The following is a 115,343-nucleotide window of genomic DNA, read 5'->3' on the forward strand; positions in this document are numbered from 1 at the left end:
CATGTGTCCAGGGTCGGGCAGGTCGGCGCCGGTGGTAATGCCCTTCCGGGCAGTCATCGGTTCGGCCGTGCGGACACGCGTGGAGGTGTGGGTGTGGGGTGTCGGGTGTGGCTGGGCGGGTCCGGTGTGGCCGGGTGGGTCTGGTGTGGGGTGTCGGGTGTGGCTGGGCGGGTCCGGTGTGGCCGGGTGGGTCTGGTGTGGGGTGTCGGGTGTGGCTGGGCGGGTCCGGTGTGGCCGGGTGGGTCTGGTGTGGGGTGTCGGGTGTGGCTGGGCGGGTCCGGTGTGGCCGGGTGGGTCTGGTGTGGGGTGTCGGGTGTGGCTGGGCGGGTCCGGTGTGGCCGGGTGGGTCTGGTGTGGGGTGTCGGGTGTGGCTGGGCGGGTCCGGTGTGGCCGGGTGGGTCTGGTGTGGGGTGTCGGGTGTGGCTGGGCGGGTCCGGTGTGGCCGGGTGGGTCTGGTGTGGGGTGTCGGGTGTGGCTGGGCGGGTCCGGTGTGGCCGGGTGGGTCTGGTGTGGGGTGTCGGGTGTGGCTGGGCGGGTCCGGTGTGGCCGGGTGGGTCTGGTGTGGGGTGTCGGGTGTGGCTGGGCGGGTCCGGTGTGGCCGGGTGGGTCTGGTGTGGGGTGTCGGGTGTGGCTGGGCGGGTCCGGTGTGGCCGGGTGGGTCTGGTGTGGGGTGTCGGGTGTGGCTGGGCGGGTCCGGTGTGGCCGGGTGGGTCTGGTGTGGGGTGTCGGGTGTGGCTGGGCGGGTCCGGTGTGGCCGGGTGGGTCTGGCGTGGGGTGTCGGGTGTGGCTGGGCGGGTCCGGTGTGGCCGGGTGGGTCTGGCGTGGGGTGTCGGGTGTGGCCGGGCGGATCTGGCTGGCGGGTCCGGTGGCGGGCGTGGCCGTGGGCACCGCGTGGAGTCGCCCGGCGCGTGGCCGGTGGCACAGTCCGGCGCGGCGCTGACCGCGTAGGGTCGGGGCGTGCGTGAGCTGCCCAAGGAACTGGTGCTGCCGGAGGGGTTCGTCCCCGCCGAGCCGCCCGACCCGCCGGTCGTCCCGAAGGACGCCGCGACCGTGATCCTGGTCCGCGACGGCGAGCCCGGCCTGGAGGCCTTCCTGCTGCGTCGCGTGGTCGGGATGGCCTTCGCCGGCGGCATGACGGTGTTCCCCGGCGGCGGCGTCGACCCACGCGACGCGGACGCCTCCGTCGCCTGGCACGGGCCGGACCCGGCGTGGTGGGCCGAGCGATTCGGGTGCTCGCCGTCGATGGCGCGCGCCCTCGTCTGCGCCGCGGTGCGGGAGACGTTCGAGGAGTCCGGTGTCCTGCTGGCAGGCCCGGACGCGGGCAGCGTCGTCTCCGACGCGCGCCCCTTCCACGACGCCCGGCAGCACCTGGTCGACCGCAAGTACTCCTTCGCCCAGTTCCTCGCCGACAACAACCTCGTCCTGCGCGCCGACCTGCTGCGCCCCTGGGCGAACTGGGTCACCCCCGTCGAGGAGCCCCGCCGCTACGACACCCGCTTCTTCCTCGCCGCCATGCCGGTGGGCCAGCACGCCGACGGCGACACCACCGAGGCCGAGGACGTCGCCTGGCAGCTCCCGTCGGAGGCCCTGCGCGACTGGGCGGAAGGCCGCCGTGGCCTGCTCCCGCCCACCTGGGTGACCCTCGCCGACCTCGACGAACACGCGACGGTCGCCTCCGCGATGGCCGCCGAACGTGCCGTCGACAAGATCATCCCCAAGGTCGTCCGTGACGGCACCCAGGTCCGCGTGGTGCTACCAGGAGACCCGGCGTACGGGGTCGCCGAATGAGCCACCCCGCCTACGGCGTCGTTCGACAGGTCATGCCCTTCGCCTCGGTACTGCTGGAAGACAACCCCAGCGCGATGACCCTCGACGGGACGAACACCTGGCTACTCCGCGCCCCCGGCGCAGAGGGTTGCGTGGTGGTCGACCCGGGTTACGAGGACGAGCCACACCTGACCCGCGTGTTGGAGGCAGCGGGCAGGATCGAGGCCATCCTCATCACCCACCACCACGCCGACCACGTCCAGGGCGCCTCGTGGCTGGCCCGCCACGCGGACGCACCCGTGCGGGCGTTCGACCGTGAATTGTGTCTTGGCGAAGGTCCTCTCGTCGACGGCGAAGAACTGGCGTTGGCGGGACTGGGCCTGGAAGTCATCCACACCCCTGGCCACACGGCCGACTCGATCTGCCTCGCCATTGACCACAATGGACAGTCGGCGATGCTGACCGGCGACACCGTGCTGGGGCGCGGCACGACCGTCATCGCACCACCGGACGGCGACCTCGGCCAGTACCTGGACTCCTTGCGGCTCCTCAAGAACCGGCGGGGTGTGGTGCTACCAGGGCACGGACCGGACCTGCCCGACCTGGCGGCCATCGCGGGCGAGTACCTGGCACATCGGGAAGTGCGCCTGGACCAGATCCGGGCGGCCTTGCGAACTCTGGGACCAGCGGCAACTCCTCGACAGGTAGTGGAAATCGTTTACGCGGACGTCGATCAGTCCTTGTGGCCTGCGGCGGAGTGGTCTGTCCAGGCACAGTTGGAATACCTGCGCCGCACGGATTCAGCCTGATCGACGGGGATTCCCGTTGCTAGATAAGCGTTTTGGTGCCTGTTTGGGTGGTTCGCCTTGATTTGGGGCCCCTCCAAATGGGGCTGTGCGGGTCAAAAGGCGGGGCAAGTGAAACCCACCCGCACCGCGAGTTTAGCCCCATTTGCCCCAAATCAAGGCGAACCACCCAAACAGGCCGTCGGGTTCGGCTCCTTGCGGTTCGGGGTGGTCGCCCGAGTCGCGGAGACAGACCGATGGGTTCGGCCCGTTGCGATCCAGGGTGATCGGGATGGCGGTCACCACCCAGGTAGGCCGTTCGGCACTGCCCCTTGCGATCCGGCGTGGCTGGGGATGGCGGCTCCGACCAAACAGGCGCCAACCTGCTTATCCTGCAAGGAAATCGCCGACCTCCGGCTGCAGGTCGAGATTGCCTGGCGGGAAGAGCGGGAAGAGCGGGAAGAGCAGGGATCAGCCGGTCTTCGGCGGAAGCATCGGCATGATGATGTACCGCAGCTCCACCTCCCCACCCTCCACAGCCGTCACGACCGTCGCCCGCATCCCGGGCTGGATCGCCAACTGGATCCGCTTGCCTGCGAACGGGCGTAAGGCGTCGATCAGGTAGCGGGCCTGGTAGGACGGGCTGGTTCGGCCGCCGTCGACGGTGGCTTTGACGGATTCCTCCGCTTCGCCGGTTTGGCGGTCCGCGGTGCGCAAGCGCACCTCGCTGTCGCCGACTTCGAGGGAGATCACGCCGCGGGCGTCGGTGTAGAGGGCGACTCGGCGGGTGGCGCCGGCGAGTGCGTCGGCGTCGGCTTCGACGTTGGTGTCGAAGTCGGACAGGGCGAGCTTGGACTCCGACAGGTAGGTGCCGTCCAGCACCGCCGTGGTCACGACCATGTCTTCCCAGGCCAGCGACAGCCGGTTGGCGTCGAAGCCGATCGACACCTCGCCCACCACCTGCTTGCCGATCTCCGCCAGCAGGGTGGCCGGGATGAGGGCGTCGATCGTCGACGGGCCCGGGTTCCACGGGATCGTGGCGATGGCCATTCGGTATCGGTCCGTGGCCCTCAGCACCAGCTTGTCGCCCTCCGACCGCACCCGGACGCCGGTGAAGATCGGCAGCGCCTCGTCGCGGGCGGCTGTGGTGGCGACCGTGGACAGGGCCGAGGCGAACACCGCCGCCGACACCGAGCCGCTCGGGGCGGGCGGCTCGGCGACGCCGGGGTGCAGGTCCACGTCGAGCAGCGGCAGGGCGAAGCGGGCGCCCTCCGCGCGGATGGCGAGGCGGGCGCCCTCGACGACCAGCCGGACCTGCTGTTGGTCCAGCGCCCGCAGCGTCTCCGCCAGCGGTTTGGCCGGGACCAGCACCTGCCCCTCGGTGTGCACCAGCGCGTCGCAACTGATGCGGGCGGTTCGTTCGCGGTCGTTGGCGGCGAGCACCACACCCCGGGCGTCGGCGGTGAGCAGTAAGCCGCCGAGCACCGGGTCGATCAGCTTGCCCGGCACCAGCCGGACGACGTCGGCGGCGGCCGCGGCGAGCTTCGCTGTGGTGATCGTCAAGTCCATGAAGCGACCGTAGCTCGATCCACCGACAGGCGCGAAAAGTTGTCCACAGGTGGTCAGACGAGCGCGGGTTCCTTGGCCTTGACCTGCGCGTTCACGTCCACGACGGTGCCCCGTCGGGCGTAGACGACGGCGGCGAAAAGCAGGCCGACGACGCTGGCGCCCAAGTACGACGACGCCACGCTGACGTGTTCGACGAGGTACCCGCTCACCGACTGCCCGAGCGCCAGGCCGAGGGTCACCGCGGTGATCACCCAGCCGAACGCCTCCGTGACCGTGCCCTTCGGCGCGACCAGTTCGAGCGCCGCCGAGTGGGCGGTGGCCTGCGGCGTGACGAGCATGCCCGCCACCAGCAGCGCCGCGCCGAGCCACACCAGGGTTGTCGGTATCGCGAGGAAGGCCACGAGCACCGCGAACCCGCCGAGGAGCACCGGCAGCCGCAGCGACATCGCCCGCGGCCATGGGCGGATTCCGTAGAGCACGCCGAAGATGACCGAGCTGATCGACCACAGTCCGAGCAGGAACCCACCGGCCGGCGGGTTGCCCGCGGTCGTGGCGGCGGCCGGGACCGCGACCTCGATGAAGCCGATGGTCGCGCCGAAGCCCATCGCGGCCAGGGCCACGGTGCGCATGCCCGGGGAGGCCAGGGCGCCGAGCATGCCGTGGTCGCCGCGGTCGGCCCGGTTCGGCCGGAAGTGGCGCACGGTCGGCATCAGCGCGAACGACGTGCCGCCGACGATCATGCAGGCGGCACCCGCGACCACGCCGGTCCCCGCCCATGGAGCCGCGAGCAGCACGCCGGCCAGGGCCGGGCCGAGGATGAAGAAGACCTCCATGCTGATCGCCTCATAGGCGAACGCCGCGTTTCGGGCGGGGCCCGCGGGCAGCAGCCGGGTCCAGTTCGCCCGGGACGCCGAACCGATCATCGGCTCGGTGGCGCCGACGGCGAAACCGAGGATGACCAGCAGGAACGTGGGGGCGTGCGCCTCGACCGCCAGGATGGCCACGGTGGTGAACACCGCGAACACGGCCGCTGCGACCAGCAGCGGGCGCGAGGGGCCGACCCGGTCCATGATCCGGCCCTGGGTCACCGACCCGACGGCCACACCGATCAGCGAACCCGCCGAGACAAGGCCCGCGATGGCGAACGACCCGGTGGAGCGCTGGACATAGAGCAGCAGCGAAAGGCCCATCATCGCGATCGGCAACCTGCCGACCAGGGCCGACAGCACCGGACCGCGCGCTCCTGGGGTCGTCAGGGCCGTGCGGTAGTCGGCGAAACCGGCGGAGTGGGACATGCGTACCAGTATGCCCCACTCTGGTACGGCCGTACCAGTAAATATTGGGTGGTTTGAGACACCAGGTTTGGTGGTAGGTCTCGTTTGAATAACGGTAAAGGGTGTTCCGTGCGAACTCGCGCAACGAAACCCGGCGATCGGAGTCCTTGAGGGTGATACCCCTTGAGCTCAGCGCCAGAGATTTGCGATGGTTTGTGTGTAGGGCGTTACACCCAACTGGCGGAGCGCGATACGCCAACTGAATACCACGATTTCCCTCCGGCACACGGGTTCGGGGCCTAGCCCGGAGGGCGGGGAGCGTGGACCGTCGGGGGATGGTTCGCGCACTTGCGAGAGGTCGGTGCGCCGCGTCGGGGGCGGCGCCCGACCTCTCGCCTCTTTATTCGTCTGTCAGCGAGCCCGGCGGGCGAGCCGCTCGGGGTCGAGAATCAGCACGCTCTTGCCTTCGAGCCGCAGCCAGCCGCGGTGGGCGAAGTCGGCGAGCGCCTTGTTGACGGTTTCGCGGGAGGCGCCGACGTACTGGGCGATCTCCTCCTGCGTCAGGTCGTGCGTGACGCGCAGCAGCCCGGCTTCCTGGCTGCCGAAACGCTGTGCGAGCTGCAGCAACGCCTTGGCGACGCGGCCGGGCACATCCGTGAAGATGAGGTCGGCCAGCATGCCGTTGGTCCGCCGCAGCCGTCGGGCGATCACTCGGAGCAGCTGCTCGGCGATCTCCGGTCGGGTGCCGATCCACTGGCGAAGCGCCGGTCGGTCCATCGTCACCGCGCGTACTTCGGTGACTGTGGTCGCCGTCGACGTGCGCGGGCCCGGGTCGAAAATCGACAGCTCGCCGAACATGTCGGACGGTCCGAAGATCCCGAGCAGGTTCTCGCGGCCGTCCGGAGACTTCCGCCCGAGCTTCACCTTGCCGGACTGGATGATGTACAGCCGGTCGCCGGGCTCGCCTTCGGCGAAGATCACGTGTCCCCGGGGGAACTCCACGGCTTCGAGCGTCTGTGCGAGCGCTTCCGCCGCGGCCGGCTCGACCCCTTGGAAGATGCCCGCACGGGCCAGGGTCTCATCCACCTCGGTCCTCCTGTATCCACCTCGGCCGCCGCATCGATGCGACGCCGATCACGCTTACAGTGTAGGGCGTTCGCCAGGTTTGCCCTGACGGCTCGCCGACAGCGCGGGTCGCGCGTTCGGCGGGCAAATGATCGCCCAGTTGGATGACCCTAGCGCCTATGCCCCGCCCTTGCGACCGCGCAGCTTCGCGGCGCGCCCACCGACCCTACGCAGCCGGAACAGCTCCAGCGCGCGGCCGATGCCGTGGCCATAGAGCGCACGGACCTCGTCGGGCCGGGCGGACTCCAGGAACTCCTCGACATCGGTCTCTTGGACCGCGACATGGCGAAGACGGGTTTCCACGCGTTCCATGAACAGCGCGAAAAACATGATCACCAGGGGCACTACGAACACGAACCAGACTGCCATGGTGTCGTCGATCCTCGTCTGTCGTTGAAGATTCTCGATGGTCTGATGCGTAGACGTCTGGGGCACATTTCGGGTTGTCCGACGGCCCGTAGGCTAACGAGGTGCCTCCGACCACCCGACGCCCGCCCCGTGCTGCCGCCGCCGCGGAGGCGGAAACCAGTCTCTCGTTGACCCGCCGCGCCCGCCGGATGACCCGCGCCCTGGCCGAGGGCTACCCCGACGCGCACTGTGAGCTGGACTTCACCACCCCGCTGGAGCTGGCGGTGGCGACGATCCTGTCCGCCCAGTGCACCGACGTGCGGGTCAACCTGACCACCCCCGCCCTCTTCGCGAAGTACCGCACGGCCGCCGATTACGCCGGCGCCGACCGCGCTGAGCTGGAGGAGATGATCCGGCCGACCGGTTTCTACCGGAACAAGGCGAACTCGCTGATGGGTCTCGGCGCCGCCCTCGTCGAGGACTTCGGCGGCGAGGTGCCCGGCAGGCTCGACGACCTGGTGAAGCTGCCCGGCATCGGCCGCAAGACCGCCAACGTGATCCTCGGGAACGCCTTCGACGTGCCCGGCATCACGGTGGACACCCACTTCGGCAGGCTGGTGCGCCGCTGGAAGTGGACCGAGGAGGAAGACCCGGTCAAGGTCGAGCACGCGATCGGCGCGCTGGTCCCGCGCAAAGACTGGACCATGCTGTCGCACTGGGTGATCTTCCACGGCCGCCGGGTCTGCCACGCCCGCAAGCCCGCGTGCGGCGCCTGCCTGCTGTTCCGCGACTGTCCGTCCTACGGCGAGGGCCCGACGGAGCCGGAGCAGGCGGCGAAACTCGTGAAGGGCGTGGAGGCCGAGCACCTGATCGCCCTGGCCGAGCGCACCCGCGACGGCTACCGGCCCGGGAAGCCGAGCGAGTGAAGTCGCGCTGGGCGCTGGTCGCGGTGATCCTCCTGGTCGCGGGGGTCGTCGCCCTCTGGCCGCGCGGTGACGCCCCGAAGCCTCTCCCGCCGGGTCCGGATCTGACATCGGCGCGGGCCGAGGCCGCGCTCATGCCCTGCGCGACCGCCGTGGGCGGGCCGGAATCGGTGCGCGGGATCACAGCGGAATGCCTGGCCGACGGCTCCAGGGTCGAGGTCGCCGGGGTGCTCGCGGGCCGTCCGGTGCTGCTCAACGTCTGGGCGACGTGGTGTCAGCCGTGCCGGGAGGAACTTCCGGTCCTCGCCGAGTACGCGGCGGGCACGGACGCCATCGCCGTTGTCGGCCTCGCGATAAAGAGCCCTACCGGCGACGCTCTAGGTCTCCTGCGAGACCTCGACGTCACGTTCCCCAACCTGCTGGACACAGACGGCTCGGTCGAACGCGGCCTGAAAATCCCCGCCGCGCTGCCCGCGAGCTACCTGATCTCCGCGGACGGGACCGTGACGTTCATCTCCGACCCGCGGCTGCTGCGGTCGGTCGACGACGTGCGCGGCGCCGTCACCCGCTACCTCGGAGGCGCCCGATGACCCACGGACCGCTGGTCGACCCGGCCGAACTGCCGGACTGGCTCGCCCCGCTCGTCGCCGCCACCGCCGACCTCGACCCGGACATGTGGCGGCGGTTCTCGCCGCCGGACGCGACCGCCCGCGACGCCGCCGTGCTGATCCTGCTGGGCGAGGACCCCGAGCGGGGCCCTGACGTGCTCTTACAGCTGCGCGCGACCGGCGACGACAAGCACTCCGGCCAGGTCGCCTTCCCCGGCGGCAAGACCGAGCCCGAGGACGACGGCCCGGTGGCCACCGCGCTGCGCGAGGCCATCGAGGAGACCGGCGTGGACCCGTCCGGGGTGCGGCCGGTCGCGCTGCTGCCGTCGCTGCACATCCCGGTGTCGCGTTTCCATGTGACGCCGGTGATCGGGTACTGGGAGAAGCCGAGCCGGGTGTGGGCCGTCGACCCGGCGGAGACGCAGGCCGTGGCCAGGGTGCCGATCTCACACCTGGCCGATCCGGCCAACCGGTTCATGGTGAAGCACCCGTCGGGGTATGTCGGGCCGGGTTTCGCGGTGCCGGACATGCTGGTGTGGGGTTTCACCGCGGGCCTGCTCACGCTGCTGCTCGCGGTGGGCGGCTGGGAACAGCCATGGGATGCCGCGGACGTCCGTGACCTTGACGTAGCGTGGCGCTCCACCGGTAACCGAGGCGCGGAGGTCTGAGGCTTGAACTGGGTGGACGTGCTGGTCGTCGCACTCGCCGTGCTCGCGGCGATCTCGGGCGCCCGCCAAGGGGTGATCACCGCGTTGCCCGCGTTCATCGGGGTGCTCCTCGGCGCGATCGCGGGCATCAAGCTCGCGCCGCTCGTGGTCTCCCGGATCGATTCGACGCCGACCAGGGTCGCGTTCGCGGTGGCGATCTTCGTGCTGCTCGTCGCGCTCGGCGAGACCTTCGGCGTGTGGATCGGCCGCACCATCCGGCAGAAGTTCTCCTCACCCCGGCTCGCGGGTGTCGACAGCGCGCTCGGGGCGGTGGTCCAGGGGGCCGTCGTGTTCGTGGTGTCGTGGCTGATCGCACTGCCGCTGACGACCGTCGGAGGGCTTCCGGGGCTGTCCTCGGCGATCAAGGACTCGGCCGTGCTCGGCGGGGTCAACGAGGTCATGCCGCACGCCGCGCGCGGGCTGCCCAACGAGCTGCGGCTGCTGCTCGACGTGTCAGGGTTCCCGGCCGCGGTCGACCCGTTCAACCGGACGCCGAACAAGGAAGTCGAGCCGCCGGATCCCGCGTTGCAGGCCAGCGCCGTCGTCCAGCGGGTCCGACAGAGCGTTCTAAAGATCAACGCGAAGGCGCCGTCGTGCGAGCGGGCGCTGGAGGGCAGCGGGTTCGTCATCGCGCGCGAGCGGGTCATGACGAACGCGCACGTTGTCGCGGGCACCGACGAGGTCAGCGTGGAGTCGGGCGAGTCGCAGCTGCGGGCACGGGTCGTGCACTACGACCCGGCGACCGACGTGGCGATCCTCGCCGTGCCCGGGCTGACCGCGCCGCCGCTGCCGTTCGCCCCTGGTGACGCGAAGAGCGGGCAGGACGCGATCGTGCTCGGTTACCCGCTCGACGGTCCGTACACCGCTTCGCCCGCGCGCGTGCGTGACCGGATTCCGCTTCGCGGACCGGACATCTACGACTCGGCGACGGTCAACCGCGACGTGTTCACCCTGCGCGCGAAGGTGCTCAGCGGAAACTCCGGCGGCCCGCTCGTCGACACGAATGGCCAGGTCGTCGGCGTGATCTTCGGCGCGGCTGTGGACAACTCCGAGACCGGATTCGCGCTGACCGCCGCCGAGGTTCGCGAGGAGGTCGGCCGCGCCCCGGGGCTGACCGAGCGAGTGGGAACGAGCCGCTGCGCGTCCTAGCCGCGTAGGAACGTCGTCAGTAGGCGGTTGGTGGCGGCGGGGGCTTCCTCGTGCGGGAAGTGGCCGATGCCGGGCAGGACGTGCTTCTCGGCGCGCGCGCCCAGCCAGCGGGTGGAGGCGTCGCGGGTCCGGGACAGCACGCAGGGGTCTTCGGCGCCGTAGAGCTGCAGGACCGGGTGTTCGATCTTGCGCTGCATGGCCTCGGCGTAGCGCCTGCCCTCGCTGCGCAGCTGCGACCGCATCGCCCACCGGTAGTACTCCAGTGAGCAGTGCGCGGCGCCGGGGACGAGCATGGCCCGCTGGTACTGGTCGACAGCGGCGGAGAAGTCGCGGTGGCCGGTCCACATCGGACCCGACCAGGTCTTCATGAGCGTTTCCACGGTGGCCGCGTTGTCGCGGGTCAGCCAGCGTTCCGGCGCCATCGGGATCTGCGCGCGGAACACGTGTCCCACCGCGCGGGCCTGGTTGTGCCGCTGCCCACGCAGCGCGGTGCGGCGGATTTCGGTGCGCAGGGCCAGCGGATGCGGCGCCGACAGCGTGGCGACCGAGTGCACCACGCGGGGGTGCAGGGCGGCGACGGTCCAGCCGACCATGCCGCCCCAGCCGTGCCCGACCAGATGCGCGCGGCTTTCACCCAGGGATTTGACCAAGCCCGCGATGTCGCCCGCGAGCGTCCACGCGTCGTATCCGCGCGGGGGTTTATCGGAATCGCCATAGCCGCGCAGGTCGACCGCGACAGCCCGGTAGCCCGCGTCGCCGAGGGCGGTCAGCTGGTGGCGCCAGGTCCACCAGAACTGGGCGAACCCGTGCAGGAGCAGGACCAGCGGGCCTTCACCGGTCTCGGCGACGTGCAGCCGGATGCCGTTCGCGTGGATGTCGCGGTGCGACCACGGTCCGTCGACTCGGACTATCGAGGGGTCCGGCCGGGATCGCACGGCGCTGCTCAGCGGTCGGCCGTTCAGCGGCGAGCGGGCACGTGCCCGTTGCCGCTGTGCTCACCTCGGTGGGTGATCGCCGCGGCGGTGTCCTTCATCGAGCTGATCGTCCGCTGCGGAGCCCTGATCGCGCGAACCTTGCGCCAGCCGAGGAACCCGAACAGACCCGCGATCACCAGCATCAACCCGAACACGATGCCGAACGCGGCCGAGCGGACCAGCCCGAGGTCGGCCAGGAGTTCGGCGAGCGCGAAGAAGAGGAAGAACGAGCTGTAGAGCAGGACCGTGAGGGCGACGATGAAGAAGATGCTGCCCTTGAGACCCTTCTTGATCTCGCCGGTGACCTCGGACTTGGCCAGCTCGACCTCGGCGCGAACGAGCGTCGACAGGTGCGTCGTGGCGTCCTTGACCAGGGTGCCTATCGACTGGTCGCCCGCTTCGGCGTAGGCCCGGTCGTCGGCAAGGGGGATCGAGGGCACCTTGGGCAGCCCCGAACCATTGCGGTCTCCGTTTGCGTGCGCGCTGCTCACGAGCGTCATCGTGCCATGCTCGATGCGACCAGGCCGACCGGCCGGTAAATCCGGGCTTTATTCGGCTTGGTGGACGCGACTGCGCCGGGCCAATAGTGCCGCGGCGAACAAAGACGCCGCCGCCGAGGCGACCAGCACCGCGGCTTTGGCGAGTTCGGCGTCGGCCTTGCCCAAGGACAGCTCCGCTATCAGCAGACTGACCGTGAATCCGACACCGCCCAGCATCGCCACCGCGCAGAGATCACGCTTGCCGAGACCGGGCGGCAGCACGGCGACCTTCATCCACACCGCGAGCAGCGACGCGCCGACGATCCCGACGAACTTGCCGACGATGAGCCCGATGATCACGGCGAGTGCCATCCGGTCGCTGTAGAGCTTGCCCAGCGCCTCGCCGTTGACCGGCACGCCCGCGGCGAAGAGGGCGAAGACGGGGACCGCGAACCCCGCCGACCAAGGCTGCAGCCGGTGTTCGAGCCGCAGGGCGGGCGACTCCTTCTCGAATTTGTCGCGCCGGACCCGGGTCAGCAGGCCCATCGCGACGCCCGCGACCGTCGCGTGGACGCCGCTTGAGTGCACCGCGACCCAGATCGCGACCGCCAGCGGGACGTAGATCCAGTACGCGGTGACCCGCTTGTGCTGCAGGAACCAGTACAGCGCCAGCAGGGCCAGCGCGATGCCGAACGCGACGAGGTCGAAGGACGCGGTGAACAGCACGGCGATGATCAGGATGGCGCCGAGGTCGTCCACCACGGCCAGGCTGAGCAGGAAGATCCGGGCGCTGCTGGGCATTCCGGCCCCGGTCAGCGCCAGCACGCCCAGGGCGAAGGCGATGTCGGTGGCGACGGGAATGGGCCAGACGTCGCCCGCGCGCGGGTCTCCCCAAGCGACCGATAGCGCTATCAGCGCGGGAATGACCATTCCGCCGATAGCGGCTAGAGCGGGCAAGAGCGCTGCCTTGAAACGTGACAGTTCGCCGATCACCAACTCGCGCTTGAGCTCTAGACCGACGACGAAGAAGAAGAGAGCGAGCAGCCCGTCTTTCGCCCACGCCCCGACGGTGAGGTTCAGGTGGAACAGGTGCGGCCCGATCTCGGCGTCACGGATAGCCGTGTAGATGCCGGAGGCGGGAGTGTTCGCGAGGATCAAGGCGACCGCGGTGGCCGCGAGGAGCACCAGGCCACCGACGGTCTCGGTTCGAAGGAACCTGGCGAACTCGGCTACGGCCTTGGGCGCGGCGCTACTACGTCGCTGTGACACGGGTTACTCCTTGGTCGGCGGACACCTCCGGCTCACGCCGACCAGGCTTCCCGGCACACCGTGGACAACCTTATAGGACGATCATGACCAGCGAAAACGCCGACGCGGCCCCCTCCGTCGGGTGGTTAGGCGATGATGCGCGGGTGCGCACTGAATCGAACAGACACATCGGCGTGTTCCGGGCGATCAAGCTGATGTTCCTGCTGCCCCGCCGTGGTCGCGGCTTCTGGTACAGCCTGGCGATCGACCTGCTGTGGCCGCTGCTCGCGGTCAGCACCCGGCTTCGCTTCCGCGGCGACCTGCCCAAAGAGGGTGGACTCCTGCTCGCGTCCAACCACCTCTCCAACGCCGACCCGGTGACGGTGACCGCGTTCGCGCTCCACGCCGGGCGCATCCCGCGCTTCCTGGCCAAGTCGAGCCTGTGGAAGGTGCCGGTGATCGGGAGCGTGGCACGCGGCGGCGGTCATATACCGGTCGAGCGGGAGACCGCGCAGGCCCGCGGCGCCTATCACGGCGCGGTCGACGCGGTCCGCCGCGGCGAGTGCGTGCTGTTCTTCCCCGAGGCGGGGTTCTCCGACGACGTCGACCACTGGCCGTCCGCGCGCGTGAAGAACGGTGTCGCGCGGGTCGCGCTGGAGACCGGCGCGCCCGTGGTGCCGGTGGTCAACTGGGGCACCCACACACTGCTCCCCGCGAAGGCGAAGTTCCCCAAGCTGTTCCCGCGCAAGACCATCGACATCGTCACCGGTGATCCGGTCGACCTCTCGGACATCACGGGCACCGACCGTGAGGCGCTCAACGAGGCGACTCGGCGGATCATGGCCGCTATCACCGACCTGCTCTCCGAACTGCGCGGCGAGCGCCCACCGGTGCGCTAGAGGACCGTCACCCCGAACAGGACGCCGATCCAGTAGGTCACCACCATGGCCAGGCAGCCGACGCCGACGTTCCTGATCACCGCCGCCTTCACCTTCGCGCCGCCGAGTCGGGCGCTCACCGCTCCGGTGATCACCAGGCCGATGACGACGGCGGCGGCGCACGTCCACACCCGCAGGCTCACCGGCGGCAGCGCGATCGCCAGCAGTGGCAGCAGCGAGCCGAGCGCGAAGGACACCAGCGACGCCCAGGCCGCCTGCCACGGACTGGTCAGGTTGTCCGGGTCGATCTGCAATTCCGCCTCGGCGTGCGCGCGCAGGGCGTCTTTCTCGGTCAATTCCCGGGCGACTTCGGCGGCCAGTTCCGGCGAAAGTCCTTTTTCGACATAGATGCCCGCGAGTTCGCGTTCCTCGGCTTCGGGCATGTCGGCGAGTTCACGCTTTTCCTTGAGGAGCAAAGCGCGCTCGGTGTCACGCTGGGTGCTCACCGACACGTATTCGCCGCCCGCCATCGAAAGGGCGCCCGCGACCAGTCCGGCGACACCGGCGATGAGGATGGCGCGGTTGTCCGTGGTCGCGCCCGCGACACCTACGACCAGGCCCGCGGTGGAGATGATCCCGTCGTTGGCCCCGAGCACACCCGCCCGCAGCCAGTTGAGCCGTTCGCCGACGCCGCCGGAGTGCGGTTCGGCCGCATGCGGTCCCGGCCGCGCTTCCATTTGTGTCACACCACAATGAAAGCACGGCCGGGAATCGTTCGCGTAACGGAGGATGGCCTTGATATGAATAGGCAATCCTCATTTAAGTAAGGCTTGCCTCTCAGTCCTCCGACGGCTTGTTGCTCAGTCCCTCGGTGATCAGGTTCATTACCGCGCTGTCGGCGAGAGTGGTGGTGTCACCGATTTCCCGGTTCTCGGCGATGTCGCGCAGCAGCCGCCGCATGATCTTGCCGCTGCGGGTCTTGGGCAGCTCGGTGACGACGAGGATCTGCCGCGGCTTCGCGATCGGGCCGATCTCCTTCGCCACGTGGTCGCGCAGCTCGCTCACCGCCGCCTCGGGCGTGCCCTCGGGACGGTTGCGCAGGATGACGAACGCGACGATGCCCTGGCCCGTGGTGGCGTCGGTGGCGCCGACGACGGCGGCCTCCGCGACGCTCGGGTGCGACACCAGCGCGGACTCGACCTCGGTGGTCGAGATGCGGTGGCCGGACACGTTCATGACGTCGTCGATGCGGCCGAGCAGCCAGATGTCGCCGTCGGCGTCGTACTTGGCGCCGTCGCCTGCGAAGTAGAAGCCCTCATCGGCGAAGCGCGACCAGTAGGTCTCGCGGAAGCGCTCCTCGTCGCCCCAGATGCCGCGCAGCATCGACGGCCACGGCTGGGTCAGCACGAGATAGCCGCCGCCACCGGCGGGCACCTCCTTGCCCGCCTCGTCGACGATCGCCGCGCTGATCCCCGGCAGCGGGCGCTGCGCGCTGCCCGGCTTGGCCTCGGTGACCCCGGGCAGCGGGCTGATCATGATCGCGCCGGTCTCGGTCTGCCACCACGTGTCGACGATCGGGATGCGGTCGCCGCCGATGTGCTTGCGGTACCAGATCCACGCCTCGGGGTTGATCGGCTCGCCGACACTGCCCAGCAGGCGCAGCGACGACAGGTCGTAGCCCGCGGGGATCTGCTCGCCCCACTTCATGAACGTGCGGATCAGCGTGGGCGCGGTGTAGTAGATCGTCACGCCGTGCTGCTGGATGATCTCGAAGTGCCTGCCCTCGTGCGGGGTGTTGGGCGTTCCCTCGTAGACCACCTGCGTCGCGCCGTTGGCGAGCGGGCCGTAGACGATGTAGGTGTGCCCGGTGATCCAGCCGATGTCGGCGGTGCACCAGTAGACGTCGGTCTCGGGCTTGAGGTCGAAGACCGCGTTGTGGGTGTACGCGGCCTGGGTCAGGTAACCGCCGCTGGTGTGCAGGATGCCCTTGGGCTTCCCGGTGGTCCCAGAGGTGTAGAGGATGAACAGCGGGTGCTCGGCGTCGAAGGCCTCGGGCGTGTGCGTGTCCGGCTGCTTGTCGACGACGTCGTGCCACCACAGGTCGCGGCCCTCGGTCCACGGGATCTCGGCGCCGGTGCGCCGCACGACCAGGACGTGCTCGATGCTCGGCGTCTCCGCGGTGGCCTCGTCGGTCGACTCCTTCATCGGCGCGGGCTTGCCGCGGCGGTACTGCCCGTCGGAGGTGATCAGCAGCCGTGCCTGGGCGTCGTCGATGCGCGAGCGCAGCGCGGTGGGGGAGAACCCGCCGAAGACCACGCTGTGCACGAGGCCGAGTCGCGCGCACGCGAGCATCGAATAGATAGCCTCGGGCAGCATCGGCATCTGGATCGCCACGCGGTCACCGGCGTTGAGGCCCAGCTCGGCGAGCGCGTTGGCCGCCTTGCTCACGTTGCGCTGCAGATCGGCGTAGGTGATCGTGACCGAGTCGCCGGGCTCGCCGACCCAGTTGATCGCCACCCGGTCGCCCAGGCCCGCCTCGACGTGCCGGTCGACGCAGTTGTAGGCGACGTTGAGCTCTCCGCCGACGAACCACTTCGCGAACGGCGCGTCGTCCCAGTCGACGACCCGTGACCACTTGTTCGCCCAGGTCAGGCGCTCAGCCTGGGTGGCCCAGAACGCGTCGCGGTCGGCGTCGGCGTCGTCGTACCACTGCGCCGAGGCGTTCGCCTGCGCCGCGAACTCGGCGGACGGCGGGAAGACCCGGCTCTCCGTCGACAAGTTGTCCAACGCTGGACTTTGACCGGACTGCTCGGTCATGGGACCTGACCTCCTAGGTAGTTGCCTGACAAGGTCGAACCTATAGCGATCCGGGTCACCCCGACAGTCCTCCCGAATAAAGGTTCAGACCAATTTTCACCGTGTCGCGAGCCACTTCCGAGTGCCCAGTACTGTCCGGTAGGTGACCGATCCCCTGGCTCCACTGCTCGCCCTTCCCGGTGTCGAGGACGCCGTGCGCTCCGCGCGGGACTCGGTCGCCGAAGTCCACCGGCACCCGACGAACCGCCGAGGCTGGCCCGCGACGGCGGCCGAGGCGTCCGTGCGCGCCGCCCGCGCGTCGGCCGTCCTCGACGGCGGCGACCCGGCGATCCCCGAGCTGGGCGATGTCAGTGATCCGGTCCTCGCGGGCGCCCTGCGGGTCGCCGAGGCACTCGGGCCGCTGCTGCCGACGTGGGAACGCGCTCCGCTGCAAGCCCTGGCCAAGCTGCACCTGCTCGCCGCGGCCGACCTGACCGACGGCGACTCGCTCGGCAGGCCCAAGTCCGATGCCGCGCCCCGGCTCGACCTGCTCGGGGGGCTCGTCGCGGGCGGGACGAAGGTGCCGGGGCCGGTTCTCGCCGCCGTCGTGCACGGCGAACTGCTCACCCTCGCGCCCTTCGGCACCGCCGACGGCGTGATCGCCCGCGCCGCGGCCCGGCTGACGTCCATCGGCACCGGGCTGGACCCGAAGGGTCTCTCGGTCCCGGAGGTGTTCTTCATGCGCCGCGAGGACCGCTACCGCGCGGCCGCCGCGGGCTTCGCCACCGGTGAGCCGGAAGCGGTGGGCGCGTGGATCATCTTCTGCTGCGAAGCCGTCGAGGCGGGCGCCCGGGAAGCGACGAGCATCGCGGACGCATCACTCGCTGAGTAACGTCCCTATCACCATATTGCGCTAAGTCGCTGTGTTTAGACTCGCAATTTGGCCGTTTCGGTAACACGGAGCGCTTTTTTTGCGAGCTCTCAAGCATGGGGTTCACTCGTCTGGGGCTAATCGTCGCTGCTGGTGTGGTTGTCACGCCGTACGTCTTCTTTCCGGGAGTGGACGGCGGTGGCCACGGTGCCGACGGCGCCGACCACCACATCGTCCCGACCGCCGCGTCGATGGTTCCGGTCGCGCCCGCGCTCGCGCGCGACGGCTGGACCGTCAATGCCACGAGCGAGCGGTCGGACGCGCGCGCGTCCAACGTGCTCGACGGTGATCCGTCGACCATCTGGCACAGCGACGCGGCCGCGCAGCACTCGATCACCATCGACATGCGACGCACCCAGCGCGTGTCCGGCCTTGCCTACACGCCCCGGCCCGGTGGCGGGAACGGCACGATCGGCCGCTACGAGGTGCGGCTCAGCACCGATGGGGCCACGTGGTCGGACCCCGTGAGCTTGGGCGTCGCGCTTGACGATCCGACGGTCAAGACCATGAGCTTCGCGGTGGGTGGCGCCCGGTTCGTCCGGCTGACGTCGCTGGCCGAGGCGGGCGGACGCGGCCCGTGGGCCAGCGCCGCCGAGCTCACCTTGTTCGGCGACCCCGGTGGACCCGTGCCCACGACGCCGCTGGCTAGGGGCGACCGCACCACGACCGTCACCGACAAGGCGATCACCGTCGACCTGAAGGCGCCGATGGTGATCACCGGGCTGACCTACCGCCACCCGGGCGCGCGCGTCGGCGAATACCGGGTCGCGGTGTCCACCGACGGGAAGACCTTCAGCCCGGCCGTGGCCTCCGGCGTGTGGGAAGACGGCGACAAAGTCAAGGACGCGGCTTTCGCCGGCCAGGTCACCGGCCGTTTCGTGCGACTGACCTCGGTCACCGGATCTGTGTCGGAGAAGGCTGAGATCGACTTGGCCGGCCCGGTCCCGGGCGGCGCCGCGCCGCTGAGCCGATACGGCTGGAGCGCCACCGCGTCCGATGAGGACAGCGCGAACCCCGCGGCCAACATCGTCGACGGACGTCAGGACACGGTGTGGCGAGGACGGCGAGGTCAGCACAGTTCCCAGCTCTCGTCGTTCACCGTCGACCTCAAGCGCGAACAGCCGGTGTCCTCGATCGTGCTCGCTCCCCGCAACCCTGGTCGCGTCGCGAACTACTCGGTCGCGGTCAGCACCGATGGCACGACCTTCGGCACGCCCGTCGCGACAGGCACCTGGTCTGACGATGGGCTGGTGAAGACGGCGGTACTCAAGGGTGCGCCGAACACTCGCTTCGTCCGGGTGACCTCGACCGCGGAAGCCGTGGAGGGCGCGGAGTTCTACGCCTACGCGGCGATCGACCCGGCGAGCACCGCCGCGCTGGACCGCACCGGGTGGAGCGCCTCGGCCTCCGACGAGGAGACCGATCCGAGGTACGACGGCCGGGCCGCCCTCGCCATCGACGGCACGGACACCACGATGTGGCACTCGAAGTGGACGGGCGTGCCCGCGCCGCTGCCGCACTGGATCACCCTCGACATGAAGGCCGCCAAGACGGTCGCGGGCATCCGCGTGCAGCCGCGCGGAGACGGTATGTCCGGCTGGAACGGCCGAATCGGGCAGTACCAACTCCGGGTGAGCAACGACGGCGTCAACTTCGGCGACCCGGTCGCCGCGGGCACGTGGCCCGACACCTCCTCACCCCAGACCGCGCTGCTCACCTCGTCGGTGTCGGCTCGCTATGTGCGACTGACCGCGCTCACCGAAGCGGGCAACCGTGGGCCGTGGACGACGATCCCGGAGATCAACGTCCTGACTCCGGCGCCGCCACCGGACAAGAGCAAGACAGGTTCCTGGTCCGCGGTGAACGGGTACCCGCTGATCCCCGTCGCCACCGCCGTGCTGCCCAACAACAAGTTGTTGATGTGGTCGGCGTACCTGCCCGACAACTTCGGCGGGACGAACGGCTACACGCAGACCGCGATTCTCGATCTGACCACGGGGAACATCACCAACCGCCGGGTCTCGAACACCGAACACGACATGTTCTGCCCCGGCACCTCGGTGCTGTTCGACGGTCGTGTCCTGGTGAGCGGCGGCAGCGACGACAACAACGCCAGCATCTACAACCCTTTCACTGACACGTGGTCCCGGGCCGGAACGTTGAACGTCCGCCGCGGATACCAGGGCCAGACGACGTTGTCGAATGGCGAGGCGTTCATCGTCGGCGGCTCGTGGAGTGGTGGTGAGGGCGGCAAGACCGCGGAGGTCTACTCGCCCGGTCGCAACGCATGGCGCCTGCTCAGCGGAGTGCCTGCCGAACCGCTCATGACGGCCGACGTGCGGGGTGTGTACCGCGCCGACAACCACGGCTGGTTCTTCGCCGTCAGCGGCGGCCGGGTGTTCCACGCGGGACCGAGTAGCCGCATGCACTGGATCAGCACCACGGGGAACGGGTCGATCACCGACGCCGGGCTGCGGGGTGACAGCCCGGATGCGATGAACGGCAACGCGGTCATGTACGACATCGGGAAGATCCTGACCGTCGGCGGTTCACGGCAGTACTCCGAAGGCGATGCCATCAACCGCGCGTACTCGATCGACATCAGTTCGGGCACGAACGCCACGGTGACCCGGGTCGGTGACCTGGCGATCCCGCGCACGTTCGCGAACAGCGTCGTCCTGCCGGACGGCAAGGTGGCCGTCGTCGGCGGCATGACCTACGGCGTCGGGTTCAGCGACCAGACCGCCACGTACATCCCCGAACTCTGGGACCCGGCCACCGGCCAGTTCACCAAGCTCGCCCCCATGGCGGTGCCGCGCACCTATCACAGCGTGGCCAACCTGCTGCCGGACGGAAGGGTGTTCAGCGGCGGCGGCGGCCTCTGCGGGAACTGCGCGGTCAACCACCAGGACGGCCAGATCCTCACCCCGCCGTACCTGCTGAACGCGGACGGCTCACCGAAGCCGCGTCCGACGATCGTCGCCGCGCCCGGCGGAGCCACCCTCGGCGGCAAGTTCACCATCGCGACGGACAAGCCCGTGACGGCGTTCTCGCTGATGCGGCTGAGCTCGATCACCCACTCGGTGGACAACGACCAGCGGCGCATCCCGCTCACGCCGGTCGCGCTGGCGGGCAACTCCTACCAGGTGTCCGTGCCCGCCGATCCCGGCGTCGCGCTGCCTGGGTACTACATGCTGTTCGCGATGGACGCGAACGGTGTGCCCAGCGTGGCCAAGATGGTCAAGATCAGCGAGCCGTTCGTGGCCCGGATGGGTTCGCGCGGTCCCGGATGAGCTTCCGCAGGCGCGGGCAGGCTGCCGTCGTTATCGTTGGCGGCAGCCGAGCCCGGCGCCTGAGGAGGATCCACCCGTGAGCGCGATTGACGACATCCTTGGCCAGATCCCGCTGTCCCAGCTCGCCGCCCAACTGGGCGTCGACGAGGGCACCGCGGAGCAGGCGACCCGTGCCGCGCTGCCCGCGCTGCTGGGCGGAATGCAGGCCAACGCCCAAGACCCGGCAGGCGAGCAGTCGTTGCTGAAAGCACTGGGGCAGCACGACCCCAGCCTCGTCGAGGGCGGCGTCGACCTGAACCAGGTGGACACCGCGGACGGGTCGAAGATCGTGAACAACGTCTTCGGCGCGCAGCAGTCCGAGGTCGTCAACACCCTGGGCGGGCTGCCCGGCATCGACGGCAAGGCGCTCATCGCCAAGCTGCTGCCGCTGCTCGCCCCGATCGTGATGTCCTACCTGGCCAAGAAGCTCGGCGGCAAGCTCGGCGCGCCCGTGCCGGACCAGTCCCAGCAGCCTCAGCAGCAGAGCGGCGGCGCCCTCGGGGATCTCCTCGGCGGCCTGCTCGGCGGCGGCTCCTCCGGTGGCGGCGGGCTTGGCAACCTGGGCGACCTGCTCGGTGGACTCCTGGGCTCCGGTCGCAAGTAGACACCGCACCGTGGCGCACCCCGCGGGGTGCGCCACGGTTTCTAGATGACGTGCGCGTCGAGCAAGCCCAACGCCTGCCGGACGTGGCCGCTGGTCTCGGTGAGCGCCTGGCGGGCGCTGGGAGTGTCCACACCGGACAGCAGGTGCACGAGCGCGACTTTGAGGTCGCCATGGGACTCGGTCAGCGCCGCGGAGCACTCGGCCATGCCCAGACCGGTCGCCTCGCGCAGGATCCGCAGCGTGCGCCCACGCAGCTTGGCGTTGTTGGCGCGCATGCTGACCATGAGATTCGAGTACGTGCGACCCAGCTTGACCATGACCGCTGTGGAGAACGCGGTCAGCACGAGCTTCTGCGCCGTGCCCGCCTTCATCCGCGTCGAACCCGAGATCGCCTCGGGCCCGGTGTCGACCACGATCACCAGGTCGATCTGCGAAGTCCGTGCGGCGTTGGGATTGTTCGACACCAGTGCCGTCGTCGCGCCGATGCCGTGCGCGGTCTCGAGGGCGCTGATCACGTACGGGGTGCGGCCGGAGGCGGTCAGGCCCAGGACGAAATCACCGGGCCGGACGTCGCGGTTCATCTCCTCGGCGGCGGCCAGGTCGTCGTCCTCGGCGGCCTCGGCTGACCGGTGGACAGCCCCCGGGCCGCCCGCGTGGTGGACCTGGAACCAGTCCGGCGGGGTGTTGTAGGTCGGGGCGAGTTCGGCGGCGTCGAGGGTCGCGATGCGGCCGGAGGTGCCCGCGCCGACGTAGTGCACACGCTTGCCCGCGCGCAGAGCCTCCGTCGCCAGGTCGACCGCCTGCGCCAAGAGCGGCAGCGCGGCGGCCACGGCGTCCGGGACCGCGCGGTCCTCGGAGTTGATCGTCCGCAGGATGTCGACCGTCGACATCTGATCGATGTCGGCGGTGCGCGGGTTCCTCCGCTCCGTGGGGGAGTCGACATGCACGGTTTGCCGAGGCACCGTCATCTCACGCAATCCCTTCCGCGAAGCGGCCAGACCCGCGCACCACTGATCACTTCCCGGTGTCTCGCGGCTTGCGCCGTCCGTCGTGCCGGGTCTCGAGCCGGTGCGGTCCGACCGCGTCCCGGGTCGAGTCGAGCGCCTTGATCGTCTCGTCCAGGTGCCGCTGCGCGACACCGATGAACAGGCAGTCGACCACCGTGAGCTGCGCGATCCGGCTGGCCGTCGCGCCCGAGCGGAAGGTGGTCTCCCGCGCGGCGGTGGTCAGCACCAGGTCGGCCACCTCGGCGATCGGCGAGGTCGGGTAGTTCGTCAGCGCCACCGTGGTCGCCCCGTGCTCACGGGCGACCCGCAGGGCCTCGACGGTGTCGGCGGTGGCACCGGTGTGCGAGATGGCCACCGCGACGTCGCCGGGCTTGAGCACGGCGGCCGAGGTCAACATGATGTGCGTGTCGTTCCACGCGAAGCTGACCCGCCCGATCCGATGCAGCTTCTGCTGCAGGTCGAGCGCCACGAACGCGCTGGCCCCGACGCCGTAGACGTCGACCCTCCCCGCGTTCGCGACGGCGCTGACGACCTTGGCCAGCACGTCGATGTCGAGTTGGTCCGCGGTTTCCTCGACGGCCCGGGAGTCGGCGAAGGTGACCTTCCCGACGACGGTCTTGAGGTCGTCGTCGGGGTTGATGTCACCGCCGAGATCCCGGTCGGCGTGCGCCTCGGACCGGGCGGTGTCGGCGGCAAGCGCGATGCGCAGCTCGGGGTAGCCCCCGACGCCGATCGCCTTGCAGAACCTGGTCACGGTCGTCTCGCTGGTGCCCGCGGCCTCGGCGACCTCCGTGATGCTGCGGCGGGCGACGGTGTGCGGGCTCTCAAGCACGACCTTGGCCACCCGTTGCTCAGCTCGGGCCAGGCCCGGCAGAAGCGAACGAATGCGGACCAAGGGACTTGACTCGCTGTGTTCTGCTGTCATTTGACTCGCACTCACGTGGGAAACTTACTAACAGTGATGGGGTAGGACAAGGTGGTGCGTCACCTTTGTCGGCAACGCTACCCAAACGTGTCAGTTTCAGCTGTGGGCCTGGGTGGGGCTTGTTCACGGAATCGCTGGTCGGCTGCGGATTGTTAGCGTCAAACGGTCAACAAGTTTGGAGCCGCCACCCATCCGGCGCTATCAGGTGGGGTTCTTTCTCACCGTTAAGCAGCGATCGATCACCATCGGTGACCAAAATTCGATCGACGTAGAAACCCCGGCCCAGGTACCTGCCATCGGTGATCGCCCGCCAGCGGACGGTGAACGGACCCGTCGCGGGCACGTCGGCGTTGATCGTCCACCAACTCCGGTGGCCCGCACCGGCCAAAACGCCCACTTCGCCAGGCGGTGCGCCCCTACCCGCCGCCCGCATGGGCAGCGAGTGCCACGTCTGGCCGTCGGCGCTCCACTCCAGCTGGAGCGTGTCACTCGATTCGGTATCCACGAACGTGTCGAACGTGACTCGCGCCCGCCCGGTCCCGGGGAGTCGGGCCGAGGTCAGGGTCGACGTCGTGGCGTCGGTCCAGCCGGTGAACCAGGCGTCGGGTCCGTGCCTGGGCCGCACCGCCATCGACCGGGCCAGCCCGCTCGCGAGCCGCTCCCGGGCGACGTTGATCGACCCCCACGCCCGCGACGGGTGGACGCGGTTGGTCAGGAGGATGGTGAAAGACCGCGAAGCCGGGTCGATCACCAGCGAAGTGCCGGTGAACCCCGTGTGCCCGGCGGTCCGCGGGCCGGCCAGCGCGCCCATGTACCAGCGCTGGTTCAGCTCGAAGCCCAGGCCATGGTCGTTGCCGGGGAACTGCGGCGTGTGGTTGGCCAGCATGTCGCGGACCGTCTCGGCGCGCAGGATCCGCCTGCCCGCGTAGGCGCCGCCGTTGAGGATGGCCTGGGCGAGGACAGCCAGGTCGTCGGCGGTGGAGAACACGCCCGCGTGGCCGGCGACCCCACCCAGCGACCACGCGTTCTCGTCGTGCACCTCGCCGCGGACCATCCCGCGCGGGGGCGAGGACTGGAACTCCGTCGTGGCGACGCGGTGCAGCTTCGCGGCAGGCGGGTTGTAGCCGGTGTCGCGCAGCCCCAGCGGTTCGGTGATCCGCTCGGCGACCAGGGCGTCGAGGGACTTGCCGGACCTCGCCTCGACGAGGACGCCGAGGGTGATCAGGTTGAGGTCGGAGTACACGTACCTCGACCCGGGCGGGTATTTCGGCGCCCGGTCGAGCACCGCGGCGATCCTGGTCGGCTTGTCCGGCCAGTCGCGCCACAGCGGGATGAACGGCTCCAGGCCCGAGGCGTGGGTGAGCAGTTGCTTGACGGTGATCGACTTCTTTCCGTTGGACCCGAACGCGGGCAGGTAGGCCGCCACCGGCGCGTGGATGTCGACCGACCCGTCCTCGACCAGGCACAAGACGGCAAGGGAGGTGAACAGCTTGCTCACCGACGCCACGTCGAAGATCGTGTCCGACCGCATCGGCACCTGCCGCTCGGCGGGCAGCTCCGTGCCCGCGGCGTCGGCATAGCGCACCGCCTGGCCCGCCTCGGAGCGCGACACGATCACCCCGTTGTGCGCGGACAACGTGACCGCGCCCGCGAACAGGGGCCTGGTCGGGTTCGGCCGCGTCCAGGCCTCGATGGCCCGCTCGGCCTCGGCAACGGGGGCCGGGTCGAGGCCGACGGACGCTGCGGAACCGGCCCGCAGCACGGTGTTCGCCGGAGCGAACCCCTGCCACGGCCGGTCGAACCGGCCTGCCGCGCTCTCCGCCATCGCCTCCGAACCGCCTGCCATGAGCACTACCGCCATCACCGCGGCCGCCAACCGTGCCATCGCGCTCCATTTCACCGACAGAGGTTCACCGATAGAGGAGGTAGGGCTCCCTGAGTCGCCGGAAATCGGCCAGCTCCGACTGCCACGCGCCGACGATCTCGGCCGCGCCCGCGCCCGCGTCGACCATCCGCCGGAGCCGGTCGGAGCCGGTCAATTTGTCGATAAAGAGATCCGGCCGCCACCCGAACACGGCCGGGAACAGCCGTTTCACCGTCACCAGCATCGCCACGGCGGTCTGGATCGCCTCGAAGCGGCGCTCATCGGTCAGGTGCACCTGCACGCCACCGCACGCGGCGCCGGTGAACTTGCCGAAGGTCGGGACGAAGTACTGCTCGCGGAACCGGACCCCGGGCAGGTCCAGCGCGTTGAGCTCCTCCGCCCAGCGCCAGTCGAGACCGGGCGCGCCGATGATCTCGAACGGGCGGGTCGTGCCCCGGCCCTCCGAGAGCAGCGTGCCCTCGAACAGGCAGGTGCCGGGGTAGGCGAGCGCGGTCTGCGGGGTCGGCATGTTGGGGCTTGGCGGAACCCACGTGAGCCCGGTGTCGGCGAACAGGTGGTCGCGCCGCCAGCCGGTGACGCGCTCGACTGTCACCTCCCGGCCCAGGAACTCGCCGCCGAAGAGCCGGGCCAGTTCCCCGACCGTCATGCCGTGCTGCTGCACGATCGGCTGCCGACCGACGCCGGAGGCGTAAGCGGGATCGAGCCTGGGGCCGCGCGGGGAGCCGCCGACCGGATTGGGTCGGTCGAGGATGATGAACTCAAGATCCTTGGCGGCGCTCATCGCCGTGTACATAGTCCAGATGTAGGTATAGAACCGGGCGCCCACGTCGGCGATGTCGAAGACCACGGTGTCCACGCCCGCCTTTGCGAACTGCGCCGCGAGCTTGGCGGCGGTGGCGCCGTAGGCGTCGTAGACGGGGATGCCCGTGCGGGGGTCCTTGTAGTCGCCTTCCGAGCCGCCAGCCTGCGCGGTGCCCCGGAAACCGTGCTCGGGCCCGAAGACCGCCGTCGGACGCACACCCGCGGCCACCATCGAGTCGACCACGTGGGTGCCGTCGCGCAGGACGCCGGTCGGGTTCGACACGATCCCGAGGCGCCGCCCGGCCAGGCGCCGCCAGCCTTGGCCCGCCAGCGTGTCGGCTGCGGGCGCGGTTCGGCCGCGGGGCTGCGCCGTGGCGGGTGCCGCCGCGGCGGTGAGCAGGGGAGCGGTGAGGGCGGACGCGGCGAGGAAGCTTCGGCGGTCCATCCGGCTACCAGCTCAGGCCGTGGTCGAACGGATAGCGCACTTCGCCCGGCTCGGCGCCGTCCGGGACCGCGACTGGCAGCCTGCCCTTCGGCGGGATCTCTCCGGTGATCACCTTCGTGAGGGACTCCAGGGAGACCTCGCGCCACGAGTACGTCGCCAGCCAGGTGGGGGTGTCGACGAAGCCCGCGTCATACGGAACCTGGGACGCCACGGCGATCACCGGTTTCCCGGTTTCCATCAGGCGGGTGAGCAGCGTGCGCTGGGCGAGGTTCGCGGACAGGTTGTTGGTCAGCACGATCACGAGGTCGACGTCCTGGGCGGCCGTGACCGCCTCGTTGATCTTGGTTTCCACCGGTCTGGTGCCGGTCGGCAGTGGTGTCGTGTCCCACCCCCTGGCGCGCAGGTGGGCGGCCAGCAGGGTGGGGGACTTGGCCGAGTTCACCGTGTCGCCCACCCCGGCGACCAGCGTCTTCGCCGGTGTCCGGCGGGGCAGCAGACCCGCGTCGTTGCGCAGGGCCGTCACCGTGCGGTCGGTCAGCCGCTGGATCGCTGCCTTGTGCTCGGCCGTGCCGACCAGGGCCGGGACGCGTTCGACGGGCACGAACGGCCTGCTCAGGATGCCGCGCTTCGCTTTGAGGGCCACGATTCGGCGAACGCTCTGCTCGACGCGCTCGACCGTGAGCCTGCCGCTGTGCACCGCGGCGAGCACGGAATCCATGGCCAGCCGCAGATCCGGCGGCATCAGCAGCTGGTCGACGCCCGCCTCGATCGCCAGCACCGGGATCTCGGCGTCGGTGAACATCTCCCGGATCCCCTGCATGCCAAGGGAATCGGACACGATCACGCCCTGGTAGCCCATCTCCTCGCGGAGCAGCTCGGTCATGATCGGCTTGGACACGGTGGCGGGGACGCGGGTCGGATCAAGGCTGGGGAACTGGATGTGCGCGGTCATGATCGAGTCGATGCCCGCCGCGATCGCCGCGCGGAACGGCGGCAGGTCAACCCGTTCCCACTCCTCGGCGGACCGGTTGATGATCGGCAGGCCGGTATGGCTGTCGGTGGCCGCGTCGCCGTGTCCGGGGAAATGCTTCGCGGAAGACGACACGGTGGCTATCGGCCTGCCGCTCTCCTGGTAGCCGCGGACCTCCGCGGTGACCATCTCGCTGGTGAGCACCGGATCCGCGGAGAACGACCGGGCGCCGATGACCGGATTGAGCGGGTTGGAGTTCACGTCGGCGACCGGCGCGAAGTTCTGGTTGACCCCCATCGCGCGCAGCTCATGGCCGTTGATCGAAGCCAGCGTCCGCGCGTCCGCGGCGTTGCGGCCCGCGCCGATCGCCATGCTCGCGGGGTACTCGGTGGCGGGCGCCTCGACCCGGGTGACGTTGCCGCCCTCCTGGTCGATCGCCAGTACCAGCGGCAGCCGGGCGCCCGACTCGATCGCCGCCCGCTGCAGGCCGTTGGAGAACTTGGCGAGCTGCACCGGGCTGTCGACGTTGTCGGTGCCGCTGTTGTTGAAGTAGATGACCCCGCCGACCTGGTACCGCCGCACGACCTCGGCCGGGGTGTCGACGCCGTAGGTGGCGCGGTTCATCGAGTGCACCTCGTCGGCCGCCTTGCCCCAGACACTGGCCACGAAGAGCTGGCCGACCTTCTGCTCAAGGGTCATCCGACCCAGGAGGTCGTCGGTCCAGGTATCCACGGAGCGTGCGCGGATCTCGTCCTCCGCTGGTTTGACGGCGGGGATCGCGCTCGCGACGACACTCACAGTCGCCATGGTGGCGGCGGCGATGAGGAGCGCTGCCAGTGGCCGTGGAGTACGCACCCTGCCTCCCGGTGGGTCGTGTCGGCGCTTGTTAACCAATAACAACGCCTACACGGAAGTTACTCACGTCACGATCACCGGGTCAACGCGGTGTTTGCCGCCTGTGGACAACCACCCCTGAAACGGAATTGGGCGGCTCCGCTCCGGAGAGCGGAACCGCCCAAACCTCCGCGCGAACACTCGGGTTACCAAGCGTGCAACGTTGTCGTATCAACATGGCCTCGGCGTCCGGCGTCCCGGTACGCAGTCCCTTGACGACATGCCTCCCGCGGCGTGCTGCGCGTGGGTGCTCGGTGCTCGCGCACGGAGTTCGCTCGGGGTGGATCGGAGCTTCTCTTCGCTTCGTCCCTGGCCGGCTCGAAGTCCGCATCTCCATTTGTACCCAGTGAGGAAGGTCACTTCAAGGGCACTTTCGGGTGCACCGGTAAAGACCACGGAAAGCATCGACCAGCACGGTCTGTGAGCGTAGGCTGGACGCTCTGTTTGCGTCTTAGCCGGTCTGGATCAGGTGGGTACCGCCAGTCGGGTGCATCCGAAACTTCCTTGCGCGACACCGAGTCCGTCAGCGCCTGCGCCTGCGGTAGCCGTACCAGGCCGCGCCCGCCGCCGCGGCCGCCGCGCTGAGGCCGATAGCCGTCACGGCGACCGTCGTGCCGGACGGCGCGTGGAAGCGCGAGCGCAGCGACACCGGCTTGGAGAACGTCAGGATCGGCCAGCCGCGCTCGGTCGCGATCTTGCGGAGCCCGCGGTCCGGGTTGACCACCGCCGGGTGCCCGACCGCTTCCAGCATCGGAAGGTCCGTGCTGGAGTCGGAGTAGGCGTGGCTCGCGGCGAGGTCGTAACCGTGCTGCTCAGCCAACTCGCGGATCGCGGCGGCCTTGTTGTCGCCGTAGCAGTAGAAGTCGATCTCCCCGGTGTAGCGGCCCTCGGCCGACACCATCCGCGTGCCCACGCTGTGCGTCGCGCCGATCATCTCCGCGATCGGGGCGACGATCTCCTCGCCGGAGGCGGAGATGACGACGACCTCGTGTCCGTTGGCCTGGTGCTCGGCGACCAGTTCGGCGGCCTCGGCGTAGACCAGCGGGTCGACGATGTCGTGCAGCGTTTCCTCCACGATCGAGCGAACTTGCTCGACATCCCACCCTGCGCACAGCGACGTGAGGTGCTCGCGCATTCGCTCGACCTGGTCCGCATCCGCGCCGGAAGCAGCGAAAACGAACTGCGCGTAAGCACTCTTGAGCACTCCGCGACGGTTGATCAGGCCGCCTTGGAAGAACGGCCTGCTGAACGCCAACGTGCTGGATTTCGCGATGACCGTCTTGTCCAGGTCGAAGAACGCCGCGATCCGGCCCGGTTGCAGAGGGTCGGCGCTGTTGCCGGAATCGGTCACGCCGCCAGCATAGGAGCGGGCCGCCCGAGGGCCGTCGCGGTATGCCCACGGGGTGAACTCCGCAGCCGTCTTCGGCTGTTCTGTAGCCAAGACACCCAGGGAAGGGGATACAGTATCGATAACCGGCCTAGTGCCGGGACGGTTCAGTCCGACCCCCCGGGGCTGAACCTCTGACGGCCCCCGCCCCTCCCCCCTGGCGGGGGCCGTCCTATATCCATGGCAAGTCGGCCCCCTCCCAGCGTGCCGGCACCCGCCGACAATCCCGGCGCCGCCACCGCTCTGTCCACAGTGACCGCGGACCTGTCCACAGCCTGACCGGCGGGGATTGTTCTCGACGCCCTCTCGAAAGATCGTGATCACAGCGGCCGCCGACGGCCGCACCGATCCGAAGGGAGCTGGTCGTCGTGGCCCGACCGGTGGCGTGCGTACATGGGGACAGCCTGCTCGACGAAGTGCTGCGGGTGGCCGCGGCGGCGGGCTGCGCGGTCGACCGAGTCGCCGACGTCGCCGAACTCCGAGCCCACTGGCAGGACTCCCCACTCGTGATCCTCGACGCCGACGCGGCGGCGGCCTGCCTCGCCATCGCGTTGCCGCGCAGGGAAAGCGTGGTCCTGGTGTGCGCGGGCGACCCACCGCCGACCACCTGGTCCGACGCGGTCGCCCTCGGCGCCGACCGGGTCGTCACCTTGCCCGACGGTGAATCTTGGCTGGTGGAAGCGTTTGCGGACACCACGGAGAGCCCAGCGGGCAAGGCGGGCCGGGTCGTCGCCGTCATCGGCGGGCGTGGCGGCGCCGGAGCCTCGGTGTTCGCTGCGGCTGTGGGCCTCACGGCACTCGAACTAGGCCACGACGCCCTGCTCGTCGACTGCGATCCGCTCGGCGGTGGCCTCGATCTGGTGCTGGGGGCGGAGCAGAGTCCCGGGATGCGGTGGCCCGACCTGCGCCTGAAGTCAGGCCGCATCCCGGTGTCCAGCCTGCGGTCCGCACTCCCAGGGCGCACCAAGGGTGACTCGCGCCTCACGCTGCTATCCGGCGCGAGATCGGGCGAGGCACCAAGCCCCGAGGCGGTCGCCGCCGTCGTCGACGCGGGCAGGCGGGGTGGCGAGACCGTCGTCTGCGACCTGCCGCGCGCCCCCGGCGACGCCGCCCACGCGGCGTTGGACCGCGCGGATCTCGCGGTGGTGATCGTCCCCGCCGAAGTCCGCGCCTGCGCGGCGGCCCGCAACGTCGCCACCCGAATCGCCGCCCGCGGCATCCGCGCGGCGGTGATAGTCCGCGGCCCCGCCCCGGCCCGCCTGGCCCCGTCCGCGGTGGCCGAGGCCATCGGCCTGCCACTGCTCACGACCCTGCGAGCCGACCGCACTCTGGCGCATTCCCTGGACCACGGCGACTTCCAGGTCCGCGGCTCCCTGGCCCGCGCCGCCCGCGTGGTCCTCGCGGAGCTCCGATCATGACCGGAGCCAAGAACGTAGCGACTCGCCTCGCCGACCGACTGTGCCTGCCACTTGCGAGCGGAGTGCGGGAGATCACCGGCATAGCTCACCCCGCCCGCAACAAACCGAGCGGCGTCGTGGGCCACAACGAGATCCACATCCGCAACTCCCTCGCCGATGGTCATCTTCGGTGCTGTCGCCCAATCCGGCGGCGAGGAAGCAAGCCGCGTCGCGGGTCACAACGACTTCCAAACCACGGCCCGACCGCTCCCGCGGTCCTTGCGGAGCTCGAACCATGACCGGAGGCACAGCAGTGACGACCGACCTCGTCGACCGGGTCCGCAGGCGGCTCGCGGGTGGCGCCCGGGAGATCACCTCCGCCGCCGTGGCCCAAGCCGTCCGCGACGAAGCGGGCGGGGTGGTGGGCCACGACGACGTCCTGACCGCGTTGACCCTGCTGCGTCAGGAGTTCGTCGGTGCGGGCCCGCTCGATCCCCTGCTCCGAGACCCGGCCACCACCGACGTCCTCGTGACCGCACCGGACCAGGTCTGGGTCGACGGGCCGGCGGGCCTGCGGCGCACCGAGATCCACTTCCGCGACGAAGACGCCGTCCGCCGCCTGGCCCAACGCCTTGCCATGGCCGCGGGCCGCCGCCTCGACGACGCCCAGCCCTACGTCGACGGCTGGCTGCCGAGCGCGGCCACCAACACCCGAATCCGCCTGCACGCCGTGCTGCCCCCAATAGCCGAAGCGGGCACCTGCCTCTCCTTGCGCGTCCTCCGCCCCGCCGCCCACGGCCTCACCGACCTGCGCCATCTGGCGACATTCGACGGCCAACTCCTCGAAGTCCTCCGCGCGATCGTGCACGCCAGGCTGGCTTTCCTGGTCTCGGGCGGGACCGGGAGCGGGAAGACAACTCTCCTTTCCGCCCTCCTCGGCGAAGTCCCATCGGGAGAACGCATCGTGTGCGTGGAGGACGCGGGCGAACTGCAACCCGCCCACCCCCAATTCGTCCGCCTGGTCACCCGCCCGCCGAACATCGAGGGCGCGGGCGAGGTCACCCTGCGAGACCTGGTCCGACAAGCCCTGCGAATGCGCCCCGACCGGCTGGTATTGGGCGAGGTCAGAGGTCCGGAGGTCTGCGACCTCCTCGCCGCCCTCAACACCGGCCACGACGGCGGCGCCGGAACGGTCCACGCCAACTCGCCGATGGAAGTCCCCGCACGCCTCGAAGCACTGGCGGCGCTAGGCGGCCTGACCGCCGCCGCCCTGCACAGCCAAGCGGCCGCCGCCATTCGCCTGATCCTCCACATGCGACGGTCATCGGCTGGAGTCCGCCACCTACAACAGATCGCCCTGCTCACCAGATCGCCCACCGGCCTGGCGATAACCCCCGTATGGAAGGACAGCGCGTGGACCCCGGCTGCTCCAGCCCTCACCGCCCTGCTGCAAAACGCCGGCGTTCCCCTACCCGCGCCCCTGACACCATGTTGACGCGAACAGCTACCTCGGTCGCGAATCCCCAGCGATGCCAAGCGAATGCGAAGCCAATTGCAGCCAGGCTCGAGACGACGGGGAGTCGCCCTTCCCTGAGCACCGCACGGAGATCCGCTGTGGACGCCGACCCGGCCGTCCGAACGAGCCCTTCGCGACTGAGCGGGATCGAATCACTGCGGTCGCGAAGGCTCGGCCCTCGATCAAGTCTCCGGCGGCTCGCCTTGCTTGAGTCGTCACGCGTGCGTGCGCCCGGTCCTGCGGCGCCTCGGACACGCACACGCGTGCCAGGTTTGGTCGAAGCCGAGTCGTGGTGGCGTACTCGCGCGAGTCCGCGCCAGTCCATCGGGTCGTCGCAGTCAACCGACGGGCACGCGGCTCGCTGGAGTCGCGCACCGGTTCCGCGACTGACGCGGTTCGGGTCGTCGTGGTCGCGGGTGGCCCACTGGGCGACTGCCAGGCCGCGGCGGATCCTGCTCGAACGCCTGGGTGATCGCCGATGCTGATCCCGCCCGTTCTGCTACTGGCCGCCGCCGTTCTCGCCTGGCCGTCCGACCTGGCGTCCCTCCGACTACGCCGCCTCACGACCCGGCCACGCTCGACTCTTCTGCGCAAGCCGAAGCACACAAGCCTCCTCGCCGCACTGGGCGCGGCTGTGGTCTGCGCCGCTGTGGTCGGCCCTGGAAGTGGCATCGCCGTCGCGATGGCGGTGCTGACTGTGGGGCACCAGATTCGAGACCGCCGCCGAATCCGGTCCGGCCTCGCCGCCACCGCCGGTCTGGCCGAAGCCATCCGGTCGCTGGTCGCCGAGTTGCGGGCAGGCGCGCACCCCGCCGACGCGGCCGAAGGTGCGGCACGTGACGCCGACCCCGCGGTCGCGGCGACCTTGCGGTCCGCCGCGGCGGCGGTACGGCTCGGCGGCGACATCGACGGCGCGTTCAGTGCGACCGGTCCCGAGGCGGCAGTGGCAAGGGCATGGCGGCTTGCCACCCGGCATGGCCTGGCGCTCGCGGACGTCCTGGACGCGGTCCGCGCTGAGCTTGACCACCAGGTCGGCTTCGCCAGACAGGTCATCGCCCGGATGGCGGGCCCCCGGGCAGGCGCCATGGTTCTAGCCGGACTACCGGTCATCGGCCTCCTACTGGGCCAAGCGATGGGCGCGGCCCCGTTGACGGTGCTCATGGACTCGTTCGGCGGCCAAGTCCTGCTCGTCGTCGGTGTGGCGCTGGAGTGCGCGGGCGTTCTGTGGTCGGCGTGGTTGACCAGCCGGGTGATCGCGCGATGACCCCACTCTTGCTGCTCGCTGTCTCGGTCCTGGTCGGTGGTCGGACTGTGGTGCGGGTCCGGGCCGTCGTCCCGCCGCTGGGTCTGTCGGCGAGTCGAGTGGTCGCACCGTGACCCAACTCCTACTGCTTGGCGTGGCGGTTCTGGTTGGTGTGCCGCACTGGTTTGTGGCACTTCGACTGGTTCGCGGCGCCGGCCTGGACCATCGGCCGGTGTGGTTGCCCGACTTGGGTGATCGCTCTATGGCCCAGTTTCTCCTGCTCGGTGTTGCGGTCCTGGTAGGTAGTCGGACTGCGGCGCGGGTTCGGGCCGTCGTCCCGCCGCTGGGTCTGTCGGCGAGTCGGGTGGTCGCACCGTGACCCAAGTCCTGTTGCTTGCCGCAGCGGTTCTGGTCGGTGTGCCACACCGGTCCGCTGCGCTTCGGCTCGGTCGGATCCTTGGGCCGCCGACCACCCGCGTCCTCGCCCCTCGACGGCTCCCGAGACCTCGACGGGCGCGGGACACCGACGACGGCACCTACGCGGCCACCTGGGACTTGCTTGCCGCCTGCCTGTCCTCGGGCATGGCGGTTCCGGCCGCGATCCGGGCGGTCGCCGCCGACCTGCCGGAGCAGGCCGGTCAGGCATTGCGGGACACCGCCGACCTCCTCGCCCTCGGCGGTGACCCCGTAGAGGCGTGGTCGCTCGCGCTCGAGTGTCCGGCGACGGCGGGGCTTGCCCGCGGTGCCCGACGGACCGCGCGGTCGGGGGCGGCGCTCGCCGGTGTCGCCAGGGCCCTCGCGGTCGAGGCCCGCGCGCGGACGGGGGAGGCCGCAGAGGCGCGGGCGCAACGTGCGGCCGTGTTGATCAGTGGGCCGCTCGCGCTCTGTTTTCTTCCCGCTTTTCTCTGCCTGGGCGTCGTGCCGATCGTGCTCGGGCTGGCGGGCGTCCTGTCGAACCACCTCTGAATGGAGATCCACATGACTCGCTTCCTGCACCGCCTCCGCCGGTCCGACGACGGCATGAGCACTGTCGAGTACGCGATCGGGACCATCGCCGCCGCCGCGTTCGCGGGCATCCTCTTGGCCGTCGTCAACAGCGACGCGGTCATGAGCGGCCTCAACGCGCTCATCGCCCGGGCGATGGGAGGTGCGGCGTGACCTCCGACCGCGGCGCCGCGACGGTCGAGGCGGCGATCATCATGGTGGCGCTGATGGTCGTCCTCACGCTCGTTGTCGGAGCCTTGATGGCCGTCACCGACCAGATGCGCTGTACCGACGCGGCTCGGGAGGCCGCGCGGCTGGCAGCGCGCGGTGAGGTGGACCGGGGGCGGACGGTCGCGGCGGGCCTCGCGCCTCGCGGGGCCGACATCCTGATCCGTCGCGACGGCGACGCCGTCTCCGTCGAGGTCCACGCTGACGCCCTCGGAGGCATCCACTTACAGGCGGACGCACACGTGATCGCGGAGCCCGGGACGTCCGCATGAGATCGGGCGACGAAGGCGTCGCGACGGTGTGGGCGGCGGGTGTGATCGCCATGGTGATGGTGCTCGCGGGCCTGGTCGCGGGGGTCGGTGCGGCCCTGGTGACCAGGCACCGGGCCGAGGCGGCGGCCGACCTCGCGGCGCTCTCGGGCGCCGTGCACGCGGTGTCCGGTGAGGAGGCCGCGTGCGCCAGGGCCCGGTGGGTGGCCGACCGCATGCGCGTCGAGGTGGTCGGCTGTCGGCTGAGCGGTTGGGACGTGTCCGTGCATGTTGCCGCCCGGCCGCCGACCTTCATCGCGGCGTTCGGTCCGGCTGAATCCACCGCCCGGGCGGGACCGGTCGGCAACGGTCAAACGGTCGGCCTCGCACGGTGAACGGCATCACAGCCACCGCCCGATCGGCGGCTTGCTCCAGCGGATGATCATGTTGTTGATCTTCATTTCCGCAGGTCGTGGCGATGGTTGCGGCGGGTGATGAACGTGTCACCGCGGCTAGGGGTGGCCGTGTCGCCTGCAGCCTGTCGTCGACGATGACCGGTTGGCGGCGCTTCACCCGCCGTTCCGCCGCCGTTTCACTCACCTCGTCAAAGCGACCAGTTGTCGACTGCAAGTTACGTATCGCACGTCGAATGTCGTCTAGTAGTCATAGGCCGCCGAGCGCGGCGCCCGCACCGCGAGGAGGCACTGCCCGAGATGTTGGACACCGATAGGTCGGAAAGCTGGCGGAGAGCGTTCCGGGTCGAACTGCGAGCGGAGGCGATCGGCCTCGCGTTCCGCGGTTGGCCCGTGCTGCCGGGCACCTATCCGGCAGGCGAGCACTGGGCGGGACGCGAAGGCGTCGAGGACAGCGGCCCCGTGCCCGTCCACCGCGACTGGCAGGAGCGCATCGGCACCAAGGCCGAGCAGGTCGCCACCTGGTGGACCGGCCGTCCCTACAGCCTGCTTCTGGCCACCGGCAAGGTTTACGACGCGATCGAGGTCGACGACGACCTCGGCAGGCGCGCCGCAGGCGTGCTGCGCTCGGTCGGCATGCCCGTGCCGATCATCGCGACGCCCGACCGCCGCTGGTTCTTCCTGACCCAGTCCGGCGCGGAGCTCAACCACGAGCTCGCGACGGACCCGACCATCACCCTGCACGCGGACGGCAGCTGGATCACGTTGCCGCCCAGCCCTTTCCAGCACGGTGTCGTCCACTGGCGAGTGAAGCCCGAGGTGTGCGGCTGGGAGATCCCGACCTCGCGCACCGTGCAGGACGCACTGCTCGACGCTTTGCAGGAACCCACCCGCGATCGACTGGTCACCCAGCTCATCGGGGCGGACTAGCCAACTGACCACTGTGGCCGGTTCACGCTCGACATTCCCGCGAGCGATGATGGCCACCCGCCAATGCCGGTCCAACGCGCCACACGCCACCTCCCGCCCTCGGCGGGCGCGACGGACAGGCAGCCAGCCGAGCAGCACCTGGAGGCGACGGCCTCCCGCACGGCCCACGGAACAACAGACCAGCGGCACCAGCCGCACTCGGCGACACCCCGCCCGGGACGAACCGCCTGCCCGACACCGAACCGCCTCCCAGGTGTCCCAGCGCAGTGCGAGTACTCCCCGCCGATGGTCTTGGCACTCCGAGGGCCCCGCGGTAGCAGGCCAGTCGCACGCTCGGCGGCACCAGCAGTGCGCCGGGGTTGCGCGTCGGTGTCCCCACCGACGCCCCCCGGCGCCTGCCGCGTTTGGGCCAGGCTCACTTCGTCCGAGCCGCCGGCGCCGCGTCAAGGAGAGCTTGCGGCGCTCGCTTCTGGCCGGCGTCGCGTTCGAGGGGAGCGTGCGCGCCCTCTATGGCCACTGGAGCCTGGGTGCCCGTGGTGAGGTGAGGATCCCCGAAGCAAGGCGAAGAAGTCTCGGTGGCGCCGGGCAGGGTGCCCAACGGACTGCGGTCCTCGACATCTCTGGGGGACCATGAGACCTTCGCTGCCCTCTGCCTGCGTCGTCCTTTGCTTAGCCTTGGCCAGTTGCATCAACGATCAGGGAGCGACACTCCGCCCGCATCCAGCGCGACCGCGTCGCCACCAAGATCGACGATCCGCAGGGATTCGCCCGCTGCGGATCGAGGTCGCGGCTCCGGCGGGCTCCAGCACCGTCTACGCGGGCCGCTTCTTCGACCGGCGTCCTGGCTCTCGTAGCCGGCTATCCGCCTGCGGCGGGCGGGTCGTCGGTGCGCGAGGTCATCGCGGGCAGGCAGACGGTGGTCGCCAACCGCCCCCGGGCCGACGGCGGCAAGTTCTACTAGGAGGTCTGCAAGTCAGTGCGGCCGTTGGACAACGAGGATTCGCCAGGCGCGATGGAGTACGCCGTCGCGGAGGTCGGGTGGTTCACCGAGCCGGAGGCTGCTCGGCGGCGGAGGTTCTCGCGGGCTTGTTGTGGCCCGCGCTGCCACCGGTCTAAGGGGTCAACACCCGCAGGATCGTCGACAGCACCGAGACCGCACCCGCCTTGTCCAGTGGCTCGTTCCCGTTGCCGCACTTCGGTGACTGCACGCACGACGGGCACCCGCTCGGGCACTCGCAGCCGCTGATCGCCTGGCGGGTGGCGGTGAGCCACGGCACCAGGGCCGCGTGGCCGCGGTCGGCGAAACCCGCGCCGCCGGGGTGGCCGTCGTGGACGAAGACCGTGGGTTTGCCGGTGTCCGGGTGCAGCGCGGTGGACACGCCGCCGATGTCCCAGCGGTCGCACGTGGCGAACAGGGGCAACAGGCCGATGGCGGCGTGTTCGGCCGCGTGCAGTGCGCCTGGAATCGTTGCCGGGGCGACGCATCCCAGCAGGTCTTCGCTGATCGTGTACCAGACCGACCGGGTCGTCAGGGTGTGCTCGGGCAGGTCGAGCGGCACCTGGTCCATGACCTCACCCGACGGCAGTCTCCGCAGGTAGCCGACGACCTGGGACGTCACGGCGACCTCACCCAGGCACACCGTCACCTCACCCGCGCCCGCCCGGTGCACCACACGGGATTGCGTGTCCAGCACCGAGATGTCCACGATCTCGCGCGCCTGGGTCGACCACTCCGGGTTCTCCGCGTGCACCATCGCGAGCCCGGCAGCCAAGTCGAGGTCGTCCACCACATAGGACGCCCCCTGGTGCAGGTACACCGCCCCCGGGTGGACCGACGTGCACGCGCTGCCCGGGCTGACCGTCCCGAGCATCCGCCCGGAATCCGATTCCACCACCGCGATCTGCTCGCCGCCCGACCCGCGGATGTCGACATCGCCGTGTGGCCGGTCCCGCGCCGTCCAGTACCAGCCCGCCGGCCGCTTGCGCAGGACACCGTCGTCGACCAGGCCGTCGAGCACCGCGCGGGCACCCGGACCGAACGTCGGCAGGCAGTCGACGGTCAGCGGCAGTTCGGCGGCGGCGCAGGCGAGTTGGGGCGCGAGCACATACGGGTTGCCCGGGTCGGTGACCGTGGCCTCGATCGGCTTGTCGAGCATCGCCGACGGGTTGTGCACGAGGTAGGTGTCCAGCGGGTCGTCGCGGGCCACGAACACCACCAGCGACCCGTCGCCCGCCCGGCCCGCGCGTCCCGCCTGCTGCCAGAAGGACGCCACCGTGCCGGGGAATCCGGCGACCACCACGGCATCGAGGCCCGCGATGTCCACGCCGAGTTCCAACGCGTTCGTGCTGGCCACCCCCAGGAGGTCGCCGCACGCCAGGGCCTTCTCCAGGGCTCGGCGTTCCTCGGGCAGGTATCCGGAGCGGTAGGCGGCCACCCGGTCAGCCAGCTCTGGGTCCACTTCGGACAGAGCGCGCTTGGCGCTCAGCGCCGTGAGTTCGGCTCCTCGGCGGGAGCGGACGAACGCCAGCGTTCGGGCGCCCTCGATCACCAGGTCGGTGAGGATCCGGGCGGTCTCGGCGCCCGCCGAGCGGCGGACTGGGGCCCCGTTCTCGCCGGACAGGTCATCGAGCAGCGGCGGCTCCCACAGCGCCACGGTCCGCGCGCCGCGGGGGGAGTGGTCGTCGGTGACCGCCACACAGTCCACTCCGGACAGTCGGGTGGCGGAGCTGCCCGGGTCGGCGACCGTGGCCGAGGCCAGGATGAACACCGGGTCGGACCCGTACTTGCGGGCGATGCGGGCCAGCCTGCGCAGCAGCAGCGCGACGTGGGAGCCGAAGACGCCGCGGTAGGTGTGGCACTCGTCGACCACCACATACCGCAGCTGCCGGAAGAAGGTCGCCCAGCGGCCGTGCGCGGGCAGCACGCCGCGGTGGAGCATGTCCGGGTTGGTGAACAGCCACCGGCCGTGTGCCCGTGCCCAGTCGCGCTCGGCCATCGGGGTGTCGCCGTCGTAGGCGCAGGCCCGCAGGTCGTTCAGGTCCAGGGCGCGCAGCGAGCGCAGTTGGTCGGCGCCAAGGGCTTTGGTCGGCGAGAGGTAGAGCGCGGTCGCGCGGGGCTCCTCGAGGAGGGTGGAGATCACCGGCAGCTGGTAGGCCAGCGACTTGCCCGACGCCGTTCCGGTCGCGATCACCACGCTGCGGCCGTCGTGCGCGTGGTCGGCCGCTTCGGCTTGGTGCGCCCACGGTTCCCTGACCCCGCACTGGGCGAATGCCTCCCGGACACGCGAGGGGGTCCACGCGGGCCAGGGGACGACGGTGGCCGCGCGCTCGGGCAGTTCGGCGACATGGGTCAGTGGATCTTCCCCGTCGGGAACCCCGGCGAGGACCCGTTTGAGCAGCACGGCGCCGCGTTCCGAACCCACGGGTCGAGCTTCGCACACGGGTCCGACGTTGTTGCTCGGCAGGCGAATCGGCTGGAGATGATCATGAGATGTTCGTCACAATAAGCCCAAGTAACATCACTGACAGTGCACGTTATGGGACGGCTCGCGTCTGTGATCCGCCTTACCAATAGACTCCGCCGTCATCCCACCGAATGTGGTGGTGCACACGTCGGAATCGGAGTCGATGCACGCTCGGGCGGATGTCGGCGCTGAAACAGGCAGATCATCAGGAGGACGGATGTCCGGGCAATCCCTCGCGGCGGACCTGACGCTCACCGGCGGAGATCGCGGTGTGGTCGTCGTGGTCGCCGCGATCGCCCTCGCCGCTCTTGCCGTTGGTTATGTCCTGCTCAAGGAGGTCCTGGCCGCTGGCACAGGGACCACGAAGATGCAGGACATCGCCAAAGCGGTGCAAGAGGGCGCGGCGGCGTATCTCAAGCGGCAGCGCAACACGCTTCTGGTATTCGGCAGCGCGGTGTTCTTGCTGCTGTTCCTACTCCCCGCGGATAGTGGCGGCGAACGGATAGGCCGGTCCCTGTTCTTCTTGGTGGGCGCGGTGTTCTCGTTCACCATCGGCTATCTCGGCATGTGGCTGGCGACGCAGGCGAACCTGCGCGTCGCGGCCGCGGCCAACGATGAGGGCGGCCGCGAGAAGGCCACCCGCATCGCGTTCCGCACCGGCGGCGCGGTCGGCATGGCGACCGTGGGCCTCGGCCTGTTCGGCGCCGCGATCGTCGTGCTCGTCTACACCGGTGACGCCCCGAAGGTCCTGGAGGGCTTCGGTTTCGGCGCCGCGCTGATCGCGATGTTCATGCGTGTCGGCGGCGGCATCTTCACCAAGGCCGCGGACGTCGGCGCCGACCTGGTCGGCAAGGTCGAGCAGAACATCCCGGAGGACGACCCCCGCAACGCCGCCACGATCGCCGACAACGTCGGCGACAACGTCGGTGACTGCGCGGGTATGGCCGCCGACCTGTTCGAGTCCTACGCGGTGACCCTGGTCGCCGCGCTGATCCTCGGCAGCACCGCGTTCGGTGTGCAGGGCCTGCTCTTCCCGCTGATCGTCCCCGCCCTCGGCGTGATCACCGCGATGCTGGGCGTCTACATCACCAAGGCCCGCGCGGGCGAGAGCGGCCTGACCGCGATCAACCGCTCGTTCTACATCTCGGCGCTCTTCTCGGCGGTCCTCTGCACCGCGGCGGCGTTCATCTACCTGCCGAACTCCTTCGCGGAACTGACCGGCGGCACCACCGCGGCCGAGGCGGGCAGCCCCGCGCTGATCGCCTCCATCGCCGTGATCATCGGCATCGTGCTCGCCGGCGTCATCCTCTGGCTGACCGGCTACTACACGGGCACCGACCACAAGCCGGTCAAGGAGGTCGGCAAGACCTCGCTGACCGGTGCGGCCACCGTCGTCCTGTCGGGTATCTCGGTCGGCTTCGAGTCCGCTGTCTACACCGCGATCGTTATCGGCGCGGCGGTTTACGGCGCGTTCCTGCTCTCCGGTTCGATCATCGTCTCGCTCTTCGCGATCGCTCTCGCGGGCTGTGGTCTGCTGACCACCGTCGGCGTCATCGTCGCGATGGACACCTTCGGCCCGGTCTCGGACAACGCCCAGGGCATCGCCGAGATGTCCGGCGACGTCACCCCCGAGGGCGCGCAGATCCTGACCGAGCTCGACGCGGTCGGCAACACCACGAAGGCGATCACCAAGGGCATCGCGATCGCCACGGCGGTGCTCGCGGCGACCGCGTTGTTCGGGTCGTACCAGACCGCGATCGTCGAGGCACTGGCCAAGGCGGGCGAGGGCTTCAAGGGCGACGACTTCATCGTGTTCAGCCCGAACGTGCTGGTCGGCATCCTGATCGGTGCCGCCGTGGTCTTCATGTTCTCCGGTCTCGCGATCAACGCGGTCACCCGCGCGGCGGGCGCCATCGTCTTCGAGGTGCGCCGCCAGTTCCGCGAGATCCCCGGGATCATGGAAGGCACGGGCAAGCCGGAGTACGGCAAGGTCGTCGACATCTGCACCCGTGACTCGCTGCGTGAGCTGGCGACCCCGGGTCTGCTCGCGGTCCTCGCCCCGATCGCCGTCGGCTTCGGCCTCGGTGTCGGCCCGCTCGCGGGCTACCTCGGCGGCGCCATCGCGGCGGGCACGCTGATGGCGGTGTTCCTGGCCAACTCCGGTGGCGCCTGGGACAACGCGAAGAAGCTGGTCGAGGACGGCCACCACGGCGGCAAGGGGTCCGAGGCGCACGCCGCCACGGTCATCGGCGACACCGTGGGCGACCCGTTCAAGGACACCGCCGGTCCTGCGATCAACCCGCTGATCAAGGTGATGAACCTGGTCTCGCTGCTGATCGCGCCCGCCATCGTCACGTTCTCGGTCGGCCCGGACGCCTCCACGGGTCTTCGGGTCACGATCGCGGCCGTGGCCGTGGTGCTGATCGTCGTCGCCGTGGTCGTGTCGAAGCGTCGCGGCACCGCGATCGCGGACACGCCCGCGGAGACGAACGTGTCCAACGGGGTCTGATTTCGACGTACTGCCGCAGTGCGATGGGGCCGGTTCCGCCGTTCGGCGGGGCCGGCCCCGTTCGCGTCGCGGGGGTGCCGGGGGCGTGCGAGCATCGAGTCGGCACCCAGGACGTCCAGGCAGCATCAGGCAAGGAGCAGCACCATGGTTCGTCGTCTCGCCGCGGTCACCGCGGCCGCCGTGACGCTGTCGTTCGGTCTGGCGGGATGTGGATCGGACGCGCCGACCACCACCGGCACGCCCACGACCACGACCACCACGGCCGCGGCCGCGAACGGCGACGCCGTGGCGTGGGCCGACAAGGTCTGTGCGGCGGTCGGTCCCGAGGTCGAGAAGTTCAAGGACACGCCGAAGGGCGACCCGAACAACCTCCAGGCGACCAAGGACGGGTTCGTCACCTATCTCGACGGGATGGCGCAGGCCCTCGACCGGATGATCTCCGGAATCAAGGACGCGGGCGCGCCCCCGGTCACCGACGGCGACGCCGCGGCCAAGGCCGTCGAGAACTCGCTCGCGACCGCCAAGGACACGGTCACCAAGGCCAAGGACAACCTGGCGAAGGTCGACGCGAGCAACCCGCAGGCGTTCCAGGCCGGGATGGCCCAGGTCGGGCAGGACCTCCAGGGTCTCTCCCAGATGGAAGACCCGACCAAGGGGCTGCGCGGCAACAAGGAACTCAACGACGCTTTCGAGAAGTCGGAGAAGTGCAAGGCCCTCAATGAGCCCGCGACCAGCGCCACGCCGACCTCCTGAGCAGTAGTCGACTAGGTCCGCGTGACCTCGTGACGTCATCACTCGAACGTGTTGGGTAACCGAAGTCCTTTACGCTGATCGAACCTCTGTTCTATTCTGGCCGCCGTGGCGCAGCTGTCGTTCTTCTCCGCCGAGGCGACTCAGCCGCGAGTGGCCGACCTCGCGGGGCTGCTGTGCGGGCCGGGGCGGACGGTGGTGTTCGCCAAGGCCACGGCCAAGTTGATCGTCCCGGTCGACGATGTCTGGCGGGCCAGGGCGCTGGTCGCCGCGTGTGCCGAGCGCGGGGTCCGGGCACAGGTCAGGGTCGACGAACAGGCCACGATCGTGTGCACCGCGTTCCGGGTCGACTTGGCCCCGCTCGCCGCCGCGTGGTCCGAAGGTGATGGCAAGGTGGTGCCTGGCGGGTTCACGCCAGATGGCGCTACCTTGCGGATGTGGGTTCTGGCGGCGGGCCGCTGGGACAACAACGGGTATGTCCTGCCGGTCGACCAGACCGTGCCGGACACCCATGAACCACTGCGTGAGAGCCTGGCGCGGTGCGGTCTGCCTGCGACGACGCAGGTCGACGGGTCCGGTCTGAAGATCGTCGGACGCAGGCGGCTGGCCCGGCTGCGTGAACTGGTCGGACCGCTGGTCGACCCGGGCTGCGGGGGACAGTGGCCCGACGTTTCCCGGATGCGCGTCGTGTCCTGAGCGTGCTACAGGTGGTACAGGTTCATACTCGTTCGGCCTATCCAGGCCGGCACGGAGAGCCCCTGGAATAGGGCATCGGCTGTGCGGCGTGCACACTGACTGGCTGACACGGGGCTCAAGACGGCTTCATAGAGAGCGGGAAAGCGTGGCTGGCTCGACAGGGACGAAGAAGAACGGTGGTGGCACCGACGGCACTGAGCCTCGTCGGCTGGTGATCGTCGAGTCGCCCGCCAAGGCGCGCAAGATCGCGTCCTACCTTGGCCGGAACTTTGTCGTCGAGTCGTCCCGTGGCCACATCCGTGACCTCCCGCGCAAGGCCGCCGAGGTCCCGGAGAAGTACAAGGGCGAGTCCTGGTCGAACCTGGGGGTCAACGTCGACCAGGGCTTCGAGCCCATCTACATCGTGACGCCGGACAAGAAGGCCACGGTCACCGAGCTCAAGGGCCTGCTCAAGGACGTCGACGAGCTCTACCTCGCGACAGACGGTGACCGCGAGGGCGAGGCCATCGCGTGGCACCTGCTCGAAGCGCTCAAGCCCAAGGTGCCGGTGCGCCGGATGGTCTTCCACGAGATCACCGAGCCCGCGATCCGCGCCGCCGCCGAGAACACCCGCGAACTCGACCGCGACCTGGTCGACGCCCAGGAGACCCGCCGCATCCTCGACCGCCTCTACGGCTACGAGGTCAGCCCGGTCCTGTGGAAGAAGGTCATGCCGCGCTTGTCGGCGGGCCGTGTGCAGTCGGTGGCGACCCGCATCGTCGTGCAGCGTGAGCGCGAGCGCATGGCGTTCGTGGCGGCCACGTACTGGGACATCTCCGCGACGATGGACGCCGGCGCCGACGTCGAGCCGCCCACGTTCGGTTCGCGGCTGCTGTCGGTCGACGGCACCCGCCTGGCCACCGGCCGTGACTTCGGCCAGGACGGTCAGCTCAAGGCAGGCACCGACGTGCTCCTGCTGGAGGAGGCCGAGGCCCGCCGCCTCACCGAGAGCCTGGTGGGCGCCGCGCTCACCGTCTCCAGCGTCGAGGAGAAGCCGTACACCCGTAAGCCGTACGCGCCGTTCATGACCTCGACGCTGCAGCAGGAGGCGGGCCGCAAGCTCCGCTTCTCCTCCGAGCGGACGATGCGCGCGGCCCAGCGGCTGTACGAAAACGGTTACATCACCTACATGCGTACCGACTCCACCACGCTCTCGGAGACGGCCATCACCGCGGCCCGCCAGCAGGCCACGGACCTCTACGGCGCGCAGTTCGTCTCGCCGCAGCCGCGGCAGTACACCCGCAAGGTCAAGAACGCCCAGGAGGCGCACGAGGCCATCCGACCGGCCGGTGAGGTGTTCCGCACCCCCGGCCAGGTCGCGGGTGAGCTGGAGACCGACGAGTTCCGCGTGTACGAGATGATCTGGCAGCGCACCATCGCCTCCCAGATGGCCGACGTGCGCGGCACCACGATGACCGTGCGGATCAGCGGTGCCGCCGCCAGCGGCGAGGAGTGCGTCTTCTCCTCCTCGGGCCGCACGATCACCTTCGCCGGCTTCCTGCGGGCCTACGTCGAGGCGGTCGACACCGAGACCGGTGGCGAGGCCGACGACGCCGAGCGCAGGCTGCCGCTGCTGGTCAAGGGCCAGCCGGTCACCGCGGCCGACCTGTCCGCCGACGGTCACACGACCAGCCCGCCCGCCCGGTACTCCGAGCCCAGCCTGATCAAGGCCCTCGAAGAACTCGGCATCGGCCGACCGTCGACGTACACCTCGATCATCAACACGATCCAGGACCGCGGCTACGTGTGGAAGAAGGGCTCCGCCCTCGTCCCGTCGTGGATCGCGTTCTCCGTGATCGGCCTGCTGGAGCAGCACTTCGAGCGGCTCGTCGACTACGACTTCACCGCCGCGATGGAGGACGAGCTCGACCGCATCGCGCTCGGCGAGCAGCAGCGCACCAACTGGCTCACCGGCTTCTACTTCGGCGGCGAGATCGGCCCCGAGGGCTCGGTCGGCCGCTCGGGCGGGCTCAAGAAGCTTGTCGGCTCCGGCGTCGAACACATCGACGCCAAGGAGGTCAACTCCATCCCGGTGTTCATCGACGCCGAGAACCGCCCGGTCGTCGTGCGCGTCGGCCGGTACGGGCCGTACCTGGAGCGCGAGGTCGACGGCGCGGCGCAGCGGGCGAACGTGCCCGAGGACCTGGCGCCCGACGAGCTGACCCTGGAGCTGGCCGAGAAGCTGTTCTCCACCCCGATGGAGGGCCGCAGCCTCGGCAACGACCCGGTCACCGGGAACGAGATCGTGGCGAAGGAGGGCCGCTTCGGCCCGTACGTCACCGAGGTCCTGCCCGAGGTCGAGGAACCGCCGCCGCCCGCCGAGGGCGCGAAGAAGACCAGGGCCAAGGCGCCCGCCAAGCCCAAGCCGCGGACGGGCTCGCTGTTCAAGGACATGTCCCTGGACACGATCACCCTCGACGACGCGCTGAAGCTGCTGTCGCTGCCCCGCGTGGTCGGCACCGACCCGGCGGACGGTGCGGAGATCACCGCGCAGAACGGGCGCTACGGGCCGTACCTGAAGAAGGGCACGGACTCGCGTTCGCTGACCACCGAAGACCAGATCTTCACCGTCAGCCTCGAGGAAGCGCTCAAGATCTACGCCGAGCCGAAGAAGCGCGGCAGGCAGGCCGCCGCGTCGGCCCCGCCGCTGCGTGAGCTGGGCAACGACCCCGTGTCGGGCAAGCCGATGGTCATCAAGGACGGCCGGTTCGGGCCGTATGTGACTGACGGCGAGACCAACGGGTCGCTGCGCAAGGCGGACAGCGTCGAGACGCTCACCGACGAGCGCGCCGCGGAGCTGCTGGCCGAGAAGCGGGCCAAGGGTCCGGTGACGAAGAAGGCACCTGCTCGGCGCAAGGCGCCCGCGAAGAAGGCTCCGGCGAAATCGAAGTCGTAGCCCTCTGTCGCTCAAACGGGTGAACGCTTAGCCTGCGAGGGGTAACCCGCCCGAGAGGGGGCCCCGAATGGGTGAATCGTTCCGTGCTGACGACGCGCGCGATCTGGATCCCCCTCGGCTCCGGCTCCCGCGCGCCGTCCGGCCGCCCGTCGCCCCGATCGTGCGCCCCGGCCTGATCGAGTACCCACCACGGCCGGGGTGGCCGTATCAGCCGCGCGCGGGGGTGCGGAGGATCAAGCTGAGCGTGTCGCTGGTGGTTCTCGCGGCCGCCGTCCTGCTCTTCATCGCGTACCAGGTCATAAGTGGTTTCCTCGGGATGATCAATGGACTTGTCAACTAGATCACGCAAAGTGAGCCCGCTGGGGTTCGGTTTGTGCGAGCCTGTCCCGACATCCCAGCTACGCTGGGCTTGACACTTGGCGTGGAGATGGGGTGGAGGGCATCAGCGGGGGCCCGAACGGACAGCTCAGGACCAAGGGGCAGACCACGGGCGCGGAAGCGTCCATGGCGCACCGGGCCCGCAGTGTCCTGGCGATCCGGCCGTTCCGCAGGCTCTGGGGTGTCACCTACCTGTGCAGCGTTGGTGACTGGCTGTCACTGCTCGCTCTCACCGGGTTGGTCGCGTCGCTGACGCAGGACTACACGGCGCAGAGCTTCGCCTTCTCCGGCGTCGTGCTGACCCAATTGCTGCCCGGTCTGCTGTTCGCCCCGCTCGGCGGCTTGTTCGCCGACCGGTTCGACCGCCGCAAGGTCATGGTCCTGGCCGACATCGCGCGGTGCGGGCTGTTCCTGTCCATCGCGGTCGTCGGCTCGACGCTGTGGCTGTTCATCGGCAACTTCCTGATCGGCTGCTGCGCGCTGCTGTGGATCCCGTCCAAGGACGCCGCGGTCCCCAACCTGCTGCGCAGGCCGGACCAGGTGGAGACGGCCAACCAGCTCGGCATGGTGATGACCTACGGCATCGCCGTGATCAGCGGCGCCGGCCTCTACTCGCTCATCACCGGTATCAGCACGAACGTCAGCCTCCCCTTCGGCACCAGCGACCTCGGCATCGCCCGGTTCATCCTGACGATCAACGGCTTGCTGTATCTGACCAGCGCGATCATCGTCGCCACGCGCATCCCGGAGCTGTCGACGCGAGCCCCGGTCGTGCCCAAGCCCGCGGACAAGGACAAGCCGAAGAAGAGCGGCTTCCTGTCGATGGTCAAGGACGCGGGCCACTTCATCCGGACCACGCCGATCGTGCGCGGCCTGCTCATCGGCATGATCGGCGCGTTCGCCGCGGCGGGCGCCCTCGTCGGCTCCGCCCAGCTCTACGCGGACAGTCTCCGCGGTGGCCAGTCGGCGTTCGGTCTGCTCTTCGTCGCCCTGTTCATCGGCCTCGCCACCGGCATGACCGGTTCGCCGAAGCTCGCCCGCAGGCTGCCGCACAACCGCCTCTTCGGCATCGCGATCGTGGTGGCGGGCCTGGCGCTGATGCTCGTGGCGCTCTCCCCGCACCTGGCCGTCTCACTGGTCACGGTGGCGGTGCTCGGGGCCAGCGCGGGCGCGGCGTTCCTCACCGGCGTGACGATCATCGGTACCCAGGTCGAAGACGCCATCCGCGGCCGCATCAACGCGATCTACCAGTCGCTGATGAAGATCATCCTGGCCGGCGCGATGGCTGCGACGCCGGTGCTGGTCGGCTTGGTCCGGCCGCACGAAATCAGCATGTTCGGCAAGCAGATGACGGTCGACGGCACCCGGCCCGTGCTGCTCGGCGCGGGCCTGATCGCCGCGCTCGTCGGCATCGTCGCCTACCGGCAGATGGACGACCGCCGCTCGGAGACGATCCTGTCCGACCTGGTCGCCGCCATCCGGGGCAAGCCGCGGCGGTCCACGGGCCTGCTCATCGCCGTCGAGGGCGACACCCACCTCGACACGTCGACCCAGGCCCAGCTGCTCGCCGACTGGCTGCGCGGCCCGAACGGCCGTGAGGTCTTCCTCGCCACCGACCCGGCCCTCGACGACGAACGCCTGCACGCGGTGCTCACGGGTGCCTCCCTGTCCAGCGCCCGCGCCCACGCGCTGGTGGCCGCCGCGGTCCGCGCCGACCTGGTCGAACGGGAGATCCGCCCGGCACTCGACCGCGGCGCCCTGGTCGTCATGGAGCGTTTCGTCGACAGCCCGCTGGCCCACCTCTCGGTCGCGGCCGGGCTCGACCCGGCGGAGCTGGAAGGCCTCGCCGACTGGGCGACGTCCCGGCTGCGGCCCGACATCACCGTGCTGCTCGACCGCGATCCGGGCACCCTCCCGAAGTCGCCGGGCAACACCGAGCATCATTGGCACGTGCAGAGCGTGCTGACCGATATGGCCGCGGCTGATCCCGACCGCTACGTGGTGGTCGACGGCGACGGCACCATGGACGACGTCGCCGACCGGGTCCGCCTCGCGGTGCAGACCACCCTCGCCGGCCGCAGGCTCGGCGACCTCGTGCCGGAGCGGGCTTCCTGATGGGCGGAGTCTGGTCGCAGCTCGTGGGGCAGCCGGACGCCGTCGAGGTCCTCACCGCCGCCGCCCAGTCGGGCGCCCGGCTGGTCGACGGCGCCGGCACGGCCGCGGGGATGACGCACGCCTGGCTGTTCACCGGTCCACCCGGCTCCGGCCGCTCCGTCGCCGCTCGGGCGTTCGCCGCCGCGCTGCAGTGCACGGCGGGGCAAGAGGTGCCGGGCTGCGGCGAGTGCCAGGGCTGCCACACGGCGATGGGCGGCACCCACGCCGACGTGCGCATGGTCGTCCCGGAGGGCCTGACCATCTCGGTCAGCGAGATGCGCGCGCTGGTGCAGACCTCGGCCCGCAGGCCGACCGGCGGCCGCTGGCAGGTCGTGATCATCACCGACGCCGACCGGCTGACTGAAGGCGCGGCCAACGCACTCCTCAAGGCGGTGGAGGAGCCACCGCCCCGCACGGTCTTCTTGCTGTGCGCGCCATCGGACCACCCGGACGACGTCTCGGTGACGATCCGCTCCCGCTGCCGCCGCATCGCCCTGCGCACCCCGGCGGCGGACGCGATCAGCGAAGTCCTGCGCCTGCGCGACGGAATCGACGCCGACACCGCGAACTGGGCCGCCTCGGTCTGCGGCGGCCACGTCGGCCGCGCCCGCAGGTTGGCGACCGACCCAGCGGCCCGCGACCGCCGCGCGAAGGTCCTGAAGATCCCGCTGCAACTGCGCAGAATGACCGACGTCTTCGACGCCGCGGGCGAACTCGTGAAGGCGGCGGAGGCCGACGCCACGGAGGTCAGCGAAACCCGCGACGAAGCCGAGAAGGACGCCCTACGGACCGCGATGGGCCACGGCGGCACCGGCAAGGGCACCGCGTCGGCGTCACGGGGGAGCGCGGGCGCGATCAAGGAGCTGGAGAAGCGGCAGAAGTCCAGGGCCACCCGAACCAAGCGGGACGTGCTGGACCTGGCATTGGTGGACCTGGCGGGCTTCTACCGGGACGTATTGGTGGTCCACGCGGGTTCGGACACGACGCTGAATCACCCGGACCATGCGGACAGCGCGGTCCGGGCGGCACAGAACTGGTCGCCTGAGTCGGCGCTGCGCAGGCTTGAGGCGGTGCTCGGGTGCCGGGAGGCGCTGGAGCAGAACGTGAAGCCGCAGATCGCCATCGAGGCGATGGTGGCCGTCCTCTATTCAGGCTGAGGTACCTGCCGCCTCACCCAACCAGGCTCCCCAGCCGAAGCCCCGGAAACGCACGCACCCCGCCTGACCGAAGTCAGACGGGGTGCGGCCCCTTGTTCGATCAGTCGGTGTGCCGGTCCGGCGTGATCTTCACCTGTGCGACTCGGGGGCGGCGGGGCAGCGCCGCGACCAGCACGACACCCACCAGAAGCATCGCGGTGCCCGACCAGAACATCGGCACCGACTGGTACGCGGCGCTCGTGTAGGCCAGCGGCGGGGTCTGCTTGCCCTGCGGCGCGGGGGCGGGCGGCTGAGTCGGCGTCGCGGTGCCGCAGACGACGCCACCGGTCGGCGCGAACGCGCGGGCGACCTGTTCGCCGAGCGAGACCTGGGCCAGCGCGGACGGCAGGTTCGGCAGGCCGAGCGCGTCGGTCGGCAGGACCTGCAGGTCGAGCATGCGGGCGGTGGCGCCCAGCTGGTAGCCCTTGAACGGCTGCGTCGCGTTCTCACCCTTCTGGGTCAGGTTCGCCACCGACAGCCGGATGACGCCGAGGTCGAGCTTCTGCAGGCCGCCCGCGATGGCTTCCTGCGCGCCCGCGCCATTGCCCAGCAGGCCGCCGATGATCGGGAGCTTGTCCGCGCCCGGGATCGAGGGGGCGCCGGGCAGCGGGATGCCGATCGGCAGGTCCATCTTCGGGTTCGCCGCGTCCAGCTTGCCCAGGCTCTTGCCGCCCTGGACGACTTCGAGGACCGGCGCGGTGTACTTGACCGTCGAGGTCTTCTCATCGCCGGTCGAGGTGACCTGCAGCGTCGGCTGGCTGACGACGTTGATCGACACCTCGTACGGCGTGCCCGCGAGCAGCTTGACCGCCGCGACCTGCAGCGTCGAGGTCGACTGGACCGCCTTGTTCTTCGAGCCGGGGATGTCCACCAGCTTGACGACCGACCGGGCCGACAGCGTGTTCGGCAGGCTCAGCAGCGAGCCCTTGCCGCCGGTGGTCTTGGCGCCCTGGCCGCCCAGCACGCCGCCGAGGGTGCTCAGCGGGCCCGCGAGACCCTTGATGCCCTCGATGATCGCCTTGTCGGCGTTGGCGTCGAGGTTCGGCGCGTCGAACACGCCGGTGAGGTCGGTGCCGCCGGGCAGGGTCGGGATGGCGTTGAGCGCGGACAGGCTTGCCAGCTCGGTCGAGGCGTCGGCGATGGTGTCGACACACGGACCCAGCGTGTCGCTCCAGTGCGCCTGGACCTGGCCGTTGAGCAGCCCGGCCTTGACCAGGGTGTCGAGCGGGGAGGCGGGCAGGTTGAGCCCGGCGCTCTTGGGCTGGGTGTTGTTCGGCGGCGCGGTCTGCGACAGCGCGCCCGGCGCCTGCGGGCTGACGCCCTGGAACGCGAACCCACCCGGCGCGGACTGCGCGATGGCCTTCTCGAAGGACAGGTAGGCCTCGGAGTTGGCCTGCGCGCTGGCGAGCCCGAAGCCCATCTCCGCGGCGGCCTGCTTCGGCAGCTTGTCCTCGGCGCCCGGGATGATCGTCTTGGTCGGCGTGGAGTTCGGCAGCAGCCGGACGATGGCAAGGCCCGTGCCCGCGTCACCGATGGCGTGGCCCAGCGGCTGCGGCCCGATCGGCGCCGACGGCGGCGGAGCGCTCGGGTTCGCGGGCTGCGGCACGGGGGTGGTCGGCTGAGCGGCCGCCGGGGAAGCGACCATCACCAGGACCGCGGCCGCGGCGGGCAACGCCAGCGCGGCAGACTTGCGTCGGGACATCGTCGGGGTCCTCCTCGGGCGATCCACGCGGACCGGCTATGGATTAAACGACACTAGGCCCCTCCGGTGACGCGATTCGCACCCGGTATAGTTGCCGCCAGCACGCCGCCTTAGCTCAGTCGGCTAGAGCGATTCACTCGTAATGAATAGGTCAAGGGTTCGACTCCCTTAGGCGGCTCGCAGGTCAGAGGCCGGTTCGGTACATCCGAACCGGCCTCTGTCGTTCTCCGTGGCCTGGCTCGTGGCCTGAAACCGACTTACCGTGGCCCTATGGCGTCCTCACGTAAGCCCCGGAAGGGGCAGCGCGGCACTGTCGCAGCGTTGCCGAGCGGTGCACGCAGGGTGAAGATCTACGCGGGTGTGGACGAGGTCACAGGCGGGGAACTGTGGCTCCGGGAGACCGTGCCAGCCGGGCCAGATATCGAAGCCCGCGTCGAGGTCGTGCGGACCAGGCTGCTCGCGCAGGTCGACGCCAAGCTGAACGCGCGCACCACGGCGACCGTCACGCAGTTGCTCGACCGCTACTTCGAGCTGACAGACATCGAAGAGAACACGAAGGTGTCGTATCAGTCGCTTGAGAGGAACCACATTCGTCCGCTGATCGGCGCGTTGCCGCTTGGCAAGGTAGACGGGGAACAGCTCGACTCCTTTTACCGGAAGCTACGCACGTGTCGAGCGCACTGCAAAGGACGTCGGTATGTCGAACACCGCAGGAAGCGTCCGCACGACTGTGTTGAAAGCGGTTGCCGAGAACACGTGTGCCGTCCGCTAGGCGCAGCTTCGATAGTGAAGATTCAGTCCATTTTGCGGAAATCGGGCAAGAGCGCGGTGAGGTGGAAGTGGGTAGGGACCAATCCCTTCACTCTGGCCGAATCGCAGAAGGCGCCTAAGCCCAAGCCGAAACCGCCGAGAGCTGATCAAGCCGCAATTATCGTTGAAGAGGCTTGGGCGGACCTTGAGTGGGGAATGTTCATTTGGCTCGCCATGGTTACAGGCGCGCGGCGGGGTGAAATGTGCGCGCTGAAATGGGACGACCTAGACCTTTCTGCGGGCGTGATCGGCATCAAACGAAGTGTCGCGCAGCGTGGGAAGCGCACGTGGGAGAAGGACACCAAGACTCACCAGCAGCGCCGAATCACGATCGATGAATCGACCGTGTCCCTGTTGACGGCATACCAAGCCCGCAGGCTCGAAATCGCAGGGGTAGACGAGTTTCATCCTGACGCGCGGATTTTCTCGTCGTCTGCCGACAGTATGACGTGGCTAAAGCCGGACTCTGTGAGTCAGAAATACTCTCGACTTTGTGCACGGCTAGGCTGGACCATGAACATTCACAACCTGCGCCACTACTCAGCGACCGAGCTAATCCTTGCGGGGGTTGACGTCAATACCGTTGCTGGCAGGCTGGGACATGGAGGCGGCGGGTCCACCACTCTCAAGTTCTACACGGCATGGTCGGAAGAAGCGGACCAGCGTGCGGCTGGAAAGCTTGCCGCCAGAATGCCTGAGCCGCCAATCACGCCAAAGATTGAGGATGGCAAAGTGGTGCCGATTCTCAAGCGGCGCAATGACCCCGCAAGTCCCTATCAAGAGATCGCCGCAGATCTGCGCGGCGCGATCAAGTGCGGCGCGATGAAACCAGGCGATGTGCTCCCCACGTTCTCTGACCTCGCAGCTCGCTACGGGAAGTCGACCGGAACCGCGCAACGCGCTGTCGCAGAGCTTCGAGCGGAGGGCTTGGTGTCCGTCAGCCGTGGCCGTCGTGCCGTGGTCGCCGATCCGAGCGTCCCGCAACCGCTCGCAGATGTCGTCGGCTTGGACACAACGAAGCGGCGGCGCGGGAAGTAGACGAAGATCGCCACAGCCTCTCGCCGAGCCGGTACGACCTCTCGTAGGCTCGCTGCGTGACGGATGAGCAGCATGGCGCGTGGAAGACCTTCGGTGAGCGGCTTGTGTACGACAACCGCTGGGTGAAGGTCGGCCTGGTCGATGTCGAGGCCCCCAACGGCGAACGTTGGGACTACCACGTCGTCCATCTTGCGCGTATCGCGATTGCTCTCATCGTTAACGACCAGGACGAAGCTCTGATGCTCTGGCGCTACCGCTTTGCGACGGATCAGTGGGGCTATGAGCTGTTGGGCGGAATGGTTGATGACGGTGATGATGCCGCTACAACAGCGGCCCGCGAAGCGGCCGAAGAGAGCGGATGGAAGCCTGTAGGCGAGCCTGAACACCTTGTTAGCTTCGAGCCACTACCTGGGCAGGTAACCGCTCAAGTCGACGTCTATTTGTGGCGTGATGCCGAGCATATCGGCGAGCCAACCGACACGGAAGAGACCGGGCGCATTGAATGGGTTGACCTTGCCCGGGTCACTGAACTGGCAGACCGAAAGGAGCTGCTTGGATCTGGAACCCTTGTTTCGTTATTTTACTATCTTAACTCACGTTTCCGGTCCAGTCAGAAGTAGGTCGCGTTCACCAGACTTGAGAACTCGAATGAGTGCCCTGCTGATTTCAGTGCATTTGGTCATGATCAGCACTAGCCAAAGGTTGACGTCGAGGGCTACTCCGACCGGGTGGTGCCCCTGGTTGATGCCATCTCGCGTAGACCTTGGAGTGATAGCTTCTGGGCATGTCGGACGAAGACAGCGGAGCCAGCGCAGCGGAAAGCGCTAGTGATCTTGCGAGTAGCGCTGGTGATCGGCCCGGCAGCTTCGCGTTCTTCTCTCTGATCGGTGATCGTTTCAACGCGCCCGGCATGCCCGCTGACACCGCGAAAGAGGTCGGGTTCTTCCGTGAAGCAATCCTGAGCGTTGCTCGCCAACTGTGGTTGGACGCCAATCTGGGTCGCAGTCGGGTACCAGCGGGATTTGCCGAGGCGTTCGACCTTCGGCTAACTAACGTTCTTCGCGGTAGCGCGGAGCCGCAGTTGCTCTTGAATCGCACCCAGAGGGTTAGCGACGAAGATTGGGACGAGTGGGTCCGATTTTATGAGGCTGCCCGCGATTCAATTGCAATGGGCGTCCCCACAGTCGCGGTGGCTCCACTGGATCGTGATCGCACGGACCTGACTGAAGAGGCTAGGGCTGCAAGGGTGTTGCGGAACCCAGCAGTTGTCGCAAGTCTGCGTAAGATTGGGTCCACTCTAGAGCAAGCGGAAACCGTTGTTCTTGGCTCTCCGCTGAGGGCTGGTCCGCGTGTCAAATTGGACCATGACATGAGATTGCTCCTGAATCCCAGACTAAGCGACCTAGGGGTGACGCAGTCCGAGCAGGTCTCAATCGAAGGCGTCATTGTCGAGTACGATGGGAAAACGCGGAGCTTCCGTCTTGAAATGCTTAACGGATCCGCGACCTGTTCGCTCACGAAGGATGAGGCGCGGCTCTCGATTCAAGCTCGCGACTATTTGGCTCTGGATGGCTTTACCGCCCCCGATGTCGTGATTATTGGCGAGACTAATAACAGTGTGGCGAAGAATATCCACATCTTCAGCGTGCATAGTATTGATATCGTGCGATCTGTAGCAGAGAAGATGCTCATCCAGCAGTTGCAGCGGATTGTTGAGCTTGAGGATAATTGGCTAGGGTCGGGAAGCGAAAAACCCCCTGAAGAAATAGTGGAACGAGTGCGCGAGCTGGTGCCAGCGTTGGCGGCACTCGACATTCAAATCTCTGTTGTGCCTAGCGCTGATGGCTCCGTAGTTCTGGAGGCCCGTCGGGGATTGGTTGAATTGTCGGTAGCGGTAGAGCCTAACGGCGAAATGTTCATGTGCTCCGATAATGTTGACACGAATGAACTGGATGAAGCTCAAGTTGATTTTGATGGCAGCCGACTTGAGCGTTTCCTGAGGACGGGGGCCATTTCGTGACCGCATCAGCTCCTCAGGACAGCATTCTCGACACTCCATCGGAACTTCTCCTTCGGCAAGTCCACCCTACTCATTTTACTAACGGAGTAGTGTCAAGCGAGGCGTTTAAGCCGAGTGCTCGTGACAGAGACATGCTCTCGACCCTGCGCGGACACGTCGGACCGGACGAGGCTTATCGACGATGGACGGAAGAAAAGGGCTTCAAATCTGTCGGCACATACGGTGTGACAGTTGGAGAAGTTGTCAATGAGAATCTTAAAGCCGTTGACGACGCGGCGGAAGTCAACGAGCCGGACCATGTGTCGATCGATTTTTCTCAAATTTTGAGCAAGGCGAGAAAGAAGCAAGCAGGGCGGATACTGCGCGACGCGGCTAAAGCGCGAGGCTGCTTACATGCGCCGAAATAGTTCCGGCTACTCTCGCGCCACGTCAGCGGTCCGATCTCTCGACTTTCTCCGGGCGTAGGGATCACCGCTCTTCGTGGCTATCGATTTATGTTGTCGGTAGTCGAAGCTGTTTCAATCGCCGCAATTGGCGGTCGGACTTGATTTGACCAGCGAGCTGACGCGCTTGTCTTGAGTATGCGTCTGTAGCGTCACGCTGTCCTGAGGCAGCGTGGGCATAGGCGAGATCGACAAGCAGCCCAACTTTGGCGCGGGTGAACTCGGCGGGCAGACGCGGGAGGGCACGTGTCAGGTAGTCGATCGCTTGCGGATCTCCCAGTCTTGCCAAAGCGTTGCCCCGCCATCGGTCCAAGTGGCCATCACCCAGAAAGAGGAACGGCAGAGTTGGGTCAACCGGATCGACAGGCAGCGAGGCTCGTGCATCATCGAACGCCCGTAGAGCTTCGTCCCGTTTGCCCGAGGCTGCGTATCCCTCACCGTGTGCTGCGGCCAGCCAGGTTCGGAGAAGAGGGCTGGCGACGTCATCAGCCAGCGAGCGTGCTTCGGCAAGCTGTTCGAGTGCTAGCGCGGTTTCGCCGAGGTCGATGAGGACGAATGCCTGTTCCGCTGTGGCGTGAGCAAGTAGCGACGTCGAGCCAGCCTCCCGCGCGGCGGACTTGCCCCGTTCGTAGTGGTCCCAAGATTGGTTAATCGCGTTGCGGTCCAGCGACTCCCAACCGGCCAGCGTGGACGCCTCCGTTAGAACCCCAGCAAGTTCCTCGCGCTGGCCTCGACCTGCGCTGAAGCGGAGTAGCGCGCCGACCTGGTCGATGTGGCCGCGAAGTTGGTCTAGAAGTGACATGCCGCCGAAGCGGCGGTCCACGTGGCGGGCGTTGTCGACCTGGCGGCGGAAGATGTCGATCGTGGCTGAGTCGACGGTGCGAGCGACGGCCAACCGCGCGCGCAGCTCGTTCGCTTCGTCGTCTTGAATCTCGGGTGGGAACCCTAACTCGTCGTTCGTCCGGCCGTAGATCTCGCGGAACAGGCGCTGATATCCCTTGCCGCTAACCGGCTCATGGCCATTCTCCCAGCGCGACAGTTTTGTCTTCAGGCTGGTGCGGGTCGCGACGGGTTCGCCAATGCGTTCGGCGCGGTTGATCAGCATCGTGATCACGGACTCTGCCGAGTAGCCGAGTTGCTTCCGCGTGCTCTGGAGCGGGGTACTTGGCATCAGGATTCACCGCCAACATAACCGCGCTGACCTGCGTGGTTATCGCGGGTTAATAGCCCCGCGGTTAACCCGAGCCACCTGTTTTCGGCTGCCAAAACGCCGATTGTTGTAAGTATGAACAGCAATCGGAACGACGCGGCGGCTACCAAGTCGCTGACACGAGTGTCGCCGCCCATGGTGCGGCTACCTCTGGTCTCGCCGCAGTGTGGTGCTGGCCAGGTCGTCAAGCCGGTCGCTTATGTCGTCCAGGCGGTCCTGTATGGCCTCCAGGCGCGACAGGATGGTGTCGGTGGGGTCGCCGGTCTGGCCCGGCGTGAGTGGCTTGCGTCCGTAGAGCAGCGCGGCCAGGTGGCCGGGGTGCCATTCAAGAGCGAGGGACAGCGCCTCCAGCGTGCGCGTACTGCGCCGGCGTTCGACCGTGTGATTCTCGATCTCGCGGATGATTGCCTGCGAAACCTGCGAGCGCTCCGCAAGCTCCCGTTGGCGCAAGCCAAGTTCGCGACTACGCGACTTAATGGCCTTGCCGACCGCAGACCAATCCTCTTCCACGTATTCCTCCGCGCTCCGCCTCAGCGCCGAGATTAGCGTGCACGCCTGATTCGGGTGCCGGGGTTGACCCGCGGCCACTCGATTGGAACAGCCGCGCTTTCCGATTCGCTGAGATCAGCGGGAAAGTGCGATGAAATAATCGTGATTCATTCCCGTTAGGAAATCTTCCATGGCTACCGCTATGTCTAATGCCGGTCCGCCGGCGTTCTACACGGTGCGCGAAGCGGCCCGGATTCTTCGCGTAGATCCGTCCACCCTCTACCGGGCGATCAGGGAAGGCGGGTTCCCCGCTGTTCGAGTTCGGAACCGTCGATACGTGGTTCCGGCCGCCGTGCTGGACCAGCTCGTGTCTGCGGCGGCTGAGTCCGGGTGCTTGGTCGACCCCGGCCGTATGGCGGCTGAGCGTCGGATTGCTCGTGAGGTCGAGCGTCAGTCCGGGGGTGCGTGGTGAACGACTACGTGGACCCGGAGGACTACTGGGAGATGTTGGCGGCCGACTTGGACCGCTACGCGGCGGTGCCCGATGAGGTGCTGTCGGAGATCGTGACTCGGGATGGCGCGTGCATGGCGCTGTTCGATGAGGACAACGCGCCGGACTTCACGGGTGATGCGGTGTCGGATCGGGAGCTGGCCGCGCGTGTGTGTGCCGGGTGTCCCGTGCGGCGTGAGTGTCTGGAACTGGAGTTGCGGACGGCTGGTGAGTTCACGCTTGGAGTGTGGGGAGCGCTGAACGAAGAGGATCGGCGCGCGGTTTACCCCGTGTGGCTCGCCCGCCGTGCTCGCGCCGAGCGGGACGGGGGTGACCAGTGATGGAGCCGATCACGATTCCCCCGGTCTTTCTGGTCGCGGGTGTTGGTGTCCTGGTGATCGGGTTGCTGTTGTGGCGCTCGGGTGCGCGAAAGGCGCGCGTGGCGGCTGACGCGGCACGGGCCGGGGCGCGTGCGGTGTCACTGGCCGGTCGGGTGCTGGTGCTGGCCGGGCTGATCGTCGGAGTGGAGTGGGTGGTAATCACCTACGCGTTCCACAACGTGACGCTTGTCGGTGTCGTTCTCGGACTGCCGGCGTTGTTCGCGGCGCACACGGTAGTTCGGGCGGTGACGGTCGTCGGTGACGGCGGCGGTTCGCGGCGCGGAGGTGGGAAGCGATGAGCACCCCGCTTGCGGGGCCGTCGCGGGGAGGGTCGGCCGCTGTGCGGCCGGCCCGCCCCGGCGGTGGCACCCAGTTGAACAGGTTGGCAGCACAGGCACGGCAGGCCGCCAGCGTGCGGGCGTATCAGACGCACCCGGACGTCGTGGCGCTGAGAGTTGAGCAGGTCCGTACGCAGGTAGATCGGTTGTGCTGGGCGGGAATCGTGCTCGGACTGGCGTTCACGATGACCAACGTTCAGCGGTTCGCGGCCGGGTCCGCGGCGGCCTGGTCGTTGCCTTGGTGCACCGCGTGGTTGCTCGATCCGATGGTGTCGTTGGTGCTGCTCGCGATCCTGCGAGCAGAGCAAGTGACGGCCCGGTACCGGGTGGCAACGGGTGCGTGGGTGCGGCGCGCGAAGTGGTTCACGCTCGCGGCCACGTACGTGATGAACACGTGGGCGTCGTGGGCAGCAGGGTCGGTGTCCGGGGTGGTGTTGCACTCGGTGCCGCCGCTGGTTGTGTTTACCGCCGCTGAGGCGGTGACCGATCTGCGGGACAAGCTCACGGCTGCCGTCGCCGCCGCGTTCACCGAAGCGGAGGACCAGCCGCCGACGCTGGCGGCGGTGAACACCGTCCCCGTTCATGAGCAAGCGGCGGACAGGCCCGTCGGTGAACGGGTCAAGCGCGGTCGTCGGGCGCGGCCGGTGAACGGGCGCAAGCTGTTCGCGGACTACCTGGCGGACGCGCGCGCGGCGTGGTCGCCCGATGTCGAGGTCACCCCTGCGTGGATTCGTCAGGTCACCCAGTGTTCGCGGGGGCTGTCGTCGCGGTTGGCCGCAGCACTGGTCGCGGAGCTGGCCGAGGACGGCGGTCAGGGGGTGCGGTCATGAACGCCGATCGGGAGTTGGTGAACGCGACCACGCGTGACGTCTTGGACGTCGGTCCGGTACTGGAAGGGGAGTTGGTCGACGAGTCGGAGCGTCCCCGGCTGGTGTCGTGGCGGGACCGATTCGCCCGCTGGTGGCGGTACTCGCCACGCGTGCCCATGGCCTTGAAGGGCTGGACAAATGTTCGGCAGGCAGTCCGGCACGCGGCGGTGTGGCTGTTGGTTCAGCCGTGGCGCTATGCCCGTGCGGTCGTGCGGGGCCTGGTGGTCGCGGTCCGTTGGTGGCGGTCGTGGGTGAAGGTAGGTGACTACCGCGACGCGGCGGTCGCGTCGGAGAAGCTGGCGGACAAGTTCACCGAGATCCGTGAACTCACGATCTTCCGATGGAAGGTCACCGGCGCGGTATTGGTCGCTGTGGTTTGCGGTGTCCTGACTACTTACCTGGTCTATGGCGAACAGGTGTGGTGGTGGACCGGTGCCGTGGCGTCGGTGTCGTTGGCGGTTCTCGGTAGGCGCAAGGACGGTTCACCCGGACGAAAGCCGGTGTTGTCCGGTCCTCGGAGTCTGACGTGGACGATGGATCCACAGGTCTTGGTCGACGCGTTCCGCGACGCGAAGTTGATCGGCAAGGACGAGACGTTGCGGTTGGTGGAGCGGGCAGCGAGGCAGGGCGACGGTTGGGCGGTGACGGTCGATCTACCAGCGACGCGCAAGGCGGCCGACGTGGTCAAGAACCGCGACGCGTTGGCCTCAGCGTTGGCCGTCGATGAGGTCCAGTTGATCACCGAGCGGGTCCGGGGCAACGGCGGACACGCGGGTCGGGTGGCGCTATGGGTCGCGGATGCCGATCCGTACGCGTCGGCGCCACTTCGGACTCCATTGCTCGGGGTGGCGCGGTGGGACGCGTGGCGTCCGGTGCCGTTCGGCCGCGATGCGCGCAACCGCCGGATCGATTTGCCGCTGGTGTGGACGTCACTGTTGGTCGGTGCGATTCCTAGGCAGGGCAAGACATTCGCTGCGCGATTGGCAGCCGCGGGCTTGATCTTGGACCCGCATACTCGGCTTTACGTGGCGGATTTCAAGGCCGGAAAGGACTGGGACGCGGTAGGTCTGGTCGCGCACCGATTCATGTCCGGTGACGAACCCGCGCACGTGCTGGCACTGATCGATTGGCTGGTGGAGTTGGTCGGGGAGGTTCAGGGTCGGTATCGGCGGATGCGGGAGTTGGATGACCTGACGTGCCCGGAATCGAAGATCACCCCCGCGATGGCACGGGATTTGAGCCTGGACATGCCGATCACGCCGATTGTCATTGATGAGGTTCAAGTGCCGTTGGAGGAACGCACACCCGTTGCAGTGCAAGGAAAACGTCTCCCGGCAGGCGAGTACGTCGGGGAGCTGTTGACCTGGTTGGCGAAGAAGGGGCCTGCGGCCGGAGTCGTTCTGGTCCTGGCGACACAGCGGCCGGACTCCAAGACGATCCCCTCTGGTCTGCGCGCGGTTCTCGGGTCGCGGTTTGCCCTGCGGGTGATGGATTGGCGGGACAGCAACATCGTCCTTGGGGAGCAGATGAACACACGCGGCTACGACTCCAGTCGCCTGCTGCCCTCGCACAAGGGTGTCGGCATCCTCCGGCCCGATGGCGAGACCGACGCGGGCGCGGACGTGTTGGCGATGACGGTGCGGACCTACTACATGCCGAACGAGGACTGGCGGGTCATCTGCCGCCAGGGCCGTGCCCTACGCGAACAGGAAGGAACCTTGACAGGACACGCGGCCGGACAGAACACGCCACCCGTGATCGAACGCGCTGACCTGGCGTTGGCTATCGGCACGCCCCAACCCCGGCACGAGGAGGAAGCCGCAGACGACAGGATCGAGTTGCCCGAACCGCTCGGGTCGGTGATCAACTACCTGGACGACCATGACGACGGCCGCACGTTCGTCACAAGCGCGGAGCTGATCGACGCATTGGGGGCGGACGCGACGTGGTTCGGTAGGCAGATGAGCGAACTGGGGTGCCGGTCCACGCGGGAACGCGTCGAAACGGACGGCGGCACTCGCCAAGCGCGGGGCTACCGACTGGTGGACCTGCGGGCCGCTGCCGACCGCATCGCCGAGGACGATGACGGCGGGGCGGACAGGTTGTGAGTCCTGCTGCCTATTGTCACACGCCCGACTTGCTGTCACAGCCCGCCAAGACAGTAAGAAGTTGGCCTCCACCAGGGCAACCAGGTGTCGGTGACAGTGAGACGGTAAGACAGCAAACCCATCACAACACAGCGAAACGCCCCAGTCGGGCCATATCGAACGTGGTCCGACCGGGGCGGCTTCTGTCTCAGCGCAGCTTGAAGCCGAGGACCTGCGACCTGATGAACAGCAGGTTGTCGACTGCCGGACGGGCGGGTTCCCACGGGCCGTCATACAACGCCGGCCCGCGTCCGGCAATCTCTGCCTCCCACAACTTGCCGAACACGCGCTGACGGACGAACCCGACCAACACTGAGTCCTTCGTCGCGCCCGCCGTGATCACGTACGTACCGTCGATTGCCAACCGGGCGCGCCTGGGCACCTGCACTGAGCGAGTCGACCACTTCCTTTCGACGCGCGTACCGAGGAAGCGGATCATCATTCGTGACGGAATCCGTGACAATTCGGGTTGAGTCGGCCGAGACCGGCGACCGGGAAGCCGCCGGACGCGCACGGCGGGGCGTCCCCGGACGATGCACGTTGAGTGCTGGCGGAACGGGCCACAGGCGCGGAGTCCTCTGCCGTGGCGGCATGTGAGGCCGGGGACGAGGCGGGGCGGAAACTGTGAGCGCGGCGGGACTGATTGCCGTGACGACCGCGACCAACTTGCTGATCGCGGGACCGGGTCACGGCCAGCGAGCAACGCGCGGCGTGCGGCGGTGGTGGTGGACTCATCGGCGCGGCGCGTCCAGCACGCGGCCACTATGGCTGCTGCACTCCCGCTGTACAGCAGCATCGCCGAGGGCTGCTTAACCGAGCGCGCCGGGGCGGCGCAGCGGGTCCTGGAGCGTTTCGTAGCCAATATCCAAGGCAAAAGAGCCTTCAGACTTGGGAAACATCTTCCACATCTGTTCCTGGACTTTGTCAAAATCGCCGATTTGATTTAGCTTTTGTTCAAAGTATCGCCACATCCTGCCAATTGTCTCGTTTGAACAATCGGCGCCGACGCTATGTCTCCAAAATGCTTGGTACGCACGCACCCAGTTTGAGACATCAACGTATGATCGCAATGACTGCTGTTCTCGCCTTACGTCAATAATGCTACGCTTCGAGGATAGCTTCGCACGTCTTCCGGCGATATCTACCGATGCGCGAAGGTTTACATTCGGAGACCCGCTGGTGCGGGTACTTACGATGTATGGCCATATATCGAAGTAGACATCCGCGTGAGCTCCAACTTCCAATCTGATCGTTTCGGAAGACGTCGCTCCGCGAATAACCTCTGGGCCCAATGGAAATGGGCGAACGTTCGAGCGTTGTCGACCCCATCGTTTGTGGCGACCTCTATCCAGGGCTACATTACTAATCGTGATCGGCTGCCGTCCTACATTGATGACAGTGATTTGAACGAGGTCTACAAACCATTTAGGCGTTGTAATCGAAAATGGAGGCTTCGTATCCCACCTGCCGGCTGGGCCGCGCATTGTCGTTCCGTCCGAATATAATACTGCCGGGCGAATGGATACGGCGACTCTTGCGCCCGAGAGTCGGTAGAGAAATACTTGCCAAACGATGCCGAATAAGGTGATGGTCGCACTGACGATCGCGACAACTAGCGCAGCGTTGGAGGTGGCAGTCGGATCGGCAGCGAGGATCATCTGTGCATCCTAGGAGGAGGAAGGCAGTCACCGACGAACCCGGCGACCGAGCGCCTGACCCCCTTCGCTGTTGGGCCTGCCCGCGCGGCGAGCGCCTTCTCTGTCGGTAGAGCTGCTCGGCTCGGTTCGCGGTTTCCCGGTTCGTCTTGACGCACCGCAGCGTGCGCGGCTCCCCCCGTCCATCCCAGAGACCTGCCGCGCGGCGAGCGCGTTGTTTGTTCATGTCTGCTCGGAAGGGCAGCCCTGGATCCTCAGGGAGCAATTACCATGGCGGGATGACAGGTGGGTGGGATCAAGAGCTGCAACCGGGGCAAGGTTTTCGATTCGCCGTCGGCACCCAGAGCGGCGTAAAGTCAACGGTATACCGCATTTGGACAGCTCGAAATAGGTCTGATGTTTACATCGCTAAACTTCCAACCTCTTCAATGACGAAGGTAAGCCTCCACGAATCTGGCAATTGGCAGTATTCGTTCCTGTCGAATGTGGCCATGAAGGTCGGCAGTAAGAATTCAGAGCGGCACATCGAACGATGGAAGAAGCCAGAGCCATTCGCCGAGGGGTGGATTCGAGCGTTCTTTATTACGATCCCGCGCACCGAGCTCCGTCTTGTGAACGTGGAAGCCGCTGATGTGCGATGGATTGAAGACCCAGGCGCAGGGTACTGGGTAAGCATAGAGATAGTGCTGGTAGACCCAGGAGTTCTTACCACTCTCAGCTTTGATGGCGTACTTGTTGGGAAATTGCGCTTGAGGAACGACGGCATGGCTGCCGTTCTTGCGACTCGACACAAACCCACGAAAGAGGAGGGCCTTCGTATCGCTGGATTTCGCGAGTCTTTTTACACCGGGCCCATCCCATTTCAGGCCGAGTCCTTCACCACGCCCACGGTTGAACTGTTTGGCAGCAGTAACGATGGGGCGCGCTGCTTCACGCAGATCTCCCTTACCGTCCCACCTGCTGAAGTGAGGACCATCTGCACTGGCGACCTTCCCACTTCGCTCCCCTTGATCCCGAAGGACAACTGGAAGCTTCTCGACCTGGACTCGAAGGACTAGCCACGGTTCGGTATCCGCGGGCCCGATCGCCTTCCCGTGTGATTGGACAGCCAGCTTTCAATGCAACCTCTTGGAGTTGGCACGTCCTGCGCCCGCCGCCCGCGCGGGCCGGTCCGGAGGACCGAGGCCCGCGCGTTGGCGTGCCGACATCGGCAGAGCGTGCCGCGCGGCCACCGGAGGGCGTCCGCCTTGAACAAGTAGAAAACTCTGTCGGCCCCAGTCAAGCCGCCACTCGTTCACCCGCGCTCAGGAAGGCGCGATATTTCGCGGGTCACTCGACGCTCCGCCGCGATGCGGCCTGGATCAACCAAGCCATCTGTCTCGGCGACTTCCGCCAACAGCCGGTCCAGAAGTGCGGCGGGATGACGTACCGAGATCGCAAACGCACTGCGGGCAAGCCGTCCTCTCGGATGACTCGGTACAGAGTCGAGGCACCGACGCGAAGGATTTCGGTCGCTTCCTTGACCGTGAAGAACGTAGGTCGGGCGGTGTGATTGATTTCAGGCATGATGAGGTAGCCCCGTTCCCCGTGAGTTCGTGTCGAGAGCGGACGTTTCCTCGTTCTCTCTATGGCTCAGGGCCATGGTGAGAACTTCGGCCAGGTCCAGCCCAGCAGCCAGACAGAACCCGCCGAGCAGTTCGGCTCGCAGCCCACCCCATCCGTACGGGCCGGTCATCGACCTGCGGAGTCCATGGCGGGACATCGCCGAAGCCACTATTTCCGCCGGGTCGCACTCCAGGACCCCGCACAGACTCACCAAAGCGCCTATGGGAATACCGAGACGACCCGTCGCGGTCTCCCACCGCCACAACGTCGACTGAGACACGCTCAGCCCCGCCCACACGCATGCTTCCTGCAGATCGGCAAGCGACCAGCCCTTCCGCCTTCGCGCATCGCAGAGTTGCTCACCCACATCTCCAAGCCACCCGCGCCCAACTGCCGTCACCGCGACCACCGCACTGTCCGCGCGACGACGGCCCTGTTCCTCAGCACTGGTTGCCGCACTTCAGACACACGTTGTAGTTCTTGCCCTGCACCGGAATCCCCACGTGGTCCCCACCCTCCGGGCAATTTCCGGCAGTGGGCAGCGGCGGGTCAAACGGCCGTCCCGTCGTCGTTGGCAGGGTCGGGGGCACAGTCGTGGATGCACTGCTCACGGGTAACCGCCTCAACAAACAAGTCGTGATGGACATTCGCGTCGGTGTAGATGTCGGAATAGATCGAGTCCCCTTTGGACGCGATCACAAAGTTCTGTTGCCGCAACTGGTCTAGGTCGTCCTCGTCGCCGATCGACACCCATTGGCGGTCCTGCGACGACCACACTTCCGCGTGCAAGATGTGCTCTCGCGTCCGCGCATCCATCCACTCCGCGACCGACCACGGCGACCACAGCACCGCGTCTGCCGGTCGGGAAAGACGATCGGCTCGGTATCCCGCGCGCATCGGAGCGCCGTCCTCGCGGCGCTCAACGAACGCATGCCAGTGCACGCCAACTTCCCGCCATTCCTCGGAGGGCAGGAACGCGCTAAGAGACGTCAAGGGAACGCACCCCGCATGGCCTCCCCGAGGCGTTTCCCCTCAGGCGTAGGTGCTTTCGCCAGACACCGTTCACACGGCATTCCCGCGAACCGCTCCAGCACCTCCGCCGCGCCCGGCTGGATCTTGAATGCGCACCAGGCCGTCAGAACGTCCGGCAAGACGCCGTCCGTCTCCGGGACTGGCACCACATGGACCACGCGTTGCGTCTCTCTGACTCCGGGACCCGGACGCAAGCGGACGAGGAGGATGGGGACGATTCCGGAGTTGTCGACTGCGGTCATCGCGCACCCCCAGCAAGCAAGCGCATCCACCGTGGTGGGCGGATGTGTCGGCGCGGACGACGCGGTGTGCAGATCCGGGACGATGCCGCCCGCACCTGTGCCCATGCGTGCAGGAATCGGATACACGCCGCGCAGTCAGGCCGGGGAGCGTCGTGCGCGGACTTGGGTAGCACTCGTGTGCCACAGAGTGCTTCGTATACCCCCGACTGGCGAGTGGTGAACTCTTCATCCCGCACGGCGTGGTCGTGCCCGTCCAAGCAAGTCAGCCAGATCACCGGAGGTCGAGCGCGCGTCGTCGCCATCACGACCGGCCCCGTGCGTCGCGCCTGACGTCTCGCACTGTCAGGAAGATCGTCACCGCGGCCGTTGTGCCGACGATGATCAGAACCCAGGTTCCGCCCATCCCAACTCCCTTGACTTTCTCCGATGACGCGCCGCGCGGATCACCGTTTGTGGCCGTGCCATGTCACACTGAAATCAGCGTTTCGTCATCGTAGTCGGACAGGAACGTCCTGCGGGCGACATAGGCACGACATGAGCACGACGTTTGGGTGGGAGGCAGTCAGCATGCCGAAGAGGGCGTCACATCACGGATCGGCTCGAACCGTGCTTGAACAGAGAATTCGGCAGCGCAATCAGACCTTCGAAGAGTTCGCAGAGTTCGCAGAACGTTTCGCGCGCGAAAATGGCGAGGTTGGATCGATCAGCGTCCGCCATCTTCAGCGGTTGGTTGCCGCGCGAAGGGCTGATGGTCAGCCATTGGTGACGGTTCGCCCCGCGACTGCCCGACTCCTGGAGCGGATATTCGGCCTAGAGATCGATGAGTTGCTTGGTCCGCCGGGCCGCGCTATTGGCATGGACTCCGATGTCGAACTTCGGCAGATGCTGAGTGCGTCGAGTCGCGTGGACGAATCTGTGATCGACCTTCTCGGTGAGCAATTGGATGCCATTCGCCGATTGGACCGTCAGTTGGGCGCAGTCGTGGCGCACGATGAGGTTACGACGAAGTCCGCGCAGGTTCAGCGATTGCGCTCGTTCAGCCTCTCGCCGACCGTCCGCGCCCGGCTGGCCGCGCTTCAGTCGGAGCTGTGCACCTTGGCGGGATGGCAAGCGCTTGACATGGGCGAGCAGACGGAGTCTTGGAAGTTCTATGAGTCCGCAAAGATCGCGGCATCCGAATGTGGGGACTCCGCGTTTGTGCATCACACTGCGGCGGAGCAAGCATTCGTGCTTCTCGACATCGGAAAGAATGATGAAGCCGTGGAACTGCTAACTCACGTTGCGGACAGTGCGCGTCGGAATTCTTCACCATTGCTGCGGGCGTGGCTGTTGGCCGCGCTTGGCGAAGCGCTCGCGGCATTTGGCAACAGGTCCGGAAGCTTGCGCGCATTCGACAAGTCGTCACGGATATTGTCCGATAACACAAGCGACGGCGATGGTCCCTACGTCGTTTTGGACTCCACCCATCTCGCGAGATGGCGTGGACATGCGCTTGCGCGACTCGGAGAGCCTGAGGCCGTCCAGGTGCTCAGGGCGGCGCTCGATCAGCTCGATCCCTCGTTCACCAGGGCGGCTACTGGACTGCGGGTTGATCTCGCTACGGCACTCGCGGTCCGTGGTGAACGGGACGAAGCGCGGGTGCACATCGGGGTCGCAGAGCGAGACGCGGTCGACATCGGATCGGTGCGGCAGAGGCGGCGGATTAGGTCACTGTCCGCAGTTCTCGCGTAGTGACTTCAGTCACAATTATGCGCCGATGCCCGTGGTCGGTTCGTGGCCTGGTTCGTGGCCCGAACGGGTTCCGTGCATGCCTCAGATGACAGTCTCAGGCCACGTATGCTTCGCAAAACACCAGGTGAAGCCCTATGTACCACGTGAACAAGACACTCGTAATGAATAGGTCAAGGGTTCGACTCCCTTAGGCGGCTCGCAGGTCAGGCCCCGTCCACACGCTGGTGTGGCCGGGGCCTGACTCGTTTCGCCTGACCAAATGCTTGACCAAGCGGGGCAGTCGCCGGTGTGCGGCCCAGGATCCACGCTCGGCGAAGGATCACTCTCCTGAGTGACCCGGGTGCTCAGTAACGGCGTCGGCGCCGGCGGGTTCCCATAGCTGGACGGGGTTGCCCTCAGGGTCGGCCAAGTCGGCGAACCGCCCGTTCGGATAGGTCTCGCCATGCACCTCGACGTCGATCCCCGCGTCGCGCAGTTGGGCGACCATCGCGTCGAGGTCGCGGACGCGGAAGTTGATGGCCCACCGCTGTTCCGGTCGGCGGAAGTGCTCGGAGTCGGCGGGGAAGGCCGTGAACACCGTGGGGCCGGGCTCCTGGTCCCACGACCGCTCGTCGTAACTCTCCGGCGGGCCAGGGATGCCCAGGTGGGTCTCGTACCAGCGGGTCAGGCCCTCGGGGTCGCGCGATCGGAAGAAGCCGCCGATTCCTGTGACTCGTTCCATAGTCCCTGTCCCCTCTCGGCGGCCCTCGCACCACGTAGTTTGGGGTGAGTGACAGATGATCTGTTCTCCGACGCGATCACCAACACCGACGCACTTCGCGAGATCTACGCGATGCCGACCGGGGTGGCCGCGGACAAGGAGATCCCGGCGCTCGACGAAATGGCGCGCAGGCTGATCGCCTGTTCGCCGCTCGTGTTCCTGGCCAGCGCCGACGCCCAGGGCCGTTGCGACGTGACCCCGCGCGGCGGGCCCGCCGGGTTCGTGTCCGTCCTCGACGACGGCACGGTGGTCATCCCCGACGCCACCGGCAACCGGCGGATCGACGCCCTTCGCAACGTCGTGGAGACCGGGCGGCTCGGGCTGATCTTCCTGATCCCGGGACGCGGGCAGACGCTGCGGGTCAACGGGCGGGCCTGCGTTTCCGCGCGCCCGGACCTGCTGGCCGGGCTGACCAGCGTGGGCAAGCCGCCGCTGTCGGCGCTGGTCGTGGCGCCGGATGAGGTGTTCACCCACTGCCCCAAGGCTTTCGTGCGGTCCGGGGTGTGGAAGCCGGAGACCTGGCCGTCCGCCGATGCCCAGCCCACCCCGGCCGAGGTGTCGCACGCGCACCTCGGCGACCCGAACCTCACGCTCGCGCAGATCGAGCAGGACCAGCTCGACAGCCTGCGCTACCGGCTGGCCTAGGCCGACCGCTTGCGCGCCGACCAAGCCGTCGCCAGCACCAGGCTGGAGGCGGCCAAAGCGCCGACGACCGCCGAGGCGATGCCGTAGGTGAGGGACGGTTCGCGCGTGGTCAGGACCGAGACCAGCAGCCACACGGCGGCACCCACGAGCGCGCCGAGCGGCAGCGCGGTGAAGGGGGCGGCCGGACGGCGGTGGCCTCGGCGCAGGGTGCGCATGGTCGACTCGATGTAGGCCAGGCCGAACAGGCCGAGCAGCAGGCTGCCTGAGCCCATCACGCTCGCCATCGGGTGCTGTTCGCTGACCACGGTGAACCGCTGCACCGGACCGTCGCCGACCTTGATCTCGCCGGTCGCCGCGCCGCCGACCGTCCAGCGCATGAGCGGGTCGGGCGTCATCGTGGCTTGGAATGTGCCGTCCGCGTTCGGCACCACCTTCGGCAGCTTTCGGCCGCCCATCGGGATACCGGCGGCGTTGGCCTCGAGCACGATCTCCGTCGTGCCGGGAGTGGTTTTGCCGGTGATCGTCAACGGTTCGCTCAGGTTGAGTGCCACGGGACCGCTCACGGGCTGGCCGTCGATCGCGAGTCCTTGGCCGTCGGCCTTGTGCTCCAACGTTTCCGGTGCCATGAAGGGCAGGACGGCCAGGACGATCACCAAGACCGCGGCGGCCAGGCCCGGCCACAGCGGCGACGGGCCCTGGCGCATCAGCTCGCTCGCGGGGCGCAGCCCACGGCCGCGGGCTTCGGCGAAGTCGATCGAGCGGGTCGGCTCGTGGACCGTGCCGCGCACCGGTGGGGTGATGATCGTCGCCGCGTCGGGCTGGCGGTGCAGTTGCTGGGTGATGCTGCCCATCACCCGCGGCCCCAGGTGGACCGGCACGCGGGAGCGCTCCAGCCAGCCCGGGCCGAACACCGCGGTCGCCGCCGCGCTGAGGTCGACGGCGAACGCCTCGGCGTCGCGGTAGCGGTGGATTGGATCGCGGGCGAGGCTGCGCATGACCACTGTGGACAGTGGCTCCGGCACCCTCGGCAGCGGCTGCGGGTCGTTGAAGATGCGTTGGCGCATCATGCTTACCGCCCCGCGGGTGCGGTCGTAGGGCAGCTCGCCGCAGAGCAGCTCGTAGAGGACCGTGCCCGCCGCGTACACATCGGCGGCGGGGGAGAGCGGGTTGCCCATGGCCTGTTCCGGCGCGATGTAGGCCGGGGTGCCGAGCACCTCGCCCGCGTGGGTCACCATCGTGGCGCCCTCGCTGACGACCTGGGCGATCCCGAAGTCGGCCACCTTCATCACGCCCGCCGAGGTGAAGAGCAGGTTCTTCGGCTTGACGTCGAGGTGCAGCACCCCCGCCGCGTGCGCCGCGTGCAGCCCGGCGAGCATCGCCAGCGCGATCGCGCACGACTGCTCACCGGTCAGGCCCTCGTCGTGGAACTTCGAGTAGACCGTGCCGCCGTCGAGCTTCTCCATCACCAGCAGGTTGTCGCGGCCGGTCTGCACGTAGTCGTAGACCGGCACGATGTGCGGGTGGTCGAGGCTGGCCAGCACCCGCGCCTCCCGGTCGAACCGGGCGTTGACGTCCGGGTCGCCGATGAGGTCGGCGGGCAGCTGCTTGATCGCCACATGCCTGCCGAGCGAGCGGTGCACGCCTTCGTACACCACGCCCATGCCACCGGAGCCGATCTTGGCGCCGACGCTGTACTGCGGCAGTGCCGAGGCGAGACCCGCGGGTGCGGTCATTCAGGCCACCTTTGGGGCTCGAGGTGCTGGGTCGTGAGGCTCACGGTCCGGCCGTCGTCGGGGACCGGCGCGGCGGCGGGCGCGTCCGGGACCGGGTGCGGAGTCAGGAAGCCCAGGGCCATGGCCACCAGCGCCGCGCCGAGCACGATCGGGATCTCCACCTCGACCTCCGGCGGCACCAAGCGGAGCACGGACAGCGAGACGACCGCGACCAGCCCGGTGCCGATGCCGGCGGGCAGGAAGCGCAGCGCCCGGCGGAACCGGTTGGGGGACAGGCGGTGGCGGGCGAGGGCGAGCAGCGCGCCCGCCCAGGTGATCGCGGTCAGGACCAGCATCGCCAGGCCGAACACGCCGTAGACCGACCAGAACGACCCCTGGACGTCGGCCACGGTCTTCGCGCCGCCGAGCACGTTGCGGTCGTCGTCGAGCAGGGTGACCGAGGTCGGGAGCAGGCCGATCGCCTGGCCATCGAGGTCACGCACGTCGAGCGGGAACGTTCGGGTGGTGCGGCCGCGTGCCGGGACCTCGAACGGGAGCGTGGTGTCGTAGGCGTAGAAGGTCAGGGCGAGCGCCACGCCGGACACCCTGATCAGCCGCACTTTCTGCGGTTTGGATCCGGGGTTCTCGGCCGTGATCGACAGCTCCGCGACCTTGCGGGGGTCGAGCGTGACGGTCCGGCCGTCGATGTTCTTGCCGTCGATGGTGACGGTGACTCTGAGTGGCTCGTCGCCATCCTGGGCGGCGGCTGGGGACGCGCCCAAGACCAGCGCTGCCGTCACAAGGGCAACCGCCGCCGCGATAAGACGTCCCATGGGATAACCCCTAGTTGAACGGGCCCGATTGAGGCGGAATGCTACAGCGAGTCGATACTCGCCGGAGCGTTCCATCGGACGAGGGAAGTAGCCGTGCGCAGTGTTAGACGCTTAGTGGGCATCGTCGTTGCGACAGTTGTCGTGACGCTAGTGGTCCTGCCAGTGACCCAGGCCTCCGCTCAGACGACGGCGCAGCAGCCTTCGCCGACCTACGCGATCAAGCCGAACTACGGGCCGGTGGGCACCCAGTTCACCGCGAGCTGGAGCAACGCGCCCTGCCGCGACATCCGGATCTTGTGGGATGGGGCGCAGATCGCCGCCACTGTCGCGATCAGCGGATCAGTGGGGGCCACGGTGCCTTCGAACGCGGCGGTGGGTTCGCACACCGTCGAATTCTCGTGCTCGGGCAAGACCTCGTTCGGCAAAGCCGCGTTCCGGGTGACCGCGCCCCCGACCACGAGCAGGCCACCGGTCACCACGACCACGAACCCGCCGGTCACCACCACGACCAGGCCCCCGGTCGTCACCACGACGACCCGTCCCCGCCCCACCACGACCACCACGCGGCCGACGACCACCACCACTCCGGTCACCACCACGACGGAGACCACACCCCCGACCACGGACGTCCCCACCACCACGCCCGAGATCACCACGGTCCCCGAGCCCAAGCGGGACCTCAAGCTCGACCGCGAGGCCATCCAGCCCGGCGACTCCCTCGAAGCCACCGGCCGCGGATGTGATCCCAATCACTCCGTCGTGCTCACGTCGGGTGGCGAGAAGGTCGGCGCGACCGTCGCGGACGGGCAGGGCGAGTTCCGGACGAAGGTGCAGTTCGGCAAGATCGTGCCCGGTCGCCACCTGATCGCCGCCGAGTGCGGCATCGTCCTGACCGGCGCCGTCGATCAGCTCGTCACCAGCTCCACCGGCGGCAGCTCGAGCACCTTGGTCATCCTGGTCTTCTTCGTCCTGGCAGGCGCCGCCCTGATCCGTTTCACCTAGGACGTGTCCTGCGGATCATGGCGGGCGCTATTCGCGCCCGCGCGGCCCCGGCCGCACCGCGGGAACGGCCACGGACAACCAGTACGCGACCGTCCCCGCGGCACGGCCAGGAACCACGCGGATCACGAATCCCGCCCACCATGATCCACAGGACGCGCCCCAGACCGCATCGCCCGGAACACCCGCTCCCAGCGAGCGGGGTCCGGCGCGTGCGCGGCCGTCAACGTGATCCGGTGCGCGATATCGCCGTAGCGGCGGACCACCTCGGCGGCCACCTCCTCGGGCGCTCCCACCACGGCGAAGGTGTTCAGCACGTCGTCGTCGATCAGGGCCGCCATCTCGTCCCAGCGGCCGCGCTTGGCCAACGCGTTCAGGTCGTCCTGCAGGTCGCCCCAGCCGTGCAGTTCGAGCACCGGGCGATAGGCCGGGGTGGAGCCGTAGAAGGCGATCTGCTTGCGCACCTCGGCCGCCGCCGTCGCCAGCTCCTCCTCCGACGCCCCGGTCACGACGAACGACGGGCCGCTGATCTCGAAGCCCGCCAACGGTTTCCCCGCCGTGGCCCGGCCGCGCTCGAGCGCGGGCAGCGTGACCTCCCGCAGGTACCGCTCGGTGGTGAAGCTGTGGCACAGCATTCCGTCGGCGACCTCGCCCGCGACCTCGGTCATCCGGGGGCCGACGGCGGCGAGGTAGATCTTCGGGTTGCCGTGCGGGTTGGGGCCCGGGTCGAAGAACGGTGTCATCAGCGTGTGCTTGTAGAACTCGCCGCGGAACGCCAGGCGCTCGCCGGTCTCCCACGTCCGCCAGATCGCGCGGACGGCGAGGACGAACTCCCGCATCCGGGCCGCCGGGCTCGACCACGGCATCCCGAACCGCTTGGTGATGTGCGGCTGGATCTGCGACCCGAGCCCGAGCACGAACCGGCCCTCGGACAACCCATGCAAGTCGTTGGCCTGCACCGCGACCGTCATCGGGTTGCGGGCGAAGGCCACGGCGATCCCGGTGATCAGCTCGATCCGCGAAGTCCGGTCCGCGGCGACGGCCAGCGCGACGAACGGGTCGAGCTGGGTCTCGGCCACCCACGCGCCGTCGTACCCGGCTTCCTCGGCGGCCACGATCGCGTCGGCGGCCTGGGCCACGGTCTTGGCGTAGCCGCCGGAGTCCAGCTTCATCACTTGACCATACAAAGCCCTTCGCCCCGGACCTGGCCGGGTGCGGCCAGTCAGGTCCGGGGCGAACGGCTGCGAACAGCAATGAAGTTGTGTTCGCAATATCGACCGTTCCGGTAGCCGGCTCACATCCGACCGAGGTATCAATTGCTCTTATGGCTGAACTTGAGATCCGTCACCTGCGGGCGATCTGCGCCATCGCCGATGAGGGCAGCGTGTCCCGAGCCGCGATCCGGCTCGGCGTCACCCAGCCCGCGCTCACCGCCCAGTTGCGCTCGATCGAGCGGCTCATCGGCGGCGAGCTGTTCCGGCGTTCGCCCAACGGCAGCGTGCCCACCGAGCTGGGCCGCAGCGTGGTCCGCTCGGCCCGGATCGTGCTGGAGGACATGTCCGCGCTGCTGGCCACGGCCCGCTCACACGTGCGCCAGCCGGGGAAGACGCCGCTGGTCATCGCCTCGACGCCGCTGCTGTTCACCAGCGCGCTGATCGGTGAGCTGCGGGCCTGGTTCGCGGCCGAACTGCGCACCGAGATCGACTCGTCGGCTCCCGCGCTGCTCGATCTCGTCGTCGCCAAGCAGGCCGACCTCGCCATCTTCGAGAAGTTCGAGGGCATGGAGCACCGGACGCTGACCGACGTCGAGGTCCGCACGATCGTCGAGGAGCCGCAGTTCGTGGCCCTCAGTGCGGACAGCCCCCTTGCCGAGCAGGACGAGATCGACCTGGTCGACCTGGCCGACCTCGACTGGGTCGTGCCCCCGCCGGACCAGGACAGCATGCGCCTGCGGTTCCGCTCGACCTGCGAGTCGCTCGGCTTCACCCCGCGCATCACCCACCACGTCACCGAGGGCCGCACGGCAATGGCGCTGGCCGCCGCGGGCGCGGTCTGCCTGGCCCAGCCCGCCTCACTGGGCGGACCCGGCTTCGTCATCCGGCCGCTGCGCGGGTCCGTGCTGAGCGTGCCGGTGGTCGTGGTCATCCGGCTCGACGGGATGTTCGCCGCCCGCAGGCAGGAGGTCTACGCCTGCGTCGCCCACGCCTACCGCTCGATCGTGGAACGCAACCCGACCTACGCGAAGTGGTGGGACAAGCACCCCGAGGCCCACACCGACCTCGACGCCGCCCTCGCGCTTCCCCGTCCCAGCCGACCGAGCTGACGACTCAGGCTTTGATCGGCTTCAAGGTCCACAGCACGGTCATCTCCGCGGTGGTCACGCCCTCGGCGTTGCGGATCGTGCAGTCGACGGCGAACTCGGGGCGCTGTCCGGCGTCGAGTTCGGCGATCACGTCGGCGGCGGGCCTGGTCAGCACTGCCTCCGCAGTCAGGTTGCCGCGCGCGAGCTTCTTGTAGCGGATCTCGGAGCTCACGACCAGCGGGGTCGCGCGACCCATCTGCTCGGAGAACGACGCCAGGCCGACCGCGCCGGACGCCGTCTCGGCCAGCCCGAACATCACCGCCGCGTGCGGCCCGCCGACGTGGTTGCGCTGCTTCTCGACGTCCGTCAGCTCGCACACCACCCGGTCGGCGGCGACCTCGGTGAACTCCACGCCCGCCGTGGTGACCCAGGGGACGGTCTTCTTCATCGCGTCGGCGACCCAGCCATAGTCAGTGCTCATGGAGCGCACATTACTCGCCGGTAACTTGGGTTGGCCACCGCGATAGAATCAGGGCATGCATGAGCCCGCGCTGTCCCACCTCGCCGCGTCCGATCCCGCCATCGCCGAGCTGGTCGAAGGCGAGGCCCGCAGGCAGTTCGAGAAGATCCGGCTCATCGCCTCGGAGAACTACGTCTCCACCGCGGTGCTCGAGGCGACCGGGTCGGTGCTGACGAACAAGTACTCCGAGGGCTACGCGGGCAAGCGCTACTACGAGGGCCAGCAGTACATCGATCAGGTCGAGAAGCTGGCGATCCAGCGGGCCAAGGACGTCTTCGGCGTCGAGCACGCCAACGTGCAGCCGTACTCCGGCTCGCCCGCGAACCTCGCGGTGTACATGGCCCTGGCGAACCCCGGCGACACCGTCATGGGCATGGCGCTGCCCGCGGGCGGGCACCTGACCCACGGCTGGAGCGTCTCCGCCACCGGCAAGTGGTTCCGCGCGGTGCAGTACGGCGTGCGCAAGGACACCGGCCGCGTCGACATGGACGAGGTCCGCGAACTCGCGCTCGCCGAGCGGCCCAAGCTGATCTTCTGCGGCGGCACCGCCATTCCGCGCACGATCGACTTCCCCGCGTTCGCCGAGATCGCCCGCGAGGTCGACGCCGTGCTCGTCGCCGACATCGCCCACATCGCCGGCCTGGTCGCGGGCGGCGCACACCCCTCGCCGGTGGGCCACGCGCAGATCATCTCGACCACCACGCACAAGACCCTGCGCGGACCGCGCGGCGCGATGCTCATGTCCGACGCCGCCCACGCGAAAGCCCTGGACAAAGCCGTGTTCCCCGGCCTGCAGGGCGGCCCGCACAACCACACGACCGCTGCCATCGCCGTGGCGCTCGCCGAGGCCGCCCGGCCGGACTTCCGCGACTACGCGGCCGGGATCGTCGCCAACGCCAAGGCCCTCGCCGACGCGCTGACCGAGCGCGGCTTCGACCTGGTCTCCGGCGGCACCGACAACCATCTGATCCTCGTCGACCTGACCAGCAAGGGCGTCGCGGGCAAGCCCGCCGCGCAGGCGCTGGACCGCGCGGGCATCGAGCTGAACTACAACTCCGTGCCCTTCGACCCGCGCAAGCCCTTCGACCCGTCCGGCATCCGCCTCGGCACCGCCGCGATCACCACCCGCGGCCTGGGCGTCGAGCAGATGCCGCAGCTCGCGGCGTGGATCGACCGCGCGGTGGGCGCGAGCGACGAGGCCGAGATCGACGCCGTGGCCGCTGAGGTGCGCGAACTACTCGCCGGCTACCCGATGCCGGGCTGGATCTGACGCGAGCGGCGTCACACGAAAAACAAGTTGCATGCACCAACTTAAAAGTGCATGCTTGCATCGACCAACTAATTGGATGATGCAAGCAAGTAGGAGCAGTCATGGCCGCCTCGGAAGTCGAGACAGCGCCGCTCAGTGACCGCGATCTGGACAACGGCCAGCGGCTGGCGAGCGTGCTCTTCGCGTTCGGCAAACAGCAGGCCACCGTTTCGGCGCGGATGAGCAAGGCGGGCGTCGACCGCTCCGCGATCATCGTCCTGAAGACACTGGTGATGCTGGGCCCGGTCCGGTCGAGTGTGCTCGCGGGGGCGATCCACTCCGATCCTTCGACGGTCAGCCGCCAGGTCGCCACCCTGGTCAAAGACGGCCTTGTAGAGCGCCGCGCGGACCCGGAAGACGGCCGCGCCAGCCTGCTGGCCGCCACCAATGAAGGCCTGGCCCTCCTGGAAGCCAACCGGGCACGGTTCGCCGTGTCCCTGGCCCGGATGGTCCGCCACTGGGAACCCGCTGACCTCGACCAGTTCATCGAGCTGTTCGAACGATTCCTCAGCGACCACAACGACTACCTACCGACTCTGATCAGCGAATGCGCCCAACCGGTGCGTTCGGAAGGGGGGAACCAATGACCGCACCGACGACCTCGGCCGCCGCTCCAGGGCAACTGACCCACCGGCAGATCCTCACGGTTCTGTCCGGCCTCATGCTCGGCATGCTGCTCGCCGCGCTGGACCAGACGATCATGGCCTCGGCCATGAAGACCATCGCCGACCAGCTGCACGGCCAAACGATCCAGGCGTGGGCGACCACCGCCTACCTGATCACGGCCACCATCTCGACCCCGCTCTACGGGAAGCTGTCCGACATCTTCGGCCGCAAGCCGATGTACCTGACGGCGATCTCGTTCTTCCTGCTCGGCTCGGTTCTCTCCGGCATCGCGGGCTCCATGTACGAACTCGCCGCCTACCGTGCGGTGCAGGGTCTCGGCGCGGGCGGTCTGATGTCGCTGGCGCTGGCGATCATCGCCGACATGGTCGCTCCCCGGGAGCGCAGCAAGTACCAGAGCTACTTCATGGCCGTGTGGGGACTGTCCAGTGTCGCCGGACCGGTCGTCGGCGGATTCTTCGCCGGGCTGAGCAGCTTCGCGGGCATCGAGGGCTGGCGCTGGGTGTTCCTGCTCAACGTGCCGATCGCCCTGGTCGCGCTGGCCGTCGTGGCCCGGCACCTGAACGTGCCGCACAAGCCGGTTCCGCAGAAGGTCGACTACCTCGGCGCCATCCTGCTGACCGTCGGCCTGGTGCCGCTGCTGATCATCGCCGAGCAGGGCCGCCAGTGGGGCTGGGCCTCCGGGCGCGCCCTCGCGATGTACGGCATCGGCGTGGTCGGGCTCGTCGCGTTCTGGTTCAACGAGCGCCGGATGGGCGACGCGGCGCTGCTGCCGCTGCGGCTGTTCGGCAGGCAGTTCTCGCTGATCAACGCGGTCAACTTCGTCATGGGTGTCGGCATGTTCGGCATGATGATGTCGCTGCCGCTGTACCTGCAGATCGTCAAGGGCGCGTCGCCGACCGAGTCGGGTCTGATGACGCTGCCGCTGACCTTCGGCATCCTCGCGGCCGCGATCATCAGCGGCCGGATGATCAGCCGGACCGGCCGGTACCGGATCTACCCGATCGTCGGACTCGGGCTGACCGCCGCGTCGCTGTTCCTGTTCGCGCAGATCGGCGTCGACACCCCGCTGTGGGCGACCATGCTGATCATGGTGCTGGCGGGCGCGGGCCTCGGCCTGTGCATGCAGCCGCTGATCCTGGCCATCCAGAACGACGTGGACCCGCGGGACATCGGCGTGGCCACCTCCACGGCGACGTTCTTCCGGTCCATCGGCGGCACGGTCGGCACCGCGGTGTTCCTGTCCATCCTGTTCACCGTGGTCGGCGACCGGATCTCCGACGCGTTCGGCTCGGTGCGCACCGACCCGGCGTTCACCGAGGCGCTCACGCAGAACCCGCAGTTCGCGGGGTCGCTGCAGGGTGGGATCGACCTGAACAACACGTCGTTCCTGAACACCCTGGACCCGACGCTCGCCCGGCCGATCCTGACCGGGTTCTCCAGCTCGCTGGACACGGTGTTCCTGGTCGGCGGGGTCGTGGTGCTGGCGGCGTTCGCGCTGATCTGGTTCCTCAAGGAGACGCCGCTGTCGACCAAGTCCGGCCTGCAGCGGATCGCCGAGGAGGACGCGCCAGTACCGGTCGCGGTGCACTGAGCTTTGTTCTGACAGCGAGAAGCCCCGCGCGGCGTTGCCGTGCGGGGCTTCTCGGCGTGGATCAGTGCGGCAGGCCGCCTTCGTCCTTGAGTCGCTTGTACGACCGGTGGATCTCCGCCTCGGCCTCGGTGCGGCCGACCCAGCTCGCGCCTTCGACGCTCTTGCCGGGCTCGAGGTCCTTGTAGACCTCGAAGAAGTGCTGGATCTCCAGGCGGTGGTACTCCGCCAGGTGGTGGATGTCGCGCAGGTGCTCGGTCCGCGGGTCGTGCGCCGGGACGCACAGAACCTTGTCGTCGCCACCCTTCTCGTCGGTCATGCGGAACATGCCGATCGCGCGGGCGCGGATGAGGCAACCGGGGAAGGTCGGCTCCTGCACCAGGACCAACGCGTCCAGGGGGTCACCGTCCTCACCGAGGGTGTTGTCCACAAAGCCGTAGTCGGCCGGGTACTGCGTGGCGGTGAACAGGGTGCGGTCGAGCTTGATGCGCCCCGACTCATGGTCCATCTCGTACTTGTTTCGATTTCCCTTGGGGATCTCGATGGTGACGTCGAACTCCACGCCGTCCCTCAATCGTCTCGGCTGTCCTCGTTACGCCACTAGTGTGGACCACGGCGTCCCGATGGCCCGAACCGAACTGGGTCCGCCGGGGTGTGAGATTCAGCGGGGGGTAGGGGAGGAACGCGGGTGCCCGAGCACGGCCAGTCGGCTCGACCGAACCGACGCACATCTCAAACGCAGGGCTCTGACCAGCAGGAACGTGAGGATCTCGCTGATTCCGCCGTTCCCGCGTGGCCCGCGGGCGAGGACGAACTGTGGCCGTCCCTCGACGACGACGAGGTCCCCGCCGCGCCGAAGTCAGCTGACCACGCGCCGTTACGTGATGAGACCCACGTCGAAAAGACCCCCGAAACTTCCCCAGAGACAACCACCCGGCCGAGTGAATCCGCGGAAAACTTCGCCTGGCCGACAGCCGATTCGGTCGCTGTGGGTGAGTCCGAGCCGCCCACGGAGGCCGCGTGGCCAACGGCGGACGGCGTCGAGGGCTTCCCGTCGGTCGACCCGGACCCGATCCCGGGCCTCGCGGACGACCACGGGTTCCCGGTGGCGGACCCGGAGTCGCCGGTCTCCGAGGTGGAATCCGCCGAGGCGCCGCTGACCGGGGCTGAGGCCGATCGGGTAGATGAGGCCGCTGAATCCGAGCCGGTGCCAGACACTCCCGCCGAGCCTGACCGGCCCCCGGTCTCCGAGCCCCCGGCCTCCGAGACGACGGTCGACGAGGCGCAGGACGTCGACGAGGTCGTTGGCGAGCAGGCGTCCGCAGGCGATGAACCGGGCGGGTCGCACAAGTCGCCGACTGGTGATGAGCAGGCGCCGGAGGACGGGGAGGCTGCCGAGGAAGCGCCTGGTGGCGAGCAGGCCGTTGTCGATGAGTCGCGGGTTGAGGATGAGCCTGAGGTAGACGAGCAGGCTTCGGTCCACGGCGAACCTGTCTCCGTCGACAAGCCACCGGTTGCAGACGACCCATCGGTTATTGACGAGCCGCTGGTTGTTGACCAGGTGTCGGAGGTTGACGAAGCGCCGGTTGCAGACGACCCATCGGTCGTTGACGAGGTGCCGGTTGTTGACGAGGTGCCGGTTGCAGACGACCCATCGGTCGTTGACGAGGTGCCGGTTGTTGACGAGGTGCCGGTTGTCGATGACCCATCGGTTGTGGACGGGCTGCCCGTTGTTGACCAGGTGTCGGAGGTTGACGAGGCACCGGTTGAAGACCCGGCGTTGGGCGCGGTTGAGGCGTCGGCTGTTGACGAGCCGTCAGTCGTGGATGAGCTGCCGGATGCTGACGAGGCGTCGGTTGTTGATCACGCCTCGGGTGTTGACGAGGTGCCGGACGTTGACGAGGTGCCGGTTGTTGACCATGCGTCGGTTGTCGACGAGCCGACGGTTGTCGGTGAGACGGTGGTCATCGAAGAACCCGACCAGTCGGGCGATGAGCCATCGGTTGACGACTCCGGGATCGATGCGACGGGCGCCGACTCAGGCGGCCCCGAGCCTGAGCCGTCGGCGACGGACGTACCCGACGTCGCCACCACGCCCGAGGTGGCGAGCCACGACAGTTCGGTAGTCGAGGAGTCTGCGGGCGACTCCGGCGCGGATTTGGGGCCGGCCACCGAGACGTCTCGGCTGCAGGTTCCCGAGGGCAAGACCATTCCCACCCGCAGGCCGACCGTGCCTCCGCTGCCGGTCCCGCCGCCGACCGTCGTCCGCGCACCGCTGCCACGGCCGACCACGCCCAAGCGCCCGCCGCGCCAGCCCGCCCCCCAGGCCACGGCCAACACGGCCGAGACCACCCAGTTCATCGCCCGGCCGTCCCTACCCCAGCCGCCCGCCCGCCCCGTCCAGCAGCCTCGGCAGCCCGCCCGCCCCACTGGCCCGGACCTCGCCGCGTCGCGACCGGACGACGCCGCCGGGTCTGAGGTAGCCGACGATCGGCCGGATCGCGGCACAGGCGTTGCTGAAAGCACGACCTACTTCAGGCCGGTTCAGCGCCCGCGGACCGATGAGTCGCCCGCAGGTGCGGTCGAGCAAGCGCCCGCCGCGGAGGACCCGAGCGAACCCGCCGACGCCCCGCTCACCGAGCCGACTCCCGAGGCGGAAGACACAACCTCCGCCGACACGGTCCGACAGCCGGAACTCGAAGAGGCCCAGTCCCTCGAGCCCGCCGAACCCCCAGTCGAGCAGAGCCCCGCCGCCGAGGGCACGACATTCCTCGCGCCGGTTCGCCGTCCGGACGAGACCCAGCCGCCCGAGGTGGATGGTTCCGAGTTCGGCCTGGTTGACGCGGCGCCGGTTGGTGATTCGGATGGGGCCCAGTCGCCCGAGGCGGATGGTTCCGGCGGAGACCGTGGGGGAGCCGAGTTCGACCTGGATGAGGCCGCGCCGGTTCGTGATTCGGATGGGGCCCAGTCGCCCGAGGCGGATGCCTTCGACGGAGACCGTGGGGGAGCCGAGTTCGGCCCGGTTGACGCGGCGCCGGTTGGTGATCCGGATCAGGCCCAGCCGACCGAGGCGGATGGTTCCGACGAGGACCGCTCGGCAGTCGAGTACAGGCCGGATGAGGTCGCCGCCTCGGCGGGTGGGGAACCGGGGGCGGAGGGGACGACCTTTGTCGAGCCCGTTCGTCGCTCGGACGTGGCCCAGTCGTCTGGGGCGGAGGCCTTCGACGGGGATCGGCGGGGTGCCGAGTACGGCTCGGATGAGGACGCCACCTCGACGGTTGGGGCGGAAGGTACGACTTTTGTCGCGCCGGTTCGTCGTTCGGATGAGGTTCAGTCGCCTGAGGTGGATGGTTCCGATGAGGACCGCCCGGGAGTCGAGCAACGTTCGGATGACGGTGCCGACTCCACGCTTGGCGAGCAGGTTTCCGTTGCGGAGGCGACGACCTTCGTCGCGCCGGTTCGTCGGTCGGAAGAAGTCCTGCCTGCTGACGGGGACTGGCGTCGCACTGATTCCGGTGAGGATCGGGCGGCGGGCGATTCCCCGGTAGCCGAAAGCACCACCTATTTCGCGCCGGTTCGGCGGCCCGAGGAGGCTGAGCCGCTCGAAACGGGTCGGCCGGGTGACGCACCTTCGGTGGTCGACGGCGATTCCGCGGTCGAGCAGGTTGCCGCCGCGGAAAGCACCACCTATTTCGCGCCGGTTCGGCGATCGGACGACGAGGCGCCGCGCCGGACCGACTGGCGACGCTCTGATTCCGAAGGGGACCACTCCGCCGGGGATCGCTCCTTTGAGGACAGTGCTCGATCGGGCGCCGATGCTGCGGGTGCGGAAGCGGACGAGGCTGCTCCGGCAGCTGTCCAGGATTCGCCGTGGTCGATCGTGGAGCCGGTCGATCAAGGTCAGGGGTCCGAGTCCTGGCGCACTGAGGGGCGTCCCGACGCCACGACCCCAGGACCCGCAACGCAGGACCCGGCCTGGCGCGGGCCTGGCCCGGACCTGATCGAGGACCGGACCTGGCAGTCCACCGAGAACGCCGCGTTCGAAGCGGGAACCACCTACCTCGACCTGTCCCGCCTGCCCGCCGCCGAGCGACCCGGCGCCGGGCTCGAGACGCCGCGGACCGACTCGTTCGGCAGGCCCTATCCGCCGCGCCCCCAGGACACGCAACGCCACCCCGGCGACTCTGATCTCGCCCGGCCGGACCAGCGCCACCCCGACGAGGCGCCCCGCTGGGACCAGACCCGTTCCGCCGACGCCGGTTTCGCCCCCGGCATGGCACGCCCCGACCAGCTCCGTCCGGACCCGCGCCGACCCGACGCCCGGCCTGATGGCCGGTTGGACAGCCAGCCTGACCGTCGACCGGACAGCTGGGCCGACAACCGACCCGATGGCCGGTTGGACAGCCAGCCTGACCGTCGACCGGACAGCTGGGCCGACAACCGACCTGATAGCCGGCTGGACACCCAGCCCGGCACCCGACCGGGCAGTTGGACCGGCGACCGACCTGATGCGCGGCTGGACACCCAGCCCGGCAGCCGACCCGATGGCCGACTGGACAGCAGGCCAGACAGCCGGCCCGGCAGCCGACCCGACGGTCAGCCCGACCAGCGCCACCCCCACGAGGGCTTCAACCAGCCGCGCCACCCCGGCCAGGGCCACCCGGCACCCCACCGCGGCCCCCAGGCCTACGACCCCACCCGCCGGGTCGGCCCGCAGTCCTACCCCGCGATGGAGCCCGCGCAGGTCCGCCCCCGCTCCGGCCCCGATTCGCTCCGCCGTGAACCGGTCAACCCGGCCGACGTCGACTCGATCCGCGATGCCCCCGGCTTCACCCTCGCCGGCGATCACCCGAAGCCCGAAGACCGGGCGAAGCCCGAAGACCGGCCTGAGCCCCGCAAGCGCAAGGGCCTGCTCGTCGGCGGCGTCATCGCCGCGGTGCTCGCGCTCGCGGCGGGTACCGTGGTCGCCGTGCCCGGTCTCGCCGCCAAGATCGGGCTGGCCGGCGCCGACGAGGTCGACATCGCCCCGCCCGCGCCTGCCGTCCAGTTCAGCCCGACCCTGCGCGGCCCCGGCTCCGACGTCCCGGCGCCCACCGCCGCGGGCGTGCAGGCCGCGCTCGCCGGTCCCGCGGGCAATCCCGCCTTGGGCACGCTCACCGGCACGGTGATCGACCCGGCTTCCGGTGAGGTCCTCTTCGCGCGGAACCCGACCACCGCGATGGTCCCCGCCTCGACGACGAAGCTGCTCACCTCCGCCGCCGCCCTGCTCGCGCTGCCGCACGCCGAGCAGTTGACGACTCGCGTGGTGGCGGGGGAGAAGCCGGGCTCGGTGATCATCGTCGGCGGCGGCGACCCGACGCTTTCCTCGCTGCCGCAAGGGAAGAACTCCGTCTACCCCGGCGCCGCGCACCTCGATGACTTGGTCGCCCAGGTCAAGGCGGCCGGACCCGTCGACACCGTCTACGTCGACCTCGGCCGCTACTCCGGCGACCTCGTCGCGCCCAGCTGGGATCCCGTCGACGTCCGCGCGGGCTACATCTCGCCGATCGTCCCCGCCATGCTCGACGGCGCCCGGGCCGACCCGACGAAGGCTGTCTCACCACGGTCGGACAACCCCGCTCGCACGCTGGCCGAGGCGTTCGCCAAGCGGATCGGCGCCAGTGTCCCCGCGAAGGCTCAGGCGACCGCCGCGCCCGGGGCCAAGGTGCTCGGGGAGGTGCGGTCGGCGCCCGTCGTCGAGTTGGTCGACAACACCTTGCAGAGTTCCGACAACGTGCTCGCCGAGACCCTCTCCCGGGAGGTCGCGCGGGCCACGAACCAGGAGACCTCGTTCGCCGGTGGCACCAAAGCCATCATAGAAACGTTGCGCAGCAACGGTTTCGACGTCACCGGAGTGTCCCTTAGCGACGCGAGCGGGATGTCCGGGCAGAACAAGGTCACCGCCGCGTTGCTCGCCGAGGTGCTCAAGGTCGCCGCCGCCCCCGAAGGGTCCGACCCGCGAATCGACAAGCTGCGCCCACTGCTCGGCGGGCTTCCCGTGGCGGGCGGTAGCGGCACACTCGCGAACCGCTACACCGAGGGCGCCGCGGCGGGCAGGGGCTGGGTGCGGGCCAAGACCGGGACGCTGCCCGCGCTGCAGGTCAATTCGCTGGCGGGCGTCGTGCTCGACAAGGACGGCAGGCTCCTGGTGTTCGCCCTGATGACCAACGCCTCGAACACCCTGCAGGCCCAGCCCGCGCTCGACGTGCTCGCTGCCACGCTTCGCCAATGCGGGTGCCGATAACGGGTAGCGTCGCGGGTGTGAACGCGGCGACCAGTGCGGACATGGCCGGGTCGACAGGCGAGGTATCGCCGGTCGACTGGGATCTGGCGGTCTCGACCGCCCAGCGCCTGGTGCGCTCGGGCCCGGTGGTGAGCCGCGAGGAGGCCGAGCAGACGGTCGCCCACCTGCGCGGGATCACCACGGTGGCCGAGGGTCACGTGCGTGAACTCACCGGCCTGGGGCTCGACCTGCCGCTGCTCGAAGGCGACGTGGTCGACCGCGACGGCTGGGTCGAGGCGGCCGTGGACAGCATCGCCGCGCTCACCGCGGGCGCCCTGCCGCAGCGGCCCGGCAAGGTCGCGGGCAGCGTCCTCGCGGCCAGCGCGGGGCTGCAAGCGGGCATGGTCCTGGCCTACCTCGGCAGCCGCGTCCTCGGCCAGTACGACCCGTTCGGCGGCGGCAGCGGAAGGCTGCTGCTCGTCGCGCCCAACATCGTCGCCGCTCAGCGGGCCCTGGACGTGCCGTCCGACGACTTCCAGATGTGGGTCTGCCTGCACGAATGCACCCACCGGCTGCAGTTCACCGCGGTCGACTGGCTGCGCGAGTACTTCCGCGACCAGGTCGCGACCTTCATCAGCGGGCTCGACGACAGCGCGAACAACGCCTTCACCAGGCTGCCCGAGGTCCTCAAGGCCGCGCGGTCCCGCCCGGACCCGGTGGGGATCATGGAGCTGCTCCAGTCGCCCGAGCAGCGCGAGATCTTCGACCGGCTCATCGCGCTGTCGACCCTGCTCGAAGGCCACGCCGACCACGTGATGGACGCCGTCGGGCCGCTGGTGGTGCCCAGCGTCGCCACCATCCGCGAGCGCTTCACCGTGCGCAGGCGCGGCGGCGGCATCCTCGACCGCGTGCTGCGCACCCTCCTCGGCGTCGACGCGAAGATGAAGCAGTACGCCGAGGGCGCGCGGTTCACCAAGCACGTCGTCGACGCGGTCGGCATGGACGGCTTCAACAGGGTGTGGACCTCGCCGGACACCCTGCCGCTGCGCTCGGAGATCACCGACCCGGACGCCTGGCTGCGGCGAGTCGCGCACCAGTGACCGGCAAGCCCCACCCCGCGGTCGCCGAGGTCCGGCTGGCCGTCCGCAAGCTGCTCACCGAAGCGAGCCCCGAGTCGCACGTCTGCGTCGCGGTCTCCGGCGGCGCCGACTCGCTCGCCCTCGCCGCCGCTACCCAACATGTCGGGTCGCGAATGGGCTTGCGTGTCGTCGGCCTGACCGTCGACCACGGACTGCAAGAGGCCTCGGCCGACACCGCTAAGCGAACCGCGGACCAACTGACTGACCTCGGCCTCGACGACGTGCGCGTGCTGCCCGTCGTCGTCTCCGGCGCCGGGGGCCTGGAGGCAGCCGCCCGACGGGCCCGCTACGCCGCTCTACGCGCGGGGTCCGACGGCGGCCTCGTCCTGCTCGGCCACACCCGCGACGACCAGGCGGAAACCGTCCTGCTCGGGCTCGGCCGCGGATCCGGCCCGCGTTCCATCGCCGGGATGCGCGCCATCGACCCGCCCTGGGGCAGGCCGCTGCTCGACGTCACGCGCCAGACCACCGAGGCCGCGTGCGCCGCCCTCGGGCTGACCCCGTGGCAGGACCCGCACAACGTCGACGGCCGGTTCACCCGCGTCCGCCTGCGCCGCGAGGTCCTGCCGCTGCTCGAGGACGTCCTCAACGGCGGTGTCAGCGCCGCCCTCGCGCGTACCGCCGCGCAACTGCGTGAGGACCTCGCCGCCCTGGACGACCTCGCGGCGGACCTCCTCGAAGCCGCCGCGGACGGCGAAGACCTGCGAGTGGCGGACCTCACATCCGTGCCCCCGGCGCTGCGCAGGCGGGTCCTGCGCACCTGGCTCACCCGCGCGGGCACACCCGAACTGACCGACGCGCATCTCCGCGCCACCGACGAGCTTGTCGGAAACTGGCGAGGCCAGGGTGGGATCGCCCTGCCGGGCGGCTTGGTGGCGAGGCGCGCGCATGGCAGGCTGATTTGCGACAAGCATGACCGTTGAGAGGGGCACCGTGTACGACGGCGACATCGCCTCCGTGTTGATCACCGAACAGCAGATCGGCGAGAAGGTAGCGGAGCTGGCCAAGCAGGTCGCCGACGACTACCCGGAGAACGGCACCGACCTGGTGCTGGTGGGAGTCCTCAAGGGCGCGGTCATGTTCATGACCGACTTCGCCCGCGCGCTTCCCGTGCCGGTCCAGCTGGAATTCATGGCCGTCAGCTCCTACGGCTCGGCCACCTCGTCCTCCGGCGTGGTCCGCATCCTCAAGGACCTCGACCGCGACATCGCGGGCCGCGACGTGGTGATCGTCGAGGACATCATCGACTCCGGCCTCACCCTGTCCTGGCTGCTCAAGAACCTCGCTTCGCGTAACCCGAAGTCCCTTGAGGTCGTCACGCTGCTGCGCAAGCCGGACGCGGTGACGGTGGACGTCCCGGTGAAGTACGTCGGCTTCGAGATCCCGAACGAATTCGTCGTCGGGTACGGCCTGGACTTCGCCGAGCGCTACCGCGACCTGCCCTACATCGGCACCCTCGACCCGAAGGTCTACACGTCGTAACCCTGACCTGGGAACTGACAGCGCCCAGTCGGCGTTGACAACGATGGACCCCTCACCGGGCTTCATTCGGTGAGGGGGACAAAGCGGGCGGTACTCTGGTGGGACCGGAGTGCCCCGTCCGGTCGGGTAATGGTCGTCATTGCCCTCGCGTGCAAGTCAGGGAGGGTGGAGGCCGCTCGCCGGCCGTAAGTGCATGGACCGCAAGCGCCTGCTTCGCAACCCGCTGCTCTGGATCCTGGCGGTGTTGCTGCTCTACTTCGCCTTCAGCATGCTGTTCGACGACACCCGTGGGTACACGGCAGTACCCACGTCGAAGGCCGTCGCGCAGATCCAAGCCGGCAACGTCAAACTCGCCGAGCTGGGTGACAAGGAGCAGCAACTCAAGCTGACCCTGAACACGCCCATCGACCAGGACGGGCAGCAGGTCACCAAGATCCTCTCCCAGTACCCGGCCGGTGCCACCCCGCAGATCTTCGACTCGATCATCGGCAAGACCGGGACCGAGTTCAAGACGATCGTCACCCAGGACTCGTTCCTGACCCAGATCCTGATCTTCCTGATCCCGCTGGGTCTGCTGTTGCTGCTGCTCATGTGGATGATGAACAACGTCCAGGGCGGCGGGAACCGGGTCCTCAACTTCGGCAAGTCCAAGGCCAAGCAGTTGCCCAAGGACATGCCGAAGACGACGTTCGCCGATGTGGCGGGCGCCGACGAGGCGGTCGAGGAGCTCTACGAGATCAAGGACTTCCTGCAGAACCCCGCGCGGTATCAGGCGCTCGGCGCCAAGATCCCCAAGGGCGTGCTGCTCTACGGTCCGCCCGGAACGGGCAAGACCCTGCTGGCCCGCGCTGTCGCGGGTGAGGCCGGGGTGCCGTTCTACTCGATCTCCGGTTCGGACTTCGTCGAGATGTTCGTCGGTGTCGGCGCCTCGCGTGTGCGCGACCTGTTCGAGCAGGCCAAGCAGAACTCTCCCTGCATCATCTTCGTCGACGAGATCGACGCGGTCGGCCGCCAGCGCGGCGCCGGCCTCGGCGGCGGTCACGACGAGCGCGAGCAGACCCTCAACCAGCTGCTCGTCGAGATGGACGGCTTCGACGCGCGCGGCGGGATCATCCTGATCGCGGCGACGAACCGGCCCGACATCCTCGACCCGGCGCTGCTGCGCCCTGGCCGCTTCGACCGGCAGATCCCGGTGTCCGCACCGGACCTGATGGGCCGCAAGCGGATCCTGGAGGTGCACTCCAAGGGCAAGCCGATGGCACCCGACGCGGACCTGCACAGCCTGGCCAAGCGCACCGTCGGCATGTCCGGCGCCGACCTGGCCAACGTCCTCAACGAGGCCGCCCTGCTCACCGCCCGCCAGAACGGGTCGCTGATCAACGGCGCCGCGCTGGAGGAGTCGGTCGACCGGGTCATCGGCGGTCCCGCGCGCAAGAGCCGGATCATCTCCGACAAGGAGAAGAAGATCACGGCCTACCACGAGGGCGGCCACGCCCTCGCCGCGTGGGCGATGCCCGACCTGGAGCCGGTCTACAAGCTCACGATCCTGCCGCGCGGTCGCACGGGCGGTCATGCGCTGGTCGTCCCCGAGGACGACAAGCAGCTCATGACCCGCTCGGAGATGATCGCCCGCCTGGTGTTCGCCCTGGGTGGCCGCTCCGCCGAGGAGCTGGTCTTCCACGAGCCGACCACCGGCGCGTCCAGCGACATCGAGCAGGCCACCAAGATCGCCAAGGCGATGGTGACCGAGTACGGCATGAGCGCCCGGCTGGGCGCGGTCAAGTACGGCCAGGACCAGGGCGACCCGTTCCTGGGCCGCTCGATGGGCCACGCGCCGGACTACTCGCTCGAGGTCGCGCACGAGATCGACGAGGAGGTGCGCAAGCTCATCGAGGCCGCGCACACCGAGGCGTGGGACGTGCTCAACACCTACCGCGACGTGCTCGACGAGCTGGTGGTCGAGCTGCTGGAGAAGGAGACGCTGACCCGCAAGGACCTGGAGCGGATCTTCTCGAACGTCGAGAAGCGCCCCCGGATCACCGCGTTCAACGACTTCGGCGAGCGCACCCCGTCGGACAAGCCGCCGATCAAGACCCCGCGCGAGCTCGCCAAGGAACGCGGCGAGCCTTGGCCGGAGCCCGAGCCCACCCCGGTGGCCGTGGCTCCCGGCGGCAACGACCTGCCCGGTGGTCCGCCGCACACCAACCCGGAGCCGCCCAGCGGCAACGGCGCGGCCCCCAACGGCACCCCGCCGCCGTACGGCGCACCGCCGCCCTATGGCAACCCGCCGCAATACGGCCAGGGCACCCCGCCGCAGTACGGCCAGGGCCAGCAGCCCCCGCCGTACGGCCGCCCGCCGGAGCCGCAGGGCACCGGCAGGCACGCGGGCCCGCCGCACTACGGCGCCCCGCCCGGCTGGACCCCGGCGACGACGCCGTCCGGCCACCCGCAGCACCAGGGCGGCCCGCACCAGTCGTGGCAGCCGTCGTGGGGCGAGCGGCAGAACGAGCAGCAGCAGCAACAGCGCGGTGAGACGGGTTCCACAGGGCGGGATCAGGACTCCGATGGGCGCCCGCAGGGTTCCTAATGGGATGGTGGCGATAGCCAGCCCAGCTCGGAGGTTCCGATGAACGACAGCCGCAGGAACGGGGCCGGGACGTACGACGTCCCGGCCCCGGTCTTCGACCAGGACCGCGCCGAGAAAGCCGTCCGCGAACTTCTGCTCGCCTGCGGTGAGGACCCGGACCGCGACGGTCTGCTCGACACCCCGGCCCGCGTGGCCCGCGCCTACGCCGAACTGTTCGCCGGGCTCTACACCGACCCGGAATCGGTGCTGAACAAAACGTTCGACGAAAGCCACGACGAATTGGTGCTGGTCACCGACATTCCGATGTTCAGCACCTGTGAACATCATTTGGTGCCATTCCATGGAGTAGCGCACGTCGGCTATATCCCGAATGAGCAAGGGCGAATCACCGGACTGTCCAAACTGGCCCGTCTCGTCGACCTCTACGCCAAGCGCCCGCAGGTGCAGGAGCGGCTGACGTCGCAGGTCGCGGACGCCATGATGAAAAAGCTCGAACCCCGCGGGGTCATCGTGGTCATCGAGGCGGAACACCTCTGCATGGCGATGCGCGGAATTCGCAAACCCGGTGCGCGGACCACGACTTCGGCACTGCGTGGAATTCTCAAATCGTCGCCGTCGTCCCGGGCCGAGGCGATCGAGCTGATCAATGGGCGGACTAGGTGACCGCACTGCCCGACCCCGGCCGCTGCGCGGTCATGGGTGTGCTGAACGTGACCCCGGATTCCTTTTCCGACGGTGGCCGCTACGTCGGTGTCGACGACGCCGTGGCGCACGGGGTGGCGATGTGGCGGCGTGGGGCCGACCTGATCGACGTCGGCGGTGAGTCCACCCGGCCCGGCGCCTCGCGGATCGACGCGGTCACCGAGATCGAGCGCGTGATCCCGGTTATCAAGCAACTGTCCCAAGAGGGCGTCGCGGTCAGTGTGGACACCACCCGGGCGGAGGTCGCCGAGGCGGCGATCGCGGCGGGCGCGTCGGTGATCAACGACGTGTCCGGTGGGCTGGCCGACCCGGCGATGGCCGGTGTCGCCGCCGCCACCGGGGTGCCGTGGATCTTGATGCACTGGCGCGGGCACAGCCGGGACATGGATTCGCTGGCCGAGTACGAAGATGTCGTCGCCGAGGTTCGGGACGAGCTGCTGGCCCAAGTGGACGCCGCCGTCGCCGCGGGTGTCGCCCAGGAGGCGATCGCCCTCGACCCGGGACTCGGTTTCGCGAAGAACGCCGAGCACAACTGGGCGCTGCTGGCCAAACTCGACGTCCTCATCGACCTCGGGTTCCCGGTCCTTGTCGGCGCCTCACGCAAGCGCTTCCTCGGCACGCTGCTCTCCGACCCGGACGGCAGGCCGCGCCCGCCCGACGGCCGCGAGGACGCGACCGCCGCCATCTCGGCACTCGCCGCCGCCGCGGGCGCGTGGGGTGTGCGGGTGCACGACGTCGACCGGTCGCTGGACGCGGTCGCGGTGTCCGCTGCGATCAAAGGAGCCCGCCGGTGACGGACCGGATCACGTTGACCGGGCTCAAAGTCCGCGGCAACCACGGCGTCTTCGACCACGAGAAGCGTGACGGTCAGGACTTCATCATCGACATCACGCTGTGGATCGACCTCGACCAGGCCGCCGCGACCGACGACCTGCGCCACACCGTGCACTACGGCGAACTCGCCGAACGCGCCGCCGCGATCGTCGCCGGTCCGGCCCGCGATCTGATCGAGGCGGTCGCAGGCGAGATCGCCGACGGCGAGATGAAGGACAGCCGCGTCCACGCCGTCGAGGTGACGGTGCACAAGCCGAGCGCGCCGATCCCGCTGACCTTCGCCGACGTCGCCGTGACCGTGCGCCGGTCCCGGCGGTCGAAAGGCAGCCGGTGACCAGGGCGGTCCTGTCGATCGGGTCGAACCTCGGCGACCGCGCCGCCAACCTCCGAGTCGCCGTCGACGGGCTGGCCGACGTCCTGATCGCGGTGTCACCGGTCTACGAGACGGCGGCGTGGGGTGTCACCGACCAGCCCGACTTCCTCAACGCGGTGCTGATCGTCGACGACGACGCGACCGACGAATGGGGCTGGCTGCGTCGCGCGCAGGAGTTGGAGAACCGCGCGGGTCGCGTCCGCACGCTGCATTGGGGGCCGCGCACGCTGGATGTGGACGTGGTGACGGTCGACGGTGTCCGCAGCGAGCACCCCGAGCTGCTGCTCCCGCATCCCGGCACGCACGAACGGGCCACGGTCCTGGTGCCCTGGCTCGACATCGAGCCCGACGCCGAGGTCCCCGGGCGCGGGCTTGCTCGTGATCTTCTCGCTACCTTGGACACCGAGGGCGTGCGCAGGCGCGATGACCTTGACCTAGGAGTTGCGCGGTGAGGTTCACCAAGGCACGTGATCTGGTCCCGGCGGGCGCGGTCACCGCCATCGGCGTGTACCTGGGAATCCGCCTGCTCTACGGCGAACTGCCGCCGCTGCCGACCTTCGCGGGCATCACGCTGCTGGTCTTGGCGATCGTCGAGACGGTCTTCGGCTTCGGGCTGCGCGGCCGCATCCGGGCGACGTCGGGCAAACCGGTGCAGGCGTTGACCGCGGCCCGCGCGGTGGCGCTCGCGAAGGCCTCGTCGCTGCTGGGCGCGATCATGCTCGGCGCGTGGGTGGCTGTGCTGGCCTATGTGGTGCCCGAAAGCGCCCGGGTCGCCGCCGCCAAGTCGGACGTCCCGAGTGCGGTCATCGGCGTTGTTTGTTCGATCTTGCTAATTGCCGCGGCGCTGTGGCTCGAACATTGTTGCCGGACCCCGGATGACCGCGATGACCTGCGTCAGGACCGGTTTCGGAACACTGAATGACCTCCGTTTGGTCTCGCCAAGGTAACGGCCCGGTACGGTAGGGCCCATGACGGGCCGGACGGACGCCACCGCGGAGCGGGAAGCGAGCTCTTCGAGCGCGCGGATCATGCTCGCCGCCGCGGTCGGTCTCGCACTCGCCGCGACCATCGTCCTGGTCCTCAGCGACTCTGTTCGCTGGATGCGCCTGGGCGTATTAGCCGCGCTGTGGGCCGCCCTCGCGGGCGCCTTCCTCGCCGCGAAATACCGCAGACAAATAGCCGACCGTGCCGAGGACGCCCAAGCGCTGCGCAAGGTCTACGAACTGGAACTCGAACGCGAGGTCGCCGCCCGCCGCGAGTTCGAACTGGAAGCCGAAGCCGAGGCACGGGCCAAGGTCGAAGCCGAGGCCCGCGACGACCTGGCCGAACTCCGCGAGGAACTCCGCGCGATGCGGGAGAACCTGGAGAAACTCCTCGGCGGCGGCGAAGTCCTCGTCGAGCGCATCGCCTTACGCGCCGAGGCCACCCGCATGCGCTCGGTCGACGGCGACCAGCGCGTTGTCGGTGCCGCGCAGGGCGCCCAGCTCCGCCGTCTCACCGCCGCGAAGTCCGTTCCCGGCGACGCCGAGACGGAGATGATCGAACGAATCCGCGCGGACGCGAAGGCACAGCCGCGCAACCGTCGCCCCGATTTCAAGCCGCATCCGGCCGAGGTTTCAGACCGGTGGTTCATCGACGGACCGGACAGCGAGCCGATCGACCCCAACTGGACGCCGTCGTGGGAGACGGGGGAGCAGCCCCGGATCCGCGTCGATCAGAACGGCAGGCGCACCGCCGAGCCGCAGCGGCGGGAACCCGAGACGAGCAAGGGCATTCGCCCGGCGCAGCTGCCCGCGGGGTCGGCGGCGCAGCGGCTCAATGGCACGGACGCACGGTCGAACGGGTCGGCGGACGTGCGTGTGCCACAACGGCTGAACGGGTCGGCCGAGCACCCGGCGGAGGAGACCAGCAAGGGCATGCGGCCCGCGGGGGGACAGAACGGGCACCCCGCCACCGAGTCCGGCCTGCGCCCGGCGCAGCGGCTGCCGAACGGCTCGACCGCACACCCGGCCGCCGAGACGAGCAAGGGCATGCGCCCCGCCCCCGACCCGAACCAGGCGCTGCGCTCAGCGGCCGCGCCGGTGGACCCGCGAATCCGCGCCGGTTCCGCGCCGGAGACGAGCAAGTCCATCCGCCCGCTCGCGTCGAACGGCTCGGGCCACTCGGGGACCAGCCAGGCCATGCGTTCGCCCGAAACCAGCCAGGCCATGCGGTCGCCGGGCCACCCGGAGACCAGCCAGGGCATGCGCCCGGTCGCGCAGAACGGGTCGGGCCACCCGGAGACCAGCCAGGGCATGCGCCCGGTCGCGCAGAACGGGTCGGGCCACCCGGAGACCAGCCAGGGCATGCGTCCCGTCGCGCAGAATGGGTCGGGCCAGCCGGAGACGGTCCAGGGCATCCCCCCGGTCCGCCGAATCCCCGCCGCCGACCATCCGGCCGCGGCGACCAGCAAGGGCATCCGGCCGGTCCACCCGGCCGCCGAGACGAGCGCGGCCATGCGGCGGGCGCAGCGGGTGGCCGCCGGGCTGGAGGGCCCGGCGGAGACCAGTCTCGGCCTGCGCCAGCCGGGACAGGTGGCACCTGAGCGCCGGACCGAGACCAGCTTGGGCCGAGGATCCGAACGACCGGTCGAAACGAGCCTGGGGATGAGCCGAGGTCCTGAGCGCCGGGGCGAGACCGACCTGGGTCTCGGGCGCGGAACTGAGCGGCAGGTCGAGGCCGGCTTGGGGATGGGCCGGGGTGCTGAGCGGCAGAGTGAGACGGGCTTGGGGATGGGCCGGGGTGCCGAGCGGCAGGTCGAAACCAGCTTGGGGATGCGGCGGGATATGCCCGAGCGGCCTGCCGAGACCAGTCTCGGCATGCGGCACGCGGCGCCGGACAGCGAAGGCCACGGCACCCGACCGACAGGCGAATCGGCGGGCCGCTCCGGCTCCCGGACGCAGGACAGCCCCCGACGGTCCGACAGCGCGGCCGACCAGCGAGGCCGCCAGGACCCCCCGGCCCCACAACGGCTCAGCGACAAGACCGCGGTGGACCCAGTCGACCCCCGCGTGACCCCACCCGCGCGCGCCGACTCCGAGGGCGGCCGCAGGCGCGCGCCGACCGGCACGTTCCCGCCGGTGACCCCTGGTCGGCGGTCGGTGGAAGCGAGTCCCGCCGAGACCAGTGGATACCAGCCCCCTGCCCGCCGCTCGGCCGAGGCCGCGGAGGAGAGCGGACACCACTCGCGGTCGACGGGTCGTCGGTCGGCGGAAGCCACGCCGGCCCCGACCGGCCGCAGCTCGGCGGAGTCCACCAGCCGCCGCGCCGCGGAGGTCAGTCCGGCCGAGACCAGCGGTTACCAGCCGAGGCCAACCGGTCGCCGATCTGCGGAAACCACCCCAGCCCCCACCGCCCGCCGCGCAGCGGAGGCGACGCCTGCCGAGGCCAGCGGGTACCAGCCCACCGGCCGCCGGTCGGCGGAGGCAACGCCACCCCCGGCCCCCACCGGCCGCCGCGCCAAGCCGGACGACGACGAAGGCGGCCGCAGGCGCCGGTCCGAAGGCACACCACCGTGGCAGGACACCACCACCGAACCAGCGGGCTCCCACGCTGAAGGCACGTCGGTGAAAGACCTCCTCGCCGCCCACGGCGGCACCGCGACCACCGGCCGCCGTCGCCGCCGCGAGGACTGACACGTCGCCGCCGTTGAGGGTGGTGGGTTTTGTCGGGGCATGGGTGAAGGATCTCCTCGCCGCTCGCGGTGGCACCGTGAGCACCGGTTGTCGCCGTCCGCGGGAGGACTGACGCGGCGCCGCCATTGAAGGTGGGTTGTGGCGGGGCGTGGGTGAAGGATCTTTCGCTGTTTACGGTGGGTCGGTGGGCGTCGCCCTGATCGAGGGCGCTCGTTCCCGACCACTACCCCCGCGGTGCGAGCCACCGTCGGGTGTTGTCAACCATCACCGACGTGATCGCCATGCCCGCCAGGTCTTCGCAGCGTGATCGGCTTCCACCCGTTGGGAGCGTTCGCGCGCCCGCCACCTGTTGTCGGCCCTAAGATCACTGTTCGTGTATCGACTTCCCACTTCCAACCGGCCCACCCGCGGGCTCACCGTCCTGCTGCCCATCGCGGGCCTGGTCGTGTTGGCCGCCTGTGGGCTGACCCTGCTCGCGCTCAGTACCGCGCGGGTCGGGATCGTCGCCGAGCTGGTCGGGGTGGGTGCCGCGCTGTTGCCCGTCGGGCCGGTGGTGGCGGCGTTCCTGTGGATCGACCGGTGGGAACCTGAGCCCGCCCGGTTGCTGTGGCTGGCGTTCGCCTGGGGCGCGTGTGTGGCGACGATCGCCGCGCTGCTGATCAACAACACCGCGGAGGCGGTGGGTGATCTGTTGCTGGGTATGGGAAACGGCGACAAGATCAGCGCGGTCGTGTCCGCCCCGCTCTTCGAGGAGGCGTTGAAGGGCGCGTTCGTTCTCGGGATTTTCCTTTTCCTGCGCGAGGAATTCAACGGCGTGGTGGACGGGATCGTCTACTCCGGATTCGTCGCCGCCGGGTTCGCCTTCACCGAGAACATCTACTACTTCGGCCGCGCGTTCGCCGAGTACGGCATCGGCGACAGCTCGTCCCCGGGTGTCGTGGCCGCCTTCATCCTGCGTGGCGTCCTCTCTCCCTTCACGCACCCGCTGTTCACCGCCATGATCGGCATCGGAATCGGCATCGCGGCGACGACCAAGTCGCGGAAGGTGGCCGCGTTGGCGCCGTTCTGCGGCTACCTGGTGGCCGCGCTGCTGCACGCCCTGTGGAACGGCGCGGCCACGCTCGGGACGGCCACGACCTTCCTCAGCGTCTACTTCCTGGTGATGGTCCCGCTGTTCGCCGCCGTGCTGATCTTCATCAACTGGCACCGCAAGCGCGAGCAGCGCATCGTCGCCTCCGCGCTGCCCTTCATGGTGGAGAGCAACTGGGTGGTTGCCTCGGAGGTCGACCTGCTGGCCAGCCTCGACGGCAGGCGCAAGTGGCGCAAACAGGTCCGGTCCCGGGCGGGCAAGCCCGCGGCGCGCGCGGTGGGGAACTACCAGGCCGCCGTCAGTGAGCTGGCGTTTCTCCGCGAGGCGATGCGCCGCGGCACGTGTGGGCCGGACGCCGATGACCGCGAGGTCGAGTTGATCGCACTGGTGCGGGTGCGCCGCGCCGAGGCGGTGCGGGCGGCCGAGCAGCGCGTCTGACCACTGTGGTGGAGGCGACACCGCTCGGTCCGGTGAAGCTGGTCACCTGGGCGCCACGCGGCCTTCGCCGGACGGCTACTCTCGCGCCGTCGTCTGGTACCCAGCACTGTCGCGGGACTGGAACGAGATAGAGGAGCCATTCACTATGTGCTCGAACGGGTTGAACCGATGACCCGGCCAGCCAGGTTGGCGGTCGGAGTCGTGTCGGCAGGCCGCGTAGGCGCCGTACTGGGCGCCGCGCTGGGCCGTGCCGGTCACACCGTCACCGCGGTGTCCGCGGTCTCCAAAGCATCCCTCGGCCGCGCCGAGGCCCTCCTGCCCGACGCGTCCGTCCGCCCGCCGGACGAGGTGGCGCGCGACGCCGACCTGGTCCTGCTGGCCATCCCGGACGACGTCCTCCCCGGCATGGTCCGCGGCCTGGCCGCCGCGGGCTCGCTGCGTCCCGGACAGATCGTTGTGCACACCAGCGGCGCCCACGGCGTCGACGTGCTGGCCCCCGCCGCCGAGCAGGGCGCGCTGACCCTCGCGCTGCACCCCGTCATGACCTTCACCGGCCGCGCCGAGGACCTGGAGCGCATCGCCGCGTGCTGCTTCGGGGTGACCGCCGCCGACGACGACATCGCCGCCTGGAACGTCGCCGAGGCACTGGTCGTGGAGATGGGCGCCGAGCCGGTCCGGGTGCCGGAGAAGTCCCGCCCGCTCTACCACACGGCCCTCGCCCACGGCGCGAATCACCTGGTCACGCTGGTCGGCGAGTGCGCGGACCTGCTGCGCACCGCCGACGTCGGCATCCCCGAGCGGCTGCTCGGCCCACTGCTGTCCGCCGCGCTGGACAACGCCCTGCGCCACGGCGACCGCGCCCTCACCGGCCCGGTGGCCCGCGGCGACGCCGGGACGGTCCGCAAGCACGTCCGCGTGCTCGCCGACAGCGCACCCGAGATGCTGCCCGCCTACCGGGCGCTCGCGGCCCGAACCGCCTACCGCGCGAGCGAGTCCGGCCTACTGCGCGCCGACCTGGTCGCCGACGTCGAAGCCGCCATCACCGAGGAGCCGTCATGACCACCCCCCGCTTCGCCACGGGCAAGCTGAACGTCCTCAATGGACCGCAGGACGTCGCGAAGACGACCCGCGCGCTGCGGGCGACCGGTCGCAAGATCGCGTTCGTGCCGACCATGGGCGCGCTGCACGACGGCCACCGCGAGCTGCTCCGCACGGCCCGCCGGATCCCGAACACCGTGCTGGTGACGTCGATCTTCGTCAACCCGCTGCAGTTCGGCGCGGGCGAGGACTTCGACCGCTACCCGCGCCCGCTGGAGGCCGACCTCGAGGTCTGCGCCCAGGAGCGGGTCGAGCTGGTGTTCACCCCGGAGAAGGAGGCGCTCTACCCGCCGGGCGCCCAGGTGACCGTCCACCCCGGACCGCTGGGCGACGAGCTGGAAGGCGCCGTGCGGCCAGGACACTTCGCCGGTGTGCTGACCGTTGTGGCGAAGCTGTTCAACATCGTCCGGCCGGATTACGCCCTGTTCGGCGACAAGGACTACCAGCAGCTCGCGCTGATCAAGAAGATGGTGCGCGACCTCGACATGGAGGTCTCGGTCATCGGCGTGCCGACCGTCCGCGAGGACGACGGCCTGGCCATGTCCTCCCGCAACGCCTACCTCGACCCCGAACAGCGCGCCGCCGCGGTCACCCTGTCCGCGGCGCTCGCCGCGGGAGCGCACGTGAGTGAGAGCGGCGGCCAGGCCATGCTCGCCGCGGCGCGCGCGGTGCTCGACCAGACCCCGGAGCTCAAGGTCGACTACCTGGAGCTGCGCGGACTCGACCTCGGACCGGCCCCGGAGAAGGGCGACGCCCGGCTGCTCGTCGCCGCCAAGATCGGCACCACCCGGCTCATCGACAACGTCCCGGTGCTGTTGGGCACCCCCGACCTCGCTCAGCACGCCTGAGAAGGGAGCACCCCATGCTTCGCACGATGCTCAAGTCCAAGATCCACCGTGCCACCGTCACCCAGGCCGACCTGCACTACGTCGGCTCGGTGACCGTCGACCCGATCCTGCTGGAGGCGGCCGACCTGCTGCCCGGCGAGCAGGTCGCGATCGTCGATGTCACCAATGGCGCCCGCATCGAGACCTACACGATCGAGGGCGAGCGGGGCAGCGGCGTCATCGGCATCAACGGTGCCGCCGCGCACCTGGTGCACCCCGGCGACATCGTCATCCTGATCGCCTACGGCCTGATGGAGACCGCCGAGGCCGCCGCGTACGAGCCGAAGGTCATCTTCGTCGACGCGGACAACAAGATCGTGCACGCGGGCACTGACGCCGCCCACGTGCCCGCTGACTCCGGCCTGCTCAGCGGGGCCGTCACGGCCGAGGCCCCGGCCGAGACCGTCGACGCCGCCAAGCTGGACGCGCTGCTCGCCATCGAGAACTGATGCTCCTCACGATCGACGTCGGCAACACCAACATCGCCCTCGGCGTCCACACCGCCGACGGTGAGCTGCTGCGCGACTGGCGGATGCGCACCGACACCCGGATCACCGCCGACGAACTCGCCCTGACCATGCGCGGCCTGCTCGGCGAACACGCGGACGCCATCACCGGCATCTCCGCGCTGTCCACGGTTCCGGCCGTGCTGCGCGAGCTGCGGGTGATGTTGGCGCAGTACTACCCGAAGGTCCACCGGGTGATCGTGGAGCCGGGTGTGCGCACGGGCGTGCCGCTGCTGGTGGACAACCCGAAGGAGGTGGGAGCCGACCGGGTGATCAACACCCTGGCCGCGCACCACCTGTTCAGCACGGCCTGCATCGTCGTGGACTTCGGCACGTCGACCAACATCGACGTCATCTCCGCCAAGGGCGAGTTCCTGGGCGGGGTCTTCATGCCCGGCATCGAGATCTCGGTCGACGCCCTCGCCGCTCGCGCCGCCGCCCTGCGCAAGGTGGAGATGGTGCGGCCGCGCTCGGTCATCGGCAAGAACACCGTCGAGTGCCTGCAGTCCGGGATCATGTACGGCTTCGCGGGCCAGGTGGACGGCCTGGTCGCCCGCATCACCAGGGAACTGGAACGCACCGGCCACGGCGGCCCGGTGACGGTCATCGCGACCGGCGGCCTGGCCCCGCTGGTGGTCGACGAGTCGGTCTCCATCGCCCACCACCGCCCCGACCTCACCCTGCTGGGCCTGCGCCTGGTCTTCGACCGCAACAGCTAGAGGCGCACCGCCCGCACGGCCACGGTGGACAGCGGCCGGATGAAGTCGCCCGAGGCCGTCTCCGGCCTGCTCCGCAGGTAAGCGCGCACGTCGTCGAGCAACGCGGCGCGTTCCGCGGGAGGAGCCAGCGCGACCTGCGAGTGCGTGCCGATGGTGGCGATGAACGACTCGATCGTGCGGGCCTGCCCATGCGGGACGAAGGTGTGCTCCGCCGGGGCCAGCCGCTCGTGCTCGGGGAGCATCCAGTTCACCACGAGCGCCGGGCCGATGCTGGTCGTGGTCGCTTCGGCCAGGTCCGCCATCCACGGCACCGTCACGTCGTCGCGATTCCAGAACAGCCCGAGCACTCCGCCCGGCCGCAGCACGCGAGTGATCTCGGTCAGCGCTTCGGGAGTGTTGAACCAGTGGAACGCCTGTCCCGCGACGACCGCGTCGAACGACCCGTCCTCGGCCGCAATGGACTCCGCGGTGCCGTCGAGGGCGGTCACTGCCGGCTGCCGCCTGGCCAGTTCCGCGCGCATGGCGGGGTCCGGCTCCACCGCCGTCACCGAACACCCCAACCGCACCAGCCCGTCGCTCAGCAGGCCCGTCCCGGCGGCGAGATCCAACACCGATTTCCGACCCCCGAGCACCCACTCGATGGCCGCGAGCGGGTAATCAGGCCGGTGCTCGGCGTAGACAGCGGCATTGGCGCCGAATGAACTCGCGCGCTCGGCGAACAGCTCCGGGTGGTCCATGAATCGACCGTAGCGCGCCTTCCGTACCCTTCGACCTGTGAACGAAGAGCTTCCAGACACCGCTGCCACCGACGACCTTCCCGAGCAGATGCGGATCCGTCGGGAAAAGCGGGAACGGCTGCTCGCCGCCGGTGTCGATCCCTACCCGGTCGAACTTCCGCGCACCCACACCCTGGCCAAGGTTCGCGCGGAGTATTCCGAACTGCCGACCGACACGGCCACCGGCGACATGGTGGGTGTCGCGGGCCGGGTCATGTTCCTGCGCAACACCGGCAAGCTCTGTTTCGCGACTCTTCGCGAAGGGGACGGAACCGAACTGCAGGCCATGCTGAGCCTGAACAACGTCGGCGAAGAGGCCCTTTCGGCGTGGAAGTCGGATGTCGATCTTGGTGACTACGTATTCGTCGAGGGTGAGGTCATCACTTCTCGTCGCGGTGAGTTGTCGGTGCTCGCCAATGAGTGGCGGATGGCGTCGAAGTCGCTGCGGCCGCTGCCGGTCGCGCACAAGGCGCTGAGTGAGGAAACACGCATTCGGCAGCGCTATGTCGACCTGATCCTGCGGCCGCAGGCGCGCGAGACCGTCCGCAAGCGTTCGGGTGTCGTTCGTTCACTGCGTGAGAGTTTTCACTCCCGTGAATACCTTGAAGTCGAGACGCCCATGTTGCAGACGATGCACGGCGGCGCCGCGGCCCGGCCGTTCGTCACGCGCTCCAACGCGATGGATATGGACCTGTTCCTGCGTATCGCCCCGGAGTTGTACCTCAAGCGGTGTGTGGTCGGCGGCTTGGAGCGGGTCTTCGAGATCAACCGGAACTTCCGCAATGAGGGCAGCGATTCCTCGCATTCGCCCGAGTTCGCGATGCTCGAGTTCTATGAGGCGTATGGCACCTACGACACGATGGCTGCGCTGACCCGCTCACTCGTACAGGAGGCGGCTGAGGCGGTCAACGGCTCGCAGGTCGTCACGCTCCACGACGGCACCGAATACGACCTGTCCGGCGAGTGGACGACGCTGACCATGTACGGGTCGCTGTCCGAGGCGCTCGGCGAGCAGGTCACGCCGGAGACTTCCGTTGAGGCGCTTAGGAAGCACGCGGATCGGCTGGAGCTTTCGGTGGACCCGAAGCTGGGTCACGGCAAGCTGATCGAGGAACTCTGGGAACACCTCGTCGGTGATCATCTTTTCGCGCCGACATTCGTGCGCGATTTCCCGGTCGAGACCTCGCCGCTGACCCGGCAGCACCGCAGTGTGGCCGGAGTCGCCGAAAAGTGGGATCTCTACGTCCGCGGATTCGAGCTCGCCACCGGTTACTCGGAACTCGTCGACCCGGTCGTGGAACGGGAACGCCTGGAGGATCAGGCGCGGCTCGGCGCGGCAGGCGATGACGAGGCGATGCTTCTGGATGAGGACTTTCTGCGTGCGCTAGAGTACGGAATGCCACCGAGTGGCGGCGTCGGAATGGGTATCGATCGACTGTTGATGGCGCTGACCGGCCTGGGCATCCGTGAGACGATCCTGTTCCCCTTGGTTCGCCCGGAATGACTCGACTCGGACACTAACGCAATCCGTGCGATTTGCGCTAACCTCTGTCGAGGTGTATTTCTACCTGTGACGGCCGGGCACTTCAATGGGCCGGCACATTCTCGCCCGGAGGAGGCGCAATGGCGCAGAAGGTTACGGTTTCACTGGTCGACGACCTTGACGGCTCGACGGCCGAAGAGACGGTCGAGTTCGGGCTGGATGGCGCGTCCTACCAGATTGACCTGTCCTCGAAGAATGCCGACAAGCTGCGTGAGGCGCTTGCCGACTTCGTCGAGAGCGCCCGCCGTTCCGGCGGTCGCAAGCGTGCGGCGAAGGCCGCCGTGGGTCGGGTGCCGCGCGCCGCGACCGCGGATCGCGAGCAGAACCAGGCGATTCGCGAGTGGGCACGCAAGCAGGGCATGAAGGTGTCGGACCGCGGTCGCATCCCGTCCGAGGTTCTCGACGCGTACAACGAGCAGGCCTGACCCTGCTCTGAAGGGGCTGCCCGCTTGTGCGGGTGGCCCCTTGCTTTTTACCCGGCATTTTGTGTAGCGCGGAATGTCAGCGCTTGCGGCACAGTCGCGGGCAGGTCGAACACTCTCCGCTGCCCTGTTCGAGCAGATAGTGGAAGCAGCAGCTTTCGCGCCTGCGGGTCCATTCGGTGGAACCACCGGAAATCGCGGCGGGGCGCAGTGTGGACGCCGAGGTGAACGGTGAATGGCCCGCGCCGAGGACCAGGGCGGCGTCCAATGCGCCCGCGGCTTCGTTGCCGTTATAGCGACCGGCCAGCCAAAACGCATTGTCCAAGGCGTCGGTGGCCGCGCCCCAGAGCGTGTGTTTCCCCAACCGCACCTGTGGGCCGAACACGGCGATGAAGCGGGCCGCGTGCGACCGGAACCGGCCGCGCAGCACCGTCGCCAACGCGAGATCGTCGGCCACGACGACCGCATGCGGGTCGCTCGCGGCGGGATCGTCGGGCAGGCAGGTGAAGTCGGGCGAGAGCAGGGCGACGGCGTCCGGGTCCGACATCGGCATGGCCCGGTGGAACGCGACGTTCTCCGGCCGCAGCGACGGCACCCGGCGCGCGTGGTGGAACAGCAGCCCGGCGGCGAAGCCGGGGGTGAGCAGATACCAGGACATGAGGTACGCGGCGACCGTGCGCTCCGGCGCCTCGCCGTAGGTCTCGCGCATCCAGTGCGCGAGGGCGGCGCTCCAGGCCGCGACCGCGCCCGGGTCGCTGAGGAAGTCCTCGGACGTCGTCCAGCCGGGTTCGTCGGGGATCCCGAGATGCACGCGCAGCCGGTCTTGGCGCGTATTGACGAAGGCGACGGACGAGGCCAGGTCGAGGTGCCTGGTGCGGTACGCGGCCGTCACCGGAGCAGGCCCCTGGGACGCGGCTCGAGTCGCATCGGCGCCCCCGTCTCTTGGATGGCCTCTTTGGTGAGGCTTACCTAACCTTACCGCGCGGTCGGGTGATCCCGCAGGCTGGTATCCCGGCGTGTTCGCGCTCAGCGGACAACCCCGGTTTCGCGGAATCCGCGCCGGTCACCGCACGTTGTGGAGGGTGAAGGGACCGCTGGGCGCGGCTGACGCAGGTGTTGGGCATGCAGTGGCACTGAGAGCTGACGCCGGGCCTACTACAGTGGTCCCACGGTGCTGAATCCACTAAAAGAGAGTGGAGAAGGGCCGCCGGCGCAGCAGTCAGGGAGTGAGAATGTTCGAAAGGTTCACCGACCGCGCGAGGCGGGTGGTCGTCCTGGCCCAAGAAGAGGCCCGGATGCTCAACCACAACTACATCGGCACCGAGCACATCCTCCTGGGCTTGATCCACGAGGGTGAGGGTGTCGCCGCCAAGGCGCTCGAGTCGTTGGGGATCGCCCTCGAGGGCGTGCGCCAGCAGGTCGAGGAAATCATCGGCCAGGGACAGCACGCGCCAAGCGGACACATCCCCTTCACCCCGAGGGCGAAGAAGGTCCTTGAGCTGTCGCTGCGTGAGGCGCTGCAGCTCGGACACAACTACATCGGCACCGAGCACATCCTGCTCGGACTCATCCGCGAGGGCGAGGGCGTCGCCGCCCAGGTCCTGGTGAAGCTGGGCGCCGACCTCAACCGCGTGCGCCAGCAGGTGCTGCAGCTGCTCTCCGGCTACCAGGGCGGCGAGAAGGCAGCCGAGTCCGGCGGCCGCGGCGAGGGCACCCCGTCCTCCTCGCTGGTGCTCGACCAGTTCGGCCGCAACCTCACCGCCTCGGCGCGCGAGGGCAAGCTCGACCCGGTCATCGGTCGCACCAAGGAGATCGAGCGGGTCATGCAGGTGCTGTCGCGGCGCACCAAGAACAACCCGGTCCTCATCGGCGAGCCCGGCGTCGGCAAGACCGCGGTCGTCGAGGGCCTGGCCCAGATGGTCGTCAAGGGCGAGGTGCCCGAGACGCTCAAGGACAAGCAGCTCTACACCCTCGACCTGGGCTCCCTGGTCGCCGGTTCGCGCTACCGCGGTGACTTCGAAGAGCGCCTGAAGAAGGTCCTCAAGGAGATCAAGACCCGCGGCGACATCATCCTGTTCATCGACGAGATCCACACCCTCGTCGGGGCGGGCGCCGCCGAGGGCGCGATCGACGCGGCCTCCATCCTCAAGCCGATGCTGGCCCGTGGTGAGCTGCAGACCATCGGCGCGACCACCCTCGACGAGTACCGCAAGTACGTCGAGAAGGACCCGGCCCTGGAGCGGCGCTTCCAGCCGATCCAGGTCGGCGAGCCGTCCCTCGAGCACACCATCGAGATCCTCAAGGGCCTGCGCGACCGGTACGAGGCGCACCACCGCGTCACGATCACCGACAAGGCGCTGGTGGCGGCCGCGACACTGGCCGACCGCTACATCAACGACCGGTTCCTCCCGGACAAGGCGATCGACCTCATCGACGAGGCGGGCGCGCGGATGCGCATCCGCCGGATGACCGCGCCGCCGGACCTGCGCGAGTTCGACGAGAAGATCGCCGACGTCCGCCGGGACAAGGAGTCCGCGATAGACGCGCAGGACTTCGAGCGGGCCGCGAAGCTGCGCGACAACGAGAAGCAACTGCTGGGCCAGAAGTCCGAGCGGGAGAAGCAGTGGAAGGACGGCGACCTCGACGTCGTCGCCGAGGTCGACGACGAGCAGATCGCGGAGGTGCTGGCCAACTGGACCGGCATCCCGGTGTTCAAGCTGACCGAGGAGGAGACCTCCCGCCTGCTGCGCATGGAGGACGAGATCCACAAGCGGATCATCGGCCAGGAAGACGCCGTCAAGGCCGTCTCCCAGGCGATCCGCCGCACCCGCGCGGGCCTCAAGGACCCGAAGCGGCCGTCCGGCTCGTTCATCTTCGCCGGCCCGTCCGGTGTCGGTAAGACCGAGCTGGCCAAGACGCTGGCGAACTTCCTCTTCGGCGATGACGACGCGCTCATCCAGATCGACATGGGCGAGTTCCACGACCGCTACACCGCCTCGCGGCTCTTCGGTGCCCCTCCCGGGTACGTGGGCTACGAGGAGGGTGGCCAGCTGACCGAGAAGGTGCGGCGCAAGCCGTTCTCGGTGGTCCTGTTCGACGAGATCGAGAAGGCGCACCAGGAGGTCTACAACACTCTCCTGCAGGTGCTGGAAGACGGGCGTCTGACCGACGGTCAGGGCCGCACGGTGGACTTCAAGAACACCGTGATCATCTTCACCTCGAACCTGGGCACCCAGGACATCTCGAAGGCCGTCAGCCTCGGCTTCACCGGTGGCAACGACCAGGGCTCGAACTACGAGCGGATGAAGAACAAGGTCAACGACGAGCTCAAGAAGCACTTCCGGCCGGAGTTCCTCAACCGTATCGACGACATCATCGTGTTCCACCAGCTCACCCGTGAGCAGATCATCACGATGGTGGACCTGATGGTCGCCCGCGTCGAGAAGCAGTTGAAGAGCAAGGACATGGCCATCGAGCTGACCGAGAAGGCCAAGTCGCTGCTGGCCAAGCGCGGGTTCGACCCGGTGCTCGGCGCCCGCCCGCTGCGCCGTGCGATCCAGCGCGAGATCGAGGACCAGCTGTCGGAGAAGATCCTGTTCGGGGAGATCCAGCCCGGCCAGATCATCATCACCGACGTCGAAGGCTGGGACGGCACCGACGAGCAGAGCCACGACAAGGCGACGTTCACCTTCCGGGGTGAGCCGAAGCCGAGCAAGGTTCCGGACTCGCCGCCGGTGGAGCTCTCGGCGCCTGCCGCGCCCGCGGAGCCTGCTGACGGAGACGAAGCCGCAGGCTGATTTGTCGCTGATTGCCGAGGGGCGGTCTTCCTTCCGGGGAGGCCGCCCTTCGGCGTTTCAAGGTCGAAGAGCGCTGCCGCACTGATTACCGTCCGCTGACGTCTTCCTGGTCGGGGTATGCCCTGGGTCGCTTTGGCGACGACACTGGCGGCATGCCGGTTACGGCTATTCGGCTCTTCGGGCAGTTCGACCTCAGCCTCGGCGGTGAGTCCCCGCGGTTGGATTCGGCGCGGGTCGAGTCGTTGATCGCGTTCCTGTCGCTGAATGCCGATGGGCCACAGGATCGGCGGCGGGTGGCCTCGGCGCTGTGGCCGGAATCGACCGAGGCGCAGGCCCGCACCAATCTCCGCCATGTCCTGCACACCCTGCGTCTGCGCTTGCCGGACGCCGACGAGTATCTGGTGGTCACCTCGCGCTCGCTGGCGTGGCGGTCGCGGGCCTGGGTCGACGTCGCCGAGTTCGAGCGGCTGCTCGGGGGCGCGGATCGGGAGCGGGCGCTGCGCGATGCTGTCGACCTCTACGCCGGTGACCTGCTGGAAAGCTGTTCCGACGAGTGGTTGGCCGAGGACCGGGACCGGCTTCGCAGGCGGTATCTGGACGCGCTCGCCGAGTTGGCCGGGCTGTGTCCGCCCGCCGAGGCGATCACCTACGCCGAGCGGCTCGTGCGCGCCGACCCCCTGCGGGAGGACGCGTACCGGCTGCTGATGGGCCTGCATGCCGCCCGGGACGATCTCGCGGGGGCGCTGCGCGTCTATCACGTGTGCAGCTCCACGCTGGAACGCGAATTGGGTGTCGAGCCCTCCGTGGCGACCCGGGCGTTGTACGCGACCCTGCTGCCCCGGTCGGAGACCGTGCGGGTGGGTGGGCCGCCGCTCGTGGGCCGCGGCGCCGAACAGGCTCAGCTGACCGCGTGGTGGCGGGCGGCGGACGCAGGCGAGACACGGTTAGTGCTGGTCAGTGGCGAGTCGGGAGTGGGCAAGAGCAGGCTGGCCGAGGAGTTCCGTGCGAGATGCGCGCGGCGCGGAGTCGCGACCGCGGAGGCGCGCTGCTACCCGGTGGAGGGCTCACTCGCCTACGGTCCGGTCGCCGCGTGGCTGCGTTCGCCCGCGTTGCGCCCGCGGTTGGCGCGGCTGGACCGGGCGCGGCTCACCGAGATCGCGCGGCTGCTGCCGGAGCTGCTCACCGAGGTGCCGGGCCTGGTGCCGCCGCGGCCGTTGCCCGAGAGCGACCAGCGCCACCGGCTGTTCGACGCGGTCGCGGCCGTCGTCACGAGTGGGCCGACCCTGCTCGTGGTCGACGACTTGCAGCACGGCGATCGGGAGACGTGCCGGCTGCTGCATTACCTCCTGCGGCTCGGCGGGCGCCTGCTGGTGCTGGCGACCGCCCGCCGCGAGGAGATCGAAGGGCCCCTGATGGAGCTGCTGACCGCGGCCCGGGCTGACGACCGGGTCGCCGAGCTGGAACTGGGCAGGCTGCGCCGTGAGGAAACCGTCCTGCTCGCCCAGCGGCTGACCGGGGTCACCCTGGCCTCGGCCGACGCCCGACTGCTGTATGCCGAGACCGAGGGCAACGCGCTGTTCGTTGTCGAGGCCGTGCGTTCCGGGTGGACCGGCGGGCAGCCGCTGAGCCCGCGGGTGCAGGCCGTGATCGAGGCCCGGCTGGCGCAGCTGAGCCCGGAAACCCGGACGGTGGTCGCCGTCGCCGCGGCGATCGGGCGCGAGTTCGGCGCGGAAGTGCTGACCGAGGCCGCCGACGTCGGCGCGGACACCGTGGTGCGCGGCCTGGATGAGCTGTGGCGCAGGCGCATCGTGCAGGACCGCGGTGGTGGCGGTGCGTACGACTTCACCCACGGCAAGATCCGCGAGGTCGCCTACCGTGCCATCAGCCCGCCGCGTCGCCGCGAGTTGCATCTGCGGATCGCGGATGTCCTGGAGCGCCTGAACACCGCCGCTCCGGGGGCGGTCGCCGTGCGGATCGCCGGTCATCTCGCCCGGGCGGGGGCGGTGGAGCGGGCGGTCGGCTGGTTCCGCCGCGCGGCCGAAGCCGCCCAGCTGCTGCACGCCCACTCGCAGGCCGAGCGGTTGCTGAACCACGCCTTGGAGCTGCTGGCCACGTGCCCGGCGTCGGCGGAGCGCGACGCGGTCGAGTTGGAGCTGCGGACCGCGCTGCTCGCGCCGCTGGTTTCGATGGGCGGCTACGCCTCGGCGGCCACCTGCGCAGCGCAGCGGCGGGCCGACGAGCTGACGCGAACGCTGGGGATCGTGCCCTCGCCACCGCTACTGCGGTCGATGGCGCTCAGCGCCCTGACCCGCGGGGACTTCGCGGGCGCGAGCCGGTTCGGCGAGCGACTCCGCGCGGCGGCGACCGACAACGACGAGGTGCTCGTGGTGGAGGCCGCGTACGTGCTCGGGATCGCGTCGTTCTGGCAGGCCGACTTCGCTCGCGCTCGGGAGCACTTCGAACGGGCCGTGCGGCATTACCGTCCGGCCGACCGCACCGAGCACCTGATCCGCTTCGGCCAGGACCCCAAGGTCATCTGCCTGAGCAGGCTGGGCAACACCCTGTGGTTCCTTGGACTCGCGCAAGAGGCGCGCGCGGCCCGGGAGGCCGCGCTGGCGTGGGCCGACGAGATCGAGCACCCGTACAGCCGGGGCGCGGCACTGGTGTTCGCTTCGGTGCTGGCCCTGGACATGGGTGACGAGCAGGACATCCGGCGCTACAGCGCGGAGTTGGCCGCGATCGACAACACAGCGCGGCAGAACAGTCAGATGGCCGTCGTGCTCCAGTCCTATGTGGACGTTCTGGATGGGGCGGGCGGCGCGGGTGTCGAGCGAATCCGGCGCGAGATCGAGCTGACCCGCGACGAGCCCGCCGCTCCCGGCACGCTCACCGTGCTCGACCGGGTCCTGCTCGCCGCGTGCGAGGAGGCCGGCGACAAGGTCGGTGCGCTGGAGGTCGCCGATCGACTGCTCGACCAGGACGGTGCGGCGCGCATCTGGGCACCGGAGGCGCGGCGGGTGCGATCACGTCTGGCCTGAGGAACGCTCGCGGAACGGCGCGCCGCGCAGTCTTTCCCGGACCGACTCAGACGGAGGTGTTCGGAGTGTTCGACAAACTGCGTGGCGACTTCCGAGGCGCGTTGTTGCGTCCCGGCGAGGAAGGCTACGACGAGGCCCGGCGGGTCTGGAACGGCGCCATCGACCGGCGACCGGCCCTGATCGCCCGGTGCGCGGGCGCCGACGACGTGGCCACGGCGGTCCGGTGCGCCCGCGACAACGGCATGCCCGCCACCGTGAAGGGCGGCGGTCACGCGGTCGCGGGACACGCCGTGTCCGACGACAGCCTGATGATCGACCTCTCGATGATGAAGTCGGTCAGCGTGGACCCGGCAGCACGGACCGCGAGAGGCGCGGGCGGTCTGCTCTGGTCCGAACTGGACAAGGCGACGCAGGCGTTCGGCCTGGCCACGACCGGCGGGATCATCAGCCACACCGGTATCGGCGGGCTGACCCTCGGCGGCGGCCTCGGCCACCTGATGCGCAAGGCCGGTCTGACCGTGGACAACCTCATCGAGGTCGATCTGGTCACCGCGGAGGGGGAGCGGCTGCGCGTCGACGCCGACACCGACCCCGAGCTGTTCTGGGGTTTGCGCGGCGGTGGCGGCAACTTCGGCATCGCCACCTCCCTGACCTACCGGCTGCACCACGTCGGCCCGCTCGTGCTCGGCGGCCCGATGTTCTGGCCGCTCGCCGACGCCCCCGAGATCCTCGACCACATCCGGTCGATGGCCCCCGACGCGCCGGATGACCTGGGCATCACGATCACCGCCCGCAACGCGCCGCCCGCGCCGTTCCTGCCCACCGAGTGGTACGGCAAGCCGGTCTTCGGCCTGGTTCTGGTGTGGACGGGCGACCTGGCGCAGGGGCAGCGGCTGATCGAGCCGCTGCGGAAGCTGGGCACGCTGCTGGCCGACGCTGTCCGCCCGGTCCCGTATGTGGCCATCCAGTCGATGCTCGACGGTGGTGCGCCGCACGGCATGCACTACTACTGGAAGTCGCACCGGCTGCCGAAGCTGTCCGACGAGGTGATCGACGTGATGATGAGCGGCGTCGACACCCTGACCTCGCCGTTCTCGCAGTTCTCGGGCTGGGCCATGGGCGGGGCCGCGAGCCGGGTGCCCGCCGACGCGACCGCCGTGGGCGAGCGGGAAGTGGGCTTCGAGCTGAACGTCACGGCCGCTTGGCGGCCGGGTCCCGGCGACGCGCACGTCGCGTGGGTCCGCGAGCAATGGGAAGCGCTGCGCCCGCACAGCGTGGGTGTGTACGCGAACTTCCTGTCCGATGAGGACGCCGCCGGTGTCGCCGCCGCGTACGGCTCGCGGCTCGCCCGGCTGACCGCGCTGAAAGACCGGTACGACCCGACGAACTTCTTCCGCCACAACGCCAATGTCCGTCCCTCCGGAGGTGCGTGATGACTGTCCTGGTGACCGGTGCGACCGGCTCCGTCGGCTCGGCGGTCGTTCGCGAACTGCGGGAGCGCGGTGTGCGGGTGCGTGCGTTCGTCCGTGACCGCGACCGGGCGAAGGTGGTCCTGGGCGACGTCGAGTGCGTCGCAGGCGACTATCGCGATCCGGGCTCGATCCACGAAGCGATCAAGGGTGTCGATCGCGTGTTCCTGTGCAGCCGCAACGATCCCCGGCAGGTCGAACACGAGACCAACGTGATCGACGCGGCGGCTTCCGCCGGGGTCGGCAGACTGGTGAAGGTCGGAGCGAACGGGGCGCGGGTCGGGTCGCCGCTGGCGTTCTGGGACGCGCACGGGCGCATCGAGCGGCACTTGGAGCTGGTGGGCGTTGCGGCGGTGGTGCTGCACCCCAGCAGCTACACCTCGAACCTGCTCGCCTCGGCGGAGACGGTCAAGCACCTGGGCAAGCTGTTCGCGCCCGCGGGCGAGGCGAAGGTGACGCTGATCGACCCGCGCGATGTCGCGGCAGCCGCCGCGGTGGTCCTCACCGAGGACGGCCACGACGGGCGGACCTACGTGCTGACCGGTCCGGAGGCGGTGACCTACGAGCAGGCCGCGGCCGCTGTGTCCGCCGCGATCGGCAAGCCCGTGGACTATGTCGACGTCCCGGACGCGATGGCGCGCGACGGGATGCTCCAGGCGGGGGTGCCCCCGTGGCTGGCCGATCAGCTGGTGATCCTCTGGCAGCAGCTCCGCCAGGGCGCCGCCTCGGAGACCACCGATGTGGTGCGGGTGCTGACCGGCCGGGAGCCGCGTTCGGTGGCCGACTTCGCCCGCGACCATGTGCGGGCGTTCCTGGCCTGACGCGCGGGCGGCCATGGCAGGCTGGACGGGTGCAGGTGGACTTGCTCGGCCCGGTTCGGGTATCCGGTCGCGACCTCAGCGGCACCCGGCTGCGCACGCTCCTCGCGCGGCTGGCGTTGGAGCCGGGCAAGGTCGTCACGACCCCGACGCTAATCGCCGCGCTGTGGCCGGACCAGCCGCCTGCCAATGCCCTGCACACGCTGGTCTCTCGGCTTCGTCGAGCCGTGGGCGCCGAAGTCGTCGAGTCCGATCCGAACGGTTATCGGCTGGTCATCGGCGCGGCTGACGTCGATGTCCACGAGTTCGAGCGGCTGGCCGCCGAGGGGCGTGCGGCGCTCAAGGACGGTCGGGTGGGGGAGGCCGCCGAGATCCTTCGGGCCGCCTTGGCGCTGTGGCGGGGACCGGCGCTGGCGGGCATGGAGGACGCGCCCTTCGCCGGTCCAGTGATCACGCGGCTCGACGAGGTGCGGCTCTCCGCGCAGGAGGACCGGGTTGAGGCCGACCTGCGGCTCGGTGTCGACGTGATCGCTGAGCTGACCTCGCTGACCGCCGCCCATCCGCTGCGAGAGCGGCCTGCGGGGCAGCTGATGCGGGCGTTGGCTCTCGCCGGTCGGCAGGCGGACGCGCTGGGCGCGTATGAGCGGGTCCGCGCCGACCTGGCTGACGAGTTGGGGGTCGACCCTGCGGCCGACCTGCGTGAACTACACCTTGCCGTGCTGCGCGGTGATCTGGCGCCTGCCAAGGCGAATCGGGGGCTTCCGGCGGCCCGCACGAGTTTCGTCGGTCGCCTGGCCGAGTTGGCCGTGGTCGGCGACCTGCTGAAGTCGTCGCGGCTGGTCACGCTGGTGGGCCCGGGCGGCGCGGGCAAGACACGGTTGTCCGTCGAGCTCGCGGCCACTGTGGACGGTCCGGTGTGGTTCGTCGAACTCGCCGCGGTGCGGGCGCCCGAGGATGTGTCCGCCGCGGTCCTCGCCGCACTCGGCGTGCGGGAGTCGCCGTTGATGGAAGGGCCGGGGGTGCGGGCGCACGCGGCGTTCGACCGGGTCGCGGAGGTGTTGTCCGGTCAGCGTTGTCTCCTCGTGCTCGACAACTGCGAGCACCTGATCGCCACGGCCGCCGCGTTCACCGACGCCCTGCTCGGCCGGTGCCCACGGCTCACCGTGCTGGCCACCAGCCGGGAGGCGCTGGCGATCACCGGTGAGTCGGTGTTCCAGGTCGGTCCGCTCGCGCTGCCCGCGGACACCTCGGCCGAGGAGGTCGCGGGCTCGGACGCGGTCCGGCTGTTCGCCGACCGGGCGTCGGCGGTGTCGCCCGGGTTCACGGTGGACGCCGACGCCG

At 69.1% G+C, this 115,343-nt stretch carries 98 protein-coding genes and 1 tRNA gene (2 of these 99 running past the window's edge); 66 read left to right on the forward strand and 33 right to left on the reverse strand.

The window, feature by feature from the left end:
- A protein-coding gene (locus tag C8E96_RS09600; protein ID WP_166657935.1) for a peptidoglycan-binding protein crosses the window boundary here: on the reverse strand, positions 1 to 3 show its 5' portion. 741 nt of this gene lie to the left of the window's left edge; only the first 3 of its 744 coding nucleotides appear in the window; it begins with the start codon at positions 1 to 3; its stop codon lies beyond the left edge, outside the window.
- Positions 4 to 966: 963 nt separating this feature from the next.
- On the opposite strand from C8E96_RS09600, the gene C8E96_RS09605 reads away from it, so the two are divergent.
- Both C8E96_RS09605 and C8E96_RS09610 read left to right on the forward strand, forming a co-directional pair.
- The gene (locus C8E96_RS09605; RefSeq protein WP_228770113.1) at positions 967 to 1,788 is read left to right on the forward strand and encodes an NUDIX hydrolase; all 822 of its coding nucleotides are present in this window, start codon (positions 967 to 969) and stop codon (positions 1,786 to 1,788) included.
- Positions 1,785 to 2,576, forward strand: coding sequence for an MBL fold metallo-hydrolase (locus tag C8E96_RS09610; RefSeq protein ID WP_091380099.1), 792 nt, complete (start codon positions 1,785 to 1,787; stop codon positions 2,574 to 2,576). The genes C8E96_RS09605 and C8E96_RS09610 overlap by 4 nt, the downstream gene beginning before the upstream one ends.
- Before the next feature lie 447 nt (positions 2,577 to 3,023).
- Here the strand turns inward: C8E96_RS09610 and dnaN are convergent, their stop codons facing one another.
- From dnaN to C8E96_RS09630, 4 genes are all read right to left on the reverse strand, one after another.
- On the reverse strand, positions 3,024 to 4,121 hold the full coding sequence (gene dnaN, locus C8E96_RS09615; RefSeq protein WP_091380095.1) for a DNA polymerase III subunit beta: 1,098 nt from the start codon (positions 4,119 to 4,121) through the stop codon (positions 3,024 to 3,026).
- A 53-nt stretch (positions 4,122 to 4,174) separates the two neighbouring features.
- Complete coding sequence (locus C8E96_RS09620) at positions 4,175 to 5,416, reverse strand: MFS transporter (RefSeq protein WP_091380093.1); 1,242 nt, start codon at positions 5,414 to 5,416, stop codon at positions 4,175 to 4,177.
- Positions 5,417 to 5,806: 390 nt separating this feature from the next.
- Entirely contained in the window at positions 5,807 to 6,481 is a 675-nt protein-coding gene (locus C8E96_RS09625) for a Crp/Fnr family transcriptional regulator (protein ID WP_091380091.1), read from the reverse strand.
- Positions 6,482 to 6,637: 156 nt separating this feature from the next.
- Entirely contained in the window at positions 6,638 to 6,889 is a 252-nt protein-coding gene (locus C8E96_RS09630; protein ID WP_091380583.1) for a hypothetical protein, read from the reverse strand.
- A gap of 188 nt (positions 6,890 to 7,077) precedes the next feature.
- Between C8E96_RS09630 and nth the strand changes: the two genes are divergently transcribed.
- Genes nth through C8E96_RS09650 form a run of 4 tightly spaced genes read left to right on the forward strand, consistent with a single transcriptional unit; the run spans position 7,078 to position 10,255 of the window.
- Positions 7,078 to 7,794, forward strand: a complete 717-nt coding sequence (gene nth / locus C8E96_RS09635; RefSeq protein WP_194957349.1) for an endonuclease III — start codon at positions 7,078 to 7,080, stop codon at positions 7,792 to 7,794.
- Positions 7,791 to 8,381, forward strand: coding sequence for a TlpA disulfide reductase family protein (locus C8E96_RS09640; RefSeq protein WP_091380083.1), 591 nt, complete (start codon positions 7,791 to 7,793; stop codon positions 8,379 to 8,381). The genes nth and C8E96_RS09640 overlap by 4 nt, the downstream gene beginning before the upstream one ends.
- Entirely contained in the window at positions 8,378 to 9,067 is a 690-nt protein-coding gene (locus C8E96_RS09645; RefSeq protein WP_091380080.1) for an NUDIX hydrolase, read from the forward strand. The genes C8E96_RS09640 and C8E96_RS09645 overlap by 4 nt, the downstream gene beginning before the upstream one ends.
- 3 nt (positions 9,068 to 9,070) lie before the next feature.
- The gene (locus tag C8E96_RS09650; protein WP_091380077.1) at positions 9,071 to 10,255 is read left to right on the forward strand and encodes a MarP family serine protease; all 1,185 of its coding nucleotides are present in this window, start codon (positions 9,071 to 9,073) and stop codon (positions 10,253 to 10,255) included.
- On the opposite strand, the gene C8E96_RS09655 is transcribed toward C8E96_RS09650, so the two are convergent.
- From C8E96_RS09655 to nhaA, 3 genes are read right to left on the reverse strand one after another with little or no spacing between them, the layout of a single operon-like run.
- Complete coding sequence (locus tag C8E96_RS09655; RefSeq protein ID WP_091380074.1) at positions 10,252 to 11,190, reverse strand: alpha/beta fold hydrolase; 939 nt, start codon at positions 11,188 to 11,190, stop codon at positions 10,252 to 10,254. The genes C8E96_RS09650 and C8E96_RS09655 overlap by 4 nt on opposite strands.
- 23 nt (positions 11,191 to 11,213) lie before the next feature.
- Positions 11,214 to 11,729: a phage holin family protein gene (locus tag C8E96_RS09660; protein WP_091380071.1), complete on the reverse strand. Its 516-nt coding sequence runs from the start codon at positions 11,727 to 11,729 to the stop codon at positions 11,214 to 11,216.
- 48 nt (positions 11,730 to 11,777) lie between these two features.
- A complete protein-coding gene (gene nhaA, locus C8E96_RS09665; RefSeq protein ID WP_091380068.1) occupies positions 11,778 to 12,977 on the reverse strand; it encodes a Na+/H+ antiporter NhaA in 1,200 nt (399 codons plus the stop codon).
- 194 nt (positions 12,978 to 13,171) lie between these two features.
- Here nhaA and C8E96_RS09670 point away from each other — a divergent pair, with 194 nt between their 5' ends.
- Positions 13,172 to 13,855, forward strand: a complete 684-nt coding sequence (locus C8E96_RS09670) for a lysophospholipid acyltransferase family protein (protein ID WP_091380580.1) — start codon at positions 13,172 to 13,174, stop codon at positions 13,853 to 13,855.
- On the opposite strand, the gene C8E96_RS09675 is transcribed toward C8E96_RS09670, so the two are convergent.
- Positions 13,852 to 14,571 carry a VIT1/CCC1 transporter family protein gene (locus C8E96_RS09675; RefSeq protein WP_091380065.1) on the reverse strand — a complete coding sequence of 240 codons (720 nt, stop codon included), beginning with the start codon at positions 14,569 to 14,571 and terminating at the stop codon, positions 13,852 to 13,854. The genes C8E96_RS09670 and C8E96_RS09675 overlap by 4 nt on opposite strands.
- Positions 14,572 to 14,671: 100 nt before the next feature.
- The gene (gene acs, locus C8E96_RS09680; protein ID WP_091380063.1) at positions 14,672 to 16,651 is read right to left on the reverse strand and encodes an acetate--CoA ligase; all 1,980 of its coding nucleotides are present in this window, start codon (positions 16,649 to 16,651) and stop codon (positions 14,672 to 14,674) included.
- 142 nt (positions 16,652 to 16,793) lie between these two features.
- Between acs and C8E96_RS09685 the strand changes: the two genes are divergently transcribed.
- The 3 genes from C8E96_RS09685 (at position 16,794) to C8E96_RS09695 (ending at position 21,497) form a co-directional block, all read left to right on the forward strand.
- On the forward strand, positions 16,794 to 17,522 hold the full coding sequence (locus tag C8E96_RS09685; protein ID WP_091380059.1) for a Fic family protein: 729 nt from the start codon (positions 16,794 to 16,796) through the stop codon (positions 17,520 to 17,522).
- Positions 17,523 to 17,656: 134 nt separating this feature from the next.
- On the forward strand, positions 17,657 to 20,854 hold the full coding sequence (locus tag C8E96_RS09690; RefSeq protein WP_166657936.1) for a discoidin domain-containing protein: 3,198 nt from the start codon (positions 17,657 to 17,659) through the stop codon (positions 20,852 to 20,854).
- Between the two features lie 76 nt (positions 20,855 to 20,930).
- A complete protein-coding gene (locus C8E96_RS09695; RefSeq protein ID WP_091380054.1) occupies positions 20,931 to 21,497 on the forward strand; it encodes a DUF937 domain-containing protein in 567 nt (188 codons plus the stop codon).
- 41 nt (positions 21,498 to 21,538) lie between these two features.
- Here the strand turns inward: C8E96_RS09695 and C8E96_RS09700 are convergent, their stop codons facing one another.
- From C8E96_RS09700 to C8E96_RS09725, 6 genes are all read right to left on the reverse strand, one after another.
- Positions 21,539 to 22,465 carry an N-acetylmuramic acid 6-phosphate etherase gene (locus C8E96_RS09700; RefSeq protein WP_091380051.1) on the reverse strand — a complete coding sequence of 309 codons (927 nt, stop codon included), beginning with the start codon at positions 22,463 to 22,465 and terminating at the stop codon, positions 21,539 to 21,541.
- Positions 22,466 to 22,511: 46 nt separating this feature from the next.
- A complete protein-coding gene (locus C8E96_RS09705; protein WP_091380047.1) occupies positions 22,512 to 23,429 on the reverse strand; it encodes a MurR/RpiR family transcriptional regulator in 918 nt (305 codons plus the stop codon).
- A gap of 166 nt (positions 23,430 to 23,595) precedes the next feature.
- The gene (locus tag C8E96_RS09710) at positions 23,596 to 25,314 is read right to left on the reverse strand and encodes a serine hydrolase (RefSeq protein WP_091380044.1); all 1,719 of its coding nucleotides are present in this window, start codon (positions 25,312 to 25,314) and stop codon (positions 23,596 to 23,598) included.
- A 25-nt stretch (positions 25,315 to 25,339) separates the two neighbouring features.
- Positions 25,340 to 26,560: an exo-beta-N-acetylmuramidase NamZ family protein gene (locus tag C8E96_RS09715; protein ID WP_091380041.1), complete on the reverse strand. Its 1,221-nt coding sequence runs from the start codon at positions 26,558 to 26,560 to the stop codon at positions 25,340 to 25,342.
- A 4-nt stretch (positions 26,561 to 26,564) separates the two neighbouring features.
- Positions 26,565 to 28,337: a glycoside hydrolase family 3 protein gene (locus tag C8E96_RS09720; RefSeq protein WP_091380038.1), complete on the reverse strand. Its 1,773-nt coding sequence runs from the start codon at positions 28,335 to 28,337 to the stop codon at positions 26,565 to 26,567.
- A gap of 610 nt (positions 28,338 to 28,947) precedes the next feature.
- Entirely contained in the window at positions 28,948 to 29,775 is an 828-nt protein-coding gene (locus C8E96_RS09725) for an HAD family hydrolase (RefSeq protein ID WP_091380035.1), read from the reverse strand.
- Positions 29,776 to 30,179: 404 nt separating this feature from the next.
- On the opposite strand from C8E96_RS09725, the gene ssd reads away from it, so the two are divergent.
- The 8 genes from ssd to C8E96_RS09765 all read left to right on the forward strand — a co-directional run bounded on the left by ssd (position 30,180) and on the right by C8E96_RS09765 (position 36,770).
- Positions 30,180 to 31,229 carry a septum site-determining protein Ssd gene (ssd, locus tag C8E96_RS09730; RefSeq protein ID WP_091380032.1) on the forward strand — a complete coding sequence of 350 codons (1,050 nt, stop codon included), beginning with the start codon at positions 30,180 to 30,182 and terminating at the stop codon, positions 31,227 to 31,229.
- Between the two features lie 292 nt (positions 31,230 to 31,521).
- On the forward strand, positions 31,522 to 32,703 hold the full coding sequence (locus C8E96_RS09735; protein WP_091380028.1) for a TadA family conjugal transfer-associated ATPase: 1,182 nt from the start codon (positions 31,522 to 31,524) through the stop codon (positions 32,701 to 32,703).
- Between the two features lie 499 nt (positions 32,704 to 33,202).
- Positions 33,203 to 33,988 carry a type II secretion system F family protein gene (locus C8E96_RS09740; protein ID WP_091380025.1) on the forward strand — a complete coding sequence of 262 codons (786 nt, stop codon included), beginning with the start codon at positions 33,203 to 33,205 and terminating at the stop codon, positions 33,986 to 33,988.
- A gap of 354 nt (positions 33,989 to 34,342) precedes the next feature.
- Positions 34,343 to 34,933, forward strand: a complete 591-nt coding sequence (locus C8E96_RS09745; protein ID WP_091380021.1) for a type II secretion system F family protein — start codon at positions 34,343 to 34,345, stop codon at positions 34,931 to 34,933.
- A 12-nt stretch (positions 34,934 to 34,945) separates the two neighbouring features.
- Positions 34,946 to 35,125 (forward strand): DUF4244 domain-containing protein, encoded by a 180-nt coding sequence (locus C8E96_RS09750; RefSeq protein ID WP_091380577.1) that lies wholly within the window; start codon positions 34,946 to 34,948, stop codon positions 35,123 to 35,125.
- Positions 35,122 to 35,451: a TadE family type IV pilus minor pilin gene (locus C8E96_RS09755; protein WP_091380018.1), complete on the forward strand. Its 330-nt coding sequence runs from the start codon at positions 35,122 to 35,124 to the stop codon at positions 35,449 to 35,451. The genes C8E96_RS09750 and C8E96_RS09755 overlap by 4 nt, the downstream gene beginning before the upstream one ends.
- The gene (locus tag C8E96_RS09760) at positions 35,448 to 35,822 is read left to right on the forward strand and encodes an Rv3654c family TadE-like protein (RefSeq protein ID WP_091380015.1); all 375 of its coding nucleotides are present in this window, start codon (positions 35,448 to 35,450) and stop codon (positions 35,820 to 35,822) included. Before C8E96_RS09755 ends, C8E96_RS09760 begins: the two co-directional genes overlap by 4 nt.
- A gap of 318 nt (positions 35,823 to 36,140) precedes the next feature.
- Positions 36,141 to 36,770 carry a bifunctional DNA primase/polymerase gene (locus C8E96_RS09765; protein WP_091380013.1) on the forward strand — a complete coding sequence of 210 codons (630 nt, stop codon included), beginning with the start codon at positions 36,141 to 36,143 and terminating at the stop codon, positions 36,768 to 36,770.
- A gap of 1,112 nt (positions 36,771 to 37,882) precedes the next feature.
- Here C8E96_RS09765 and C8E96_RS09770 read toward each other — a convergent pair.
- Positions 37,883 to 40,192, reverse strand: coding sequence for a DEAD/DEAH box helicase (locus C8E96_RS09770; RefSeq protein WP_091380008.1), 2,310 nt, complete (start codon positions 40,190 to 40,192; stop codon positions 37,883 to 37,885).
- Positions 40,193 to 40,451: 259 nt separating this feature from the next.
- Here C8E96_RS09770 and C8E96_RS09775 point away from each other — a divergent pair, with 259 nt between their 5' ends.
- The 7 genes from C8E96_RS09775 to C8E96_RS09810 all read left to right on the forward strand — a co-directional run bounded on the left by C8E96_RS09775 (position 40,452) and on the right by C8E96_RS09810 (position 50,813).
- Entirely contained in the window at positions 40,452 to 42,743 is a 2,292-nt protein-coding gene (locus tag C8E96_RS09775) for a sodium-translocating pyrophosphatase (RefSeq protein WP_091380005.1), read from the forward strand.
- A 144-nt stretch (positions 42,744 to 42,887) separates the two neighbouring features.
- A complete protein-coding gene (locus C8E96_RS33185) occupies positions 42,888 to 43,496 on the forward strand; it encodes a hypothetical protein (protein ID WP_091380002.1) in 609 nt (202 codons plus the stop codon).
- A 105-nt stretch (positions 43,497 to 43,601) separates the two neighbouring features.
- Entirely contained in the window at positions 43,602 to 44,189 is a 588-nt protein-coding gene (locus C8E96_RS09790) for a hypothetical protein (protein WP_091379998.1), read from the forward strand.
- A gap of 145 nt (positions 44,190 to 44,334) precedes the next feature.
- Positions 44,335 to 47,124 (forward strand): type I DNA topoisomerase, encoded by a 2,790-nt coding sequence (topA, locus tag C8E96_RS09795; protein WP_091379994.1) that lies wholly within the window; start codon positions 44,335 to 44,337, stop codon positions 47,122 to 47,124.
- A gap of 67 nt (positions 47,125 to 47,191) precedes the next feature.
- Positions 47,192 to 47,464, forward strand: coding sequence for a hypothetical protein (locus C8E96_RS09800; RefSeq protein ID WP_091379991.1), 273 nt, complete (start codon positions 47,192 to 47,194; stop codon positions 47,462 to 47,464).
- Between the two features lie 164 nt (positions 47,465 to 47,628).
- Positions 47,629 to 49,617, forward strand: coding sequence for a bifunctional MFS transporter/dTMP kinase (locus C8E96_RS09805; RefSeq protein WP_091380574.1), 1,989 nt, complete (start codon positions 47,629 to 47,631; stop codon positions 49,615 to 49,617).
- A complete protein-coding gene (locus tag C8E96_RS09810; RefSeq protein ID WP_091379987.1) occupies positions 49,617 to 50,813 on the forward strand; it encodes a DNA polymerase III subunit delta' in 1,197 nt (398 codons plus the stop codon). The genes C8E96_RS09805 and C8E96_RS09810 overlap by 1 nt, the downstream gene beginning before the upstream one ends.
- Before the next feature lie 100 nt (positions 50,814 to 50,913).
- Here C8E96_RS09810 and C8E96_RS09815 read toward each other — a convergent pair whose 3' ends face one another.
- Positions 50,914 to 52,554, reverse strand: a complete 1,641-nt coding sequence (locus C8E96_RS09815; protein WP_091379984.1) for a hypothetical protein — start codon at positions 52,552 to 52,554, stop codon at positions 50,914 to 50,916.
- A gap of 104 nt (positions 52,555 to 52,658) precedes the next feature.
- On the opposite strand from C8E96_RS09815, the gene C8E96_RS09820 reads away from it, so the two are divergent.
- From C8E96_RS09820 to C8E96_RS09840, 5 genes are all read left to right on the forward strand, one after another.
- Positions 52,659 to 52,732: transfer RNA gene (locus C8E96_RS09820), tRNA-Thr, on the forward strand.
- A 164-nt stretch (positions 52,733 to 52,896) separates the two neighbouring features.
- Entirely contained in the window at positions 52,897 to 54,402 is a 1,506-nt protein-coding gene (locus tag C8E96_RS09825) for a tyrosine-type recombinase/integrase (RefSeq protein ID WP_228770088.1), read from the forward strand.
- A gap of 56 nt (positions 54,403 to 54,458) precedes the next feature.
- Complete coding sequence (locus C8E96_RS09830; RefSeq protein ID WP_091379978.1) at positions 54,459 to 55,022, forward strand: NUDIX domain-containing protein; 564 nt, start codon at positions 54,459 to 54,461, stop codon at positions 55,020 to 55,022.
- A 164-nt stretch (positions 55,023 to 55,186) separates the two neighbouring features.
- Positions 55,187 to 56,422, forward strand: coding sequence for a hypothetical protein (locus C8E96_RS09835; RefSeq protein WP_133794307.1), 1,236 nt, complete (start codon positions 55,187 to 55,189; stop codon positions 56,420 to 56,422).
- 131 nt (positions 56,423 to 56,553) lie between these two features.
- Positions 56,554 to 56,829 (forward strand): hypothetical protein, encoded by a 276-nt coding sequence (locus C8E96_RS09840; protein ID WP_133794309.1) that lies wholly within the window; start codon positions 56,554 to 56,556, stop codon positions 56,827 to 56,829.
- An 85-nt stretch (positions 56,830 to 56,914) separates the two neighbouring features.
- Here the strand turns inward: C8E96_RS09840 and C8E96_RS09845 are convergent, their stop codons facing one another.
- Positions 56,915 to 58,036, reverse strand: coding sequence for a tetratricopeptide repeat protein (locus C8E96_RS09845; protein ID WP_091379974.1), 1,122 nt, complete (start codon positions 58,034 to 58,036; stop codon positions 56,915 to 56,917).
- Positions 58,037 to 58,219: 183 nt separating this feature from the next.
- Positions 58,220 to 58,585: a helix-turn-helix domain-containing protein gene (locus C8E96_RS09850; protein ID WP_091380572.1), complete on the reverse strand. Its 366-nt coding sequence runs from the start codon at positions 58,583 to 58,585 to the stop codon at positions 58,220 to 58,222.
- Positions 58,586 to 58,766: 181 nt separating this feature from the next.
- Here C8E96_RS09850 and C8E96_RS09855 point away from each other — a divergent pair, with 181 nt between their 5' ends.
- From C8E96_RS09855 to C8E96_RS09875, 5 genes are read left to right on the forward strand one after another with little or no spacing between them, the layout of a single operon-like run.
- A complete protein-coding gene (locus tag C8E96_RS09855; RefSeq protein WP_091380570.1) occupies positions 58,767 to 59,036 on the forward strand; it encodes a helix-turn-helix domain-containing protein in 270 nt (89 codons plus the stop codon).
- Entirely contained in the window at positions 59,033 to 59,395 is a 363-nt protein-coding gene (locus C8E96_RS09860) for a WhiB family transcriptional regulator (RefSeq protein WP_324187105.1), read from the forward strand. The genes C8E96_RS09855 and C8E96_RS09860 overlap by 4 nt, the downstream gene beginning before the upstream one ends.
- Positions 59,395 to 59,733, forward strand: coding sequence for a hypothetical protein (locus C8E96_RS09865; RefSeq protein ID WP_091379971.1), 339 nt, complete (start codon positions 59,395 to 59,397; stop codon positions 59,731 to 59,733). The genes C8E96_RS09860 and C8E96_RS09865 overlap by 1 nt, the downstream gene beginning before the upstream one ends.
- Positions 59,730 to 60,602 (forward strand): hypothetical protein, encoded by an 873-nt coding sequence (locus tag C8E96_RS09870; protein WP_228770087.1) that lies wholly within the window; start codon positions 59,730 to 59,732, stop codon positions 60,600 to 60,602. Before C8E96_RS09865 ends, C8E96_RS09870 begins: the two co-directional genes overlap by 4 nt.
- Positions 60,599 to 62,749: an FtsK/SpoIIIE domain-containing protein gene (locus tag C8E96_RS09875; protein ID WP_091379965.1), complete on the forward strand. Its 2,151-nt coding sequence runs from the start codon at positions 60,599 to 60,601 to the stop codon at positions 62,747 to 62,749. Before C8E96_RS09870 ends, C8E96_RS09875 begins: the two co-directional genes overlap by 4 nt.
- Before the next feature lie 187 nt (positions 62,750 to 62,936).
- On the opposite strand, the gene C8E96_RS09880 is transcribed toward C8E96_RS09875, so the two are convergent.
- Positions 62,937 to 63,227 (reverse strand): hypothetical protein, encoded by a 291-nt coding sequence (locus tag C8E96_RS09880; RefSeq protein WP_133794311.1) that lies wholly within the window; start codon positions 63,225 to 63,227, stop codon positions 62,937 to 62,939.
- A gap of 370 nt (positions 63,228 to 63,597) precedes the next feature.
- Positions 63,598 to 64,446, reverse strand: a complete 849-nt coding sequence (locus C8E96_RS09885; protein ID WP_133794313.1) for a hypothetical protein — start codon at positions 64,444 to 64,446, stop codon at positions 63,598 to 63,600.
- Positions 64,447 to 64,721: 275 nt separating this feature from the next.
- On the opposite strand from C8E96_RS09885, the gene C8E96_RS09890 reads away from it, so the two are divergent.
- Positions 64,722 to 65,501: a hypothetical protein gene (locus C8E96_RS09890; protein WP_133794315.1), complete on the forward strand. Its 780-nt coding sequence runs from the start codon at positions 64,722 to 64,724 to the stop codon at positions 65,499 to 65,501.
- 271 nt (positions 65,502 to 65,772) lie between these two features.
- Here C8E96_RS09890 and C8E96_RS34605 read toward each other — a convergent pair whose 3' ends face one another.
- From C8E96_RS34605 to C8E96_RS09905, 3 genes are all read right to left on the reverse strand, one after another.
- Positions 65,773 to 66,009, reverse strand: a complete 237-nt coding sequence (locus C8E96_RS34605) for a helix-turn-helix domain-containing protein (protein ID WP_228770086.1) — start codon at positions 66,007 to 66,009, stop codon at positions 65,773 to 65,775.
- Positions 66,002 to 66,457 (reverse strand): helix-turn-helix domain-containing protein, encoded by a 456-nt coding sequence (locus tag C8E96_RS34610; RefSeq protein WP_091379956.1) that lies wholly within the window; start codon positions 66,455 to 66,457, stop codon positions 66,002 to 66,004. The genes C8E96_RS34605 and C8E96_RS34610 overlap by 8 nt, the downstream gene beginning before the upstream one ends.
- A gap of 140 nt (positions 66,458 to 66,597) precedes the next feature.
- Positions 66,598 to 67,041 (reverse strand): hypothetical protein, encoded by a 444-nt coding sequence (locus C8E96_RS09905; protein ID WP_133794318.1) that lies wholly within the window; start codon positions 67,039 to 67,041, stop codon positions 66,598 to 66,600.
- Between the two features lie 887 nt (positions 67,042 to 67,928).
- Here C8E96_RS09905 and C8E96_RS09915 point away from each other — a divergent pair.
- Positions 67,929 to 69,053: a hypothetical protein gene (locus tag C8E96_RS09915; RefSeq protein ID WP_228770085.1), complete on the forward strand. Its 1,125-nt coding sequence runs from the start codon at positions 67,929 to 67,931 to the stop codon at positions 69,051 to 69,053.
- A gap of 319 nt (positions 69,054 to 69,372) precedes the next feature.
- Here the strand turns inward: C8E96_RS09915 and C8E96_RS09920 are convergent, their stop codons facing one another.
- On the reverse strand, positions 69,373 to 69,774 hold the full coding sequence (locus C8E96_RS09920; RefSeq protein WP_091379949.1) for a VOC family protein: 402 nt from the start codon (positions 69,772 to 69,774) through the stop codon (positions 69,373 to 69,375).
- A 48-nt stretch (positions 69,775 to 69,822) separates the two neighbouring features.
- On the opposite strand from C8E96_RS09920, the gene C8E96_RS09925 reads away from it, so the two are divergent.
- Positions 69,823 to 70,458, forward strand: a complete 636-nt coding sequence (locus C8E96_RS09925; RefSeq protein ID WP_228770084.1) for an MSMEG_1061 family FMN-dependent PPOX-type flavoprotein — start codon at positions 69,823 to 69,825, stop codon at positions 70,456 to 70,458.
- Here the strand turns inward: C8E96_RS09925 and C8E96_RS09930 are convergent.
- Entirely contained in the window at positions 70,455 to 72,191 is a 1,737-nt protein-coding gene (locus C8E96_RS09930) for a serine/threonine-protein kinase (protein WP_091379946.1), read from the reverse strand. The two genes, C8E96_RS09925 and C8E96_RS09930, sit on opposite strands and share 4 nt — an antisense overlap.
- Positions 72,188 to 73,003, reverse strand: a complete 816-nt coding sequence (locus C8E96_RS09935; RefSeq protein ID WP_228770083.1) for a hypothetical protein — start codon at positions 73,001 to 73,003, stop codon at positions 72,188 to 72,190. Before C8E96_RS09935 ends, C8E96_RS09930 begins: the two co-directional genes overlap by 4 nt.
- Positions 73,004 to 73,165: 162 nt before the next feature.
- Between C8E96_RS09935 and C8E96_RS33950 the strand changes: the two genes are divergently transcribed.
- Entirely contained in the window at positions 73,166 to 74,005 is an 840-nt protein-coding gene (locus C8E96_RS33950; protein WP_228770082.1) for a hypothetical protein, read from the forward strand.
- 122 nt (positions 74,006 to 74,127) lie between these two features.
- Here C8E96_RS33950 and C8E96_RS09950 read toward each other — a convergent pair whose 3' ends face one another.
- Positions 74,128 to 75,174 carry an LLM class F420-dependent oxidoreductase gene (locus C8E96_RS09950; protein WP_091379943.1) on the reverse strand — a complete coding sequence of 349 codons (1,047 nt, stop codon included), beginning with the start codon at positions 75,172 to 75,174 and terminating at the stop codon, positions 74,128 to 74,130.
- Positions 75,175 to 75,326: 152 nt separating this feature from the next.
- Between C8E96_RS09950 and C8E96_RS09955 the strand changes: the two genes are divergently transcribed.
- Positions 75,327 to 76,325 carry a LysR family transcriptional regulator gene (locus C8E96_RS09955; RefSeq protein ID WP_091379940.1) on the forward strand — a complete coding sequence of 333 codons (999 nt, stop codon included), beginning with the start codon at positions 75,327 to 75,329 and terminating at the stop codon, positions 76,323 to 76,325.
- A 4-nt stretch (positions 76,326 to 76,329) separates the two neighbouring features.
- Here the strand turns inward: C8E96_RS09955 and C8E96_RS09960 are convergent, their stop codons facing one another.
- Positions 76,330 to 76,785, reverse strand: a complete 456-nt coding sequence (locus tag C8E96_RS09960) for a DUF4442 domain-containing protein (protein ID WP_091379937.1) — start codon at positions 76,783 to 76,785, stop codon at positions 76,330 to 76,332.
- Between the two features lie 55 nt (positions 76,786 to 76,840).
- Here C8E96_RS09960 and glyA point away from each other — a divergent pair, with 55 nt between their 5' ends.
- The 3 genes from glyA to C8E96_RS09975 all read left to right on the forward strand — a co-directional run bounded on the left by glyA (position 76,841) and on the right by C8E96_RS09975 (position 80,351).
- Positions 76,841 to 78,094 (forward strand): serine hydroxymethyltransferase, encoded by a 1,254-nt coding sequence (glyA, locus tag C8E96_RS09965; protein WP_091379934.1) that lies wholly within the window; start codon positions 76,841 to 76,843, stop codon positions 78,092 to 78,094.
- Positions 78,095 to 78,195: 101 nt separating this feature from the next.
- Positions 78,196 to 78,720: a MarR family winged helix-turn-helix transcriptional regulator gene (locus C8E96_RS09970; protein WP_091379931.1), complete on the forward strand. Its 525-nt coding sequence runs from the start codon at positions 78,196 to 78,198 to the stop codon at positions 78,718 to 78,720.
- Positions 78,717 to 80,351: an MDR family MFS transporter gene (locus C8E96_RS09975; protein ID WP_091379926.1), complete on the forward strand. Its 1,635-nt coding sequence runs from the start codon at positions 78,717 to 78,719 to the stop codon at positions 80,349 to 80,351. Before C8E96_RS09970 ends, C8E96_RS09975 begins: the two co-directional genes overlap by 4 nt.
- 61 nt (positions 80,352 to 80,412) lie before the next feature.
- On the opposite strand, the gene C8E96_RS09980 is transcribed toward C8E96_RS09975, so the two are convergent.
- Complete coding sequence (locus C8E96_RS09980) at positions 80,413 to 80,910, reverse strand: inorganic diphosphatase (protein ID WP_091379924.1); 498 nt, start codon at positions 80,908 to 80,910, stop codon at positions 80,413 to 80,415.
- A 426-nt stretch (positions 80,911 to 81,336) separates the two neighbouring features.
- Between C8E96_RS09980 and dacB the strand changes: the two genes are divergently transcribed.
- From dacB to C8E96_RS10060, 16 genes are all read left to right on the forward strand, one after another.
- A complete protein-coding gene (dacB, locus tag C8E96_RS09985) occupies positions 81,337 to 86,631 on the forward strand; it encodes a D-alanyl-D-alanine carboxypeptidase/D-alanyl-D-alanine endopeptidase (RefSeq protein ID WP_133794320.1) in 5,295 nt (1,764 codons plus the stop codon).
- A gap of 41 nt (positions 86,632 to 86,672) precedes the next feature.
- Entirely contained in the window at positions 86,673 to 87,710 is a 1,038-nt protein-coding gene (locus tag C8E96_RS09990) for a zinc-dependent metalloprotease (protein WP_091379911.1), read from the forward strand.
- Positions 87,707 to 88,672 (forward strand): tRNA lysidine(34) synthetase TilS, encoded by a 966-nt coding sequence (gene tilS, locus C8E96_RS09995; RefSeq protein WP_091379908.1) that lies wholly within the window; start codon positions 87,707 to 87,709, stop codon positions 88,670 to 88,672. Before C8E96_RS09990 ends, tilS begins: the two co-directional genes overlap by 4 nt.
- A 10-nt stretch (positions 88,673 to 88,682) precedes the next feature.
- On the forward strand, positions 88,683 to 89,231 hold the full coding sequence (gene hpt, locus C8E96_RS10000) for a hypoxanthine phosphoribosyltransferase (RefSeq protein WP_091380556.1): 549 nt from the start codon (positions 88,683 to 88,685) through the stop codon (positions 89,229 to 89,231).
- A 193-nt stretch (positions 89,232 to 89,424) separates the two neighbouring features.
- Positions 89,425 to 91,818 carry an ATP-dependent zinc metalloprotease FtsH gene (gene ftsH, locus C8E96_RS10005; protein ID WP_091379905.1) on the forward strand — a complete coding sequence of 798 codons (2,394 nt, stop codon included), beginning with the start codon at positions 89,425 to 89,427 and terminating at the stop codon, positions 91,816 to 91,818.
- A 39-nt stretch (positions 91,819 to 91,857) separates the two neighbouring features.
- Complete coding sequence (gene folE / locus C8E96_RS10010) at positions 91,858 to 92,481, forward strand: GTP cyclohydrolase I FolE (protein WP_091379902.1); 624 nt, start codon at positions 91,858 to 91,860, stop codon at positions 92,479 to 92,481.
- Complete coding sequence (gene folP / locus C8E96_RS10015; protein WP_166657938.1) at positions 92,478 to 93,314, forward strand: dihydropteroate synthase; 837 nt, start codon at positions 92,478 to 92,480, stop codon at positions 93,312 to 93,314. The genes folE and folP overlap by 4 nt, the downstream gene beginning before the upstream one ends.
- A complete protein-coding gene (folB, locus tag C8E96_RS10020) occupies positions 93,311 to 93,688 on the forward strand; it encodes a dihydroneopterin aldolase (RefSeq protein ID WP_091379899.1) in 378 nt (125 codons plus the stop codon). Before folP ends, folB begins: the two co-directional genes overlap by 4 nt.
- Complete coding sequence (gene folK / locus C8E96_RS10025) at positions 93,685 to 94,179, forward strand: 2-amino-4-hydroxy-6-hydroxymethyldihydropteridine diphosphokinase (protein WP_091379896.1); 495 nt, start codon at positions 93,685 to 93,687, stop codon at positions 94,177 to 94,179. The genes folB and folK overlap by 4 nt, the downstream gene beginning before the upstream one ends.
- A complete protein-coding gene (locus C8E96_RS10030) occupies positions 94,176 to 94,649 on the forward strand; it encodes a DUF3180 domain-containing protein (protein WP_091379893.1) in 474 nt (157 codons plus the stop codon). The genes folK and C8E96_RS10030 overlap by 4 nt, the downstream gene beginning before the upstream one ends.
- Before the next feature lie 46 nt (positions 94,650 to 94,695).
- Positions 94,696 to 97,401, forward strand: coding sequence for a DUF6779 domain-containing protein (locus C8E96_RS10035; RefSeq protein WP_091575060.1), 2,706 nt, complete (start codon positions 94,696 to 94,698; stop codon positions 97,399 to 97,401).
- A gap of 373 nt (positions 97,402 to 97,774) precedes the next feature.
- The gene (locus C8E96_RS10040) at positions 97,775 to 98,929 is read left to right on the forward strand and encodes a PrsW family intramembrane metalloprotease (protein WP_228770081.1); all 1,155 of its coding nucleotides are present in this window, start codon (positions 97,775 to 97,777) and stop codon (positions 98,927 to 98,929) included.
- A 168-nt stretch (positions 98,930 to 99,097) separates the two neighbouring features.
- Positions 99,098 to 99,988 (forward strand): Rossmann-like and DUF2520 domain-containing protein, encoded by an 891-nt coding sequence (locus C8E96_RS10045; RefSeq protein ID WP_091380546.1) that lies wholly within the window; start codon positions 99,098 to 99,100, stop codon positions 99,986 to 99,988.
- Complete coding sequence (gene panC, locus C8E96_RS10050) at positions 99,985 to 100,875, forward strand: pantoate--beta-alanine ligase (protein WP_091379885.1); 891 nt, start codon at positions 99,985 to 99,987, stop codon at positions 100,873 to 100,875. Before C8E96_RS10045 ends, panC begins: the two co-directional genes overlap by 4 nt.
- 14 nt (positions 100,876 to 100,889) lie before the next feature.
- Complete coding sequence (panD, locus tag C8E96_RS10055; protein WP_091379882.1) at positions 100,890 to 101,363, forward strand: aspartate 1-decarboxylase; 474 nt, start codon at positions 100,890 to 100,892, stop codon at positions 101,361 to 101,363.
- Positions 101,363 to 102,139 carry a type III pantothenate kinase gene (locus tag C8E96_RS10060; protein ID WP_091379880.1) on the forward strand — a complete coding sequence of 259 codons (777 nt, stop codon included), beginning with the start codon at positions 101,363 to 101,365 and terminating at the stop codon, positions 102,137 to 102,139. The genes panD and C8E96_RS10060 overlap by 1 nt, the downstream gene beginning before the upstream one ends.
- On the opposite strand, the gene C8E96_RS10065 is transcribed toward C8E96_RS10060, so the two are convergent.
- On the reverse strand, positions 102,136 to 102,876 hold the full coding sequence (locus C8E96_RS10065) for a class I SAM-dependent methyltransferase (RefSeq protein ID WP_091379877.1): 741 nt from the start codon (positions 102,874 to 102,876) through the stop codon (positions 102,136 to 102,138). The genes C8E96_RS10060 and C8E96_RS10065 overlap by 4 nt on opposite strands.
- 88 nt (positions 102,877 to 102,964) lie before the next feature.
- Here C8E96_RS10065 and lysS point away from each other — a divergent pair, with 88 nt between their 5' ends.
- Both lysS and C8E96_RS10075 read left to right on the forward strand, forming a co-directional pair.
- Positions 102,965 to 104,419 carry a lysine--tRNA ligase gene (gene lysS, locus C8E96_RS10070; protein WP_091380543.1) on the forward strand — a complete coding sequence of 485 codons (1,455 nt, stop codon included), beginning with the start codon at positions 102,965 to 102,967 and terminating at the stop codon, positions 104,417 to 104,419.
- Between the two features lie 119 nt (positions 104,420 to 104,538).
- On the forward strand, positions 104,539 to 104,883 hold the full coding sequence (locus tag C8E96_RS10075; protein ID WP_091379874.1) for a histone-like nucleoid-structuring protein Lsr2: 345 nt from the start codon (positions 104,539 to 104,541) through the stop codon (positions 104,881 to 104,883).
- Between the two features lie 76 nt (positions 104,884 to 104,959).
- Here C8E96_RS10075 and C8E96_RS10080 read toward each other — a convergent pair whose 3' ends face one another.
- On the reverse strand, positions 104,960 to 105,772 hold the full coding sequence (locus C8E96_RS10080; protein WP_091379871.1) for a (2Fe-2S)-binding protein: 813 nt from the start codon (positions 105,770 to 105,772) through the stop codon (positions 104,960 to 104,962).
- A gap of 340 nt (positions 105,773 to 106,112) precedes the next feature.
- Here C8E96_RS10080 and C8E96_RS10085 point away from each other — a divergent pair, with 340 nt between their 5' ends.
- The 5 genes from C8E96_RS10085 to C8E96_RS10105 form a co-directional block, all read left to right on the forward strand.
- The gene (locus C8E96_RS10085) at positions 106,113 to 108,677 is read left to right on the forward strand and encodes an ATP-dependent Clp protease ATP-binding subunit (RefSeq protein WP_091379868.1); all 2,565 of its coding nucleotides are present in this window, start codon (positions 106,113 to 106,115) and stop codon (positions 108,675 to 108,677) included.
- A 152-nt stretch (positions 108,678 to 108,829) separates the two neighbouring features.
- Positions 108,830 to 111,715: an ATP-binding protein gene (locus tag C8E96_RS10090; protein ID WP_091379865.1), complete on the forward strand. Its 2,886-nt coding sequence runs from the start codon at positions 108,830 to 108,832 to the stop codon at positions 111,713 to 111,715.
- Between the two features lie 65 nt (positions 111,716 to 111,780).
- Positions 111,781 to 113,148 carry an FAD-binding oxidoreductase gene (locus C8E96_RS10095; protein ID WP_228770080.1) on the forward strand — a complete coding sequence of 456 codons (1,368 nt, stop codon included), beginning with the start codon at positions 111,781 to 111,783 and terminating at the stop codon, positions 113,146 to 113,148.
- Positions 113,148 to 114,005 carry an NmrA family NAD(P)-binding protein gene (locus C8E96_RS10100; protein WP_091379858.1) on the forward strand — a complete coding sequence of 286 codons (858 nt, stop codon included), beginning with the start codon at positions 113,148 to 113,150 and terminating at the stop codon, positions 114,003 to 114,005. Before C8E96_RS10095 ends, C8E96_RS10100 begins: the two co-directional genes overlap by 1 nt.
- 29 nt (positions 114,006 to 114,034) lie before the next feature.
- A protein-coding gene (locus tag C8E96_RS10105) for a BTAD domain-containing putative transcriptional regulator (protein ID WP_166657939.1) crosses the window boundary here: on the forward strand, positions 114,035 to 115,343 show its 5' end (the start). It continues 1,814 nt past the right edge of the window; the window shows 1,309 of its 3,123 coding nt (coding positions 1–1,309); its start codon is at positions 114,035 to 114,037; its stop codon lies beyond the right edge, outside the window.

Source organism: Actinokineospora alba (assembly GCF_004362515.1).
GTDB lineage: Bacteria > Actinomycetota > Actinomycetes > Mycobacteriales > Pseudonocardiaceae > Actinokineospora > Actinokineospora alba.

Coding starts and splice junctions, on each gene's coding strand:
- C8E96_RS09610 (WP_091380099.1), top strand. CDS start 1,785: ATGAGCCACCCCGCCTACGGCGTCGTTCGACAGGTCATGCCCTTCGCC.
- dnaN (WP_091380095.1), bottom strand. CDS start 4,121: ATGGACTTGACGATCACCACAGCGAAGCTCGCCGCGGCCGCCGCCGAC.
- C8E96_RS09620 (WP_091380093.1), bottom strand. CDS start 5,416: ATGTCCCACTCCGCCGGTTTCGCCGACTACCGCACGGCCCTGACGACC.
- C8E96_RS09630 (WP_091380583.1), bottom strand. CDS start 6,889: ATGGCAGTCTGGTTCGTGTTCGTAGTGCCCCTGGTGATCATGTTTTTC.
- nth (WP_194957349.1), top strand. CDS start 7,078: ATGACCCGCGCCCTGGCCGAGGGCTACCCCGACGCGCACTGTGAGCTG.
- C8E96_RS09645 (WP_091380080.1), top strand. CDS start 8,378: ATGACCCACGGACCGCTGGTCGACCCGGCCGAACTGCCGGACTGGCTC.
- C8E96_RS09660 (WP_091380071.1), bottom strand. CDS start 11,729: ATGACGCTCGTGAGCAGCGCGCACGCAAACGGAGACCGCAATGGTTCG.
- C8E96_RS09670 (WP_091380580.1), top strand. CDS start 13,172: ATGTTCCTGCTGCCCCGCCGTGGTCGCGGCTTCTGGTACAGCCTGGCG.
- C8E96_RS09675 (WP_091380065.1), bottom strand. CDS start 14,571: ATGGAAGCGCGGCCGGGACCGCATGCGGCCGAACCGCACTCCGGCGGC.
- acs (WP_091380063.1), bottom strand. CDS start 16,651: ATGACCGAGCAGTCCGGTCAAAGTCCAGCGTTGGACAACTTGTCGACG.
- C8E96_RS09700 (WP_091380051.1), bottom strand. CDS start 22,465: ATGACGGTGCCTCGGCAAACCGTGCATGTCGACTCCCCCACGGAGCGG.
- C8E96_RS09705 (WP_091380047.1), bottom strand. CDS start 23,429: ATGACAGCAGAACACAGCGAGTCAAGTCCCTTGGTCCGCATTCGTTCG.
- C8E96_RS09710 (WP_091380044.1), bottom strand. CDS start 25,314: ATGGCACGGTTGGCGGCCGCGGTGATGGCGGTAGTGCTCATGGCAGGC.
- C8E96_RS09715 (WP_091380041.1), bottom strand. CDS start 26,560: ATGGACCGCCGAAGCTTCCTCGCCGCGTCCGCCCTCACCGCTCCCCTG.
- C8E96_RS09720 (WP_091380038.1), bottom strand. CDS start 28,337: ATGGCGACTGTGAGTGTCGTCGCGAGCGCGATCCCCGCCGTCAAACCA.
- C8E96_RS09740 (WP_091380025.1), top strand. CDS start 33,203: ATGCTGATCCCGCCCGTTCTGCTACTGGCCGCCGCCGTTCTCGCCTGG.
- C8E96_RS09750 (WP_091380577.1), top strand. CDS start 34,946: ATGACTCGCTTCCTGCACCGCCTCCGCCGGTCCGACGACGGCATGAGC.
- C8E96_RS09760 (WP_091380015.1), top strand. CDS start 35,448: ATGAGATCGGGCGACGAAGGCGTCGCGACGGTGTGGGCGGCGGGTGTG.
- C8E96_RS09765 (WP_091380013.1), top strand. CDS start 36,141: ATGTTGGACACCGATAGGTCGGAAAGCTGGCGGAGAGCGTTCCGGGTC.
- C8E96_RS09775 (WP_091380005.1), top strand. CDS start 40,452: ATGTCCGGGCAATCCCTCGCGGCGGACCTGACGCTCACCGGCGGAGAT.
- C8E96_RS33185 (WP_091380002.1), top strand. CDS start 42,888: ATGGTTCGTCGTCTCGCCGCGGTCACCGCGGCCGCCGTGACGCTGTCG.
- C8E96_RS09800 (WP_091379991.1), top strand. CDS start 47,192: ATGGGTGAATCGTTCCGTGCTGACGACGCGCGCGATCTGGATCCCCCT.
- C8E96_RS09805 (WP_091380574.1), top strand. CDS start 47,629: ATGGCGCACCGGGCCCGCAGTGTCCTGGCGATCCGGCCGTTCCGCAGG.
- C8E96_RS09810 (WP_091379987.1), top strand. CDS start 49,617: ATGGGCGGAGTCTGGTCGCAGCTCGTGGGGCAGCCGGACGCCGTCGAG.
- C8E96_RS09815 (WP_091379984.1), bottom strand. CDS start 52,554: ATGTCCCGACGCAAGTCTGCCGCGCTGGCGTTGCCCGCCGCGGCCGCG.
- C8E96_RS09835 (WP_133794307.1), top strand. CDS start 55,187: ATGTCGGACGAAGACAGCGGAGCCAGCGCAGCGGAAAGCGCTAGTGAT.
- C8E96_RS09840 (WP_133794309.1), top strand. CDS start 56,554: ATGCTCTCGACCCTGCGCGGACACGTCGGACCGGACGAGGCTTATCGA.
- C8E96_RS09845 (WP_091379974.1), bottom strand. CDS start 58,036: ATGCCAAGTACCCCGCTCCAGAGCACGCGGAAGCAACTCGGCTACTCG.
- C8E96_RS09855 (WP_091380570.1), top strand. CDS start 58,767: ATGTCTAATGCCGGTCCGCCGGCGTTCTACACGGTGCGCGAAGCGGCC.
- C8E96_RS09865 (WP_091379971.1), top strand. CDS start 59,395: ATGGAGCCGATCACGATTCCCCCGGTCTTTCTGGTCGCGGGTGTTGGT.
- C8E96_RS09870 (WP_228770087.1), top strand. CDS start 59,730: ATGAGCACCCCGCTTGCGGGGCCGTCGCGGGGAGGGTCGGCCGCTGTG.
- C8E96_RS09875 (WP_091379965.1), top strand. CDS start 60,599: ATGAACGCCGATCGGGAGTTGGTGAACGCGACCACGCGTGACGTCTTG.
- C8E96_RS09880 (WP_133794311.1), bottom strand. CDS start 63,227: ATGATCCGCTTCCTCGGTACGCGCGTCGAAAGGAAGTGGTCGACTCGC.
- C8E96_RS09885 (WP_133794313.1), bottom strand. CDS start 64,446: ATGATCCTCGCTGCCGATCCGACTGCCACCTCCAACGCTGCGCTAGTT.
- C8E96_RS09890 (WP_133794315.1), top strand. CDS start 64,722: ATGACAGGTGGGTGGGATCAAGAGCTGCAACCGGGGCAAGGTTTTCGA.
- C8E96_RS34605 (WP_228770086.1), bottom strand. CDS start 66,009: ATGCCTGAAATCAATCACACCGCCCGACCTACGTTCTTCACGGTCAAG.
- C8E96_RS09920 (WP_091379949.1), bottom strand. CDS start 69,774: ATGGAACGAGTCACAGGAATCGGCGGCTTCTTCCGATCGCGCGACCCC.
- C8E96_RS09930 (WP_091379946.1), bottom strand. CDS start 72,191: ATGACCGCACCCGCGGGTCTCGCCTCGGCACTGCCGCAGTACAGCGTC.
- C8E96_RS09935 (WP_228770083.1), bottom strand. CDS start 73,003: ATGGGACGTCTTATCGCGGCGGCGGTTGCCCTTGTGACGGCAGCGCTG.
- C8E96_RS09950 (WP_091379943.1), bottom strand. CDS start 75,174: ATGAAGCTGGACTCCGGCGGCTACGCCAAGACCGTGGCCCAGGCCGCC.
- C8E96_RS09955 (WP_091379940.1), top strand. CDS start 75,327: ATGGCTGAACTTGAGATCCGTCACCTGCGGGCGATCTGCGCCATCGCC.
- C8E96_RS09960 (WP_091379937.1), bottom strand. CDS start 76,785: ATGAGCACTGACTATGGCTGGGTCGCCGACGCGATGAAGAAGACCGTC.
- glyA (WP_091379934.1), top strand. CDS start 76,841: ATGCATGAGCCCGCGCTGTCCCACCTCGCCGCGTCCGATCCCGCCATC.
- C8E96_RS09970 (WP_091379931.1), top strand. CDS start 78,196: ATGGCCGCCTCGGAAGTCGAGACAGCGCCGCTCAGTGACCGCGATCTG.
- C8E96_RS09975 (WP_091379926.1), top strand. CDS start 78,717: ATGACCGCACCGACGACCTCGGCCGCCGCTCCAGGGCAACTGACCCAC.
- C8E96_RS09990 (WP_091379911.1), top strand. CDS start 86,673: ATGGCCGGGTCGACAGGCGAGGTATCGCCGGTCGACTGGGATCTGGCG.
- ftsH (WP_091379905.1), top strand. CDS start 89,425: ATGGACCGCAAGCGCCTGCTTCGCAACCCGCTGCTCTGGATCCTGGCG.
- folE (WP_091379902.1), top strand. CDS start 91,858: ATGAACGACAGCCGCAGGAACGGGGCCGGGACGTACGACGTCCCGGCC.
- C8E96_RS10035 (WP_091575060.1), top strand. CDS start 94,696: ATGACGGGCCGGACGGACGCCACCGCGGAGCGGGAAGCGAGCTCTTCG.
- C8E96_RS10045 (WP_091380546.1), top strand. CDS start 99,098: ATGACCCGGCCAGCCAGGTTGGCGGTCGGAGTCGTGTCGGCAGGCCGC.
- panC (WP_091379885.1), top strand. CDS start 99,985: ATGACCACCCCCCGCTTCGCCACGGGCAAGCTGAACGTCCTCAATGGA.
- panD (WP_091379882.1), top strand. CDS start 100,890: ATGCTTCGCACGATGCTCAAGTCCAAGATCCACCGTGCCACCGTCACC.
- C8E96_RS10060 (WP_091379880.1), top strand. CDS start 101,363: ATGCTCCTCACGATCGACGTCGGCAACACCAACATCGCCCTCGGCGTC.
- C8E96_RS10065 (WP_091379877.1), bottom strand. CDS start 102,876: ATGGACCACCCGGAGCTGTTCGCCGAGCGCGCGAGTTCATTCGGCGCC.
- lysS (WP_091380543.1), top strand. CDS start 102,965: ATGCGGATCCGTCGGGAAAAGCGGGAACGGCTGCTCGCCGCCGGTGTC.
- C8E96_RS10075 (WP_091379874.1), top strand. CDS start 104,539: ATGGCGCAGAAGGTTACGGTTTCACTGGTCGACGACCTTGACGGCTCG.
- C8E96_RS10085 (WP_091379868.1), top strand. CDS start 106,113: ATGTTCGAAAGGTTCACCGACCGCGCGAGGCGGGTGGTCGTCCTGGCC.
- C8E96_RS10090 (WP_091379865.1), top strand. CDS start 108,830: ATGCCGGTTACGGCTATTCGGCTCTTCGGGCAGTTCGACCTCAGCCTC.
- C8E96_RS10100 (WP_091379858.1), top strand. CDS start 113,148: ATGACTGTCCTGGTGACCGGTGCGACCGGCTCCGTCGGCTCGGCGGTC.